This is a genomic window from Microbulbifer aestuariivivens (assembly GCF_039545115.1).
Taxonomy (GTDB): domain Bacteria; phylum Pseudomonadota; class Gammaproteobacteria; order Pseudomonadales; family Cellvibrionaceae; genus Microbulbifer; species Microbulbifer aestuariivivens.
In genome coordinates this window covers 114,346-227,362 of the sequence record NZ_BAABRT010000003.1, presented here as the reverse complement: position 1 = coordinate 227,362, position 113,017 = coordinate 114,346, and the positions used below count along the sequence as shown (strand labels likewise).

86 protein-coding genes and 1 tRNA gene (1 of these 87 cut by a window edge) are annotated in these 113,017 nt (G+C 60.6%); 53 read left to right on the top strand and 34 right to left on the bottom strand.

Annotation, left to right across the window (positions count from 1 at the left end):
• A partial coding sequence (locus ABEA58_RS03270; RefSeq protein ID WP_345548797.1) for an IS3 family transposase occupies nt 1-192 on the top strand: 192 nt, incomplete at its 5' end.
• A gap of 584 nt (nt 193-776) precedes the next feature.
• On the opposite strand, the gene ABEA58_RS03265 is transcribed toward ABEA58_RS03270, so the two are convergent.
• On the bottom strand, nt 777-1,049 hold the full coding sequence (locus tag ABEA58_RS03265; protein WP_345548795.1) for a high-potential iron-sulfur protein: 273 nt from the start codon (nt 1,047-1,049) through the stop codon (nt 777-779).
• Nucleotides 1,050-1,668: 619 nt separating this feature from the next.
• Here ABEA58_RS03265 and ABEA58_RS03260 point away from each other — a divergent pair.
• Both ABEA58_RS03260 and ABEA58_RS03255 read left to right on the top strand, forming a co-directional pair.
• Entirely contained in the window at nt 1,669-3,162 is a 1,494-nt protein-coding gene (locus ABEA58_RS03260; RefSeq protein ID WP_425563508.1) for a SulP family inorganic anion transporter, read from the top strand.
• Nucleotides 3,162-4,058 carry a universal stress protein gene (locus ABEA58_RS03255; protein WP_345548793.1) on the top strand — a complete coding sequence of 299 codons (897 nt, stop codon included), beginning with the start codon at nt 3,162-3,164 and terminating at the stop codon, nt 4,056-4,058. The genes ABEA58_RS03260 and ABEA58_RS03255 overlap by 1 nt, the downstream gene beginning before the upstream one ends.
• 151 nt (nt 4,059-4,209) lie before the next feature.
• Here ABEA58_RS03255 and ABEA58_RS03250 read toward each other — a convergent pair whose 3' ends face one another.
• On the bottom strand, nt 4,210-4,632 hold the full coding sequence (locus ABEA58_RS03250) for an acyl-CoA thioesterase (protein WP_345548791.1): 423 nt from the start codon (nt 4,630-4,632) through the stop codon (nt 4,210-4,212).
• Nucleotides 4,633-5,094: 462 nt separating this feature from the next.
• Here ABEA58_RS03250 and fabV point away from each other — a divergent pair, with 462 nt between their 5' ends.
• The 8 genes from fabV (at nt 5,095) to ABEA58_RS03210 (ending at nt 13,897) form a co-directional block, all read left to right on the top strand.
• A complete protein-coding gene (gene fabV, locus ABEA58_RS03245) occupies nt 5,095-6,273 on the top strand; it encodes an enoyl-ACP reductase FabV (RefSeq protein ID WP_345548789.1) in 1,179 nt (392 codons plus the stop codon).
• Nucleotides 6,274-6,665: 392 nt separating this feature from the next.
• Nucleotides 6,666-7,709: an NADP(H)-dependent aldo-keto reductase gene (locus ABEA58_RS03240; RefSeq protein WP_345548787.1), complete on the top strand. Its 1,044-nt coding sequence runs from the start codon at nt 6,666-6,668 to the stop codon at nt 7,707-7,709.
• A gap of 179 nt (nt 7,710-7,888) precedes the next feature.
• A complete protein-coding gene (locus ABEA58_RS03235) occupies nt 7,889-8,122 on the top strand; it encodes a DUF2789 domain-containing protein (RefSeq protein WP_345548786.1) in 234 nt (77 codons plus the stop codon).
• Nucleotides 8,123-8,763: 641 nt separating this feature from the next.
• Nucleotides 8,764-9,930, top strand: a complete 1,167-nt coding sequence (gene lpxL, locus ABEA58_RS03230) for an LpxL/LpxP family Kdo(2)-lipid IV(A) lauroyl/palmitoleoyl acyltransferase (protein ID WP_345548784.1) — start codon at nt 8,764-8,766, stop codon at nt 9,928-9,930.
• 137 nt (nt 9,931-10,067) lie between these two features.
• Nucleotides 10,068-10,943, top strand: coding sequence for a 4-hydroxy-tetrahydrodipicolinate synthase (dapA, locus tag ABEA58_RS03225; RefSeq protein WP_345548782.1), 876 nt, complete (start codon nt 10,068-10,070; stop codon nt 10,941-10,943).
• A gap of 58 nt (nt 10,944-11,001) precedes the next feature.
• Nucleotides 11,002-12,177: an NlpB/DapX family lipoprotein gene (gene bamC / locus ABEA58_RS03220; RefSeq protein ID WP_345548780.1), complete on the top strand. Its 1,176-nt coding sequence runs from the start codon at nt 11,002-11,004 to the stop codon at nt 12,175-12,177.
• Nucleotides 12,177-12,944 carry an MBL fold metallo-hydrolase gene (locus ABEA58_RS03215; protein WP_345548778.1) on the top strand — a complete coding sequence of 256 codons (768 nt, stop codon included), beginning with the start codon at nt 12,177-12,179 and terminating at the stop codon, nt 12,942-12,944. The genes bamC and ABEA58_RS03215 overlap by 1 nt, the downstream gene beginning before the upstream one ends.
• Nucleotides 12,945-13,075: 131 nt before the next feature.
• On the top strand, nt 13,076-13,897 hold the full coding sequence (locus ABEA58_RS03210) for a sulfite exporter TauE/SafE family protein (protein WP_345548777.1): 822 nt from the start codon (nt 13,076-13,078) through the stop codon (nt 13,895-13,897).
• A 186-nt stretch (nt 13,898-14,083) separates the two neighbouring features.
• Here the strand turns inward: ABEA58_RS03210 and ABEA58_RS03205 are convergent, their stop codons facing one another.
• From ABEA58_RS03205 to ABEA58_RS03170, 8 genes are all read right to left on the bottom strand, one after another.
• The gene (locus ABEA58_RS03205) at nt 14,084-15,622 is read right to left on the bottom strand and encodes a peptide MFS transporter (protein WP_345548775.1); all 1,539 of its coding nucleotides are present in this window, start codon (nt 15,620-15,622) and stop codon (nt 14,084-14,086) included.
• A 699-nt stretch (nt 15,623-16,321) separates the two neighbouring features.
• Nucleotides 16,322-16,906, bottom strand: coding sequence for a MarC family protein (locus ABEA58_RS03200; RefSeq protein ID WP_345548773.1), 585 nt, complete (start codon nt 16,904-16,906; stop codon nt 16,322-16,324).
• 340 nt (nt 16,907-17,246) lie between these two features.
• Nucleotides 17,247-20,027 carry a TonB-dependent receptor plug domain-containing protein gene (locus ABEA58_RS03195; RefSeq protein WP_345548771.1) on the bottom strand — a complete coding sequence of 927 codons (2,781 nt, stop codon included), beginning with the start codon at nt 20,025-20,027 and terminating at the stop codon, nt 17,247-17,249.
• A 562-nt stretch (nt 20,028-20,589) separates the two neighbouring features.
• On the bottom strand, nt 20,590-23,208 hold the full coding sequence (locus ABEA58_RS03190) for a TonB-dependent receptor plug domain-containing protein (RefSeq protein WP_345548770.1): 2,619 nt from the start codon (nt 23,206-23,208) through the stop codon (nt 20,590-20,592).
• A gap of 387 nt (nt 23,209-23,595) precedes the next feature.
• A complete protein-coding gene (locus ABEA58_RS03185) occupies nt 23,596-26,376 on the bottom strand; it encodes a TonB-dependent receptor plug domain-containing protein (RefSeq protein WP_345548768.1) in 2,781 nt (926 codons plus the stop codon).
• A gap of 217 nt (nt 26,377-26,593) precedes the next feature.
• Nucleotides 26,594-29,470, bottom strand: coding sequence for a TonB-dependent receptor (locus tag ABEA58_RS03180; protein WP_345548766.1), 2,877 nt, complete (start codon nt 29,468-29,470; stop codon nt 26,594-26,596).
• 160 nt (nt 29,471-29,630) lie between these two features.
• Nucleotides 29,631-30,662, bottom strand: coding sequence for a FecR family protein (locus tag ABEA58_RS03175; protein ID WP_345548764.1), 1,032 nt, complete (start codon nt 30,660-30,662; stop codon nt 29,631-29,633).
• A 470-nt stretch (nt 30,663-31,132) separates the two neighbouring features.
• Nucleotides 31,133-31,657: an RNA polymerase sigma factor gene (locus ABEA58_RS03170; protein WP_345548762.1), complete on the bottom strand. Its 525-nt coding sequence runs from the start codon at nt 31,655-31,657 to the stop codon at nt 31,133-31,135.
• Nucleotides 31,658-31,872: 215 nt separating this feature from the next.
• Here ABEA58_RS03170 and dnaX point away from each other — a divergent pair, with 215 nt between their 5' ends.
• The 10 genes from dnaX (at nt 31,873) to ABEA58_RS03120 (ending at nt 41,264) form a co-directional block, all read left to right on the top strand.
• A complete protein-coding gene (dnaX, locus tag ABEA58_RS03165) occupies nt 31,873-34,314 on the top strand; it encodes a DNA polymerase III subunit gamma/tau (protein WP_345548760.1) in 2,442 nt (813 codons plus the stop codon).
• A gap of 86 nt (nt 34,315-34,400) precedes the next feature.
• A complete protein-coding gene (locus ABEA58_RS03160; RefSeq protein WP_345548758.1) occupies nt 34,401-34,745 on the top strand; it encodes a YbaB/EbfC family nucleoid-associated protein in 345 nt (114 codons plus the stop codon).
• Between the two features lie 71 nt (nt 34,746-34,816).
• The gene (recR, locus tag ABEA58_RS03155) at nt 34,817-35,431 is read left to right on the top strand and encodes a recombination mediator RecR (RefSeq protein ID WP_345548757.1); all 615 of its coding nucleotides are present in this window, start codon (nt 34,817-34,819) and stop codon (nt 35,429-35,431) included.
• A complete protein-coding gene (gene rnd / locus ABEA58_RS03150) occupies nt 35,431-36,564 on the top strand; it encodes a ribonuclease D (RefSeq protein WP_345548756.1) in 1,134 nt (377 codons plus the stop codon). Before recR ends, rnd begins: the two co-directional genes overlap by 1 nt.
• A gap of 1 nt (nt 36,565) precedes the next feature.
• Nucleotides 36,566-36,853: a YcgL domain-containing protein gene (locus ABEA58_RS03145; protein ID WP_345548754.1), complete on the top strand. Its 288-nt coding sequence runs from the start codon at nt 36,566-36,568 to the stop codon at nt 36,851-36,853.
• 14 nt (nt 36,854-36,867) lie between these two features.
• Nucleotides 36,868-37,353, top strand: a complete 486-nt coding sequence (locus ABEA58_RS03140; RefSeq protein WP_345548752.1) for a YcgN family cysteine cluster protein — start codon at nt 36,868-36,870, stop codon at nt 37,351-37,353.
• A gap of 103 nt (nt 37,354-37,456) precedes the next feature.
• Entirely contained in the window at nt 37,457-37,840 is a 384-nt protein-coding gene (locus ABEA58_RS03135; RefSeq protein ID WP_345548750.1) for a hypothetical protein, read from the top strand.
• A gap of 234 nt (nt 37,841-38,074) precedes the next feature.
• The gene (locus ABEA58_RS03130; RefSeq protein ID WP_345548748.1) at nt 38,075-38,755 is read left to right on the top strand and encodes a YEATS-associated helix-containing protein; all 681 of its coding nucleotides are present in this window, start codon (nt 38,075-38,077) and stop codon (nt 38,753-38,755) included.
• A gap of 134 nt (nt 38,756-38,889) precedes the next feature.
• Nucleotides 38,890-39,735, top strand: coding sequence for an AAA family ATPase (locus ABEA58_RS03125; protein WP_345548821.1), 846 nt, complete (start codon nt 38,890-38,892; stop codon nt 39,733-39,735).
• A gap of 347 nt (nt 39,736-40,082) precedes the next feature.
• Entirely contained in the window at nt 40,083-41,264 is a 1,182-nt protein-coding gene (locus ABEA58_RS03120) for a vWA domain-containing protein (RefSeq protein ID WP_345548746.1), read from the top strand.
• 354 nt (nt 41,265-41,618) lie between these two features.
• Here ABEA58_RS03120 and ABEA58_RS03115 read toward each other — a convergent pair whose 3' ends face one another.
• Nucleotides 41,619-43,100 carry a peptide MFS transporter gene (locus ABEA58_RS03115; protein ID WP_345548744.1) on the bottom strand — a complete coding sequence of 494 codons (1,482 nt, stop codon included), beginning with the start codon at nt 43,098-43,100 and terminating at the stop codon, nt 41,619-41,621.
• Nucleotides 43,101-43,279: 179 nt separating this feature from the next.
• On the opposite strand from ABEA58_RS03115, the gene hrpA reads away from it, so the two are divergent.
• The 7 genes from hrpA to ABEA58_RS03080 all read left to right on the top strand — a co-directional run bounded on the left by hrpA (nt 43,280) and on the right by ABEA58_RS03080 (nt 52,780).
• Nucleotides 43,280-47,221 carry an ATP-dependent RNA helicase HrpA gene (gene hrpA / locus ABEA58_RS03110; protein WP_345548742.1) on the top strand — a complete coding sequence of 1,314 codons (3,942 nt, stop codon included), beginning with the start codon at nt 43,280-43,282 and terminating at the stop codon, nt 47,219-47,221.
• Between the two features lie 384 nt (nt 47,222-47,605).
• Entirely contained in the window at nt 47,606-47,881 is a 276-nt protein-coding gene (locus ABEA58_RS03105; protein ID WP_345548740.1) for an HvfA family oxazolone/thioamide-modified RiPP metallophore, read from the top strand.
• Nucleotides 47,882-48,070: 189 nt separating this feature from the next.
• Nucleotides 48,071-48,922, top strand: coding sequence for an HvfB family MNIO-type RiPP peptide maturase (locus tag ABEA58_RS03100; RefSeq protein ID WP_345548819.1), 852 nt, complete (start codon nt 48,071-48,073; stop codon nt 48,920-48,922).
• Nucleotides 48,906-49,712 carry an HvfC family RiPP maturation protein gene (locus tag ABEA58_RS03095; protein ID WP_345548738.1) on the top strand — a complete coding sequence of 269 codons (807 nt, stop codon included), beginning with the start codon at nt 48,906-48,908 and terminating at the stop codon, nt 49,710-49,712. Before ABEA58_RS03100 ends, ABEA58_RS03095 begins: the two co-directional genes overlap by 17 nt.
• Before the next feature lie 133 nt (nt 49,713-49,845).
• Nucleotides 49,846-50,829: an MlaA family lipoprotein gene (locus ABEA58_RS03090; RefSeq protein WP_345548736.1), complete on the top strand. Its 984-nt coding sequence runs from the start codon at nt 49,846-49,848 to the stop codon at nt 50,827-50,829.
• Nucleotides 50,830-50,860: 31 nt separating this feature from the next.
• Nucleotides 50,861-52,042, top strand: a complete 1,182-nt coding sequence (locus tag ABEA58_RS03085; protein WP_345548734.1) for a PP2C family protein-serine/threonine phosphatase — start codon at nt 50,861-50,863, stop codon at nt 52,040-52,042.
• A 219-nt stretch (nt 52,043-52,261) separates the two neighbouring features.
• Nucleotides 52,262-52,780, top strand: coding sequence for an STAS domain-containing protein (locus tag ABEA58_RS03080; protein WP_345548732.1), 519 nt, complete (start codon nt 52,262-52,264; stop codon nt 52,778-52,780).
• A gap of 330 nt (nt 52,781-53,110) precedes the next feature.
• Here ABEA58_RS03080 and ABEA58_RS03075 read toward each other — a convergent pair whose 3' ends face one another.
• The 5 genes from ABEA58_RS03075 to ABEA58_RS03055 form a co-directional block, all read right to left on the bottom strand.
• Nucleotides 53,111-53,572: a tellurite resistance TerB family protein gene (locus ABEA58_RS03075; RefSeq protein ID WP_345548730.1), complete on the bottom strand. Its 462-nt coding sequence runs from the start codon at nt 53,570-53,572 to the stop codon at nt 53,111-53,113.
• Nucleotides 53,553-54,530, bottom strand: coding sequence for a transaldolase (gene tal / locus ABEA58_RS03070; RefSeq protein ID WP_345548728.1), 978 nt, complete (start codon nt 54,528-54,530; stop codon nt 53,553-53,555). Before tal ends, ABEA58_RS03075 begins: the two co-directional genes overlap by 20 nt.
• 71 nt (nt 54,531-54,601) lie before the next feature.
• The gene (gene dusA, locus ABEA58_RS03065) at nt 54,602-55,537 is read right to left on the bottom strand and encodes a tRNA dihydrouridine(20/20a) synthase DusA (RefSeq protein WP_425563509.1); all 936 of its coding nucleotides are present in this window, start codon (nt 55,535-55,537) and stop codon (nt 54,602-54,604) included.
• Nucleotides 55,538-55,773: 236 nt separating this feature from the next.
• Entirely contained in the window at nt 55,774-56,979 is a 1,206-nt protein-coding gene (locus tag ABEA58_RS03060) for a glycerol-3-phosphate dehydrogenase/oxidase (RefSeq protein WP_345548724.1), read from the bottom strand.
• Entirely contained in the window at nt 56,963-57,655 is a 693-nt protein-coding gene (locus tag ABEA58_RS03055; protein ID WP_345548723.1) for a glycerophosphodiester phosphodiesterase family protein, read from the bottom strand. Before ABEA58_RS03055 ends, ABEA58_RS03060 begins: the two co-directional genes overlap by 17 nt.
• Before the next feature lie 416 nt (nt 57,656-58,071).
• Here ABEA58_RS03055 and gltX point away from each other — a divergent pair, with 416 nt between their 5' ends.
• Together gltX and ABEA58_RS03045 are read left to right on the top strand one after the other, a co-directional pair.
• A complete protein-coding gene (gene gltX, locus ABEA58_RS03050) occupies nt 58,072-59,547 on the top strand; it encodes a glutamate--tRNA ligase (protein WP_345548721.1) in 1,476 nt (491 codons plus the stop codon).
• Nucleotides 59,548-59,702: 155 nt separating this feature from the next.
• Nucleotides 59,703-59,778 (top strand) — tRNA-Ala (locus ABEA58_RS03045).
• Nucleotides 59,779-60,107: 329 nt separating this feature from the next.
• Here the strand turns inward: ABEA58_RS03045 and ABEA58_RS03040 are convergent.
• Complete coding sequence (locus ABEA58_RS03040; RefSeq protein WP_345548719.1) at nt 60,108-60,371, bottom strand: hypothetical protein; 264 nt, start codon at nt 60,369-60,371, stop codon at nt 60,108-60,110.
• Nucleotides 60,372-60,952: 581 nt separating this feature from the next.
• Here ABEA58_RS03040 and ABEA58_RS03035 point away from each other — a divergent pair.
• Nucleotides 60,953-61,789 (top strand): hypothetical protein, encoded by an 837-nt coding sequence (locus ABEA58_RS03035; protein ID WP_345548717.1) that lies wholly within the window; start codon nt 60,953-60,955, stop codon nt 61,787-61,789.
• A gap of 506 nt (nt 61,790-62,295) precedes the next feature.
• Nucleotides 62,296-67,083 carry an immunoglobulin-like domain-containing protein gene (locus ABEA58_RS03030; RefSeq protein WP_345548715.1) on the top strand — a complete coding sequence of 1,596 codons (4,788 nt, stop codon included), beginning with the start codon at nt 62,296-62,298 and terminating at the stop codon, nt 67,081-67,083.
• A gap of 337 nt (nt 67,084-67,420) precedes the next feature.
• Here the strand turns inward: ABEA58_RS03030 and ABEA58_RS03025 are convergent, their stop codons facing one another.
• The 4 genes from ABEA58_RS03025 to can all read right to left on the bottom strand — a co-directional run bounded on the left by ABEA58_RS03025 (nt 67,421) and on the right by can (nt 71,588).
• A complete protein-coding gene (locus tag ABEA58_RS03025; protein ID WP_345548714.1) occupies nt 67,421-68,200 on the bottom strand; it encodes a glycerophosphodiester phosphodiesterase in 780 nt (259 codons plus the stop codon).
• Nucleotides 68,201-68,414: 214 nt separating this feature from the next.
• On the bottom strand, nt 68,415-68,942 hold the full coding sequence (locus tag ABEA58_RS03020; RefSeq protein ID WP_345548712.1) for a flavin reductase family protein: 528 nt from the start codon (nt 68,940-68,942) through the stop codon (nt 68,415-68,417).
• A 146-nt stretch (nt 68,943-69,088) separates the two neighbouring features.
• Nucleotides 69,089-70,837 (bottom strand): FAD-dependent oxidoreductase, encoded by a 1,749-nt coding sequence (locus ABEA58_RS03015; RefSeq protein WP_345548710.1) that lies wholly within the window; start codon nt 70,835-70,837, stop codon nt 69,089-69,091.
• 94 nt (nt 70,838-70,931) lie between these two features.
• Entirely contained in the window at nt 70,932-71,588 is a 657-nt protein-coding gene (can, locus tag ABEA58_RS03010) for a carbonate dehydratase (RefSeq protein ID WP_345548708.1), read from the bottom strand.
• 537 nt (nt 71,589-72,125) lie between these two features.
• On the opposite strand from can, the gene ABEA58_RS03005 reads away from it, so the two are divergent.
• The 6 genes from ABEA58_RS03005 (at nt 72,126) to ABEA58_RS02980 (ending at nt 78,490) form a co-directional block, all read left to right on the top strand.
• Nucleotides 72,126-72,617 carry a GNAT family N-acetyltransferase gene (locus tag ABEA58_RS03005; protein WP_345548706.1) on the top strand — a complete coding sequence of 164 codons (492 nt, stop codon included), beginning with the start codon at nt 72,126-72,128 and terminating at the stop codon, nt 72,615-72,617.
• 193 nt (nt 72,618-72,810) lie between these two features.
• On the top strand, nt 72,811-73,530 hold the full coding sequence (locus ABEA58_RS03000; protein ID WP_345548705.1) for a hypothetical protein: 720 nt from the start codon (nt 72,811-72,813) through the stop codon (nt 73,528-73,530).
• Between the two features lie 256 nt (nt 73,531-73,786).
• Nucleotides 73,787-74,908, top strand: coding sequence for a phospholipase A (locus ABEA58_RS02995; protein ID WP_345548703.1), 1,122 nt, complete (start codon nt 73,787-73,789; stop codon nt 74,906-74,908).
• Nucleotides 74,909-75,001: 93 nt separating this feature from the next.
• Nucleotides 75,002-75,406, top strand: a complete 405-nt coding sequence (locus tag ABEA58_RS02990) for an NUDIX hydrolase (RefSeq protein ID WP_345548701.1) — start codon at nt 75,002-75,004, stop codon at nt 75,404-75,406.
• A 209-nt stretch (nt 75,407-75,615) separates the two neighbouring features.
• Complete coding sequence (locus ABEA58_RS02985) at nt 75,616-77,739, top strand: aminotransferase class I/II-fold pyridoxal phosphate-dependent enzyme (protein ID WP_345548817.1); 2,124 nt, start codon at nt 75,616-75,618, stop codon at nt 77,737-77,739.
• 4 nt (nt 77,740-77,743) lie between these two features.
• Nucleotides 77,744-78,490: an SDR family oxidoreductase gene (locus ABEA58_RS02980; RefSeq protein WP_345548699.1), complete on the top strand. Its 747-nt coding sequence runs from the start codon at nt 77,744-77,746 to the stop codon at nt 78,488-78,490.
• A gap of 37 nt (nt 78,491-78,527) precedes the next feature.
• Here ABEA58_RS02980 and ABEA58_RS02975 read toward each other — a convergent pair whose 3' ends face one another.
• The 4 genes from ABEA58_RS02975 to leuS form a co-directional block, all read right to left on the bottom strand.
• Nucleotides 78,528-80,192 (bottom strand): acyl-CoA dehydrogenase family protein, encoded by a 1,665-nt coding sequence (locus ABEA58_RS02975; RefSeq protein WP_345548698.1) that lies wholly within the window; start codon nt 80,190-80,192, stop codon nt 78,528-78,530.
• A gap of 234 nt (nt 80,193-80,426) precedes the next feature.
• A complete protein-coding gene (holA, locus tag ABEA58_RS02970) occupies nt 80,427-81,428 on the bottom strand; it encodes a DNA polymerase III subunit delta (RefSeq protein ID WP_345548696.1) in 1,002 nt (333 codons plus the stop codon).
• Between the two features lie 14 nt (nt 81,429-81,442).
• Complete coding sequence (locus ABEA58_RS02965) at nt 81,443-81,967, bottom strand: LPS-assembly lipoprotein LptE (RefSeq protein WP_345548694.1); 525 nt, start codon at nt 81,965-81,967, stop codon at nt 81,443-81,445.
• 368 nt (nt 81,968-82,335) lie between these two features.
• Entirely contained in the window at nt 82,336-84,933 is a 2,598-nt protein-coding gene (gene leuS, locus ABEA58_RS02960; RefSeq protein ID WP_345548692.1) for a leucine--tRNA ligase, read from the bottom strand.
• A 91-nt stretch (nt 84,934-85,024) separates the two neighbouring features.
• Here leuS and ABEA58_RS02955 point away from each other — a divergent pair, with 91 nt between their 5' ends.
• From ABEA58_RS02955 to ABEA58_RS02945, 3 genes are all read left to right on the top strand, one after another.
• Entirely contained in the window at nt 85,025-85,474 is a 450-nt protein-coding gene (locus ABEA58_RS02955) for a zinc ribbon-containing protein (RefSeq protein WP_345548690.1), read from the top strand.
• A complete protein-coding gene (locus ABEA58_RS02950; protein ID WP_345548688.1) occupies nt 85,474-86,262 on the top strand; it encodes a YdcF family protein in 789 nt (262 codons plus the stop codon). Before ABEA58_RS02955 ends, ABEA58_RS02950 begins: the two co-directional genes overlap by 1 nt.
• A 435-nt stretch (nt 86,263-86,697) precedes the next feature.
• Nucleotides 86,698-87,072: a hypothetical protein gene (locus tag ABEA58_RS02945; RefSeq protein WP_345548686.1), complete on the top strand. Its 375-nt coding sequence runs from the start codon at nt 86,698-86,700 to the stop codon at nt 87,070-87,072.
• Nucleotides 87,073-87,186: 114 nt separating this feature from the next.
• On the opposite strand, the gene ABEA58_RS02940 is transcribed toward ABEA58_RS02945, so the two are convergent.
• From ABEA58_RS02940 to miaB, 6 genes are all read right to left on the bottom strand, one after another.
• The gene (locus ABEA58_RS02940; protein ID WP_345548684.1) at nt 87,187-88,101 is read right to left on the bottom strand and encodes a TIGR01777 family oxidoreductase; all 915 of its coding nucleotides are present in this window, start codon (nt 88,099-88,101) and stop codon (nt 87,187-87,189) included.
• Nucleotides 88,102-88,342: 241 nt separating this feature from the next.
• The gene (lnt, locus tag ABEA58_RS02935) at nt 88,343-89,920 is read right to left on the bottom strand and encodes an apolipoprotein N-acyltransferase (RefSeq protein ID WP_345548683.1); all 1,578 of its coding nucleotides are present in this window, start codon (nt 89,918-89,920) and stop codon (nt 88,343-88,345) included.
• A 51-nt stretch (nt 89,921-89,971) separates the two neighbouring features.
• Entirely contained in the window at nt 89,972-90,868 is an 897-nt protein-coding gene (locus ABEA58_RS02930; RefSeq protein ID WP_345548682.1) for a CorC family transporter, read from the bottom strand.
• Nucleotides 90,869-90,960: 92 nt separating this feature from the next.
• Nucleotides 90,961-91,449 (bottom strand): rRNA maturation RNase YbeY, encoded by a 489-nt coding sequence (ybeY, locus tag ABEA58_RS02925; RefSeq protein WP_345548681.1) that lies wholly within the window; start codon nt 91,447-91,449, stop codon nt 90,961-90,963.
• Between the two features lie 23 nt (nt 91,450-91,472).
• Nucleotides 91,473-92,498, bottom strand: a complete 1,026-nt coding sequence (locus ABEA58_RS02920; protein ID WP_345548680.1) for a PhoH family protein — start codon at nt 92,496-92,498, stop codon at nt 91,473-91,475.
• Between the two features lie 169 nt (nt 92,499-92,667).
• Nucleotides 92,668-94,047, bottom strand: coding sequence for a tRNA (N6-isopentenyl adenosine(37)-C2)-methylthiotransferase MiaB (gene miaB, locus ABEA58_RS02915; protein ID WP_345548678.1), 1,380 nt, complete (start codon nt 94,045-94,047; stop codon nt 92,668-92,670).
• Between the two features lie 200 nt (nt 94,048-94,247).
• Here miaB and ABEA58_RS02910 point away from each other — a divergent pair, with 200 nt between their 5' ends.
• Complete coding sequence (locus tag ABEA58_RS02910) at nt 94,248-94,580, top strand: DUF1820 family protein (protein ID WP_345548676.1); 333 nt, start codon at nt 94,248-94,250, stop codon at nt 94,578-94,580.
• A 392-nt stretch (nt 94,581-94,972) separates the two neighbouring features.
• Here ABEA58_RS02910 and ABEA58_RS02905 read toward each other — a convergent pair whose 3' ends face one another.
• Both ABEA58_RS02905 and ABEA58_RS02900 read right to left on the bottom strand, forming a co-directional pair.
• Nucleotides 94,973-96,244, bottom strand: coding sequence for an aspartate aminotransferase type Ic (locus ABEA58_RS02905; RefSeq protein ID WP_345548674.1), 1,272 nt, complete (start codon nt 96,242-96,244; stop codon nt 94,973-94,975).
• 183 nt (nt 96,245-96,427) lie between these two features.
• Complete coding sequence (locus tag ABEA58_RS02900) at nt 96,428-97,357, bottom strand: DUF6279 family lipoprotein (RefSeq protein ID WP_345548672.1); 930 nt, start codon at nt 97,355-97,357, stop codon at nt 96,428-96,430.
• A gap of 898 nt (nt 97,358-98,255) precedes the next feature.
• Between ABEA58_RS02900 and nagK the strand changes: the two genes are divergently transcribed.
• The 4 genes from nagK to ABEA58_RS02880 are packed head-to-tail and all read left to right on the top strand — an operon-like array spanning nt 98,256 to nt 102,824.
• Nucleotides 98,256-99,221 (top strand): N-acetylglucosamine kinase, encoded by a 966-nt coding sequence (gene nagK, locus ABEA58_RS02895; protein ID WP_345548670.1) that lies wholly within the window; start codon nt 98,256-98,258, stop codon nt 99,219-99,221.
• A 21-nt stretch (nt 99,222-99,242) separates the two neighbouring features.
• Nucleotides 99,243-100,301 (top strand): glucosamine-6-phosphate deaminase NagB-II, encoded by a 1,059-nt coding sequence (gene nagB-II / locus ABEA58_RS02890; RefSeq protein WP_345548668.1) that lies wholly within the window; start codon nt 99,243-99,245, stop codon nt 100,299-100,301.
• Nucleotides 100,302-100,313: 12 nt separating this feature from the next.
• Entirely contained in the window at nt 100,314-101,450 is a 1,137-nt protein-coding gene (gene nagA / locus ABEA58_RS02885) for an N-acetylglucosamine-6-phosphate deacetylase (protein ID WP_345548815.1), read from the top strand.
• Between the two features lie 57 nt (nt 101,451-101,507).
• Entirely contained in the window at nt 101,508-102,824 is a 1,317-nt protein-coding gene (locus ABEA58_RS02880) for a sugar MFS transporter (protein ID WP_345548666.1), read from the top strand.
• Nucleotides 102,825-103,024: 200 nt separating this feature from the next.
• Here the strand turns inward: ABEA58_RS02880 and ABEA58_RS02875 are convergent, their stop codons facing one another.
• Entirely contained in the window at nt 103,025-104,071 is a 1,047-nt protein-coding gene (locus tag ABEA58_RS02875) for a LacI family DNA-binding transcriptional regulator (RefSeq protein WP_345548664.1), read from the bottom strand.
• A 292-nt stretch (nt 104,072-104,363) separates the two neighbouring features.
• On the opposite strand from ABEA58_RS02875, the gene pgi reads away from it, so the two are divergent.
• The 7 genes from pgi to pyk form a co-directional block, all read left to right on the top strand.
• Entirely contained in the window at nt 104,364-106,106 is a 1,743-nt protein-coding gene (gene pgi, locus ABEA58_RS02870) for a glucose-6-phosphate isomerase (RefSeq protein ID WP_345548662.1), read from the top strand.
• Between the two features lie 33 nt (nt 106,107-106,139).
• Nucleotides 106,140-107,957: a phosphogluconate dehydratase gene (gene edd / locus ABEA58_RS02865; RefSeq protein ID WP_425563507.1), complete on the top strand. Its 1,818-nt coding sequence runs from the start codon at nt 106,140-106,142 to the stop codon at nt 107,955-107,957.
• A 69-nt stretch (nt 107,958-108,026) separates the two neighbouring features.
• On the top strand, nt 108,027-109,487 hold the full coding sequence (zwf, locus tag ABEA58_RS02860; RefSeq protein ID WP_345548660.1) for a glucose-6-phosphate dehydrogenase: 1,461 nt from the start codon (nt 108,027-108,029) through the stop codon (nt 109,485-109,487).
• A 57-nt stretch (nt 109,488-109,544) separates the two neighbouring features.
• Entirely contained in the window at nt 109,545-110,258 is a 714-nt protein-coding gene (gene pgl / locus ABEA58_RS02855) for a 6-phosphogluconolactonase (protein ID WP_345548658.1), read from the top strand.
• Nucleotides 110,259-110,359: 101 nt separating this feature from the next.
• A complete protein-coding gene (locus ABEA58_RS02850; protein ID WP_345548656.1) occupies nt 110,360-110,983 on the top strand; it encodes a bifunctional 4-hydroxy-2-oxoglutarate aldolase/2-dehydro-3-deoxy-phosphogluconate aldolase in 624 nt (207 codons plus the stop codon).
• A 77-nt stretch (nt 110,984-111,060) separates the two neighbouring features.
• Nucleotides 111,061-112,095 carry a type I glyceraldehyde-3-phosphate dehydrogenase gene (gene gap / locus ABEA58_RS02845; RefSeq protein WP_345548654.1) on the top strand — a complete coding sequence of 345 codons (1,035 nt, stop codon included), beginning with the start codon at nt 111,061-111,063 and terminating at the stop codon, nt 112,093-112,095.
• 116 nt (nt 112,096-112,211) lie between these two features.
• Nucleotides 112,212-113,017, top strand: the 5' portion of a protein-coding gene (gene pyk, locus ABEA58_RS02840) for a pyruvate kinase (RefSeq protein ID WP_345548652.1). The gene runs 634 nt beyond the window's last position; only the first 806 of its 1,440 coding nucleotides appear in the window; its start codon is at nt 112,212-112,214; its stop codon lies beyond the right edge, outside the window.

Below are 113,017 nucleotides of genomic sequence, written 5' to 3'. Positions count from 1 at the left end.
GCATGTGAAGGATTCTTCGGCATGATGAAACGGGAAGTGATCAACCGCCGCCGATACCGAACGTTAAATGAAGCAAGAGCAGACGTATTTAATTACATCGAACGATTCCACAACCCGAGAAGGCGGCGTAAAGTGGCCGCTCAAGATCGAAAATTTACAGCCGTTTTAAAACCGTCCGTAGAAACGGGGTAGAACCCGCTGATCTAGTGTCTGTCTACAAAAGGAAGACCTCTAAATACTACTACTGCGAGATCTCTATCAATGGAAGGAAGGTGATCCGCAGTACCAAGACCAGCACGAAAAGCCTCGCATTGCGCTTTGAAAGCCAGCTCCGGGAGACCCTCTATCGGCAACAGGTACTAGGTGATCAACCAGCGATCAGTCTATCAGGGGCTATTGAGAACTTCTGCAAAGCCAAGCAAGGTGCAATTAGTCAACGCAACCTAAAAGCCCAAATACAGACTCTTATGGCTCAGTTGTCACGTGTTTACCCGTTGAGTGGTGATCTTCATAGCCTTAACGGCGGTCACTTGGCGCAGTTGGTGGCCCTAAGGCGTCAAGATGGCGGAATATTGGGGTCAGAGTAGAATTTTGACAGCTACTTCATGCATCGCGATGTTTCAGCGCTTTTCTTATGCATGGTTCTTCACTTGCCGGCGAGGGGAAGACCGCTGGCCATCCTAACGGATGCGCCGACTGCGCTGGTCTAAAGGTGGGCTCCTGTCGGTTTTGGGCGGCGGGCGCTTTACCGACACCCGCTGGTCAGGTGTTGCGGCTCAGGACATTTTCTTCACATACAGGCTGCACCAGCCTTCGGGACTGATTTTCCCTTCCACCACCTGGCAGGCATCGGGGTCCGTCCAGAATTGGCAGTCCACGCACTTCTGGCCGTTCTTGGGAGTATCCTGGTACTGCACCGCCGCCTGGCTGGCCTTGCCCTGGGCGCGGGCCTTGTGTTCGGGCAACATCACTGCGGGTATCAGTACCGCCGAACAGCCCATCAGGCGCAGGAACTTGCGCCGCTCGATACCGGGTTTTGAATCGCTCATGTCTCGGCTCCTAATGTGAGGCGATGAATTGCACAACGGTATGCCGGCAGATAAAGGTATGCCGGGTTGGCTAGACCGTTAGCAAAAGTCTAGTAGCCAGGCATTGTTTTTTCCGGCGGTCACGCCCTGCCGGTAAACGCAATAAATAGCATTCTCAGTTACGCACCGGCTTGGTTGCTGTGGGCTTTGCCAGCTTCACCGCGGCGCTGTCCCTGAGGCATCTCTGGGCATTCTGCCCAATAACCATGACTGAATCGCCGCGCCGGGTAACCCGCAATGGGCTGTAGTGCCGCCCTTGGCAGAGGTGCCCGCGCGGCTATGCGCGGTTATGTGTGCAGTGCTTTTGGTTTGGGTTTTGCTTGGGGCATGGGTCTGACAGGGAGGGCGCTGGGCAGATATTGAATAGGGTTTTCTGTCTTTGAGCGGTGTTTGCGGCTGAATGATTTCCTGGGTGTCCGCAGGGGTTGGCATAGGAGGGGCAGGCCGGTTTTCAGGGCGCTTTGTGCGGCCATAGGGCAAATGCGCAGCGGCTGCGTTCTTTATGGAGGGCGGGCCCCGTGTTAGAGTGCGCGCCATTTTTTGCTCAATTGTTGTTCACCCGCACGGGACTCCCTTTTCTATGCTGCTGTCTTCGACGAAAGCCGACTGGTTCGGCAATATCCGCCGCGATGTGCTGGCGGGCCTTGTGGTCGCCCTGGCGCTGATCCCCGAGGCCATCGCCTTTTCCATTATTGCCGGTGTCGACCCCCGGGTCGGCCTTTACGCCTCTTTCTGTATTGCGGTGGTGATCGCCTTTGTGGGCGGCCGCCCGGGTATGATTTCCGCGGCCACCGGGGCCATGGCGCTGCTGATGGTGACGCTGGTGAAGGAGCACGGCCTGGAGTACCTGCTGGCGGCTACGCTGCTCACCGGTGTGCTGCAGATCATCGCCGGTTACCTGAAGCTCGGCAGCCTGATGAGCTTTGTTTCCCGGGCGGTGGTGACGGGATTCGTAAATGCGCTGGCGATCCTGATTTTTATGGCGCAGATGCCCGAGCTGATCGGCGCCGGCTGGCAGGTTTACGCCATGGCGGCGGCGGGCCTCGGCATTATTTACCTGTTCCCGTATGTGCCGGTGGTGGGCAAGGTCATCCCCTCGCCGCTGGTGTGTATTCTCACACTGACCGCTGTGGCGGTGACCATGGGGATCGATATCCGCACCGTCGGCGATATGGGCGATCTGCCGGATACCCTGCCGATTTTCCTGTGGCCGGAGGTGCCGCTGAATTTCGAGACCCTGCAGATTATCTTCCCCTATTCCGCCGCGCTGGCGGTGGTGGGCCTGCTGGAATCCCTGATGACGGCCACCATCGTCGACGACCTGACCGATACCACCAGCGACAAGAACCGCGAGTGCAAGGGCCAGGGCATTGCCAACCTGGCAGCCGGCAGCATGGGTGGCATGGCCGGCTGCGCCATGATCGGGCAGTCGGTAATCAACGTGAAATCCGGCGGCCGGGGACGGCTTTCCACCCTGGTGGCCGGTGTCGGTCTGCTGACGCTGGTGGTGTTCCTCAGTGACTGGGTGGCGGTTATCCCCATGGCTGCGCTGGTGGCGGTGATGATCATGGTCTCCATCGGCACCTTTAACTGGGATTCCGTGCGCAACCTGAAGCGTCACCCGCTGTCCACCAATATCGTCATGGTGGCCACGGTGGTTGTGGTAGTGTGGACGCACAACCTGGCCTATGGTGTATTGGTTGGGGTTTTGCTGGCGTCCCTGTTTTTCGCCAATAAGGTTAGCCACTTTATGTATGTGGCCTCGGAACTGGACGAGCAGAGCAGCTGCCGCACCTATCGCGTAGTCGGGCAGGTGTTTTTCAATTCCGCGGACAAATTCGTCGAGGCGTTCGATTTCAAGGAAGTGGTGGATAAGGTGGTTATCGACCTCAGCCGCGCGCACTTCTGGGATGTGTCGGCGGTCTATGCGCTGGATAAGTCGGTGGTGAAGTTCCGCCGCGAGGGCGCTGAAGTGGAGCTGGTGGGCCTGAACGAGGCCAGTGAAACCATCGTTGACCGCTTTGGCGTGCACGACAAGCCGGAAGAGATTGAGAGAGTCCTCGGAGGACATTGATGAGCGTTGCAGACAATAACAATAACGCCTACAGCGTAAATGGCGCTGAGCCGGTGGTGCTGACCTGTGTCGATGGCTCCCGCTTTACCGCCGCGGTCTGTGACTACGCGGCTTGGATCGCCGGGCGCACCGGCGCGCCGCTGAAACTGCTGCACAATATCGAGCGCAGCAATGTGCCCGCGGTGGCGGACCTGAGCGGCAGCATCGGTTTCGGCAGCCAGGAGGAATTGCTGGAGGAACTGACCGCGCTGGAGCAGCAGCGCGCGCAGCTGCTGGTACAGCAGGGCAAGCTGATGCTGCAGGCCGCCTGCGAGCGTGTGGCCCAGGCGGGTGTCGAGCGGGTCGAGGCCTGCCAGCGTCACGACAGCCTGCCGGAGTCCCTGGTTGAGCTGGAGGATCATATCCGCGTGCTGGTGCTGGGGATTCGCGGCGAGGAGCACGGCGAGGAAAAACAGGGTCTGGGTTCCCAGCTGGAAACCGTGGTGCGTTCACTGCACCGGCCGATCCTGGTGGTGAATCAGGCGTTTACCCGTCCGCAGCGCATGATGCTGGCCTACGATGGCAGCGAGGCCGCCGGCAAGGCATTGCGTATGGTGGCGGATAGCGCGGCGTTTCGCGATGTCAGCTGCCATCTGGTGTTTGTGGGGGACGGTGAAAAAGCGGAAACCCTGCTGGCCGAGGGCAGTGAGGAACTGGAAGCCGCCGGCCTCAGCGTGACCGCCAACCGTCTCAGCGGCAAGACCGTGGAGGCACTGATCGAGTACCAGCGCGAACACGCCATCGACCTCACCGTGATGGGTGCCTATAGCCACAACCGTCTGCGCGACCTGCTGATGGGCAGCATCACCGCCAAAATGCTGCTGAATACCGAAAAGCCGTTGCTGTTGCTCCGCTGAACCGAACACCGGCCTATGCCGACTTACTCGTAATTCACTCTTCAATAACAAAGCCGGGCGCAGGGCCCGGCTTTGTTATTCACGGTTATTTATTCTGGAGTCAGTCATTCCGCTCCTGCGCTGACAGCGTTTTCGCGCGATCAGTGGCCGCTCACCCGGCCAGCTGCTGTGTGCCGATGGCGCTGTCCATTGCCTCGCGCGCCTGGGCCGGGGTCATGCCCGCTTTCTTGTGCGGTGTCGGCTTGCCCTCCAGGTCCAGTGCCACAAACACGATGCGCTCAACCTGCAGGATCAATTCGCGAGTCTGCTTGTTGCGCACCTCGCAGTGGACGGTCAGGGAAGTGCGGCCGATGTCCACCACCTCAAAGCCGAACTCCACCACATCGCCACAGAAGGCCGAGCTGACGAAGTCGATTTCCGACATCAGCTTGGTGACCACCATCGGGGTACCCATCTGGCAGCCGGCAAAGATCGCGGCCTCCTCGTCGATCCAGGCCAGCAACTGGCCGCCGAACAGGCGCTGGGCCGGGTTCAGGTCTGCGGGCTTAACGAAATGTCGCGAGTAGTATTTCATGGGTACCTCACTGCTTCTTGCATGATGGGATAAGAGGGGCGGAACCGCGGTCCGTTGCGGTAGCGGTCAGGATTGCAGCGTATCGGCAATACACCGCGCGCAGTGGTAATTGCACTATTTGTGCCACTTACGCGCCCCCCTGTAGCGGGCATTTCTTTTCGGTGAACGCTCGGGCGTGACTGGTTTGCGCACCATAGTCGCGCTCGCTGCCCCGGCCCGGGGCATTCCCGCGCACTGAGCTTGGCCGCTTTGGCCGGGGCCACGGATATTCTGGACAGCGCAAATCGCCGCCGCAGCCTGTGCCTCTGGACTGGCCGGCAATCCCCCGTAGAATGGGCAGCCAGCTGTGACCGGGCCGCCACAAAGGTGACCGGACCGGCTACCGAACAATCGCGGTGTATGCACGGCCCAGCGGGCTTGCACGCACCCAGCATCCCCAATGACGAAGGGAAGGAATTCGGCATGATTATTCAGCCAAAAGTGCGCGGTTTTATCTGCACCAACGCCCATCCGCAGGGCTGTGCCGCCAACGTGCGCGAGCAGATCGATTTCATCAAGGCGCAGCCAGCGATCGAAGGCGGCCCCAAGAACGTGCTGGTGGTGGGTGCCTCAACCGGCTACGGCCTGGCCTCCCGTATCACCGCCGCTTTTGGCAGCGGCGCCAATACCCTGGGCGTGTTTTTCGAGAAGCCGCCGACGGAAAAGCGCACCGCATCCGCCGGTTATTACAATTCCGCCGCTTTCGAAGAGGAGGCGCACAAGGCCGGCCTGTATGCCAAGAGCATTAATGGCGATGCTTTCTCCGATGCGGTGAAGGCTCAGGCTATCGATATGATCAAGAGCGACCTGGGCAAGGTGGATCTGGTGATCTACAGCCTCGCCTCCCCGCGCCGCACGGACCCCAAGACCGGTGAGCTGCACTCCTCCGTGTTGAAGCCCATCGGCAAGTCTTACACCGCTCGCAACCTCAATACCGACAAGCTGGAAATTTCCGATATCACTCTGGAGCCGGCGAGCGAGGAGGAAATCGCGGCAACGATTAAGGTGATGGGCGGTGAGGACTGGGAGCTGTGGATGCAGGCCCTTGGCGACGCCGGCGTATTGAGCGACGACTGCAAGACGGTGGCTTACACCTATATCGGCGAGCAGCTGACCTGGCCAATTTACGGCCATGCCACCATCGGCAAGGCGAAAGAGGACCTCGACCGCGCGGCCAGCGAAATCACCGCCAGCGGTCAGGCGGATGCCCATGTTGCGGTGCTGAAGGCGCTGGTTACCCAGTCCAGTTCCGCCATTCCGGTGATGCCGCTGTATATTTCCCTTGTTTACAAAGTGATGAAGGAAGAGGGCACTCACGAGGGCTGTATCGAGCAGCTGTACCGCCTGTACACCGAGGGTCTCTACACCGGCACCCCGCGCCTGGACAGTGACAACCGCTACCGCATGGACGACAAGGAGCTGCGCCCAGAGACTCAGGCCAAGATTGAGAAACTGTGGCCGGAAGTGACCGAGGAGAATCTGTTCGAGCTGACCGACTACAAAGGCTACCAGGCGGACTTCCTGAAGCTGTTCGGATTCGGCGTCGAAGGGGTCGACTACGCAGCGGAGACCAGCCCGCTGGTTGAGGCGGACTTCCAGTAAGCCCGGGCGGTATCTGGCGGAGCGGCGTTGGCCGCTCCTTTACTTTCCTATCCTCTTCCCTCTTCCCTCTTCCCTCTTCCCTCTTCCCTATTGCCTATTGCCGCCTTCCTCACGGCACCCCATCCCATCGCCTTGCGACTTGTTAACGGATTTTTTCTGCTCTTCAGCTTTTCTGTAGTGCTTTCCTTTGCTTGCGCATTCCTGGTTTTGTATTTTGCGCGTTTCCGCTATTCAGCTATTTAGCGCTTCAGGCCCGGCCCGGTTTTTCTCGGGTTTTTCTTATCTTCTGCGGGGGGAGTGATCTCTGGCGCACCCCGAGGAAGGGGCGCTTCTAAAACTCTTCGCCCGTATCCTGCATAATGCCCGCCTATTCGTATAACAGGAGGCAATTCATGGAATACCGCAAGCTTGGCACCACCGGTCTGGATGTGAGTGTGATCTGCCTCGGCACCATGACCTATGGCGAGCAGAATACGCAAGCCGATGCGTTTGAGCAGCTGGATTACGCCCTGGATCAGGGAGTGAATTTTATCGACTGTGCCGAGATGTACCCGGTCCCGCCCCGTGCGGAAACCCAGGGGCGGACGGAAGAATATATCGGTAACTGGCAGGCAGCGCGGGGCAATCGCGACCGCTTTATCCTCGCCACCAAGGTGACCGGGCGCGGCGCGGGCAACTCCGGGGTTGCCCATGTTCGCGGCGGACCGCGCCTGAATCGCGAGCAGATTTTCGCCGCCTGCGAGGCTTCGCTGCAGCGACTGCGCACCGACTATATCGATCTTTACCAGGTGCACTGGCCAGAGCGGCAGACCAACTTCTTTGGCAAGCTGGGCTATCAGCACGGCGGTGACGACGGTATCGCCATTGCGGAAACCCTCGATGCGCTGGAATCACTGGTCAAGGCCGGCAAGGTGCGACACATCGGTATTTCCAATGAGACCCCCTGGGGCATGATGGAATATCTGCGTCTGTCGGCAACCCAGGGCAAGCCGCGTATTGCCAGCATCCAGAACCCCTTTAATCTGCTGAACCGCACTTTTGAAGTGGGCTGTGCGGAAATGGCGATCCGCGAGCAGTGCGGCCTGCTGGCTTATTCGCCGCTGGCCTTCGGGGCGCTGTCGGGCAAGTATCTCGGCGGGCAGAAACCCGCGGGTGCGCGCCTGACCCTGTTTGAGCGTTTCCAGCGTTATGCCGGGCCCAGGGTTGAAGCGGCGACGGCGGAATATGTGCGTCTGGCGCGCGAGGCCGGTCTCGACCCCGCGCAAATGGCGCTGGCGTTCGTCAACCAGCAGCCGTTTGTGACCGCAAATATCATTGGCGCCACCACCATGGAGCAGCTCAAGAGCGATATTGCCAGCATCAACGTCAAGCTGGATCAGGCGGTTATCGAGGGAATCGAGGCTATCCACAACCAGAACCCGAATCCGGCGCCCTGAGATAACCGGCTGCCCGGTCGCGATTGAGGTTGGGGTTGTGATTGAGGCAGTTGGGCGCTGCTGTCTGGCGGTGCCGTTTCCTATACTGCTCTGGTAAAGGCGGAAACACGCCTGAAACAATCCTGAGATAGCCTTGAGACAAGCCAAGGTACCTTTTGCAACCGTCAGCTGGAGTCGCAATGGACACTTCAACCCATCACAATCTGAATGACCTTTTTGCTCAGCTGGGTCTCGCTTCCGAGAATGCCGCCATCGACGAATTCGTCGCCGTTCATCACCTGGCCGATGACGAGAAGCTCGCCCAGGCGACTTTTTGGTCCGACGGGCAGCGGGAGTTTCTTAAAGAAGCGATTCAGGAGGATTCGGACTGGTGTGCGGTGGTGGACGAGCTGGATACGCTTTTGCGCCACTGAGCCCAGGGGCGGCCAGCCAAACGTGTTGAACGGCTGCGCCTCTTGGCCCTTCTGACAGTTGACAGTTTGGGTGGCGGGGCGGATCCAAAGCTTGGGCGGGCCGCCGGCGAAAACGAGCCTGCCGCCTTCTGATCGGCGGGCCTTATTAGCTGGCCTTATTCGTCGGTCCCTGGTAGCAGGCTCCTTATCACCCGGTTCTTTAGCCCCCGGCCCTTTAGCACCCGGTTCTTTACTACCCAGTTCATTAGCGCCCGGCTCATTAGTACCCGCCTCCTAGCAGCCGGCCTATCCGTTATTTTGTGGCGGACCCTGTTCGTTAGGGGCAGCCTAGTACCCGCCTAGTACCCGCCCAGTGCCCAGCTGGTATCCAGCGAACCCCCGGCCCCACAGGACCGGCAGTCATCCAGCCCCGGCCAGCTCATTCAAGCTCATAGCTTATTTTCAGCTTCGGAATCTGCCTGCGGTGAAATAACGGCGGAATCGAGCTATTGCGAGCGGTGACTGACCCCTAGTGCCCGCTAGCGCCTGTTAACCCCCGCCGGTTTTCCCGCTGCTCCTCGATCTCGCTCAGGGCGGCGCCCGGGTTCCTCTCAAGCTTTGAGCGCATTCATCAGTCTGGGCCATGAAGTGGAGGTATCGAAATGCGCGCTGCACGGCGCGGGTGGTCGATGGGTGGGGCCGGGCTGCAGGAAAACCCATTGGGGGAAAGCGGCTGGGCGCATCCGCTACACGCGCTTGTGCCGCGCACTTGCGGACTTGGCGCGGCGGCGCATCTGCTGGGATTTATCCGCTATAATGCGCCGCTTTCTCTCTCTGGCGGCAATCGGTCCCCCTGGCTTATGGAAAAACCGCATTTCCGCGCGGCGCTTTTGCATCCGCGCTATTGGCCCACCTGGCTGCTGTTCGGCCTCTGGTATCTGCTGGCGCAACTCCCCTACCGCTGGCAGTTGGCACTGGGGCGGCTGTTGGGGCGCGCCATGATGCGCCTCGCGCCCAGCCGACGGACAATCGCCGAGCGCAATCTGGCACTGTGTTTCCCCGAAAAGAGCGCGGCGGAACGCAATACTCTTCTGCGCGAAAACTTTGAGTCAAACGGTATTGCGCTGATGGAAACCGGCATGGCCTGGTTCCGTTCCAGCCGCTGGTTGCGCGACCTTTTTACCATCGAAGGGCTCGAGTATCTGCAGGCGCCGGCGGGGCGCGGGCAGGGCGTGGTGATGCTGGCGATGCATTTCACCACGCTGGAGATTGGCGCCCAGTTTATGAGCCTCTGCCACCCGGTGGACGGGATGTACCGGCCGCACAAGAACCCGGTCTACGACTATATGCAGCGCAAGGGGCGCGAACGCCACGGCGACAATACCGAGGTGTTTCAGCGCAAGGATGTGCGCGGCATGCTGCGGGCGTTGAAGCGCGGTCGCGCGGTCTGGTATGCGCCGGATCAGGACTATGGCATCAAGCAGGGGGTCTTTGCGCCTCTGTTCGGTCAGCCTGCGGCAACGGTGACTGGCACCTCTCGCTTCGCCCGCGTCGGTCGCGCACTGGTGGTGCCGTACACGGTGACGAGACTGGAACAGGGCGCGGGCTACAAGGTCAAGGTTCACCCGCCCATCGAGGAGATTCCCTCCGGGGACGAGCTGCAGGACGCGGTACTGGTCAACCAGTTTGTCGAGTCGCGTATGCGCGAGCACCCGGAGCAGTACATGTGGGTGCACCGGCGTTTCAAAACCCGCCCGCCGGATGCGCCCGGCATCTACGATGGTGTGCGCAAGCGCAAGAAAAAGCGCAGGAAAAAAGTGGCGGGCTGATCCCCGGTTGAGTAGCGGGTGCGGTGCCCCGGCGCTCTGGCATCTGCCCCCGGTGCTCAGTAACATACCGGTCTATTTTTTGCTGGCAATGGCGCGCGGTAGCAGACCGTCCGCTGACCCAATAATAAGGAGTTAGGATGTTTTCCGGCAGCATGGTGGCTCTGGCTACCCCAATGTATGCAGATGGCGGCTTGGACTGGGATAGCCTGCACAATCTGGTGGAGTGGCATATCGAGCAGGGCACCAACGCCATTGTGGCGGTGGGGACCACCGGCGAGTCCGCCACTCTGGATGTGAATGAGCACCTCGAGGTTATCCGCCGGGTTGTCGACCAGGTCGCGGGCCGTATTGCGGTGATCGCCGGTACCGGTGCCAACTCCACCTCTGAAGCCATCGAGCTTACCGAGACCGCCTCCAGATGCGGCGCCGATGCCTGCCTGCTGGTGACGCCCTACTACAACAAGCCGACCCAGGAAGGCCTCTTTCAGCATTACAAAGCGGTTGCCAAGGCGGTTGCCATTCCGCAGATCCTCTATAACGTACCTGGGCGCACCGCGGTCGATATGCTGCCGGATACGGTGCGCCGGCTCGCAGCGGTGAGCAATATTGTCGGCATCAAGGAGGCCACCGGTGACCTGGAGCGGGCCCGGGATCTGATTGAAACACTGCCGGAGGGCTTTGCCGTCTACTCTGGTGACGACGCCACCGCCCTGGAGCTGATGCTCGCCGGTGGACGGGGCAACATCAGTGTGACCGCCAATGTGGCGCCGGCAGCGGTGGCGCAGGTGTGCGCGGCGGCCCTGCGCGGTGACGCCGATACCGCCCGCACCATCGACCAGCGCATCCAGATTCTGCACCAAGTGCTGTTTGTGGAGTCCAACCCGATACCGGTAAAGTGGGCGCTGCGGGAAATGGGGCGCATTGACGGCGGTATTCGCCTGCCGCTGACCAGCCTTTCCCCGGAACACCACGCCACTGTGCGTGAGGCTCTGCGCACCGCTGGCGTACTCTGAAGCCGGTCGCCCGCGGACGACAACTCCGCCTCTAAGAATTCGATTTGGGAACGTAATAATGACAAGACTGACTGCTGGAGCCGCACTCTGTATCGCCGGCCTGACCTTGAGCGGCTGCGGCGTGTTCGGGGAAAACGGCTACTTCCGCGATCGCGGTAATGACTACCAGCTGGCCAATAGCCTGCCGCCGCTGCAGCTTCCCGAGGGCGTGGAGGCCAAGAGCCAGGAGGAACTCTATGAGATCCCCCAGGTGGGCAGCGCCGATCTGGAGCGCGGAGAATTTGAGGTGCCACGGCCCCAGGCGCTGGCGGTGAACGCCGGCCTGGAGCGGGTGAAGATCCAGAAGCTGGGCAACCGTCGCTGGGTGCTGGTATCCCAGCCGCCGGAAGAGGTGTGGCCGCAGCTGCATTACTTCCTGCGCACTTCCGGTTTGCAGCTGGAGCGTTCCGACGCCAATGCCGGGGTAATGGAAACCACCTGGCTGCAGTTTAAGGATGCGCCGGACACCAAGGACAAGTATCGCCTGCGCGTCGAGTCCGGTGTGCAGCCGGACACTACCGAAATCCATGTGCGCCATCTTTCCGCACCGGCGGAAATGCCTGCCAGCGCGGCCGTCACCTGGCCGGAGCTTTCCAGCAGCCCCGAGCGGGAAGGCTGGATGATCGATGAAATGTCCTCGGTGCTGGCGGCAGACGTCACCGGCGCGGCCGCGTCCCTGGTGGCCCAGGCGATCGGTGGCGGTTCCGTGAAGGTGCAGCTGAATGAACCCGCCGGTGGCGAGCCATTTATTACCCTGGCGCTGAGCAAGGATCGCGCCTGGGCCACGGTTGCCCACGCGCTCAACTCCGGCGCCTACCGTATGCATGAGGAGGATTCCGGCCTCGGTATTCTCTATGTCACCTACGACGAAGACCGTGAACTCTCCAGCGACGACGAGGGCGGCTGGTTCTCCTGGGGCGGTGGTGAAGAGGACACTCTGGCCCGTGAGGCGGAGCAGGTGACCATGCAGCAGCTGCTGGCCAATATTCGCGTCAAGGCCGGCAGCGAGCCGGCCCTGTTCGAGAATATTCCGGGGATCGGCAGCGGTCCGGCCGCGGATATTCCCGGCTATCTGGTGGTGGTGCGCAATACCCCGGATGTGGTGGAGGTTCGTATTCGCAACACCCAGGGTGAACCGCTGACACGGGCCAAGGCCTCCGAACTGCTGATGGCAATTCGTCAGAACCTGATCTGATGGCCCTGAGGTTCGCGTCACTGGGGAGCGGCAGCAAGGGCAATGGCACACTGGTCGCCAGCGGCGACCACTGCCTGCTGGTGGACTGCGGTTTTACCATCAAGGAAACCGAGCGGCGCATGGCGCGGCTCGGTATGTCACCGGCCGATCTCTCGGCCATTCTCGTCACCCATGAGCACAGCGATCACCTCTCCGGGGTGGCGCCGCTGGCGCGCAAGTATGGCCTGCCGGTGTACCTGACACCGGGCACCCTGCGCGCCCGGGATATCGGCAAGCTGCCGCGGGTCCACCTGATCGAGGGATACCAGCCCTTCGAGGTGGCCGCCATCCAGGTGACGCCGGTGGCTGTGCCCCACGATGCGCGGGAGGCGGCGCAGTTTGTGTTTCGCAGTCGCGGCACCAGCCTCGGCCTGCTCACCGATCTGGGCACCGTCACCCCTCATGTGGAATCCCATTTCGGCGACTGTGATGCCCTGGTGCTGGAGGCCAATCACGATCCGCAGATGCTGGCCCAGGGGCCGTACCCGCCGTCACTGAAGCGCCGTGTTGGCGGCGCCTATGGCCATCTCAGCAATCAACAGGCGGCGGGTTTCCTGCACCGGGTGGGCTTCCGGCAGCTGCAGCATCTGGTGGTGGCCCATATCAGCGAAAAAAACAACAGCCTGGAACTGGCCCGCCGAACCCTGGCCGAGGCGGCGGAAGGCGTGGGCAACTGCATTTTCGCCTGTCAGCAGCAGGGTTTTGACTGGTTGCAGGTGGAGAAATAACGCCGGACAACAGGCTGGCTGTTTAGTTGGCTGGCTGGCGCGAGACGCGAGGGTGAGGGTGAGGCCGGTAGCCTTTCTGTGGGTGCCGGCGTATAGGTCGCCCGGGAAGTCGGCTTGTTAGGGGGAGAGGGATGGAAACGCTACTGATCTACCTGTTGCTCGGCGCCGCCGCGGGCACCATCGCCGGGCTGTTCGGCGTCGGCGGCGGTTTGATCATCGTGCCGGCACTGGTGCTGGTATTCACCGCCCAGGGTATCCCGCCGGAAATCCTCACCCATATGGCGGTCGCCACTTCGCTTGCCACCATTGTCATCACATCCATCAGCTCCATTCGCACCCATCACCTGAAGGGCGCCGTGGATTGGGGCCTGTTTGCCGCCATGACGCCGGGTATCCTGCTGGGTTCCTGGCTGGGCGGTGTGACCGCCCACTTACTGCCCGGTGCCTGGCTGCAACTGCTGATCGGGGTCTTTGCGCTGGCCATTGCGGTGAAAATGTGGCTCGACGGCTTTCGCCACGCGCAACTGGGCGAGGACGGCGGACACCTGCCGGGCAGGTCCGTACTGCTGGGCGCCGGGGGATTTATTGGTTGGGCCTCGGCCATTTTCGGAATTGGCGGCGGCTCCCTTACCGTGCCTTTTCTCAGTCGTTGCCGGGTGCAGATGCAGCGCGCCGTCGCCACTTCCGCCGCCTGTGGCCTGCCGATCGCCGTTGCCGGTGCGATCAGTTTCGCCATTCAGGGGTGGCGCGAGCCAATGCTGCCACCCTGGAGTAGCGGTTATATCTACTGGCCCGCCTTCTCTGGCATCGTCCTGGCCAGCGCCTTCTTCGCCCGCTTCGGGGCGCTGCTGGCCCACCGCCTTTCTGCGCAGATGCTGAAAAACTGTTTCGCCGGTTTGCTGAGCGTGATCGGCCTGCGCTTTATCTGGCTTAACGCACATCTTCTAACCTGATCCGGCTGTGCTTCCCAGCTCAGCAGCGTCGTTGTGACGGCTGAGGGAATGTCTTCCCCGTGGTCCTTTGCCTTATCTGGGCGCTCGATTGAACTCGCTTTGGCAGACGGGGCAGTCGCAATAAAAAAGGCCGCTGTTACCAGCGGCCTTTTGCGTGTCGTCCTAAGACGTGGTGCCTGGCGGAGTTTAGACCGCCTTGGCGGGTACCTCGCCGGGCTCTACCGGCTCTTTCTCCTCGCCCTCTCCGTGACTCTCCCAGGCCTTGGACTTGAGGCTGATCAGGGCGATCACGGCACCGATACCGATGCTGAAGATGGCGATCTGCAGGTACAGCTTGGGCAGCTCGGAGACGTTATTGGGGTCGAAGTTGCCCGCCAGCAGACCGGCGATGATGTTGCCGATGGAGTAGGTGAGCACGAACACGCCCATCATCTGGCCGGCGAAGCGGCGCGGTGACAGCTTGCTCACCGCACTCAGGGCCACCGGGCTCAGGCACAGCTCACCCACCGTGTGCAGGAAGTAAGTGGTCACCAGCCAGTAAGGCGCCACCTTCAGGCCCTCGGCGGCATACTGGGCGGCGAAGAACATGACGATAAAGCCGCTGGCCATGATGATCAGGCCGATGGCGCATTTCATGCCGTAGGACGGCGTGATCATGCGCTTGCCGAGGTTGATCCACAGCGCCGCGAAGAACGGTGACAGGATGATGATGAACATCGGGTTGACGTTTTGGAACCAGGACGCGGGAATCTCGAAGGAGCCGATCATCCGGTCGGTGTAATCGCGGCCGAACAGGTTCAGGGAAGAGCCCGCCTGCTCGAAGCCGGACCAGAAGCAGGCGGAAGCCACACACACCAGGAACAGGGCCCACATCTTTCTCTTTTCGGAAGCGTTCAGGTCGCCAGCAAAGTAGATATAGGCGTAGTAGGCGAAAAAGATCAGGGTAAAGGCGACCGCAACATACTGCGCAACCACCACCGGGTTGATGGTAATCACCCCGCTCATGGTCATGGCGGTGATGACGACGACCGCGGCGACGACGGCCCAGATGGTGCTCCAGGCCTTTTTCTCGCCTTCGGCGGTCATGGGGTTTTCCGGTTTCAGGCTGGCATCGCCCAGGTTGCCGATGGTGCGGCGGTACTGGATCAGGCCGATCGCCATACCCACGGCGGCGGCGCCAAAGCCCCAGTGCCAACCGATCTTTTCACCGAAGTAACCACAGATCATATAGCCGAGTACCGAGCCGATGTTGATGCCCATGTAGTAAAGGGCGTAGCCGCTGTCTCTGCGCACATCGTCCGGCTGGTAAAGATGGCCCACCAGCGCACTGATGTTGGGTTTCAGCAGGCCGGTGCCGGTGGCCACCAGAATCAGGCCCACAAAGAAGGTGCTGTCGCTGGGTATGGCCAGCACGATATGGCCGCACATAATGATGATGCCGCCGTACCAGACGGTGCGCTGGCCACCCAGCAGGCGGTCTGCAATCCAGCCGCCGGGCAGGCCGAGGAAGTACACCGCGCCGGTATAAAGACCGTAGATGGCGGTCGCCGCCGCGACGGTGAAGGCAAGACCCTCCTGCTGCAGGCTGGCGGTCATAAACAGTACGAGCAGGGCGCGCATACCGTAGTAGCTCATCCTTTCCCACATTTCTGTGAAGAAGAGCGTGGAGAGCCCTTTGGGGTGGCCAAAGAAGCCATCACTGTTTTGATGTGTATTCGACGACATAACCTGTATTCCAGTTGTTATAGCGTTACTCGGGCCTTTTGAGCCCGGTTCAAGTGACTGTTGCGGTCGACTCTCCCCACCTGGCAAGGGAAACCTGGGCGCCGGGGAGCGCCTGACTTTTTCCGGTTTGCCAGGCTCGGGAGCCAGGCCGCGCCGACAGCCGGCCACAGCAAGACCCCGGAGTTTAGCAGTTGATCGAAATATAGGCGAATCGTTACAGGTGAAACGGTGTGATTTGTTGCGCCCGCGCCTGTAGCGGGTTTTGCTGGAGTGAAATCCTGCGAAGATCAATTTTTTCAGTCGAATATAAGGCTGGAAAGCTAGCTTGTGCCGGCCTTGGTGACAGTGTTTGGTCGGAGCAATTTAGCCGGCTGCCGGCGAGATCAACTCGTCTGTGCCTGTTTTCATCGAGCGTCCGGCACGATCGTTGATGTCGCACCAGTCGGTCAGACTGACGCGGTCTATTGTGGCGGCATCTTGCTCTGGGCTCTGGGCTCTGGGCTCTTGGCTCTTGGCTCTTGCTCTGGGCAGTTGGCCTGTGCAGTTGGCACCGCAAAGCGGTGGTCTGGTGGCGGATTAAGACTCCACGGTCGGGAGCTTTTACGGTTTGGCGGCTGTTCACAGCCCGGGATAGGCTGCAGCAGGCAACGAGATGCGCAGGCAGCGGGACACTGTGTTCATTGCCGCGTATAAGCCACGTCAGGCCAGGCTCTGCTTGATGCCGTCCAGGAACAGCTGCACCGAAAGCATCACCAGCACCATACCCATCAATCGTTCCACGGCGATAAGGCCGCGATTACCCAGCAGGCGCGCCAGGGGCGCGGACATCAACAGGATGACCGCCGACACACCCCAGGCGGCAAGCAGTGCCAGTGTCCAGTCCATCAACCGCTCGCCTTCACTGTTGGTCATCAGCATCAAGATCGCCATGGTCGAGGGGCCGGCCACCAGCGGTACGGCTAATGGCACAAAAAAAGGCTCGCCTTCCAGTTGCTCGCCCATAATGCCGCCCGGAATCGGAAACACCATGCGTATCGCGATCAGGAACAGGATTATGGCGCCGGCAATACGGATGGCTTCCTGGGAGAGTCCCAGCCAGGCCAGCAGGAAGCGCCCGCCGTAAAGGAATACCAGCAGAACAATCAGCGCGAAAATCAGCTCCCGCATAATCACATACAGCTGCCGCCGCTGAGACACGTTTTTCAGCGCCGCCAAAAAGATCGGGATGTTACCCAGCGGGTCCATGACGAACAGCAGAGTTAGAAAAGCGGTAAGAAAGTCCATTGGCTGTTGGTTCCGGCGAAAAAGCGAGAAATTGGCGTCTGGGATTGGAAGGTCGTTAGTCCGAAAAGTTTTTGGGCAGATGCTAACTCAAACTGATTGAGCAAATATGATTGGTTCGAGAGCGTTAGTGGTGTTGCGCTTCTATCTGGTCGAGGAGCGATATGCAGTATTTCCAGGCTTTCCGGCGTCATTTAATGCTAGCAGGTTTCTGGTTATCTGGTGGGCATGGTGAAAAAGGGGGTTCCTGATTAGGTGGGGGCTGTGCATTTAGTAAGTTGAAGGGAAAAAACCCATGGCGCCAAGCGCCATGGGTTTCACTCACTGTGTTAAAGGCAATTACTTAAAAAGTGTAAGCTGCGTTTAAGTATAGAGTGCGCCCGTAAGCATCAGAGTAGCGCGGGTCAAAGCCCAACTGGTGTCCGGCGCCGCTGACACGCAGGGTGCGCGGCGGTTGCCGATCTGCAAGGTTGTTGATGCCGAGCTTCAGAGACAGCTGATTTTCCATCAACATGACTTGGCTCTGGATATCTAAAGTTGTGTAGGAAGGAATCTCTAGCTGAACGTCTTCGTAGATGATCTCCTCGTCGCCATCGACAATTTCGGTGAGGTAGTTGCCATCATTATCAATGAGTCCGATGCTGTTCCACTGGTCGAGGTAACCGCTGCGGTAGTTTATGCCAAGATTGTGCGCGAAATCGCCGTGAGAAAGAGTAACGCCGGCGCGGATCTGGTTGCGGAAGGTGACCGCGTCGTTCGCACCGAACTTACCCATGCTGGAACCGTAGAGAGAATTTTCATTCTCAATCATGTATGTACCCGCGAGGCTCAGGGCTAGCTCACCAAAGGGCAATTCGGCAGTCTGTTCGAAGCGATAGTCAATGCCACTGACTTCGGACTCGCCGATGTTAACGTCCGCTTGGATAATGCCCAGCTCGTCAATGCCGGTGCTGGTATTGGTGACGGCGACAAACAGCTCACGGTACTGCTGCCAGTTATCGAAGATCTGTTGCTCGGTCAGGCTGTCTACTTGATCCTCCATGGAGATGTTCCAGTAGTCCACGGTTGCGGTAAAGCCGCTGTCGAGATCCATTACGAAACCAACGCTGTACTGGTTAGAGGTTTCCGGTGTCAACTCGGCGTTACCCCCAGCCAGTACCTGGGCCTGAAAGCCTGCTGGAGCCACACACAGGTCGGACAGTGGGTCGGAATCGGGGAAAACACAATCAAATGTGCCGGAAGTTACCCCGAAGTTCACCAGTGGGCGAGCCAGGCTGACCATGGCCGGGGCTTTGAACCCTGTGCCATAAGAGGCGCGCATAGACAGGTTGTCGTTAATGGTCCAGCGACCGCTCAGTTTGTAGGTCAGGTCTGACTCTGTCTTGTTTACCGTGCCCAGATCTTCTCCGTCAACGGTGGCATCAACACCACTGAAAGTGTCGTAACGCAGAGAGGCGGTGACGTCCAGACTGTCCATTATCGGGAACAAGGCCTCTGCATAAGCGCCGTAGCTGCTGCGCTCCAGGTCATAGCTGGTACCCGCCTGGCGGAACAGAATCAGTGTGTCTCGATTAGCGTCGGAGATGTCCTCTACATAGCTGCTTTGACGGTAATCAACCCCAGCGGCCAGTATTGCTTCGCCGGCTCCCATTGCGAACAGCGGCATATCGAAAGAGGCGTCAAAACCGGTAGTGGCGGTTTCTGTGGTGGAGTAATTGCCGCTATAAACAGTCGGCGCAAGCAGTTCAGCGGTATTCGCGGGCAGGTTGTCTACCGGCTCGAAAATATTCAGCTCGCCGGAACCAATCAGCTCACCGAATTCTTCCAGCAGTAAATGGCCGTCCGGGTAATTCTGCTCTTGATCGGTAGAGGAGTGGAATAGCGCAGCTTCATAGTTGATGTCGCCCACGGAGCCCTTGATGCCGCTGACAAAGTGAATGGCATCTGAGGTCAGCTCTTCGAGGCGGTTGCCCGCGGCAAGCGCCCGCCAGGTACCCGTGACCATTTCAATATCAGCGACCAGAAGTGGGTCTATATAAGGCAGAACATAGTCTGCGACCAGGTCGGAGTCGAGCGGCAAAGGAACCTGACCGGTCGGATATGGGGCAGTTTTGGCAGTGATGCTGCGCTGTGAATAAACCAGTTCACTGAAACCTTCCAGATTATCAGCCAGGCGGTATTTACCGGATAGGAAGACTGAATCGGTTTCAATTTCCGGGAGTATGAACAGGGTGCTGGTGTAATCGAAAGCACAAAGGTTGCTGGAGGGGGCATTGTCGGGGGCGCAGCTTCCATTTGCTTCCCGGTAGGGGTTGAAGGAAATATTGTCATGCCCGGATGAGTCGGTGAAGTAAACGTAGGCATTACCGGGAATGGAGTTGGTAGAGCCGTTGAAGAACAGTCCCGTATTGCCGGTATCGGGGTTGGTCACCTGAATGATACCGGTCTTGGCGAACTCCCGGTCTTTTGCCGCAAGTTCGCTCTGCTCATGGTGGCTCAGGCTGGCGATCACAGTAAAGCCATCCTCTTCGAAATTACCGAAGCCTGTGGTCAGGTCAATGGAGGCAATATCACCGCCGCCACTGGCATCTGGCTGGTCATAGCGGGCACTGATGGTGGTGGCTTCGACCTCCGCCTTCAAAATAAAGTTGACCACCCCTGCAATCGCATCGGAACCATAGACGGCACTGGCGCCATCGGTGAGTATTTCAACGCGCTCAATCGCCGCCAGCGGGATGTGGCTCAGATCGACGACACTGCCAGAGGTGGAGGCTGCCAGTCGCCGGCCATTTAGCAGGACGAGGGTGTAACTTTCTCCTAGGGCACGCAGGTTGGCAGTTTGCAGGCCGCCACCTTCGCCGCCGACAGAGTCTGCGGCAATAACCATGCCCTGCATGGATGTGAGCTTGGACATCAGTTCTGGTGCAGATGTCACGCCAGTAGCGGCGATGTCATCGGCGTCCAGGACCTGAATTGGCAGGGCGCTTTCCAGGTCGACCCGTTGAATGCGAGAGCCTGTAACGACAACCTCTTCCACCGCCTGGGCATCTTCTTGTGCCAGAGCGGGGATTGAGGGGGCAATAATGGCAGTGGTAACAGCGACTGACAGAAGCTTCTTTTTCATTGTGAATCCTTTCTTGATCGTTGGATTTATTGTGTATTGCCTATTCGGGCAATGATCTAAAACGGATACATCCAGATGGCGACTTCCTTGCCAACAGAAATAAAGACGCGTGAAGGGGTGGAACCCTCAAGAGAATTTTTATTTTTAATGTGCCCGCTGTGGCGTTTTTTTTAGTGTTATTTGCGTGAAATTCATCGTTCTTCGCCTAAATGATCAGGGGGAATGTATGTGAAAATATTGTGGCGAGAGTTGTGGCGAGAAAAGAAAGACGTGCTCGACCAGGCTCTGGTGAGGTTGGTCATGGCTCAATGAGAGATAGCAGTCGAGGAAAGTGTTTGCGCTGACGATAGTCATTATGTGGTTTTTCTGGAGATCCGACAGGAAGACGTTATGGGTGTGAATTGGCTAAGGCAGTAAAAAATTCTCCTGACAGGGCATAAGGGTTTTTACTCGCCAGGGCTGACATTGAGTGTGAAAAAAATTTATGAACTGCATGGCGAGGTTAATGTGCAGCGCAAAAAAAACCCCGGCAAGGCCGGGGTTAAACGGTTTCTAATCGTTCTTAGAAACGGTGACGGATAGTACCGGTGTACACGCGTCCCTCGATTGGAGACAGAGCCATTGAGACGCCCGAAGTGTTGGCGTTCCAGCCAGTAGCAGACTCGATGGTGGGGTCTTCGTCGGTCAGGTTGCGGATGCCGAGGCTGAACTCGGTACCGAAAGGCGCGGTGTAAACAGCGCTGACATCATGACCTTGCCAAGACGGGAAAACGCCATCGTAGTCAGATTCTGTCTCTGCCAGCCAGGTGTAGTTGTAAGCCAGGGTCAGGTTGTCGCGGTTGTAGCGCAGAGCAAAGTTCACCTTGTTCTCCGGGAACTCCTGCGTACCAGCCTGCTCCTTCAGTCCCAGCACGGGCAGTACTTCGTTGTACTTTCTCAGGTGCGACCAGATCAGGTTGGCCTCGAAGCCGCCGATAGCGGTATCCAGTATCCAGTTGGCCTTGAAGTCGATACCTTCAACATCAGTTTCGGCGATGTTGGCGTAGACGTTGACAATGCCACAGTCTGGCGCGCTCAGCCCGGTACCCTCACAGCGGGTGATCGGGCCGGGTACGCCATCGACACTTGGTGCGCGGTTGACGTAAACCCCATTGGGCAGGCTGCCGGTGCTCTCAATCAGCAGCAGATCGTCGAGGTCCAGTGCCTTCACGGCGCCGTCGAGCTTGACGTTCCACCAGTCCGCGCTCAGCGTCAGGCTGTCGATCGGTGCCAGAACGACGCCGATGTTCCAGGAGGAAGCTTCCTCCGGCGCCAGGTTCTCATTACCACCGGTGAAGACTTCCATCTGGGAGGCCGGGCACTTATCGAGTTCGAGCGCTTCGCAGCGGGCATAGTCGGGGGTTTGCAGGAAGCCCTGTGAGTAGGGGCTGTACATGTCGGTCAGGTTCGGAGCTTTAAAGCCCTCGCCTACAGACGCGCGCAGTGTGACCATATCGTGGGGCTGGTAACGAACGGACAGCATGGGCGAGAACTCACTGCCGACATCGCTATAGCTGTCATAGCGCGCCGCGATATTGGTGGTCAGGTTCTCCAACACCGGCAGCTGCGCTTCGGCAAAGAAGGCATCGCGACTGCGGCTAGCGGAGGCGGAGTTGCCGGCAGAGCCGAGCACATTACCCGCTTCACGGTAGGAGTCGTACTTGTCGGCATAAGCCTCGCGCGCGGTTTCCCAGCCCGCCGCCCAGCCGATGGCACCGCCACTCAGGGAGAATTGGTCGAGGGTACCGTTAAGGGTTACGCCGTAGCCTTCGTAGTGGGTGCTGATGTCGCGGGACAGGCTCGCTTTAGAGGCCGCAATGGCTTCCTCGTTGGCGGGATCGAAAGGATCAACGGGGTTGTACTCGCCAGCCGCTACCAGCTCTTCAATCACACTGGTCAATACGTAGTTATCGCCATAATCCGCCGCGTTAAAGCGGTAGTCGCGGGCGTAAACTTCGTAGTTGATGCTGTCGTTCAGCAGGGAGCCCTTGAAGCCGAAGGTGGTGTCGAATTCGTTGCTAATGCCGCGGTCATCGCGGGTGCCGTGGGCAACGAAGCGGTGATATAGCAGTGCGTCCTGGCCCAGGTCGTTGTACGGAGAGTCTTCAGAGAAGAAGAAGCCACCAATGGCGGGCGCAAAGCGACCGGCGTCTTCCTTGTTGGTGAAGCGGTTCTCAAAGAAGAGGGTGTGGTCGTCGTTGATCTGATACTCACCGCTCAGGAAGGTGGAGCGACGCTCGTAACCCCGTGACTGAGCACTGAAGTTGGCGTAAGCGTAACCACAGCCTTCGCCGGGAACGCCGAAGGGGTCGGCAACGGGGGTGAGGCCGGCGCTGTCGCAGGGGCCAATGACGCCGAGCGCTTCAGAGAAGTCTGTAGCGAACGCGGAGTTACCGCCACCATTGATGCCCTGAAGATCGGAAGAGCCATCAACCGGCAGGCCGCCAGAGCTGGAATTTCCCTTGATGAGAGGAGAGGAGTAGTCGCGGTCGCGGTCAAAAATGGTGCTTTTCTTCAGGTATTCCGCGGAAAAAACGATGCTGCCACGGTCGGAAGCGGCGCCTGCGGTAAAGCTGAAGTTGGACCCATCCGCATTGTCACGGGTGGGAGAGCTGGAGCCGGCGCTGATTTCCGCGCCTTCCCAGTTCTTTTTCATGATGATGTTGACAACACCACCGATGGCGTCGGCGCCATAAACTGCGGAGGCACTGTCTGTAAGGATTTCGATACGGTCGATGGCGGCCATCGGGATGGTACTGATATCCACCGCGGAGGTACCGGTCCAGGGGTTGCCGGGTACACGGCGGCCATTAATCATGACAGCGGTGCGATCTGCGCCGAGGCCTTTCAGGCTTATCAGGTGCGCGGAGCCGTAGGCAGTGCCGGACTGGCCCTGGTAGGAGCCCAGAGTGTTGTAGGCGGAGTTCCGCAGGAAGTCGGCTGCGTTATCGGCACCGCTAAGCTGCATGTCTTCCACGCTCACGGTAGTAACCGGACGAGGGGTGTCGGCCACGGCGGAGGCGATACGGGAACCGGTGACGAAAACCTCTTCAACCGCTTTGGTATCGTCTTGTGCAAAAGCTGGCATGGAAGGAACCATGATGGCAGCGGTAACCGCTACCGACAGGAGGTTCTTTTTCATTGTAAATCCTTTCTTGATCGTTGGACTTATTAGTGTGTTGCCCGTGCGGGCGATGATCGGAAGTGGCTACCCCCAAGCGGCCACTTCCTTCCCAACAGAAAGGAAGACGGATTTGGCGCAGGATTCCTCAACAAAAAATGCAATTTTTACTGTGATACATCAGTTGGTTGTTTTTCAGGCTTTCCTTGCGTAAAAAATAACCAGCTTCCCGGGTGACCAGCATGGAGGGGCGCGAATGAAGAGGTGCGAATGAAGAGGTGCGAATGAAGAGGTGCGAATGAAGAGGCGCGAATCAAGGGGGCGAATGAAAGGCCGGGAATGAAGGGGGGGAGCAATGTGGGGTATTGGGGGCGAAAGGCCGCTCCCCGACGGGGAGCGGCGAGGCGGTTAAAACTTGAACTGCACGCGACCGTAGTAGTAGCGACCAGTGGTGTCGTAGTTCAGGGGCAGGGTGTTCATGTCGTCGAAGTTGGTGACATACGGCGGCTGTTGATTGAACACGTTGCGGATGCCACCGGAGAGGACAATGTCGTCCCAGCGGAAGTAGCGGAAGTTGAAGTCCGTGTAGAATTTGTTGTCCACGTGTGTAGCCAGGTCTACGTCGCGGGGCGCGATATCGTCGACCTCACCTTCCATACGGACGACCACGGTGGTAGCCCAGCAATCCTGATACTCGTAGCCCCAGCTGGTGTAGAGCTTCCACTTCGGGAAGGCTGCGATGCGAGTGGTGACCGGGTCCACGCCGAAGTAGCCGGCCAGATCCACTTCCGGATCGAATTCGCTGGCCTGGAACTTCCACTGGTGCAGGTAGGTTGCGGTACCACTGAAGGTAAAGACGCCGTCGCCGATATCCATGCTGTAGTCCGCACCCAGATCCACGCCGTTGGTTTCAAAGGTGGAAATGTTCTGAGTAGTCAGCAGCTGACCGGAGATGGTGCCACTGATATCACGGCGCGGGCTGGTCGGTAGCGGGGTTACGCCAACCGCGCCGGCTCCCTGGATCAGGTCACAGGATGGGGAGCTGAAGCCCTCGCTGAGGTAACAGTCGCGGACGATGGTGTTGGTGTTGAAAGTGCCGATGGCGTTATCGACCTTGATGTCGAAGTAATCAATGGTGAAGTCCAGGTTTTCGACAAAGGTTGGGGTCCAGACGGCACCAAAGGTCCAGCTTTCGGAGGTCTCATTCTTGAGGTCCTCGTTGCCACCGAACAGGCCGGTGGCCTGGGAGTTGCCCAGCTCGAAGTCCGGCGGCAGACCGTCGGCGGCACAGTTGGCCTGCAGGACCGGGTTGCTGCTGGCGCCCCAGTTAATGCAGGGGTCGGTGTAGCTCTCTGCGGACTGCACCGGCGGCTCGTACAGGTCATCGAGCCCCGGTGCGCGGAAGCCCTGAGAGTAGGTGGCGCGGAAGCGCAGCTGCTCGATGGGGGCATAGTCGACGACGCCTGCCCAGGTGGTGTCGCTGCTGGTGCGCTGATAGTCGGAGTAGCGGAAGGAAATCTCTGCGGCCAGAACCTCCGCCCAGGGCCGCCCCTCCATCAGGGGCATCAATACCTCGCCGTAGGCCTCATCCACATCGTAGGAACCGCCCCAGTTCACGCCGCTGACGAAGTAGATCTCGCCCAGAAGCGCGGCGCCATCCACCACGACAGAGGTGCTCTCTCGGCGTTTCTCATAGCCTGCGGCCCACTGGAAAGGCTCGCTGGCGGTGGACATGGTAAAGCCGCCGAAGTCGCCGACGATATTCGCCTGCAGGCTGCTCAGGGTGGCTTTTTCGACAGGTGAGTTGGGCACCAGCCCATAGTCCTGCCAGGCCTGCACAAAGGTGCCCGCTCTGAAGGGATCCCAGGCGGTGGCGCCAGCGGCGGCCGCGGCCGCGGCGCAGTCCTCATCCGCGGCACAGAGGGCCGGGTCGAGCATGGTGGTAAAACGCTTCGGGTTGGCGCGCCCAAGTTCTATCTGCGGGTCTACCCAGCGGGCGTAGTTGTAGGAGATGTCCCAGGTCCATTCATTTTTGAACTCGCCATCGAAGCCGACCACGCCGCGCCACATGCTCAGGTCTTGATTGAAGGAGCGGCCACCGGTTTCATCCAGGCGGCGCAGGACGATCGCGTCTTCACCGGTGGGGTTGCCGGGGTTAGTGGCCGGCGCCGTGGGTTGGAAGAAAGTGGCTTCCGGAGCCAGCAGCTGGTCCGACTGCCGGTTTGCATAGAGCAGCTCGGCGAAGGTGCCAAAGGTGGTGAAGTCTTCCCAGTCCCAGAGTTCTTGCTCTGCAAAACCATAGAAGGTGACCACTTCTTGCGGCGTCACCAGATAGCTTGACTCAGCGTAATTGAATCCATCGATGGCCGGGTTGAAAAGCCGCTGAGTTCCCGTTGTCGGGTCCAGAATCAGGCCGTCTTCGGAGCTGTCGATAAAAAACTGTGCCGGTATGCTGTAGCTGCTGCCGCCACAGAACACGGCGCCGCTGGTTTCAAACAGCGGGCAGTCGGACCATTTGCGATCCCCCTGCAGGATGTCTTCCCGCTTGGTGTACTGGATGTTGAACATCACATGGCCGTCGTCATCGTCGCTGGCGGCACCGAACGTCCATGCGGCGAGATATTCCTGGCCGTCATTTTTCTGCGAGGTGCCGCCGTCGAGGAAGATCTCGGCACCTTCGAAATTTTTCTTGGTGATGATATTGATGACGCCAGCGATGGCATCAGAGCCGTAAATCGTCGATGCGCCGTCGCGAAGGATTTCCACCCGCTCGATCGCAGTGGTCGGGATGGTGTTCAAATCCACCACGCCGGTGGACGAGCCGGAGGAGCTCAGGCGGCGGCCGTTCAGCAGAATCAGTGTGCGTGAGGAACCGAGGCCGCGCAGTGACACTGTTGCCAGGCCGGGGTTGCCGTTATTCACGGTGGAGCCCAGCTGGCCGCCGGTCATGGATGGGACTTCCTGCAGGAAGTCTTCCAGGGTGGTTTGGCCGGATGCTTCCAGTGCTGCGGCATCGAACACGCTGATTGGCGTCGCGCTGTTGGCGTCGGTTACTCGCTGAATACGCGAACCGGTAACGACGACTTCTTCCACTTGCTGAGCGAAGGACGGTGAAGTTGCAATGCTGGTGGAAACGGCTGCGGCTGTGATAGCGCCCTTAATTGCCCGGGATAGACGGGATCTGTCCATGGTATACCTCTCCTGATACCGGTTCTAAACGCCGAATACGGCAGTCTCCTCCCTGACAACTGCAAACTTCTATCAACAGAGGCTTGCTAAAACACTAGAACATTTTTTGTACAGGCAAGGGGATCGTCGACCATTGGCGCGCCGTTGGCGGAGAAGTTCGAATCTTTTGATCTGAGGCGGGGAAGCGGGCGCAATGAATAGGTTTTGCCCGGGGCGGTCAGAAGCTGTAGGCGATGGTGGTATACCAGTAGCGGCCACTCAGCTCGTAGGTTCGACCGTCGTAATTGTCATTAAAGGCGGTGGCCGCAAAAGGTGGCGATTGATTTAGCAGGTTGTCCACGCCCAGGGCGAATCTCGCTCCCAGGGGGGAGCGATAGGCGATTTGCAGGTCATGACTAAACCAGCTGTCGATTTCCCGCTCCACCAGCGCAGCATTGTGGTTAAAGCATTCCTGCAGCGGCCCGACGTAGTGAATCGTGTAGGCGCCCTCCCATCTCCCCCGGTCCCAATAGACGCCGGAGTTGGCTTTCCATCTCGGCAGTGAGCCGGCGCCGCCACTGGCCGGGTCGACAAAGGTTCCGGCCAGATCCTCAACCGGAGATCCCGGTGCGGCCTGATTCAGGTAGCGGTACATATGGCTGGCGTTAAAAGCCCAGCGAAAACGCCCCTGGGTTTCAGAGTCCTGCTCATAGCGCAGGGAGAGGTCGACTCCACTGACCTCCCTGGCGCCAATGTTGAGGCGGGTGGCAAGAATGCGGGTGATATCGCCGTGCTCGTCGCGCAGTACACGGTCGCTGTACAGGCCTTCGAAAGCGTTCTGGTTGATCAGGTATTGCGGGCTGGTATCGATGACATCGTTTTGGCGGATATCGTAAATATCCACAGTGGCGCTGAAGCCGTCGGAAAATGCCGGAGTCCAGACGGCGCCGAGAGATCGGTTGTCCGATGTTTCCGGGTTCAGTTCTGGGTTGCCGCCAAACTCGGTCAGATACTGGATGCGCGCGTCGTCCGACTGGCCGCGGCAGCCCGGTAGATCGAGGGCATCAGCGCGCGTGCAGGGGTCAAACAGGAACTCCTGGCTCTGGTAACCGCTCTGGTTCATGTCCATGAGGGTGGGTGCCTTGAAGCCGGTGGCGTAGCTGGCACGCAATGTCAGCGATGGATGTGGCCGCCAGCGCAGGGCAATCCTGGGGTTCGCCGTAGTGCCGAAATCGCTGTAGTCCGAGTAGCGCACGGCGCCGTCGAGCCAGAGCTGATCCTTTAACAGCGGCGCGGAGATTTCCGCAAAAGCCTCGCCGATGATGCGTTCGCCGGTGGCCGAGCCGGAGGCGCTGCCACCGATAAAGGACAGGCCGTCGGCATCGTTGGAGCGGAAATTGATTTGTTCGCGCCTGAATTCCAGGCCGGCTGCGGCGAGGATTTCGCCCTGGCTGTAGGAGCCGAGGATGCCGTCGGCCACAGAGGTCAATGAGGCCATGCGGGAGATGCCGTGCACCCGGCTCTCACTGCGGATAAAGTCCAATTGTCGCGTGTCGATGCTGCCTGTTGGGCCAAGCAGGTTGACCGCGACACAGTCGGACTCGGCACTGCACTGGTCCGGACCTTTCAGCCCCGCAGACAGCCGGTTTGGGTCAATCAGGTTGGTCAGCCGCTCTTTGGCACGGGTGTGGTGAAGCCCCATGGTGAGCTTCCACTGCCAGCTGTTCCAGAGCCCTTTAAGGCCGGTATTCAGGCGCCAGGTTTCCGTTTCGTTGAATTGCTTTCTGGGGCCTAACTCCAGTACCCGCTTGCGCACATCTTCGATGGGGGTGCCGAAAGGGTTGTAAATATTGTCGGCGGCAATGGTCAGGTCGCCGTTGTCGAAGCGGGAAAAAATCGGCGTCGGCGCCATTTGTGTTTCGGCCTGGGTGCTTGCTCCCATTACCTCCAGAAAGCCCGTGGAGCTGTCGCTGAAATCGTAGGCGCCAGACAGGTAGATGGAGTCCCGCGAGGAGGGTACGACAGCGGTTGTAAATTCACTGTAATTGTAGCGATCCTCCTGGGTCCAGTTGTGGTAGCCGCCACTCTCCGCACTGGTGACTACGGTGTCGTCATCGAGGCCGATGTAGCCTGAGGGGGTGGCCGAGGAGCGCAGGTCGGTACCGCCACGATTGCGATTGTCTGCGCTGGCCGAGAGAGGGCGGTCGCGACTCATCAGCGCGCCCTGGCTGTAGTGAGCCAGGTTGAGCATGATATGCCCCCGTTCACCAGTGTTGCCCCAGGTGAGATGGTGGGATTCTGTCTGCAGGTCACCTTCCTGGGCCTGGCCGAAATAGCTGTTGAAGGCCAGACCCTCGAAATCCTGGCGCAGAATGATATTCACCACGCCGGCGATGGCGTCCGAGCCGTAAACCGCGGAAGCGCCATCTTTGAGGATCTCGATGCGCTCCACGGAGGAGAGGGGGATGGTGTTGAGGTCCGCCGCCTCAGCGCCGAAACCGTTGTTGACGATACGGCGTCCGTTGATCAATACCAGGGTATTGCTGGCAGGCAGTCCGCGCAGGGTGACAGTGGCGGTGCCGTCCCCCCCGTTACTGACCGCGGTGCTGGTGGAGTTGCCTGAAACCGCGGGCAGGAATTTCAGCAGTTGCGCCACCGTTTGCGCGCCGGTGATCTCGAGCTCTGGCTGCGCCAGGATATCGACGGGGGCGTAACTCTCGAGCTGCAGGTGGCGCAGGTGGCTGCCGGTGAGGCTGTGGCCGATCACGGTGACCTCCTCCGGGCGACCGGCGGGGCGCGGGGCCAGCTCGTCGATGTCTTTCGCGTCCATTTCGCGCTTCACCACAGCCACGGCCCTCGGGCTGATCCGCTGGAAGGTGAACGGCGAGTCGTCCAGCAGTTGTGACAGGATCGGCTCGAAGGCGCCATCTTCGGGGGTCAGGGCCTGTTCGCTCACGAGGTAGTTATCGGCGGACGCGGTCTGAACCAGAACGGAAATCTTGCACTGGCGGCCAAGGGCGATGAGGGCGCGGGAGAGGGTGCCGGAGGGGAGACTCACGCCTTCCTGCGGACAGATGGCGGTCGCTCCGGAGGGGGGAGCAATCATCAGTGCCATCAAAAGCGCCAGGGTAAGTGTGGCCCGAGAGTTCAAAGAGTCGCCCGCTTAGCGTGGTTCCACAGGCGCGGGTAAGCGCCGGCAGAGTATTTATATGGTTTTATCGGGCGTATCCAGCTTGTGGCTGGATATAACGGCCGCCCCTGCGGGTTTTTATATCTTAGTTGTGAGAGGGAGACAAGAGAGTCAGGTTAGGGTCACTCTGGTCGGCACTGAGGTCGAGGGCGGCGGTGATGGCCTTGAGGGTGCTGTCCGGGTCGGACAGCTCGAAGGTGCCCGATAGGCTGAGCCCGGCCACGGTGGGGTCGGCCTTTGCGGGCACCGGCAGGTAGCGGTTCAGCTCATCGAGGGCTTCCGCGAGGGGCGTGTCTTCGAAGACCAGTATTCCCTGGGTCCAGTCCAGAGCCTGCTCCGCAGAAGTTCTGGCAACACTGCCCAAGCCGGCGCTGGAAACACTGACTTTCTGGTCCTTTACCAGTTTCACGCTTTGCGGAGGCAGGCCCGCGGCGCTGGAGGTCTCGCTGACCGCCACTGTGCCACCGGTGACGGATACGCGGGTAGTCTGCTGGCTGCGCTCTACGTTGAACTCGGTGCCGAGAACCCGAATCCAGGCGTTGCCGGCGGCAACGGTGAAGGGTCTGGCGGTCTGCCGGGCCACGTCGAAAAAGGCTTCACCGCGCACCAGCTGGGTATGGCGTTCTTCACGGCTGTAGGAGACCACCAGTTCGGTATTGGTGTTTAGTTGGATGATGGAGCCATCTGGAAGGGTAACGGTGCGGGTCTCGCCCACAGCGGTTGTGTAGAGCTGCTCCTGCACATCCTGCCCCAGCCACTGGTTGCCGATCCACAGCGTCACCATCAGGCAGGCTGCGATGACGCCGCTGCCCAGCAGCCAGTGGGAGAAATCCCAGCGGCCGGCTCCTTTGGTTTTCCGGGTTCCCTTGGCTTTAGCGCCGGGCGCGTTGGATGCTGCCAGTGATTGGCGCGCAGCCAGACTCGGGCGGCTCTCCGGGAATAGGGTGTCGATTGGCAGGTGTTTCAGTGCGCCCAGGTCGCCCCACAGCTCGGCCATTTCGTCGAAGGCTTCGCGGTTGCCGGCGGATGCCTGCAGCCAGTGGGCAAACTCCCGGCGGTCGGCAGTGGTGACGCTGTCTGAACGCAGGCGCGCTACCCAGGCGCAGGCCTGGTCCAATCGCTGCTCATTTTCTACTGTTTGAACGCCTGCTGTGTTCACTGCTGTTATTCCTGCTCTATTTCTTCACCTCGCTACCCCTGCGGGCCAGTCCGGCCGGTGGGGAGCGGTCCGCTGGGGGCGGGAACAGCAGCCCTGCAACGATCCAAAAAGGTGCATCTTGCCAAGTTGACAGTCTGGCGCTATTTTCAACCTTTTTTCTGGGTCTTGCGCCATTTTATCGCAATTTATCTTGCGGCGCGGGGCAAAGTTTAGCGTTTAGTGTTCGTTCTGCCCTGTTTTTTGCTTTCAGGCGACCGCGCTTTGAGATGAGACGACTGGGGGCGGTGGTACCTCAAGTCTTTTTGTGACTGAGACCGGCATATGAGTGCACAAGGCTTGTGCGCTGGTGCTCCCGGCGGGCCACTCCGGTGCATTTTTTGATGCTTGTTTGTGGTGATTGTTCACTTGCGCACGGCGTTCGATGCCGGTCAGGGGCTGTCGACGCGACGCCGGCAGGCCTTGAGGGCCTGCAGAATGTACTTCTCGACGCTGCTGACCGAGATATCCATCTCGCGGGCAATTTCTGTGTAGGACAGGCCCCGGCTTCGGTGCAGGAGGAAGGCCTGGCGGCACTTCACCGGCAGGCTGTCCATGGCCTCGTAGATGGACTGCAGTTGCTGGCGGGCTGCCAGTACCCGCTCCGGGGACTGCTGGTCGGCGTGGTCATCGCTGACTGTTTCCCCCTCGGCGGGGATCTGCTGGTTGACGTATTCGGTGTGGAGTTTGCCGCGGCGCAACTGGTCGATGGCGAGGTTGTTGGCGATCTGGTAGAGGTAGGCCCGGGGGTTGTCGAGCTCTTTCTCGTCACTGAGCTTCTGCAGGCGCAGGTAGGCCTGCTGGGCGATGTCTTCGGCGTCCTCAGTGTTGCGGACGATGCGCGACAGGAATCTCACCAGCGCCTGCCCGTGTTCGGTAAACAGCTTTTCCATAAGCGTTTTCCGAGCTCTATTCATTGGTCAGAGAGGGTCCTTGGGTTCCGTGTAATGCTGGCGCCAGCCCGAATTTTGGTTTTCTGCGGCGTTGCGACACTTATAACACATGCGCTGCGGAGTGGACGAGGGCGCTGGTTGCGGTTTCCAGTCTCCATCCTGTGCTGGGCCGCGGATGCCGTTATAATGGCCGCCGCTTAGCAAAAGTCACCAGTTGGCGCCCAGGCGCTGGAGAGCGGATGAGTTATCAAGTACTGGCACGCAAATGGCGGCCGCGGTTGTTTCGGGAGATGGTCGGTCAGGAGCATGTGCTTCAGGCGCTGATCAATGCTCTCGATAATGGCCGTCTCCACCATGCCTATCTCTTTGCCGGTACCCGCGGTGTGGGTAAGACCACTATCGCGCGCATCCTGGCCAAGTGCCTCAACTGCGAAACGGGTGTGAGTTCCGAGCCCTGTGGCCAGTGCGCCGCCTGTACGGAGATTGCCGACGGACGCTTTGTGGACCTGATCGAGGTGGACGCCGCCTCGCGCACCAAGGTGGAGGACACTCGCGAGCTGCTGGAGAACGTCCAGTACGCCCCGACCCGCGGCCGCTATAAGGTGTACCTCATCGACGAGGTGCACATGCTTTCCAACAGTTCCTTTAACGCGCTGTTGAAGACTCTGGAAGAACCCCCTCCTCACGTCAAGTTTCTGCTCGCCACCACGGACCCGCAAAAACTGCCGGTGACCGTGCTGTCTCGCTGTCTGCAGTTCAACCTCAAGAATATGAGCCCCGAGCGGGTGGTGGAGCATCTGCGCTTCGTATTGGGGCAGGAGATGGTGCCTTTTGAGGAGGGCGCCCTCTGGCATCTGGGGCGCGCGGCCGATGGCAGTATGCGCGACGCCATGAGTCTGACAGACCAGGCGATTGCCTTTGGCGGCGGCAAGATTGCCGAGCCGGAAGTCAGGGCAATGCTCGGCAGTATTGATACCGGCCTGGTGTGGAAACTGCTTCAGGCTTTGGCAGATGAAAGCGCCCAGAGCCTGTTTGCCGCTGTGGCCGAACTGGCCGAGCAGGCCCCGGACTACGGCGCCGCCCTGGCCGAGCTGGCCAATAACCTGCACCGCATTGCCGTGGCTCAGGTATTGCCGCAATCGGTAGACAACACCCTCGGCGATGGTGAGCGGCTCAGCCATTTTGCCGGCCTGCTGGCGCCGGAGAACGTGCAGCTTTATTACCAGATGGCGCTGCACGCGCGGCGCGATCTGTCGCTGGCGCCGGACCCCCGCAGTGGTTTTGAAATGGCCCTGTTGCGCATGCTCGCATTCCGACCGCAGGGGGTGGCCGATGTGCCCACTGCCCCACTGCCGGCACAGGCGAGCCCGTCCGGTGAAGCGCCGCAGCCCGTGGAGGAACCGGCGGCAAAAAAGCCCCAGGCGGTAACACCGCCGGCTGAGGCCGGCCCCGCCGTTAATTTCGCTGTTAATGTGGCGGCACAGGCTCCGCTTCCAGCCTCGATGGATGCTTCTGCCCAGCCTACAGGTACGGTGACACCCGGCCCGGTGCACCAGCCAGTCGCTGGTGAGGAGCCCTCAGCCAGGCAGGAGCCCTCAGCCAGGCAGGAGTCCTCAGCCAAACAGGAGCCCTCAGCGAGGCAGGAGCCTTCAGCTAAACAAGAGCCTTCAGCTAAACAAGAGCCCTCAGCGAGGCAGGAGCCTCCAGCCTGGCAAGAGCTCTCAGCCAAACAAGAGCCCTCAGCCTGGCAGGAACCCGGGTCCTCCTTAGCCGCTCCGGCCGCCGAACAACCGGTGCATAGCGCGGCCTCGCAAGCCCCGGCGAATACACCCCGTGGGGTAGCCGCCGACAGCGCTCCCCCCTGGCATGTGGAGGATTCGCATCCGCAGCCAGGGGATACTCCTGCGGAGATACTCGAGCCGGCTGGGCAGGGCGGCCAGCCGACTCAGCTCCAGCCGGAGCCGAGTCAGGCGCAGCCGCAGCAGTTCGACACGCCAGAGACCGCGGCTGGCAGTGTGGAGGCCCGCTCCGTTGCCGGAACCGATATTGCGCCTGAGCGGATAGCCCCTCAGCAGGCCTTGCAGGAACGGGTCGCCAATACTCAGGCGCCTGAGCCCGCCGGCGATGAGCGCGCTGCCCTGCGGGCGCTGTTGCGGGATAAGGTGGCGGCGGTGGAGTCCGCGGCTCCTAATTCAGCATCCAGCTCAGCACCTAACCCGGTATCGGCTCCGCAGCCGCGAGTGGCCCGAGCGCCGCACCAGAGTGGCCCGAGCGCCCGCCTTGAGTCATTGACCAGCGGCAGCTGGCCTGCGCTCTATGGCCAGCTGGGGGTGACCGGGATTCTGCACTCTATCGGCTTCCATCTGGAACTGGTGGGGCGGCAGGACAATATACTGTCCTTTACCCTGGATGAGTCCTATAGCAGCCTGTATGACGAGGTGCATCAGCGCCGCCTGGCGGATGTGTTGAGTGACTTTTTCCAGCAGCCGGTCACGGTTTATATCCAGGTGGGCCAGGTGCACGGCGGTACCCCGGCCAGGCTGGCGGCGGCGACCCGCGAGGCGCGCGCGGTGGCGGCCCGCGATGCGCTGTCCCAGGACCCGCTGGTGCGGGAGCTGCAGGCCGAGCTGGGGGCCGAGCTGGTGCCGGAAACCCTGGAATACCTGGCAGAGTCCAACTAAAGCTGCAGGCTCAGCAATCAGCAATCAGCAATCAGCAAAGTGCAGCGCAAAATTTTTCGCTGAAAGTATTCAGTAAGAGGTGAATCATGAAAGGTTTGGGCGATTTGATGCAGCAGGCTCAGAAAATGCAGGCCGACATGCAGGAAAAAATGCAGAAGATGCAGCAGCAGCTGACAGATCTGCGCGTCTGTGGCGAGGCCGGTGCCGGCATGGTCAAGGTGACCATGAACGGACGCCATGATGTGACTGCGGTGAATATCGATCCCAGTCTGCTGTCCGAGGACAAGGAAATGCTGGAGGACCTGTTGGCGGCGGCGGTCAACGACGCGGTGCGCCGAGTGGAGGAAAAAACCCAGGAGCTGCAGAAAGAGCAGATGGGTGGGCTGGCCGCGGGTTTGAACCTGCCCGATGGTTTCAAGTTTCCCTTCTGATTTGGCTCGTCCAAACAGGTAATCGTCTTCAGGCAATAGTCTCCAGGTAATAATCTCCAGGCAAAATCTGCATGTTCAGCCCCCTGATCGAAGAATTGATAAGCGCGTTGCGCTGCCTGCCGGGCGTCGGACCCAAATCCGCCCAGCGCATGGCGATGTATCTGCTGGAGAAAGACCGCGACGCCGCCGGTAAGCTGGCGAGAACCCTTGAGCAGTCCATCGAGCGGGTTGGCCGCTGTGGCCAGTGCCGTACGCTGACAGAGCAGGAAATTTGCGCGCTCTGCGCTAACAGCCGCCGCGATGAAAAATCTCTCTGTGTGGTCGAGACCCCCGCCGACGTGCTGGCGATCGAGCAGGCCGGCAATTACCACGGCCGCTACTTTGTTCTGCACGGGCATCTGTCGCCCATTGACGGTGTCGGCCCCGGGGACCTCGGTATGGATCTGCTGGAGCGCAGGCTGGCTGATGAGCCGCTGCAGGAACTGATCATCGCCACCAACCCCACCGTGGAGGGCGAGGCCACAGCCCAGTTTATCGCCGAGCGTGCCCGCGCTTGCGGGGTTGCCGTCAGCCGCATCGCCCACGGTGTTCCCATTGGTGGCGAACTCGAATATATCGACGGCGGCACCCTGGCGCACGCCTTCAACAGTCGCACGGCGTTTTTCGCCGGCGGCCGGGAGTCCTGATGCTGAATGTAGATACCACGCCGCGCTGGGTGGATAGCAGTGAAGAACTGGCGGAGCTTTGCCATAAGTGGCGGCAGCAGAAGGCGATTGCGCTGGACACCGAGTTTATGCGCAGCCGAACTTTTTATCCGCAACCGGCACTGGTTCAGGTGGGCGATGGCCAGCACAGCTATCTGATCGACAACCTGGCGATCGAAAATCTCGAACCGCTGCGGGCGCTGCTTCTGGATACCGGTGTCACCAAGATCATGCACAGTTGCAGTGAGGATCTGGAAACACTCGACCGGCTGCTCGATGCAATCCCAGAACCCATCTTCGATACCCAGATCGCCGCCGCCCTCAGCGGCCTCGGCGCCGGTCTCGGTTACGCCGCCGCCGTAAAGACGCTTCTCAATATAGAACTGCCCAAGAGCGAGACGCGCTCGGACTGGCTGCAGCGACCACTGAGCGAAGCACAAAAAAATTACGCAGCCCTCGACGTGGCCTGGCTGCCGCATATCTATGCGCTCCTGTTGAAGCGTTTGCGCGAGATGGACCGCCTCGAGTGGCTGCAGGAGGATTGCGCACAGTTGATCGCCGCGGCCCGCAATCCGCAGCCGCCGGAACTTTATTATCAGAAGGTAAAGGGCGCATGGCGCCTGCGCGGCAAGCAGCTCGCCGCCCTGCAGGACCTGTGTGCCTGGCGTGAGCGCGAAGCGCGCCTGCGGGATATGCCCCGCAACCATTTGCTCAAGGAGGCGGTTTGTCTCAACCTCGCGCAACAGCTCCCGGATCACCCGGCAGCCATGGCGCAGCCCGGGCTGGAGGGGCGCACACTGCGCGAGTATGGTGCTACCCTGCTCGACATCATCGCCCGCGCCTGCGAGCGTACGGACGCCCCCCCGGCTTTACCGCAGCCTCTCAGCCGGCGGCAGGGCGAAATCCTGAAAGAGCTGCGCAGGTCCGTCAACGACGTGGCTGAGCGTGAGGGGCTGCCGCCAGAAATTCTCGTGCGCAAAAAAGAGCTGGAGTCGCTGGTGCAGGCGGAGTCTCCGGGCCTGGAGGGAAGGCTGTGCGGCTGGCGCGGCGAGTTGATTGGTGGCGTTCTGCTGCAAACACTGGGTGTGTCCCTGGAAGAGTCGGAGAGTAAGTAGTTTGAAAACGGTTTGTGATATCTATCGCAGCTCCCGCGACGATGAAATGTACCTCTACGTCGACAAGCGCGAGGGCTTGCAGAGGGTGCCTGAAAAACTGCTCGAATTATTTGGCCAGCCCAGGCATGTGATGACCATGCTACTGACCCCGGAAAAAAAACTGGGCCGGGCCAACGCGGCCAAGGTGCTGGACGAAATCGGCGAGCGGGGTTTTTACCTGCAGATGCCGCCGGTGGTGGATAGCGAAATGAGCGGGATTGCCGCGCAAAACAGCAAGCTGCAGCGCTAGGTGGTGGGTGGTAAATGGCAGCTGGAAGGCGCGCGGTGATCGGCGAGAGTGATTTGGGTACACGTCCATTCTGGCAGGCTAAATCCCTCGAGCAAATGACGGAGTCCGAGTGGGAATCCCTCTGTGATGGCTGCGGGCGCTGTTGCCTCCACCGTCTAGAGGACGAGGACAGCGGCGAAGTATTTACCACCAATGTCGCCTGCCGTCTGCTGGACAGCCACTCCTGCCAGTGCAGCCAGTATCCCGAGCGCAAGAAGCTGGTGCCGGACTGTATCCAGTTGCGCGCGCAGGATGTGCCGGCGTTTGGCTGGCTCCCCGCAACCTGTGCCTACCGGACCCTGGCGGAAGGGCGCCCGCTGGCGGACTGGCACCCGCTGGTGTCCGGCCGTCGGGACTCTGTGCACGAGGCCGGTATCTCCGTGCGCGGTGCCGTAATCAGCGAGGAGTATGTGCATCCCGATGATTTTGAAGAGCACGTCGTTACCTGGGTGGGTGATTGAGGCGTTGCCGCATTGTTAGTGCGGAATGGTTAAGGTTTCTGTGGCGGTGCCGCAGTTTGAGTAATTTTGACAAATAAAGAACAGGGACTCAGGGCGTAGACCTATGCTGGAAGAATATCGTTTGGCCTGGATGATTTACGCTGGCAGCACCCTGGTGCTGTTGGCGGCGGGCTGGTGGTTTATGCGCAACTGGGAGTGGAGCTGGCTGCGCCGGGCGATTCTCATCGTCGTTGCCGCGGTGTTGCTGCTGCCGGCCCGGGGTGGACAGGCACCGGATGCGCCGGCGATGCCGGTCTTGCCGCTGTTTGTGTACCAGACCCTGTTCGAAGACGATGGCGCCGCCCCGGAAGTGACCGCCAACCTGGTTTTTGCCTCGGCGGGGGCTCTTGGCTTGCTCGGTGGCTGGGGCCTGTTTTCCCTGTTGATCAACCGCCGGCGGCGAAAGCTGCGAGAGGCGGAACATGATCCCTATCTCAATGAGCCTTAACCCGTCCTGTTAATGCCCCGCTGCCCATCAATGTCCCCCCTTCCGCCCGGGCCGCAGAACTAGTCGCCGCTTGCCACTTTCGCCTCCACGCGGCAGGTTGGCAGCTGCTATATCTATAAGGCTGATCTGCGCCTGTGGCGCAGAGTCATCCGATCGAATGGCGACTGACATTCTGACATCATTGGGTCATTAGGGGCCGCGGGCGCAGCGAGTGTGCCTGGCAGAGGATTACGGATGCTCGACCACCTGCTCATACTTGCCGCGGTGATGCTGGTTTCCGGGATACTCGGTGGCCTGGTGAATTATTACCAGATGCTGTTTACCGAGGAGGACCCAGCGGGTCTGGCGCGCTGCCTCATTTTGGGGTTGAGCGGCGCATTAATGGTGCCGATTTTCCTGAAGTTCACCCAGAGTGATCTGCTGATCGAGATACAGGGGGATCCCTCGCGGCTGCTGCTTTTTACCGGCTACTGCCTGCTCGCCGCCATCGCCTCGCGGGTGTTTGTATTCAATGCGGCCAGGCGCCAGCTGCGCGATGCAAGTATTGCGCGGGCCCGGGTGGAGAGTCTCGAGCAGGAACTGCGGGCCATGCAGCTGGAGATGATGCCGCTGCTGGAGCATGAGATCGAGAGTGATCCGGAGCAGGGCCCCAGCCTGGACTTCAACCAGATCCGCAAGCTCGATGACAATGCCCTGCAGGTACTCAAGCTGTTGAATACTGGTGACTGCGTGTTCCGCTCACTGCACGGTGTGGTGCACGAGGGGGCCATGGAAACCAACTCGGTGGCGCGGGCGCTCAACAGCCTGCTGGTACTGGAGATGGTCGGCAAGATTCACAGTCACCTGGGTATTCGCTGGTACATTACCGACAAGGGCCGTCAGGTGGTGCTGCGCCGCAGCACTGAAATCGCCTGACCTCCATTCCTTTTTTCCGCAGCGCTCGCTTCCCGCTCACCCCTGTCACTCCCTTTGGCCGATTCCGTCTTTGGCAGTCGTTGCGCAATCTTTTACCATCGGCACATCTGCCTGTATTAGAGACTGGAGTGACGATGAAATTTACCGGCACCGACAGCTACGTGGCCACCGAAGACCTGCAGATGGCGGTCAACGCGGCCGTCACCCTGCAGCGCCCGCTGCTGATCAAGGGAGAGCCCGGCACCGGCAAGACCCTGCTGGCCGAAGAGGTGGCCAGCAGCCTCGGAGCCAGGCTGATCCAGTGGCACATCAAGTCCACCACCAAGGCTCAGCAAGGCCTGTATGAATACGATGCGGTATCCCGTCTGCGGGACTCCCAGCTGGGCGTGGACCGGGTTCACGATATCCGCAACTACATCAAACGCGGCAAACTGTGGGAAGCCTTCGATGCCGATGAGCGGGTGGTTCTGCTGATCGACGAGATCGACAAGGCGGATATCGAGTTCCCCAACGACCTGCTGGTGGAACTGGACCGGATGGAATTCTTCGTCTATGAAACCGGCGAGACAGTAAAAGCCCGGCAGCGTCCCATTGTTATCATCACCTCCAATAACGAGAAAGAACTGCCCGACGCTTTCCTGCGCCGCTGCTTCTTCCACTACATCAGCTTCCCCGACCGGGACACCATGCAGAAAATTGTCGATGTCCACTATCCGGGCATCAAGGGTCAGCTGGTGGCCGAGGCGATGGATATCTTTTTCCAGCTGCGCGAAGTGCCGGGGTTGAAGAAAAAGCCCTCCACCTCCGAACTGATCGACTGGCTCAAGTTGCTGCTTGCCGACGATATTCCCGAGGAAGTTCTCAAGAACAGCGATGGCACCAGCGCGATTCCACCCTTGTATGGCGCACTGCTGAAAAATGAGCAGGACGTGCATATGCTCGAGCGCCTGGCCTTTATGTCTCGGCGGGAAAACCGCTGAAGGAAGAATCGTTACCGGGGTGGCCGCAGTCGTTAGCGGCTAGGTGGCGAAGTGTTAAGGAAAGCGGCCCGGTGAGTTTCGTTGCGGACCTGACGATCAGGGCGGCCAGGCCATGAAGTGGCTATTAATTACTGGCCATTAGTCATTAGTCATTAGTCATTGGCCATTGGTCGCTAGCGCGAGCCTTTTGACGCTGGCCGTGAGTGTTTTCAGGGCGGCCTGCCTGCGGTGCTTGTGGTCGCCAGTTTTCCAGCTGGTTCCCTCTCGCTGGCAAGCCCGTCGCTCATCGGCTGCCGTTGGCAATTTGCCGGCAGGGTTCTGCCGTCTATCAACGTCTGATTAAGATTATGCTGATTGGTTTTTTTCTCAACCTGCGCCGTTTCAAGCTGCCGGTTTCCATAACCGAGTTGCTGTCGTTGCTGGAAGCGCTGCAGCAGCGGCTGGTATTCGCCGATCTCGAGGAGTTTTATTTCCTCGCGCGCACCTGCCTGGTCAAAGACGAGAAGCATTTCGACAAGTTCGACCGCGCCTTCAGTGCCTACTTCAAAGACCTGGAAACCCTCGATGATGTGCTCGAGCAGATGATCCCTGAGGATTGGCTGCGGGCAGAGTTCCTCAAGCAGCTGAGCGAGGAGGAAAAGGCCAAAATCGACAGTCTGGGTGGGCTGGAAAAACTGCTCGAAGAGTTCCGGAAACGGCTGGAAGAGCAGAAGAAAAAGCACAGTGGCGGCAACCGCTGGATCGGCACCGGCGGTACCAGCCCGTTTGGCAACAGCGGGTATAACCCGGAGGGGATACGGGTGGGCGGCAGCAGCCGCAACCGCTCTGCGGCCAAGGTATGGGAAAAGCGGCAGTTCAAGAATCTCGATGACAGCATCACCCTGGGTACCCGCAATATTCAGGTGGCGCTGCGCAAGCTGCGAAAATTTGCCCGCACCGGCGCCGCCGAAGAGCTGGACCTGAATGACACCATCTCTTCCACGGCCCGCAACGCGGGGTTGCTGGATATCAAGATGGTGCCCGAGCGCCACAACGCCATCAAAGTGCTGATTTTCTTTGATGTGGGTGGCTCCATGGACCCCTACGTGAAAGTGTGTGAAGAACTGTTCTCGGCCTGTCGCACGGAATTCAAGCACCTGGAGTATTACTACTTTCACAACTTCATTTATGAACACCTGTGGAAAGACAATCAGCGCCGTTACAGTGAAACCACACCGTTGCTGGAAGTGCTGCGCACCTACGGCAAGGATTACAAGGTGATCTTTGTGGGTGATGCCTCCATGGCACCCTACGAGATTACCCATCGCTACGGCAGCGTGGAGCATATGAACGAGCAGCCGGGCGCGGTCTGGATGGAGCAGGTTACCGATCACTATCCCGATGTGGTGTGGCTGAATCCGGTGGGTGAGGAATACTGGCAATATACCTCCAGTATCGGCATCACCCGCCAGCTGTTGGAGGGGCGAATGTACCCCATGACCCTGGAGGGGCTCGACCGGGCCATCGGGCGTCTGGTCAAAGGCCGCTAACCGGTTGTGCGGAGACGCGCCGCAAGGCCGCAAGAATAAGACCGTTCAGCTAAGAGCATTCAAGCCAAATCTGGGGTTAAGTTAACAGCGTTAAAGTGAAGGCGTCAGTGAAGGCGTCGATGCCGTTACAGTCGTTAAAACGGTTAAAAGCTTTAATGGCGGCAGCGTTGGTGGTTACCCTTTGATTGCAGATTGCAGATTGCAGATTGCAGATTGCAGATTGCAGATAAATAGAAGGGGCGGCCGCTATGCGACGGTCGCCCCTTGTGTTGTCTGTGTTGCTGTTACTGTTACTGTTACTGTTGCTGTTGCTGCTTGCCTTGCCGTGATGGCCGGGGCTGCTCCTCGCGGTCCCTATTCCTTGCCGCTGAAGTGCTTCGGCGGGATTCCATCATGGTCGGCGGTAATGCCGATTTCCTCCTTGGTGGTCGCTCCCACTTCGGTGTGGCACTGTTCGGCACCGTGCATCCAGTCCACCAGTTTTTCGCGGATAAAGAACAGGATAATGCCCGCGCCGATAGCGGCGATGGCCACGCCACCGAAGGTAACCAGCGGGCCGGATTCGCCCACCAGTTTGCCGATCTCCGCGGCGCCCTTATTGGCAATGCCGATAAAGGCGAACCAGAGCCCCATCATCAGCGACAGGTAGCGCAGCGGCGACAGCTTGGTCACCATCGAAAGCCCGATGGGTGACAGACACAGCTCGCCAATCGTGTGGAAGATATAGGCCACCACCAGCCACCAGAGGCTGGCTTTGGCGGTTTCCGAGTCGCCGATCTGAAGCGCCGCGCCCACCATGGAAACGAAGCCGAGCCCCAGAAATACCAGCCCCATGCTGAACTTCCCCGGCGAGTCGGGCTCGCGGTCACCGAGTCCCACCCAGATGCTGGCCATGATCGGCGCCAGGATGATGATAAACAGGGGGTTGACCATCTGCAGCCAGCTGGCGGGAATCTCGAAACCGCCGACGTTCAGGTCTGTGTTGTACTTGGCGAAGAGGTTCATGGACCCCGCCGCCTGCTCGAAGCCGGCCCAGAAGATGACGGTAAAAACACCGAGAATGAGAATAACTTTGATGCGGTCGCGCTCCTCCGTTGTCAGTGGCTTGTGGCGGTCGCCCACATCACGCTTCAATCCCAGTTGCGCCGAGGGTTGGTTGCCCACATTGCCGAGATAGCGGTTGGCCTGGGTCATCTGCAGCAGCAGGCCCAGCGCCATCCCCAGGCCGGCAACGAAAAAGGCCAACTGGTAGTCCACCTTTTCGCCAATCCAGCCAATGACCAGATAGCCGAGGATGGAGCCCAGGTTGATGCCCATGTAAAAGATGGTGAAGGCGGTGTCGCGGCGCTTGTCCCCCTCGTCGTAGAGGTCGCCCACCATGGTGGAGATATTGGGTTTGAAGAAGCCGTTGCCGAGAATCAGCAGTGCCAGGCCCAGCCACAGCATATAAATCTGCGTGCCGTCCGGCAGCCAGCCGTGGGGGAAGCCGAGGGCAAACTGGCCCAGCATCATCAGGGTGCCGCCGAACATAATGCAGCGGCGTTGCCCCCATTTATTGTCCGCCACCCAGCCGCCGATGATGGGGGTGAGGTAAACCAGCATGGCATACCAGCCCAGATAACTGAGCGCCTTCGACTGCAGCTCCACTTCCGACAGCTGCTCCCAGCCAAAGGCCACCGCCGCAGTGGCGGAGGTCAGGTAGAAGACGAAGATGCCGCGCATGCCGTAATAGCTGAGCCGCTCCCACATCTCTGTGCCGAACAGCAGGAACAGACCCTTGGGGTGCCCCAGCATTTCGCCGGCCTCGGCAGGGGGTTTTGGCTTGAACTCTTGCATGTCGGTACCTCGGGCAGGCGGCGGAGGAGGGTTGCATGTTTCCCCTTGCCCGGAGGCGGGGGATGCGATTGCAATGAGTATAGAACAGCGCCAACAGGTGGCGTGGCTGGCGGCGGCGCGGCTTTAGCCGCCATGGGGCAAGCAGGTATAATCGGCGGTTTGCAGTCAGTTGCCGGATTATGAGTCACACCGAAACCCAACAAGCCCTCCGCGTCCTGGACACCCTGAGCGCCCAGATGGAGCAGCGGCTGGCCCACTGCATGGGGCGCGACCGGCAGCGCCTGCGCAAGGGGCTGGACAACGCGCGGCGACGCTTACAGTCCGGCAAGCCTGCGGAGCGGATACTGGCGCAGCTGCAGCAGGACCTGCAGGCTTCCGAGGCGCTGGCCCGCGCGCGGCGGGAAAAGCTGCCGCAGATCCGCTGGCCGGAAGCGCTGCCGGTGGTGTCGCGCCGCGAAGAAATCGCCGAACTGATCGCCGCCAGTCAGGTGGTGGTGGTGGCCGGGGAAACCGGCTCCGGCAAAACCACCCAGCTGCCGAAAATCTGTCTGCAGCTGGGGCGGGGCGTCTATGGCCAGATCGGCCACACCCAGCCGCGGCGGATCGCCGCGCGCACCGTGGCCAACCGCATTGCCGAAGAGCTGAACCAGCCGCTCGGGCACTCCGTGGGTTATCAGGTGCGCTTCACCGACCACAGTGACGAGCACACCCATGTCAAATTGATGACAGATGGCATCCTGCTGGCGGAGATTCAGCGTGATCCCCTGTTAAGCAAGTACGACACGCTGATTATCGACGAGGCCCACGAGCGCAGCCTCAACATCGATTTCCTGCTCGGCTACCTGAAAACGATCCTGCCCCGGCGCCCGGACCTGAAGCTGATCATCACCTCCGCCACCATTGATTTGGAGAAATTCTCCCGGCATTTTGACGATGCGCCGATTATTGAAGTGTCCGGGCGCACCTACCCGGTGGAGATTCACTATCGCCCGCCAATAGACAGTGATGCCGACCTCAGCGGCCAGATTATCGATGCCGTGCAGGAACTGCTGCAGGAAGAGAAACACAGTGGCCGTCGCGGGGGGGATCTTCTCGTTTTTATGAGCGGCGAGCGGGAGATTCGCGAGTGCGCCAAGGCCCTGCGCGATGCCCAGATTCCGCAGCTGGAGGTACTGCCGCTGTATGCCCGCCTCAGTCTGGCGGAGCAGAGCCGGGTTTTTCACGGCCATAAGGGGCGGCGCATCGTGCTTGCCACCAACGTCGCGGAAACCTCCATCACCGTGCCCGGCATTCGCTATGTGATCGATCCCGGCACCGCCCGCGTCAGCCGCTACAGCTATCGCAGCAAGATCCAGCGGTTGCCGGTGGAGGCCATTTCCCAGGCCAGCGCCAACCAGCGCGCGGGGCGTTGCGGGCGGGTGAGTGCCGGTGTCTGTGTGCGCCTGTACGAGGAGCGCGACTTCGAGCAGCGCCCGGAATTTACCGATGCGGAAATTCTGCGCACCAACCTGGCCGCGGTCATCCTGCAGATGCTGCAATTGCGCATTGGCGATATCCGCGATTTTCCGTTTGTCGACCCGCCCGATCCCCGGCTCATCAACGATGGCTACAAGCTCCTGCAGGAATTGCAGGCGGTCACAGCCGGCGGCAAGGTAACACCCCTGGGGCGGGCGCTGTCCCGGTTGCCGCTGGACCCGCGTCTCGGTCGTATGCTGCTGGCCGCCGGGGATAACAACAGCCTGCGTGAGCTGCTGATTATCGTTAGTGCGCTGGCGGTTCAGGACCCCCGCGAGCGCCCGGCGGAAAAGCGCCAGGCCGCTGATGAAAAACACCGGCAGTGGCAGCACGAGCAGTCGGACTTTCTTTCCTATGTGCAGCTGTGGGACGCCTTCGAAGAACAGCGCCAGGCACTCAGCCAGAACCAGTTGCGCAAGTGGTGCCAGAAGAACTACCTGTCCTGGTTGCGTATGCGCGAATGGAGGGATATCCATCACCAGCTGCGCATCGCCGCCCGCGAGCTGAAATTAAAAGAGCATCCCGAGGCGGCCACCTACGAGGCGGTGCACCGGTCTATTTTGCCGGGGCTGCTCGGCAATATCGGTGTGCGTGACGAGAACAAGGAGTTTCTCGGCTGCCGCAACCGCCGCTTCCATATTTTTCCCGGCAGCGGCCAGTTCAAGAAACCGCCGCGCTGGGTGGTCGCAGCCCAGCTGCTGGAAACCAGCCGCCTGTTTGCCCACACGGTTGCCAAAATCGAGCCGGACTGGGTGCAGGCGGTGTCGGAACACCTGGTCAAGCGCAGCTACTCAGAGCCCCATTACGATGCCCGCGCCGGCAGGGTGATGGCGTACGAAAAAGTAACGCTCTATGAGCTGGTGCTGGTGGAAAAACGGCGCATCCATTACGGCAAGTTGAATCCACAGGTGGCGCGTGAGGTGTTTATTCGCCAGGCGATTGTGGAACAGCGCTATCGCGGCAAGGGGCGTTTCTTCCGGCATTACCGTGCCCTGCTGGAGGAACTCGAGGATCTGGAAGCCAAGTCGCGCCGGCGGGATATCGTCGTCGATGATGAGGTGATCTACCGTTTCTTCGACGAGCGCCTGCCGCAGGATATCGTCAACCTGGCCGGCTTTGAACACTGGCGCAAGCAGGCTGAGTCGAGCGATCCGGAGTTGTTGATGGTCCCGCGGGATTTACTCATGCAGCAGAGCACGGATCATATCGGCGAGGCCCAGTTTCCCGATTCCCTGCAGACCGGCGGCATCGAGTTTCCCCTCAGCTATCACTTCGAGCCGGGCAGCGCCGAGGACGGGGTAAGTATTCGCGTACCCGTGGCCGCCTTGCATCAGGTGCCCGGGCCGCGCCTGTCATGGCTGGTGCCGGGGCTGTTGCGGGACAAGTGCATCGCTCTGGTGAAAGGGCTGCCGAAGCAGTGGCGCAAATACTTTGTGCCGGTGCCGGCGGCGGTGGATCGCGCCCTGCCAAGAATGCGGCCCGACAACCTTCCCCTCTGGCAGGTGCTGGCGCAGGAGCTGAAGCGGCAGACCGCGCAGGATCTGCCGGATGAGGCCTGGGAGCGCGCAGAGGCCAGCCTCGAAGATTTCTACCGCTTTAATATCCAGGTGCTGGACGAGGGCGGCAAGCTGCTCGATCAGGGGCGCGACCTCGCCGGGCTGCAGGAGCGCTACCGGGATCGGGTGCAGCAGGAAATCGCCAGCGCCGGTGATGACTTCGAGCGCGAGGGCATCACTCAATGGGATTTCGGCACCCTGCCGGAAACCCACACCATGGACCAGGGCGGGCTCAAGATGCGGGCCTACCCGGCACTGGAAGACTGCGGCGACAGCGTGGCCCTGCGCCTGCTGGACAACCCCGCAGACGCCCGCCGTATCACCCGCGCCGGTATCTGCCGGCTGGCGCTGTTGCACCTGCCGGAAAAGACCAAGTACCTGCGCAAGGAACTGTTGCGCGGCAAGGAGCTGGGTCTCTCCGCCGCCGACCTGGGGCGCCGGGAAGAGGTGGCCGACGATATCCTGATGGCGGCGGCGAAGGAATTGTTCTGGCCCGACGAGCAGTGGCCGCGATCGGCGGAAGGCTTTCTTGCAGCGCTGGAGCGGGAGGGCGAACTGGTGGAGGTGGCACAGGATATCGCCAGCTTGCTGATTCGTTCATTGGCCGACCTGGTGCCGCTGCGCAAGCACATTAAGCAGCAGAAGAATCTGGCGGTGGCGATGGCGGTGGGGGACATTCAGCAGCAGTTGGCCGGCCTCTTCTATCGCGGTTTCCTGTTCGATACCCCGCGGGAGTGGCTGCGCCAGTACGGCCGCTACCTCAAGGGCATTACCCTGCGGCTGGAAAAAGCCGCGCTCGACCCGAACCGGGACCGCCGCCTGCAGGCGGAGTACCAGCAGGCGGCGGAGCCGCTGCAGGGCTTGCTCGCCCAGCACGTCTACCGCACCCTGATGGCAGAGCCGCCGCTGGTGCAGTACCGCTGGCTGCTGGAGGAATTCCGCGTCTCGCTGTTCGCCCAGTCCCTCAAGACCCTGATGCCGGTATCGGTGAAGCGGCTGCGCAAGCAGTGGCAGGAAATCGAGCAGGCCGGCCTGCGTTTTTCGTCCTGATTTCTCTAGTTATTCCCAGCCCCGCCTGCTCCGCTCGCGCTCGCTGTTGTGGTGAGCGGGGCCTGCCGCAGGCCCATTGGCGCTGCCACTTAGTGGGGGTGCACAGAGGATGACTTGCCGGAAAACACGTGAAAGCACTTTAATTAGCGCGGAAATTGAGGCAACTTTACGGTTAAGTGACTGATACGTTCCGGTGTTCAGTGCGTAAGCTGTCACTGGTTAGGGGGCTGGCGCATTAAACTGACGTGGGTGACCGAGGGTTTCGGTAGAAATTTAAGAGAAAACCCTGTCACAGACACCTAGAGCGGTGTCTGGAAACCGTGTTGAAAAACTGCGTGAAACCAAGGTCGTTTAGAATCTAGGGTATTCAAAAGGAGAAATGTTATGACTAAGAAGAATGTACCGATTGCAGCCGCTGTAGGCGCCGCTTTTCTGGCGTCGGCGTCCCTGAATGTTTCCGCCGGTATCGTCAGTGATGCCAACCCCTTTGCGGCCGAAGAACTGTCCTCCGGTTATAGCCTGGCCATGCTGAGTGAGCATGACGCCGACGGCAAGAAAAAAGAGGGCAAGTGTGGCGAAGGTAAGTGCGGCGAAGGCAAGTGCGGAGAAGAGGGTAAGAAAAAAGAAGGTAAATGCGGCGAGGGCAAGTGCGGCGGATAAAGCCGTCTTCCCCGCTTGGCCCTGATCGGGTTTGACCCGAGCGGCCGCAGTGGGGGTGCAAACCGCCCCCGCTGAACTTGTCCCTCATAATGCCCAGTTTCGTCTTTCCCGAATTCTCCTTCCCGCAGTGAGTTAATGACACGCCGCATGAAAACCGCCGAGTCCAAGCCACACGCCAACAGCGCCCCCATGGCCTACCCTGTGCAGGGAGCCGGCCTCGGCCTGCGCCGCGCCATGATGCGCGAAGAAATTGCGCCGGCCGCGGTCGATTTTCTGGAGGTGGCACCGGAAAACTGGATCGGTGTCGGTGGCCGCTTTGGGCGCTGGCTGCGCGAACAGACGGAGCGATTTCCGTTTGTGATTCACGGCCTCTCCCTTTCCATCGGCTCGCCATCCCCCCTGGATATGGATCTCGTGCGTTCTATTAAGGCGTTTATGCGTGAGCACGGCATCCGCTGTTACAGCGAGCACCTGAGTTACTGCTCCGACCACGGCCACCTGTACGACCTGCTGCCGATTCCGTTTACCGAGGAGGCGGTTCGCTATGTGGCGGAGCGCATCCAGCGGGTCCAGGACGCCCTGGGCCAGCGTATTGCGATGGAGAATGTCTCCTATTACGCCGCGCCAGGCTGTGAGATGAGTGAGCTGGAGTTTATCAATGCGGTGCTTAACGAGGCGGATTGTGCGCTGCTGCTGGACGTCAACAATATCTACGTTAACGGCATCAACCACGGGTATGATCCGCTGGAATTCCTGCGCGGGCTGCCCGGGCACCGAATCGCTTACGCCCATGTGGCCGGCCATTACGACGAGGCGGAAGATCTCAAGGTGGACACCCACGGTGCGCCGGTGATCGATCCGGTGTGGCAGCTGCTCGGGGAGGCGTATAAATGCTATGGCCCCATTCCCACACTGCTCGAACGGGATTTCAATCTGCCACCCATGCCGGAATTGCTTGAGGAGGTGGGGCGCATTCGCGACATTCAGAAGCATGTAAAACAGCTTGCCCCCAGAGAGGTGTCCTATGCGCGAGACCGCTAATAGCGGCCCGGCGGGGCCGGGCGAGGGTGGAGCTGGTGAGCGCGAGGGCGGGTTTCAACGGCTGCAGCGGGACTTTGCGGCACACCTGCGCGACCCCAGCCGGCACCCGGCGCCGCCGGGTGTGGAGGATCGGCGGCTCGCCATTTACCGGCAGCTGATTTACAACAATATTGAATCGTTTATTGCCAGCGGCTTCCCGGTATTGCGCAAGCTCTACAGTGAGGCTGACTGGCATCAGTTAGTGCGGAGCTTTGTCCATCTTCACGCCTCCCGCAGTCCATATTTTCTGCAAATCAGCGAGGAATTTCTCCACTACCTGCAAAACGAGCATCAGCCGCGCCCCTGTGATCCGCCGTTTCTGCTGGAGCTGGCTCACTATGAATGGGTGGAGCTGGCGCTGGATGTCAGCGATGCGGAAGTTCCCGCGAACCTGCAGCCGCAGGGGGATGTGCTGGCGCGGGTGCCGGTGGTGTCGCCGCTGGTTTGGAATCTCAGTTATCGCTACCCGGTGCACCTTATTGGCCCCAACTTTCAGCCCGAGCAGCCCCCGCAGGCAGCAACCTTCCTGCTGGTGTACCGCGACAGGGGACAGAAAGTGGGCTTTATGGAAGCCAACGCGGTGACCGCGCGGCTGCTGCAACTGGCGGAAGCCGGCGAGCTGTGCGGGCGCGATTTGCTGGAAACTTTGGCTGGGGAGATGAAGCACCCGCAGCCCGATGTGCTGGTGTCGTTCGGGCGTGACATCCTCGAGAAGTTTCTGCGGGCCGGTATCATCGCTGGGCTAAGGTGAGTCGCATTTAATCGAAAAAAGTCGATGACAGCCGCTAAAACTGGCCGGCTGCTATGCTGCCAAGGGTGGTTCAGGTTCCTCCCGGGCGGTAAAATCTGTCACTTTCATGTCTGGTTAGGATAGGAGCAGGCTTTTGCTGGGATGCACACACAGGTTGCCTTCACTGACGCTTTTGGCGTTGCTGGCGCTACCTTTCACTTCGCAGGGACAGGATGATCCCTTTACCGACGTTACTCCCGAGCAGCAGCCCGCTGCGTCTGCTGGCGAAGGCCCGGACGCTGGAGATAACGCCCAGGCTGCCAGCGGCGCAGCTGGAACAGCCGCCCCGGCAGCGGCTGATAACCCAGCCGGTTCCGCCGCTGGTTCTTCGCTTGAGGACGAATACGGTTTCGATCCCGCGGCGGAATTCGGCGGCGCCCAGGACTCCGCAAGCCAGGACCCCTGGGAGGGGGTAAACCGCGCGGTATTTCGCTTCAATGACGCCGCCGATCGCTGGTTCCTCAAGCCCGTCTCAGTCACCTACCGTGAGGTGACACCGATTTTCATGCAGTCCGGTTTCAGCAACTTCTACGGCAACCTGGGGGAAATCACCAATTCCCTGAACAGCGTGCTGCAGTGGAAGTGGCGGCAGGCCGGCAATGACGCGGGTCGCTTTCTGATCAACAGCACGGTTGGCGTGGCGGGTCTGTTTGATGTCGCGCAGCACTGGGGGCTGGACCCTAACGATGGTGAGGACTTCGGCCAGACCCTGGCGGTCTGGGGCGTGCCGGCGGGCCCCTATGTTGTGCTGCCATTATTGGGGCCTTACACCGTCAGGGATGTGCCCGGCGGCTGGGTGGATTTCTATACCAACCCCATGGCGTACGTAGATCACGAGCGCACCCAGCTCTCCTTTCTCTTTGGCGATATGGTACAGACCCGGGCCAGCTACCTCAGCACGGAATCCCTGCTGCAGGGCGATCGCTATGTTCTGCTGCGCGATGCCTACCTGCAGCGCCGCGAGTTCCTGATCAAGGATGGCGCCTCCTCCCATGAGGATACCGCCGAGGGTGGCGCTGGCGGTGATAGCGCCACAGAGACCGGCGCCGAGAGCGAGACCGATCCCTTTGCCTTCTGAGTACACAATAATGACCGAGTTGGCCTGACCTGTGCGCGAGCGCCAGTCACTGCTGTTGATCGAGGCTGATCAGCAGTCCCGGGATTTTGTCATGGGGTCATTGATTGGCCTCGGCTTCAGGGTCACCCTGGCGCAGAGCGGCATCGAGGGTATCGGCAAGTTCGCCCCGGGGTTGTTCCAGCTGGTGGTCACCGACCTGCACCTGCCGGATATGGGCGGCCTTGAGGTGCTGCGCAAAATCAAGCTCTCCAGCCCGGATACGCCGGTGGTGGTGCTGGCATCCAACAGCGAAGTCAGCGATGTGGTTCAGGCATTGCGTCTGGGTGCCAGTGACTATCTGCTCAAGCCCATCGAAGACTATGCGGTGATCGCCCATGCCATTTCCCGCATAACCGAAGCGGAAACCCTGGCGCAGGAAAACCGCGAGTACCGCGAGACGCTGGAGCGGCGCAACCGCGAGCTGCGGGATAATATCGAGGTGTTGCAGCGGGATCAGGAGGCGGGCCGGTTGCTCCAGCAGCACCTGCTGCCGAGAACCCCATACCAGTACCCAGCCGGCATTGAAGCGGCTTACCGCCTCGTCCCCTCACTTTTTCTCAGTGGCGACTTTGTAGACTACGGCCTGTTCGGCGAGCGTTTTGTCGCCTTCTATCTTGTCGACGTTTCCGGCCACGGTGTGTCCTCGGCCCTGGTTACGGCACTGATCAAGCACAGCATCATGCACCTGCTGCGTGAGAAGCCGCTGTTTACCCACCTGGACGCATTGCACGATGACCTGCTGGAAATCCTGCAGACCATCAATAACGAGCTTCTGGCTACCCGCCTGGACAAGCACGCCACCATGTTTGTGGGGGCGCTGGACAGCTGCGCCCGCAAGCTGCATTACGCGGTGGCGGGCCAGATGCCGACGCCGGCGCTGGTGACCGATCATGGCGCCGAGTGGCTGCCGGGCAAGGGGCGCCCGCTGGGGCTGTTTGAGACCGGCAACTGGCAGGTGCTGGAAGCCTCCCTGCCGCCAAGCTGGAGCCTGGTGGCCTGTTCCGACGGGGTGCTGGAACTTTTCAATGGCGACCTGCTGGAACGGGAAGCGCAGCTGTTGAGTGCGATCGATAACAGCCGCGGTGATCTGGACAGCCTGTGCTCGGCGCTGCATCTGGATACATCGGAAGCCCTGCCGGACGATGTGACCATCCTCACCCTGCGCCAGAGCTAAACGGAGCTGACTGGCTGGTCTGCAACAGGTCGGGGAAATGCTTGTCTCGCCAGGGCGGCGGGAGTAAGCTCCGAGCGATTCGTAATCAAAAGTGTGGAATCCTTCGGGCTAGCGCTGTGATCTGTGATCTAGCTGAGGCGCCGCACTGACACCAACGTGAACTTTCGCACTTCTGTAGTGATCGCAGCGCGCGGCACGGCGGAGGCGCCAGAGGTTATTATGCAGTCCGGGCAAATAATGGTCGGCGCCCACCAGGGTATATATGTCATCAAACTGGTAGGCGATGTGCGGCTCAACCTGTGCACCTCTTTCGATAATTTTATCGACAGTATGTTTGAACAGGATGACTTCAAGGATGTGGTGTTCGATCTGCACGGTGCGCAAGGCATCGACAGTACCACGCTGGGGCTGATGGCCAAGATCGCCATTCACGCACTGGACCGGGGCTGTGAAAAACCGCTGGTGTTGACCACCGATGAGGGCATTACCCATCTTCTCGATGCCATGGGCTTCGACGCTCTGATCGAAGTGAGTGACGAGCAGCGGGACTACGCCGCCGAACCCAAACCCCTGCAGTGCAAGACGCCGGATGAGTGCGCGGCACGGGAAAAAGTGCTGGAAGCGCACCGTGTGCTGATGAGCATGAACGAGCACAATGCGGAGACCTTCCGCGATCTGGTGCATACGCTGGAACGGGAATGCGCCCCCTTCGACAGCCCCGTCACCCGGGTACACTGACAGCGATTCCAAGCAGAGACCCTGAGCAATCCCGGAAGATTTCTCAGCGACACCTTAATGACACTTTAACGATTCCGTTAAGATTCCAGATTCCAGTTACCAGAGCGCCGCTAAGGCTGTTCAAGCCGTTAAAACCCTCGTCGAAGCAGATAGTGGCGACACCACTCTGCGTCCCAATGCCTGACTTTCGACTTCCTTTTAAGAGCCGGATCTGGTTTTGAGCGGGATACACCCCGGCAGCTTCCTGTTCCCATTCAATATTGAATTTACCAGTGCCCCCGGCCCGCGATCACCGCGCGTATTGCCCGTTATCCTCTTTCCGGTCGTCCCCTAATTGAGCTTGCCCATCTCCCGGGCCTCTGCCCGCGCCCGGGTGAAGAGCCCGTGGGGCAGATAAATCAGGTCCGCCACGCGGCGGATCAGGTGTTCCTCGAAGGGTTCGATCTGTCCGTCCGCAAGGGCTACCTGCCACATCTGCCGTACCAGCAGGTATTTGTCGTTCTCGTCGAACTCCTGGTTCACCGTCTGGGTGAATTCGTACAGCGAGGTGGCGTTGTCGCGCTGCTCCAGGGCTTCGTCCACCAGTTCACGGGCAGCGCTGGCTTCGAGCCGGTAATGCTGCTGCAAAAGCGACACCAGGGTTTCGCGTTCGCGCGCATCCAGTTTCTGGTCCACCGTGGCGACCTCGGCCAGCAGCGCGGCGCTTATCATGCGAATGTCACTGGCATCGTGCTTTTCAATATCTTCGCTATTGCCGATTTGCTCGAACAGTTTACGAATTTGTCGCAACATCGCTCGCCTCGTGCTCCTTCGCCTGTTGCAGGAGCAGTTGTTCCAGTTGTTCCTGGTCGTGGACAAAATTGCGGATGCCCTCGGCCAGCTTTTCGGTGGCCATGGCATCGGCATTCAGCTGGTAGCGGAACTCCGCCTCGCTCAGTGCCTGGCGCGGGCGGGCCTGTGGCGCGACCTGCTCGGGCAGGCCGCTGGCCAGCGTGCCGCTGTCCTCTTCCAGGGCCTGCAGCAGCTGCGGGCTGATGGTGAGGCGGTCGCAGCCGGCCAGGGCCTCGATCTCGCCAGTGTTGCGGAAGCTCGCACCCATCACCACGGTGTCGTAGTCGCACGACTTGTAGTACTCGAAGATACTGCGTACCGAGGCCACGCCGGGATCATCTTCCGCGGTGAAGTCCACACCGCTCTTTGCCTTGTGCCAGTCGAGGATGCGCCCGACAAATGGCGAGATCAGGGTAACCCCCGCCTCGGCGCAGGCCAGCGCCTGAGAGAAGCTGAACAGCAGTGTCAGATTGCAGTGTATACCCTCCCGCTCCAGCAGGGCGGCGGCGCTAATGCCTTCCCAGGTGGAGGCGATCTTGATCAGCACCCGCTCGCGCCCAATGCCCGCCTGTTCATACAATTGGATCAGCTGGCGGGCGTACTCCACCGTCGCGCGGGTATCAAAGGAGAGGCGCGCATCCACTTCGGTGGAAACCACACCGGGGACGATATCCAGAATCTCGGTGCCGATGGCCACGGCCAGTTTCATGGCCGCCAGGCGGCTGCGGTCGCCGCCGTGGCGCTCGGCCCAGGCCAGGGCTTCCAGCAAATGGGACTGGTATTGGGGCAGCTGGGCGGCCTTGTACAGGAGTGAGGGGTTGGTGGTGGCGTCGTGGGGGCGGTAGCGGCGGATCGCCTCGATATCACCGGTGTCCGCCACTACCAGGCTGCGCTGGCGCAATTGCTCAAGTTTATTCATCTCACGTCCTTAGATTTACATTTATTTTGTTGTGACTTCCGAACAAATTTTGGCCTTCCTTTGGCCGGCTGTCAGGCAGCCTGGGTAACGAGCGCCAGGGCCTCGCGCATTACTTCCGGGCCCGCGTCGGGCCTGTGGGCATTTTCGCTCAGGTGGCGGCGGAAGCGTCTCGCCCCCGGCACTCCCTGAAAAAGACCCAGCATATGCCGGCTGATGTAATTCAGGCGCTGGCCGTTTTGCATCTCCCGCTCGATATAGGGCAGCATCTGCTCAACCACTTCCACCGGGGTGGGGCCGGGCGCGTCGCCAAAGAGGCGGCTGTCCACCTCCGCCAGCATGGCCGGGTTCTGGTAGGCGGCCCGCCCCAGCATAACACCATCCAGTTGCTGCAAATGTTGCTCGCACTCCTCGATGGTATTAATGCCGCCATTGAGCACAATTTCCAGCTGCGGGAAGTCCCGTTTCAGCTGGTAGACCATGTCGTACTTGAGCGGTGGAATCTCCCGGTTTTCCTTCGGGCTGAGTCCGTTCAGCCAGGCCTTGCGCGCGTGCACGATAAACGTCTCAATGCCCACCGCCGCCTGCGCCTCCACAAATGCGGTCAGTCCGGCGTAATCCTCCATATCGTCGATGCCGATACGGTGTTTCACGGTGACGGGAATGGAAACCGCTGCGCGCATGGCGGCCAGGCAGTCCGCCACCAGGGCCGGTTCCGCCATCAGGCAGGCGCCAAAGCGCCCGGACTGCACGCGGTCGCTGGGGCAGCCGCAGTTCAGGTTTACCTCGCTGTAGCCCCACTGCTGCGCCAGCTGCGCGCACTGGGCCAGCTCCTGGGGATTGCTGCCCCCCAGTTGCAGAGCCGCCGGCTGTTCTTGCGGGCTGAAATCCAGGTGTCGCTGCCGGTCACCGAACAGCAGTGCGCCGGTGGTGACCATCTCTGTATACAGGGTGGCGCGCCGGGTCAGCAGGCGCCAGAAGTAGCGGCAGTGGCGGTCACTCCAGTCCATCAGCGGTGCGGTGCAGAAGCGGTGGCTGACACTTTGCGGGGCGGTGCTGTGCTCGCCCGCACCGTATTTGGCGGTGATGGGAGTAGGGTTGCTGGAATTGCCCCCGCTTTGTTCTGCGGAGCTGGGAGAGGGCGCGGGAGCGGCTGGGGAATCGGGCATACAAACGGTGTGTTGGGAACGTCAGGAATTGTCCGCGCATTATAGGGGATTGGCCGTGCTGCCCGTAACCGGCGCTGTCAGTGGTTTTCCTTTTCCGAGCGGCTGCTGGCGCTGGTACTGGCGGGCTCTTCCGGTAAGTCGCGCTCCACTGTGTCCAGGGTGGGGCGCAAAGCCTTGACGATCTTGCGCGCCGTGGCCCGGTAGCTGGTCAGTTTACCGCCGGCAACGGCGACTACGCGCGGATGTTTGGGGTCATCGCAGCAGAGCATGGTGTCGCGGGGGCGCGAGAAAGGCGTGCCTTTTGACTGTGGCAGCACCCGCAGGCCGGCCCAGCTGTCGCAGATGTCCTTGGCAAGCAGTTGCCGCGTCTGCGGAAAGTAACGCTGCACCGTCTGCAGCAGGTATTGCTCTTCCGCCAGCGTCGGCGCCACATGGCGCGGGTCGCCGCGGTAACTGCGCTCGGTGGTGCCCACCAGTGTGCGGCCTTTCCAGGGCATGACAAACACCGCTCGACCATCCGCCGCCTCGACATAAAAGATTCGGTCGCCAAGGGTGAGGGGCAGCTCGATATGGGTGCCCGCGACCAGATCGAGCGGCGGCACTGCTGCCTGTGGCGAACAGCGCTCGTTGGTATCGTTGACCCAGGGGCCGCTGCAGTTGACCAGCACGCGGGCGCGCAGTGTATTCAGCTGGCCCTCGGCCACATAGTCCACGAGCATTCCCTGTTTGGCCAGCTCGGCGCCTACCAGGCTGCCTGGGCAAATCAGTGTTGCCCCCTTGGCAACGGCAGCCTCGGTCACGTTGCGCGTCAGTGCCGCGTCATCGGTCTGAGCATCGTAGTAGCGGTAGACCGCCAGCAGGTCTTCGGTATTGAGCCCGGAGAGTTTGTCCCACTCGCGGCGGGGGATGGCGCGAAAGCGCGAGTCGGAGCGGGTGATACCCGCCAGCAGGGCATACAGTGTCAATCCCAGGCGCACCGTCCAGGGTGAGCGGCGGCTGTGGCGGTAGACGGGGATATAAAAAGGCACCATGCGCACCAGCTGTGGCTTGTTGGCCAGTAGCCAGCGACGCTCGTGCAGGCACTCGCGCACCAGCTGAAACTGGCCGCTTTCCAGATAGCGCAGGCCGCCGTGAATCAGCTTGGAGGAACGGCAGGAGGTCGCCGCGGCAATGCCCTGCTGCTCGAGAATCGCTACACGGTAGCCCGCCTCGGCCAGGGCCTCCGCCGCACCGGCACCCTGAATGCCGGCGCCGACCACCAGAACATCAAAATCCATAGACATCGCTGGCTTCCCGGGAGCGCATCAGTAGGGGCAGGTTGCCGGTCAGGATATGATGGGCGCCGCGGGCGCGCCACGCAATCGCCTCCTCGGCGGAATTGACCTCATATACCACCCATTGCCAGGGTCCGGGGGGAAGTTCGTCACAATCGACATTGCGGTCGCGGATCAGCAGGTAATCCGGTGCCAGGGTGAGCACATCGATGGTCAGGCACTTGGCAACGCTGTCCAGTTTCAGGGCCACCTGATGACAGCCAATACTGCGGGCCAGGCGCAGGCTGCGGCAGTCGCGAGTCATCACGGCAAAGGAATCGCGCTGGTGCAGCAGCCGCCGGGCTACGGCTTCAACGGCCTGTTCGGTGCCGACACTTTGCAGGGTCTTGTCCTGCAGTTCGATAAACCAGTCCAGGTGCCGGTGGCGGCCGGCCCAGTCGAGCAGTTGGGCAAGCGTGTTGAGGGGCAGCTGGCGCAGATCGCGGTCACTGATCCGGTGCAGGGGTTTGGCCCTGCGGGTGCCGGGCAGGCGCAGGTTGGGCGGGGCGAAACACCAGGGCGTGCCCTCGGCGCTGAACTGCACCTGGGCCTGGATGGCGCAGGCGCCCAAGCTGTGGGCGTCCTCGAAAGCGGCGATGGTGTTTTCCGGCTGGCGACTGGTGTCGCCACGATGCGCTATGAGCATGGACTCGATCCATTCTGCGGGCGTTATTGTGCTTTCCGTTTTGTGCTGTCGGAGCGCACGCAGTGCCCGCGCCGGCGCTCATCGCAACAAACTGGATTTTCCTGCTGGATTCTCGCTGGAGCCCGCATGCATGCCCGGAGCGGTCTGAGCCGTGGGCGCGGCCATACAGGAAAAATAGTCGCTGCAAGCGTGCTTGCAAGGCGCCGGGGGAGTAAAAAACGCTTTCACCCCCGTGCCCGGCAATCCAGCGTATTCTCGCTCCGCCCCCGACTTGGGTTCAGCGCACAGCCACTGTGGCGGTGTTGTGCAGGCGCGCCAGTGAGGCCGCGAAACCCGGGGCTGTGCTCCGGGCTGGCGGCACCCTTATAATGCCGCGCCTAAACTTGACACCAATCCACCCCCCAATCAGGTTTGCTATGACCGTAAGAACCCGCATTGCCCCGTCCCCGACTGGTGATCCCCACGTCGGCACCGCCTATATCGCCCTTTTCAATATGTGCTTCGCCCGCGCTCAGGGCGGCCAGTTTGTGCTGCGGATCGAGGATACCGACCAGCAGCGCAGCACTCCGGAATCCGAAAAGGCGATTCTCGACAGCCTGCGCTGGCTGGGGCTGGACTGGGATGAGGGGCCGGACGTGGAGGGCCCACACGGCCCCTATCGCCAGAGCGAGCGCGGCGACATCTACCGCAAATACTGCGAGCAGCTGGTGGAGCGGGGGCACGCCTTCCACTGCTACCGCACCGCCGACGAGCTGGAGCAGCTGCGCGAAGCACTGCGCGAGGCCGGTCGCACCGCCCTGAAGCCAAGTGACCTGGCATTGCCGGAAGCGGAAGTGGAAAAGCGCAGAGCCGCGGGCGAGCCCTATGTGGTGCGCATGAACGTGCCGGAAAGCGGCACCTGTGTGGTGGAAGACCTGCTGCGCGGCACCATCGAGATCGATTGGGCGCAGGTCGATGCCCAGATCCTGCTCAAGTCCGACGGCATGCCCACCTACCACCTCGCCAACGTGGTGGACGACCACCTGATGGAAATCACCCACGTACTGCGCGGCGAGGAGTGGATCAACTCCGCGCCCAAGCACAAGCTGCTGTATGAATACTTCGGCTGGCAGATGCCGGTGCTGTGCCACCTGCCGCTGTTGCGCAACCCGGACAAGACCAAGCTGTCAAAGCGCAAGAACCCCACTTCCATCCTCTATTACCAGCGCGCCGGCTTTATGCCCGAGGCCCTGCTGAACTACCTCGGCCGCATGGGCTGGTCCATGCCGGACGAGAGCGAAAAGTTCACCCTCGACCAGATGCTCGAGCACTTCGACATCCACCGCGTCTCCCTCGGTGGCCCGGTATTCGACGTGGAGAAACTGTCCTGGCTGAACGGCCTGTGGATTCGCGAGCTGGAAAATGAGCAGCTGGCGGACCGGCTCACCCAGTGGATGTTCAACCGCGAAAACCTCCTCAAGGTACTGCCGCACGCCCGCGAGCGTATGGAAACCTTTGCCGACTTCGCGCCGCTGGTGAGCTTCCTCGCCGCCGGCCAGCTGCCGTTGACCGAAGCCAGCTTCGCCGACAACAAGCTGGAACTGGAAGAGCAGAAGAAACTGCTGCAGTTCGCCCTGTGGCGCCTGGAAGCGCTGCGCACCTGGGACCGCGATAACATCTTCCAGACCGTGAAAGCCCTGGCCACCGCCATGGACATCAAGCTCAAGGACTTCAACGCGCCGCTATTCGTGGCCATTAGCGGCACCACCGCCTCCTTCTCGGTGATGGATGCCATGGTACTGCTCGGCCCCGACCTGAGCCGCGCCCGCCTGCGCCACGCGGTGGAGGTGCTGGGAGGTGCCGGCAAGAAAGTGCTGAAGCGCTGGGACAAGGAGTACGCCAGCCTCGCCTGACGCCCGCAGGGCGGGGCCTCTCCCCGCCCACAGCGCAAGCCGACGGGCCGGTCGTAACTGATTGATTAAAAAGTTATTTTTTCTGTTGACAGCGGGCGGCGCACTGTTAAAATGCGCCTCGCTTTCAGGGGAAACCCACTTCGAAAGCAAACTTTGGGGCTATAGCTCAGCTGGGAGAGCGCAACACTGGCAGTGTTGAGGTCAGCGGTTCGATCCCGCTTAGCTCCACCAAATACGAAAAAGGCCACATCCGCGAGGATGTGGCCTTTTTCGTATTTGACCGAAGTGAACGGGATGGAGGTAAAGCCCCGGTTCACAAGGCCCCGCCTTATGGGGCCGCAGAGCGCCCGCACGGGCGACCCCGAAGGGGTGAGCGGGCGAAGCCCGCGAATCATCATCATCCTGCGGACTGGACTCGAAACCCGCTTGAACCCCGCTGGAGAACGGTGCGAGGTTTCTCTGGAGGGGGGGGTGTCTGGGGGAACCACAGTTACAGCCAGAAAATCTGAGACCGCGTTCGGAAATTTTTGTTGATGGCGATTGGGTTTCCTGTTTTGAACTTATGGAATTACTAGCCGCCAAAGCTTTCGGTTAGTGCTTGCAAGTTTGCTGGTTCCTGCTTTGTAATTGTGGTTTTTATATTTTGAAAGTGCATCTCGTAGCTCAGCCGAGACGGCCTCTTTCTCTGCGAAAAAATATTCTGAATCGTTTTCTAGATCTTCACAGAGCCGTTGCAGTTCAGTCTTGGCTTCGCCCATGAAGTCTACCGATGCGCATTCGATGATGTAGGATAAGTGCTCAAGAGTTCTTAGTATTTTTTCCATAACGCCACCTTCTTGTTTTTTATTTTAGTTCAAGATTTACAGCCTGTTTTGCATTCCGGGAAGTATGAATAATAAATGGTGATCAACTGTTTTCGGGATATAAATTAAGTTTTTCCACCTCTTTAACTTCGTTTATCCGTAAAGAGTGGGTCAGAGTAAAATTATGATCCTGGATTTAACATTATCTGATTTTAGGTCGCCCTACGATCCTTCCGCCACGCTCACAGCCTGATACGCATAAATCGGCAGCTGACATTAATCTTATTGATTGTCAAGATAGATTTGATAGCTTCTCGCGCATGCAGGTGTCAATACTTCCCTGATTCTTTCCCAGCAGACGATGCCACCTTGTATTTTACGGGAGAAACTCAATAAGAATAAATGCGCGTCAATTCTGTGATTTGGTGGTCGATTTATTACGGATAACATTTCATTACTGCGACCCGTAGAGAATTTAGTCTGTATGGTTGATGCTGTTTCTGGTAAAAATGCCTGCTTTAAAAAATTTCTATCTATGCAAATGTGGCGCAGAGCTATTTTCTGTTTATTTTGTGTGATTGCATCAAAACAAGGAGGCGGTTTTGATTTCAAAGGGAGTTCTTCAGTTTGTATTCGTAGGTTTAATGGCGCTTCACCTCGGGGCCTGCAGTGGCGGAGGTGATGATGGAAGCAATGGAGATGGTGGCAGCGCTGGTGGTCAAGGTAATGGCCCCACGCCCTCGCAGCCAGATCCTGTAGCTGATCAGAATGCCGAGGGTTTGTGGATTGGTGAAACCGATACCGGCATGTCTATCAATGGCTTGGTGTTGGATGATGGCCAGATGTATATCTTATATTTTGATCCGGAAGATGAATGGGGTGAGAATGTTCCGATCATGCCGGGTTTTATTCATGGTTATACGACGGTAAACGGTGATGAATTCAGTGCTACAAGTATAAAAGATTACGCTTTCGAAGCTAACGAGGTTTTTTCGGGAAGTGTTTCTGCGGTCATATCAGAGGAGGCATCACTGGTCGGTGAGATTGACTATGTGGGCGGGAACAGTGTGGCTTTCAGCGCTTCTTACGATACTGCCTACGAGCGTAGCCCTTTTATTGGTGATATGGAGGGGGAGTTTGAAGGTACCGCTTACATCGTTGATGGGTGGGCGAGTGCTAGTATCTCGGTTGAAAGCACTGGCGCTTTTGCTGGGGCGTCTTTAAATGGATGTGAGGTTTCAGGCGTTATTTATGAGCGCGGCAGTGGCAATGTCTATAATGCCGAAATCACCTTTGGTGCCGACCCTTGTATCATGCCGAATGAGACGCTATCGGGAATTGTTTACTTTGATAGTGGGTACTTCTATATGGCTGCTGCCCATCAGGATCAGACTAATGCGATACTGTTTCTAGCAAAGAGGCCGGGGCTTGAAGACTGATTTTATCTGCCGCCTGTTGTTTGGGTTTTCTTTTCTGTGATTGGATAACCCATTGGGCGGCAATGTTATTTCTCGTTGCAAATTTATAATGTGTTGGTATGCAGTTTTTTGTGGGTTAAGCATAGTATTTTTTGGGATACCGATTTTAAAACCATCCCATGCTCCTCAATAAGTTGCTAAATATGTGTCCAAGTAACTATCCAGATAAGTGTTTCATAAATAGCACATGAATTTTTTGTTTGATGGGTCGGCTGTTTAAGAGCTTTGGGTAGGTTTGGTGTGCGCCATTCCTCCGTTTTGGTTGAAATTATTTAAATATTCTACTTTTCGTGCCAATATCCTTCTAATTTTGAATTGCCCATGAATCATTATCGCACTTTGCTGATTCGGTCACGGTTTGCCTCGGAAAAGTGAGATAAATCTATCCTCGCTGGGTGAAGGCTGCTCAAAAAGGCGAGCAGCGTCACAATAAAAATAATAATCAAAATGTCTGGCGGGTATTTATTATGTTGAAAAAAGTAATACGCTTGGCCTTATTGCCAGTTTTTTTTGGCTTTCCATTATTCGCTTCGGCTAACGACACCCTATTGCCAGATAAGCAATTAACCTCAAATCAGTACCTCGTTTCTCGTAATGGGGATTACCGTATCACCTTGCAGCGTGACGGCAATTTTGTATTGCGCGACTGGAGTACACGCAAAGCACTTTGGGCATCAAGTACGCATAATACGGCAGCAACGAGAATCCGCCTGCAAAGTGACGGCAATCTGGTTTTGCGTAACGCATCCGGCCAGGCGGTATGGTCTAGCAAAACACACAATCAAGCGGTAACGATGGCGGTTATCGAAAATGACGGTAACTTTGTTTTGTATGCCGCCTCGGGTGAAGCATTGTGGGAAACCGCCACCTCGCAAATCCCCACTGATACTGTTGCGCCCGTTATCACCCTGCTTGGCAACCAAAGTATCACCCTGGATCAAGGCGACAGCTTTAGCGATCCGGGTGCAACGGCGAACGATAATGAAGATGGCGATCTTACAGCGGCTATTACCGTCAGTGGTTCGGTCAATACCAGCCAGGCTGGTATATACACCCTGCGTTATGATGTGAGCGATACCGCTGGCAATGCAGCGAATACGTTAACGCGATCCGTTGAGGTGGTCGCAGACACCATTAAGCCGGTGATCACTCTGCTCGGCAGAGAAAGTATTACCCTGGACCAGGGCGATACGTTTAACGATGCCGGCGCAACGGCGAGTGACAATAAAGATGGTGATCTTACCGCGGCTATTACCGTCAGCGGTGCGGTAAACACCAGCCAGGCTGGTATATACACCCTGCGTTATGATGTGAACGATGCCGCTGGCAATGCAGCGAATACGGTAACACGCTCGGTTGAGGTGATTGCAGATACGGTTAAGCCGGTGATCACTCTGCGTGGCAGAGAAAGTATTACCCTGGACCAGGGCGATACGTTTAACGATGCGGGCGCAACGGCGAGTGATAACAAAGATGGTGATCTTACCGCGGCTATTACTGTCAGCGGTGCGGTAAACACCAGCCAGGCTGGTATATATACCCTTCGTTATGATGTCAGCGATGCCGCTGGTAACGCCGCGAATACGGTCACTCGTACTATCAACGTAATCGCAGATACCGTGAAGCCTGTGATTACTCTACTCGGTAGTGCAAGCACCAGAGTGGTTCAGGGGGAGGTTTTTACCGATCCGGGTGCCACTGCACTCGATAATAAAGACGGCGATATTACCCACCTTATTGCCGTGAGTGGCGCGGTCAATACCAGTCGACTTGGTACCTACACCCTTGTCTATGGGGTCAGCGATGCCGCGGGTAACCGCGCTGACTCGGTCACCCGTTCCATAGAAGTTGCCGCACCGCCCCCACGGGCCTGGGGCGATACACTGGCAACAGGCCAGCAGCTAGTCACCAATGAACATTTGACATCGAGTAACGGCGAGTATGTTTTATACATGCAGACCGATGGCAATGTGGTGTTGCGGGATACCGCTACCCGCTCAGCAATCTGGGCAACCGGCACCAGTGGCAGCGGCGCGATTCGGCTGCGCCTGCAGAGCGACGGCAACCTGGTGATGCGCGATGCCGACGGCAAGGCCGTCTGGTCCAGCAGAACGGATGGTACCGGTGCTGACCGCCTGACCCTGCAGGACGATGGCGATTTGGTACTGCGTGACAGTAATGGCAATACGGTTTGGGCCAGCGGCACTGCACAACAGCCGCCTGATACAGTAAAACCCGTCATCACTCTGTTGGGCGCATCCAGTATCGTGTTGAGCCAGGGGGACGGGTTCACGGATGCGGGCGCAACCGCCAGCGACGATATTGATGGCGATATCACCCCAAGCATCACGGTTGCTGGGGCGGTCAATAGCGATCAGCCCGGCAACTACGCCATCACCTATCACGTACAGGACGCGGCGGGCAACAACGCCGATCCGGTGAGCCGTTTTGTTACGGTATTAGCCCGCAATGATGATTCTGGGGATGATGGCAACAACGGCGCAACCCCGGAAATAACCGCCAAAAGCCGTGGCATCTTTTCGGCACCGGACGCCGCTCTCTATTCGCTCAACGATTCCAGAGCCTCCGCTTTCCCAAAAATTATCGACTCCGGTTTCGAGGGGAACGGGCACGCGGAAACCTGGGACGGACGCATCTTTGTCCGTAAGCGCAAGTTAGGCTGGTATGCGAGCGCTTTCCGCCCGGAGAGAATCACTCGCAACGCCGATGGCAGCATTAATTTTAAAAATGGGGCTTTTGGCAGCAGTGTTGAACTGCAATCCAAGGCAGACGCCGATGCCAGGAGTATTCATCAAAACTGGCTGGCTATCGCTCAAGACTTTTCTGTGGAAGGGAGAAACCCCTTTCCCTCCGATGCGGCGGGCAACTACAGCAGCCTGGGCACCTATGCCACCTACAAAGCCCTGGTCTATGTGACCTCAACCGCGGCCGGTGATAACGACCAGATGGGTTTTTTCCGGGCCACCTTTATCGTCGCTAATGCCAATACCCGGGATGCCCAGGTGGTCAGCGCGCGGTTTAATGGCGGCTTCCAGCGTCTGCGGCTAAAGAATAGTGAGGACTTCCGCTGCATCGAGCCATCCGTCACGGTAAACGGGATGCTGATTGTCTGTCAGGGGCACCCAGACAATAACGGCCGTATCGATAATCTGGTCTATAGCTGGAACCCGGCCCCCGGGGCGGCCAGTGGCTGGAGCCTGCCCAAATCCATCGCCAATATGTACTGGGACGATAGGGATACAGACGTAGCGGGGGTGAAATTCTCTATGCGTTTTCCCATCGCCGAGCGGCCTTTAGTCGATGCCACCGGCAATGCTTACGGACCCAATGAGTTGGTCAAGGGCGCCTACCCCTGGGTCAGCCACGATGGGGCCGAGTTGTTCTACCAGGCCTCACGGGAGGGGGTGAGTGCGCGCAGAACCGCGACGACGGTTGTCGGCCGCTGGACCGGGTGGACATTCCGCCATATTGACGGTCCCATCAATCCCAATCGCCATCGTGACACACGTTTGTTTATCTCATCCCCGGGGGCATTCACCACCATGTGGTCGCCCTATAAAAACGTGGATGACTTGAAAATGCCCTATTCACTGCGTGGCCCTGGATATCCGATTTTCGGCTCCAATAACCACGACTATTCAGAAGTAGGCTTCAATGATTATCTGGATGGGAACTTCATTCTCTACTATGGCATGAATGAGCAGGTTGACCGCTCTGGTGCTTTCCAGAAAACAGGCACCAATGATACCTCCGGAAACTTCAACAATGGCACCCTGGTCAATGCGAAGTTTCCACTGGAATACAATGGTCAGGATGTATTGGCGGGCCGCTTCGGGCAGGCTATTTATTTCCCCTCCGGCAGCTATGTTGAGGTCGATAAAAACCGCGGTTGGGATAGCCTGGGCAATGGCGCCACGGTGGATTTCTGGCTGAATATGGCCAGCAGTTCAGGTTCTATTCCCCTCTTCTCCCTAAGCGGCGGTGTGGAAATTTCCCTGGCCGATGGCGACACTCTGGTCGCAACGGTCACCGATACGGCGGGTGAAACGGAAACCCTGATTGGTGGCGGGATTGCAAACAATAGTTGGCAGCATATAGCGTTAGCGGTTGATCCCGCCAAACAGCAAATGCTGCTTTACCTCAACGGCAGGCTAGTAGCGGATCGTGCGTTAACCAACTTCGGCACATTGCGTACTGACGGCGCCGTGCGTCTCGGCCCGCAAAACGCCAATGCGCTGTTATTGCTCGATGAAGTCAAAGTTTCAAACGTCGCCCGTGAAGCCCATGAAATATCTCACTATGCACACGTGAGCAGCCATAAGGCAGCAAGTGGCGAACTGCTGGCGAATATCCCCGCTTATCTGCAGCCTTTGCGATTCAATGCCACGGGCGTGGACCGATTCAGTAATCGTGCGGCTGATTTGGGTGCGAAACTGTTTGTCGACACGATCCTGTCTAGGGAAAGGACCACCGCCTGCTCGACTTGCCACAACCCCAATCAGGCCTTCACGGATGGCAAAAAGATCGCTCAGGGTAACGAGTCAACCGATGATGGCAGGCGCAACTCGCCGACACTGCATGACCGTTTATTCTCAACCATGCAGGGCTGGAGTGGTGAAGCCAAAACCCTGGATACCCAGGCGCTGATCCCCATCGCGGCGCCACATGAGATGAACCTGCCGGTGGATGAGGCGGTGCAGCGCCTGCAGGCCAACAGCAGCTACCGTGATCAATTCTTGCAGGTGTATGGTCAGCTGCCCAACGCCGAAAATATCGCCCTGGCACTGGCAAGTGTGCAGGCAACACTGTTTTCACCCAAAAACCGCGTCGATGACCATTTGGCCGGGGATAGCACCGCGTTGACGGAGTCAGAAAAACGCGGCCTGGATTTATTCAATGGCAAAGCGCGCTGCAGCGGTTGCCACTCCGGGGTGAACTATACCGATGAGAGCTTCCGCAATAACGGCCTGACGGTGGACAGCGATTTTGGCCGTGCCGACGTGACCAATAGAGACCGCGATTTCCGTTTGTTTAAAGTGCCCACGCTGCGCCAGCTCGGCGAAACCGCACCCTATATGCACGACGGCAGTATGGCTAACTTGGAAGCCGTGGTTCGCGCCTATAACGCTGGCGCCTTGTCTGTGGCAGACAAAGATACCGATATCCGGCCGTTAGAGTTGTCGGAACAGGAAATCGCGGATTTACTGGCATTTTTGCAGGCGTTAACCAATTAACTCGCAGGCGCTCACTTCACCGGGCCAATAAAATCCGCATGCACAGCAGCGGTGGTGTTGCCCCTGCAGGCTCCTCACAGCCTGTAGGGGGGCACTAGCAGTCCACTAGTAGCGAGCACTGGTAGCCACTAGCTGTTAGTCGCAAGCAGAATTGCCAGGGTTGGCAGGGTTGGCAGGGTTGGCAGGGTTGGCAGGGCTGGCAGGGTTGGGACGTGGCGGTCTTGAAACCCTGCGGCCTTGAAATACTGCCGCCTTGAAACGCGGCCTTCCCGCAACACCGGCCCTTTAAGCTGCGCTTGTGTGCAATCCCAGGGGGAGTCCCGCGTGGAGGTCTCGCCTATACCGGTGGTTTGTCTTCCAGCTCTTCCGGTGGTTGCAGTTGCTGCTGCATCAATATTTCCGCAGTTCTGGAAGCGTTGTAGTTCATCACCAGCTTGGGGTGGTCGGTGAAGACTCCGTCTGCGTCCATGGCGGCGAGCAGGTGCAGGTCTTCCATGGTGTTGACGGTGAACACGTAGCTCTTCAGCCCCCGGCGCTTGCCATCGGCGATCATCTCCGCATCGGCAAAATCCAGGCTGAGATGTATGGAGTAGGCCTGCAGGGGCTCGGCACAGGCGGCCAGATCGAGGGGGATGCCGTCGATGAGTACGCCGCGGCGCACCTGCGGCAGCAGTTGCAGGCTCTCGTAAATCTGGCGGTGGTCAAAAGAGGAGATCAGGTACTGCTCGAAGCTGCCGCCATTGTCGCGCACGTAGGATTCCAGTTCCGCGGCCACCAGGGCGGCGCAGTTGGGGCCCTTGAGTTCGATATTGAGCTGGGCGTGGTTGTCCACCAGCTCCAACACTTCCCGCAGGGTGGGCACGCGGCCGCCACAGGGGAGTAGCATTTCGCGCAGGGCTTCGGGGCAGAGGTCGGTGATCAGTTCGCTGCCGGCGATCAGGCGGCCGAGGCGGCGGTCATGCTTGACCAGCAACTGGCCGCGAACATTCCAGATATCGATTTCGATACCGTCCACATCGAATTCCAGGGCGTGCTGAATGGCCTCCAGAGTGTTCTCTGAAGCCTTCTCCCGGTAGCCGCGATGCGCGAAACAGAAGAGGGGGCCCGGTGTCTGCATACATTTCCAATCCGCTGAATTGGCTTGGCGGCGCTGGGGAAGCAGCCGTTCTGCAACAGTCGTCATGTCATCGCGTTATGCCACAGCGACGCAGCGCCGGACAAAAACCTGGCAGACGGAACCTAGTGCCAGTCTGCCTGAGAAGTATGACGTGAACACTGCAGTGCGGCCACCAGCAGGGGCAGTTTTTTGACCGCCGGTCCGCCGCTGCGGGTCAGTCGTCGGCAGACAGGGTGCGGTAACTGCCCCGGTGGAACACCAGCGGTTCGCCGCCTTCGGCGTTGAAGTTCAATACCTCACCCAGCAGGATAGTGTGGTCGCCGCCCTCCACGCAGTTGCTCAGCCGGCAGTGGAAGTAGGCGGCGCAGTGATCAAGGATCGGCACCTGCTGCGGACCCTGTTCCGGCCCCATATGCCAGCGCACCTGGCCAAACTTGTCGGCGCCGCGCCCTGCGAACAGGTTGGAGACCTGCTGCTGGTCGGCCTTGAGGATATGCACGGCGAAATACGGCTGCCTGGTGAAGGCCTGGTAGCCCAGCGACTGCTTGTCGATGCTCCACAGGATCAGCGGCGGATCGAGGGAAACGGAGTTGAAGCTGTTGACGGTCATGCCCAGCGGCGCGCCGCTGGCATCGCAGGTGGTGACCACGGTGACCCCGGTGGCGAACTGTCCCAGAGTGTCGCGCAGGGCGCGGCTCTGCAGGGCGTTGGGAGCGGGGGCCGTTGAGTGCTGTGTGGTCATACTGCTGCTTAAAAATTGAACGCTTAGGTCGGGGCGGCCATTCTACGGCAATTGCGCCGTCTTTGCGCGCCCACTGAGGGGGTTGCTGCCCTGCACAGGCGGCAAAGACGGCGGTTTGCCGAGGTCGGCGACGCCAGATTTTGGGACTACTTGTCCGCGATCATGTCTATGGCGTCGTCCATGAGCGGGCGGCACTCTGCCGCGAGGCTGTCGCGGCGGGCAATGGCATCGCCGGTCAGGGCGAAGCCGAGCAGTGTGCCGTCGGCAGCGCGATAGGCCGCCGAGACGCCATTGCCGCTGGCCTCGGTTTGCCATTCCCCTTCGCTGCCGGGCCTGGGCGGGCAGATGGTGGTGGGGCGCAGGCTGGTTTTCACCGCCACTGGCATGACGCCGTAGGCGACCGGTGTCTCTTCGCCGCTCAGGGTTTTGGCCAGGGCGCGGGCGGACTGCATCAGCGGCGCGACAAAATACAGCAGGTGACCATCCACCTCGGCGCAGTCCCCCAGGGCGTAGATGTGCGGGTCGCTGCTCTGCAGGCAGCGGTTGACGGCGATGCCGCGATTGACCGCGAGCCCAGCCTGCTCGGCCAGCCCGGTATTCGGCTGCAGGCCGAGGGCGGCGAGGGCGATATCGGCTTCCAGAGTGTCGCCATTGTCCAGTTCGGCACTGATACCGCCATTGTGCTGCCTGAGGGCGGTTACCTTGCGCTGGCCGTGGAAGCGGGCGCCGGCCTGTTCCAGCGCCTGCTGCAGGTCACGGCCGGCGGCCTCGGGCAGCAGTGTCGCCAGCGGCCAGCCGAGGGGGTCCACCAGGTCCACTTGGTAGCCCGCCTGCAGCAGGTCGTTGGCAAATTCACAGCCGATCAGGCCGGCGCCGATCAGCAGAACCCTGCGCCGGTTGCTCAGGGCTGTGCGGAAGCGGTGATAGTCGCTGAGGCTGTTGACGCGGAACAGGCGCGCAAGGCCGTCGCCGGCGATAGGCGGCAAGGGGCGGCAGCCGGCACCGGTGGCGAACACCAGCTTGCCATAGCGGAGTGTGGCCTGGTGGCTGCCGTCCTCGGGCGCCAGGGTCAGGGTGCGGGTTGCGGCGTCAACCGCGCTGACGCGGGTGTGGACGAGAATTTCCGCGTTCAGGTCCCGGGCCATGTCCGCGGCGGAGGTGCTGGCCAGCTGCTGCGGCGTCTTGCCATTGGCGAGGGAGGCGGAGAGCAGCGGTTTGGAATAGAAAGCGCCGTCGTCGCCCGTAATCATGATCAGCGGGGTAAGCTGATCCAACTTGCGGAATTCGCGGGCCAGGTTGTAGCCGGCGAGACCGGTGCCGATGATGACCACTGGTTCGCGGCTGCTATCCAGCTCCGGGGTATTGATCTGAACGGCTTGCAGCTGCGCTGCGGCGGCACCCTGTGAGGTTTCTGCCGGCGCCGCCGGTTCAGACGCCAGCACCATTTCAAAGTCTTCCTTGCCGACGCCGCATTCCGGGCAGGTCCAGTCGGCGGGGATGTCTTCCCAGCGGGTGCCGGGGGCGATGCCATCTTCCGGCCAGCCCTTGGCTTCGTTGTAAATCCAGCCACAGACCACGCACTCCCAGATGCGGTAGGAGCTGTTTTGCTTGTCGCTTTGGCGGTTGCCGGAGGTGGGGCTGTCTGTGCTGGAGGACTCTGTGGACGCGCCCTCTGGGGCAGGCTGCGCGGCGCTCGAGCTGGCGGGCTGATTCGGCTGGATCAGTGCCGGCAGCATGACGAAGTCTTCCTTGGCGGCGCCGCACTCCGGGCAGGCCCAGTCGTCGGGGATGTCTTGCCAGCGTGTGCCGGGGGCTATGCCTTCCTCGGGCCAGCCCTTGGCTTCATCGTAAACCCAGCCACAAATCTGACATTCCCAAACCCGGTACCCGGACATGCTTACTCCCGTTAGGCCATTGATCGTGCCCGGCGCTGGCCGGGCGGAAAAATCTTTGTGCCGGGAGTGTAAGAAAAATCCGGGGGGAAGTCTGCTACTCGTCGTCGCGCTGGGCGATATTGGCCAGCGCGGTATGGTAGATCTCGGCTAGCTGCTCTTCACCGGTGATGGAGATACCGGGCTCGTACACCAGCCCATCGCGCAGTCCATACACCCATCCATTGACCGAGAGGGATTGGCCGCGCCGCCAGGCGTCGCGGACGATGGTGGTGTGGCAGACATTGACGACCTGCTCGAGCACGTTGAGCTCGCACAGCAGGTCGACCCGCTGGCGCTCCTGGAACAGCTTGATCAGTGCCCGGTGTTTGTCGCGCACATCCTGAATATGGCGCAGCCAGTTGTCGATCAGCCCCAGGTGCATATCCTCAAGCGCCGCCTGTACACCGCCACAGCCGTAGTGCCCGCAGACGATGATGTGCTTGACCTTGAGGATCTCCACCGCGTACTGCAGCACCGACAGGCAGTTGAGATCGGTGTGCACCACCAGATTGGCCACATTGCGGTGCACGAACAGCTCACCGGGCAGCAGGCCGACGATTTCATTGGCGGGTACCCGGCTGTCGGCACAGCCGATCCAGAGGTACTCGGGGGATTGTTGCTTGGAAAGTTTGAGGAAAAAATCCGGGCGTTGCTCGGAGGTGGCCTTCGACCATTGGCGGTTGTTTTCAATCAGGTGTTTGAGTGGCTGCACAGGAGGTTCCGCAATGACTGTATGTTCACAAATAGGGGCCAGCTTACCCTCGATGACGCGGCGGGCCAAGGGCTGGCCAACTCACTGGCGGTGTGACGCTGAATTCCTCTGGCGGATTTGCTAACCTGCAGCTCCAAACCGGGCTGAGAGTCGTGGCTGGTCAGAGCGGCTGGCGGCGTTGCCTGGAAAGGCTGGCGGTATGGTTTAGCGCAGCCTGCGGTGCCTGCAAACGCAATAAGCCTAAAGCGGGGAAGAGCGAAGAATAATGAGAATAAGGAAATGAGAACAAAGAGCAGCCCCTGGAGGCGGCGCCGGCGCACCTATCGCGCCAGCCCCCTGTGTCGTCATCGAGTCCGCGTCCGCTGGCTTCTGGCCCAGCGTCTGCGAATACGCAATTACCTGCGCAGTTTCTCGGGCAAAGCACCCGCCCCGGAATCCAGCCCGGAGCATTAACCTCCGCTCAACAGCACAACCCCATTGCCGATTGGCGGGCACCGCCGGGTGAAATTGTGACCCGCCACCCCAAAAGGAGTACCCATGAGCGAAAACACCATCGAAATCCTGCTTGCCGACTATGCGGACCCCGCCCACGCCCGCGCGCTGGTGCAGTTAATGGATGAGTATGCGCGGGACCCCTTCGGTGGCGGCGAACCCCTGAGCGATCGGTGCCGCCATGAGCTGGTGGCAAAGCTCGCGGCTTTTCCCGGTGCCTTCTCGGTACTGGCGTTTGATGGCCCCAGGGCGTTGGGTCTTGTGAATTGCTTCACTGGTTTTTCCACCTTTGCCTGCCAGCCGCTGGTCAATATCCACGATGTGATTGTTACCGATGCGGCCCGCGGGCGCGGTGTTTGTGGGCGCATGCTGGATCTGGTTGCCGCCGAGGCGAAGCGCCGGGGCTGCTGCAAACTTACCATGGAGGTTCTGGAGAAGAACCTGCCGGCGCAAAGCGCCTACCGCAAGGTCGGTTTTAAGCCCTATGTGCTGGATGAGTCCATGGGCCAGGCACTCTTCTGGCAGCGTTATCTCTGAGTATTTTAATCGCTGACATGTCCGTGAAATGACCCGTGAAATGGTCGCCGAAATAGCCGTTGAAATAGCCACTTCAAGTAGAGCGTGAAGGGGCGCCAAAGGCGACCCGGCCGCCCATCGCTGTGCAATACTTTCCCTGCAATGGGTTCCACCCGCCGTTCGTTGAGCGGGACGGACCAGGGAGGAATTTGCAATGGAATTGATTTCCACGCTGGCGCAGGGACGCTACGAGTACAGCTGCGATGGCCGCGCCATGCCGGTGCAGGACAGCTGGCAACTGGGGCTGAATGAGCAGGGGCAGCGTATCCTGGTCAGCCAGAGGCTGGTGGGCGAGCAGGGTTTTGGCATGGAGGTGCGGGCCCGCTTTCAGAGCGGGCTGGTGACCGAGTGCGATGTGCACTGGCGCGATGAGGTGGACGAGGTGCATGCGCACTATGCGCTGCAGCCGAAAGGGGCTGAGCCGACACTGGGCGACCCGATTATCGCGCGCTGGACTGGGCCGAACGGCCCTCAGGAAGCCGAACTGGATGGGCGCAACCGCCTGCTGTTCCCACTGATGCGCATATTTATGGGCCCGCTGCTGCTCATGCTCGATCAGCGGCGCGAGGGGCTGGAAGTGGTCAGCCCGGATATTGTCGACCCGTCCCAGCGCGGCAAATTACTGGCGCCGCGCATCAGCTTCCGCTCGGCCCGGCCGATGGCCGGCGATGCCGCCACTCAGGGCGCGCCGGAGCTGGGGGAAGATATTTCCGCGTTTATTTACCACGGCGATGAGGCGGAGCGGGATACCCACTGCTATCTCGATGGTCGCGGCCTGTTAATCGGCTACGACTGGCCCTCGAGTACCGGCCGCCTCTGGCAGGTGCGCCTGCGCGACCTGGAGTGGTCTCCCCGGCTGCGGGCACTGGTCTGAATGTTGGCCGAATAAGCCCGCTGCCTGGCGGCGTCCGCCGTCGGGCTTTCCGTTTATTCTGCTGTCGCAGAGTTGCTTTCTGTACCCCTTCGCATCGTCGGCTCTGCCTCTTTTTGAGGCCTCGTCTCTGCGTATCCCTGAATTTGCGCTTGTGCACCTGTTCGCCTGCCACCGCAGCGGACGCCTCTCACGCCTGAAGCATTCTCCCTTGCCGCGGTGTAAGCTTGCCTCTCGCCGTGACGTGAGGAGAAAAATTTTGCCACATGGTCGTGCCACCGGACTTGCCGCCCTGCTGATGCTTTGCGCGCCCGCGGTTTTCGCCGAGGAGTCGATGTCCGCCAATAGCGAGCCGCAGACGGCGCCCGCGCTTCCCATCATCGAATCCCCGCAGGACCTGCCCCTGGCGCAGCGCGAGGAGAACTGCCTGCTGGAGCAGATGCTGGTTGCCCCTGCCAGTACCACTGTGGACGAAATGCGCCGCTTCTGCGCCGAGCGGGTACGCCAGCCGTTGGCGGAAAGGCCACCGCGGCCGCTGTTTGGCAGTGTGGCCGGGGAGAGCGAAACCACCGCCGAAATCGTCACCAGTCAGGCGGCGCAGGCCATTCGCGATGCGGCGAACAACCCCTTTACGCTGGCTTCCCACAAAGCCAACTATCTGCTGCCGGTGGTCTATAACCCGTCCCCAAACGAAGCCGGGCTGGAGGGTTTCGAGGAGGGCGGTGCCGATATCCATCTCAATGAGATCGAGGTGCAGTTCCAGCTCTCTGTACAGGTGCCGGTATGGCGTGGCTTTCTCGGCAAGGCTTCGTTTATGAGCCTCGCCTACACCAACAACAGCTTCTGGCAGGCGTACAATTCGGACGATTCGGCCCCCTTCCGTGAGACCAATCACGAGCCGGAATTGATCGTGACCTGGCTGAATGACTGGAGCCTGTTCGGCTTCCAGAATATCGCCAACCAGCTGGCGTTGAACCATCAGTCCAACGGCCGCAGAGAGCCCCTGTCGAGAAGCTGGAATCGCGTCTACGCCAACTTTATTTTCGAGCGGGATAACATGCTGCTCAGCTTCAAGCCCTGGTATCGGATACCGGAGTCGCGCGAGGAGGATGACAACCCGGATATCGAGGCCTATCTCGGCCACTTTGAACTGGCGGGCATTTACAACGCGCGCAACCAACACAGCGTTTCGCTGATGCTGCGCAACAACCTGCGCTCGGATAACCATGGTGCCTTTGAGCTGCGCTGGGGTTTTCCCATGGGTAACCGCCTGCGTGGCTATGTGAAATATTTTACCGGCTATGGGGAGAGCCTGATCGATTACAACGAGTCGGTCAGCACCCTCGGTATCGGTATCGAACTGGCCCGCGGCACCCAGTGATCGCGCTCGGTTCCGGAATGCGCGGGGAAGGGCGCGGGGTAGGGCGCGGGGTAGGGCGCGCAGTTGAGCTTTCACTCACAGGGGTGAGGCAGCGTGGCTTTTGAAGATACCTATCGGCTCAGCGCCCATGCGGTGATCACCAATGATGCCGGCGAGGTTCTGCAACTGCGGGCCACCTACGGCGATGGCAGCTGGGGCCTGCCCGGCGGTGCTCTGGACCCCGGCGAGACGGTGCACGAGGCCCTGCTGCGGGAGTGCCGGGAAGAGCTGGGGCGGGCGGTGCATATCGATTACCTGAGCGGGGTCTATTACCACCGCGTCTACCACTCCCACGCATTTATTTTTCGCGCGCACTTTGCCGATAGCGGTGAGATAGTGCTCTCCGATGAGCACTCCGCAATGGCTTTCTTCACTCTCGAGCGGCTGTCGCCGGTACAGCGCCAGCGTGTCGCCGACTGCCTGGAGTTCGACGGTCGCGTTCGCAGTGGCAAATTCTGACAGCTGCATTTGCCGTTAAAACCGCGGTTCACCGTGGGGCTTCTGCAAATCCCTCGCCGGGGCGGCCTGTTTCACTGTGCTAACGGCTTTTAGCTTTCTTTGCATTTCTTCAGGTCTAGCTCTCTTTAGCTCTCTTTGTCGCTCTTTACCCCGCTTACCCGTGGCGCAGCTATGCTTTTCAGGTAACGCAGTGAATTTTGGGGCGAGTGATGCCGGACCTGGGCAACCTGAGGGAGGGGCTGCAACCCCTGGAGTGCCATGTGGCCCTCGTCAGCGCCGACCGGCGTTTGAGCCGGGACTGGGCGGCGGCCCTCAACAAAACCGCCGCGCAGCACGAAAACCCTTTCGGTCTCCGTTTCAGCGCGGTGCTGCCCGGTGCCGCAGAGCAGCTGCTGTACCGGGACGATAAACTGCAGGCACTGATCGTGGATGCGGGGCCGGCGGCAGCGGGTCTTGCCGCCGCAGAGGCGTTGGCAGACCGGCTGCATGGGGTGCGCACACAGCTGAATGTGTTCCTGCTCACGCTCGGCTGCGACATTGCCGTATCCCTGCGCCAGCGCTTCGACGAGCTGCTTGACCGTCGCGAGGGGAATTTCAATCACGTATTTCGCCTGGTGCAGGCGTTTATCGCCAGGCGGGCCTCGACGCCTTTTGCCGACACTCTGAGAGAGTATGTTTTCAGCGCACGGGATGCCTGGCATACCCCGGGGCATTCCGGCGGGGACAGTTTGCGCAACAGCCCCTGGGTCGGTGATTTTTATCGTTTTATGGGCGAGCATGTGTTCAATACCGATCTTTCCGTTTCGGTACAGGTGCTCGACAGCCTGCTGGAGCCGCACTCGGTTATTCAGGCCGCCCAGGATCTGGCCGCGCAGGCGTTCGGCGCCCGGCAGACCTTTTTTCTCACCAACGGTACCTCCACCGCCAACAAGGTGGTCATCCAGCAGATCCTCGGTGGCGGCGGCAAGATTATTGTGGATCAGGCCTGCCACAAATCGGTTCATCACGGCATTCTCATGAACCGCTGCGAACCCATCTACCTGAAATCCACCCTGCATCCGCGATACGGACTCTACGGCCCGGTACCCCGTGAGGAAATCGAACGGGCGCTGCAGCAGAACCGGGATGCGCGCCTGCTGGTGCTGACTTCCTGCACCTACGATGGCCTGCGTTACGACCTCTTGCCGATTATCCAGCGCGCCCATGGACTCGGGGTGAAGGTGCTGGTGGACGAGGCCTGGTATGCCCACGGCTATTTCCATCCGCTGCTGCGCCCGACGGCGCTGGAGTGCGGTGCGGATTACGTGACCCAGAGCACCCACAAAACCCTGTCGGCATTTTCCCAGGCGAGCATGGTGCACGTGCAGGACCCGGATTTTGATGAATTCCGCTTCCGCGAAAACCTCAATATGTACGCTTCCACCAGCCCCCAGTACGCCATGATTGCGAGCCTCGACGTGGCCCGCAAGCAGGCCGCCATGGAGGGTTATGGCCGCATTGAACGCTCGCTGAAAATGGGGGAAACCCTGCGCCGGGGCGTGGACCAGACCGGCGTCTTCCGTGCACTCACCCGCGATGAACTGATACCCGCACCGCTGGCTGACGACGGTATTCGCCTCGACCCCACCAAGGTCACCATCGATATTTCCGCCAGCGGCTATAGCGGCCGGGAAATACAGGTGAGGCTCTTCGAGCAGTATGGAATCCAGGTGGAAAAAACCACCCAGAACACCCTGAGCGTACTGGTGACGCTGGGCAGTACCGAGAGCAAGCTGCTGCGCCTGCTGCACGCCTTCAAGCAGCTGGCCCAGTTCCCGCAGCGGCGCCAGCGCGCCGCTTCGGTGCGCAAACTGCCGGAATTTACCCGCCTAAAACTGCTGCCGGCGGATGCCTATTTTGCCGAAACCGAGGAACTGCCGCTGATGGACAACGGCGTGGAGGCGGCAACACATTTAATAGGCCGAGTGTGCGCCGACGAGATAGTGCCTTATCCGCCGGGTATTCCCGTGCTGGTGCCGGGGCAGGAAATCTCGGCGGAGATTATCCAGTTCCTGCAGCAGCTGTTGCAGGGGCAGAACAGCACGGAAATTCACGGGCTGATTTTCCGCTCCGACGAGCCGATGTTGCGGGTGGTGCTTGAGAGAGCGGAAATCGGCAAGGCAGGGGAAATAGGGGAAATGGAGGAGATAGGAAAAACAGCAGAGAAAGCGGAAACTATCAAGGGGCGGCAGGAGAGGAGTCGGAACCAGAAACCTGAGCAGCCGCATCACTCCGGCACGGCGAATCTCCGCGCTGACTATCCTCCCCGGCCAGACCACAAAAGGGCGGTGTGACGTGATGGCGGTGATGGCTGAACCCCGGCGGATTCTGCTCGCCGGCGTCAGTGGCGGGATCGGCACGGCTATCAGCCAGCAGCTGGCCGGGCGTTTTCCCGAGGCGCAGCTGCTGAGTATCAGCCGCAGTGCCGAACCGCCCGCGGGGTTGCCGGTCGCGGAGCACCTGCGGGCGGACCTGACAGAGCCGGATTCGGTGCCGGCGGCAAGGGAATTTCTGGCGGACAGGGGCGCCCCCCCGGATTGGGTGATCTGCTGTTGCGGCATTCTGCACGGTGGCGGTGGCGGTCGCGGTCCGGAAAAGGCCCTGAATCAGTGTGAAGACCGCTGGCTGCTGGAGTCCATGCGCATCAATGTCATCACCCATCTGCATCTGGCCCAGGCGCTGGCGCCGCTGTTGCAGCGCCATTGCCCGCTGGTGTGGGCATCGCTGTCGGCGAAGGTGGGCAGTATTGGCGACAACCATTTAGGGGGCTGGTACAGCTACCGCATGAGCAAGGCGGCGCTGAATATGCTGGTGCGCAACCTCTCCATCGAGTGGGGCCGCCGGCTGGAGCGCTGCTGTGTGGTGGCGATTCACCCCGGCACTACCGATACCGGGCTTTCCAAGCCCTTTCAGAAAAATATCGCCGCGGACAAACTCTACAGCGCGGCGACAAGCGCCCGGCGCATCGTGGATGTGCTGGCGAACCTCGATGAAGCGCGCAGCGGCAGGCTGCTGTTCTGGGATGGGGAAGTGCTGCCCTGGTGATTGATGGGCGCGGGGTCTTGTTTGTATCCTGCCCGATTCAACCGATGGCGGGGTCGCCGCGGGCGATGATGGATTTTACATCGAGTCCGCCGGGCAGGGTGCCGGTGCTGTGGGCGCCGCTGCATCCGAGCCGGGAGGCGAGAAAGGCCTCGGCCACGGCGCTGTCAGCGCCCTGCACCAGCAGGTGGGCCTGCATGGTCAGCGCCAGCTGATCCGCCAGGGCGCGGGCGCGGTATTGCCGCTGTTCGCGGTCGGCCAACTGGTCCCTGAGCCGTGTCACCGCCTGATCGAGCAGCGGGTCCGCCCCCGCGCTCTGTTCCAGCTCCGCATCCCAGGCCTGTAACACCTCCGGCACCTTGCCCAGCGCGCGCAGCACGTCCAGGGCCTGGATATTGCCGGAGCCTTCCCAGATGGCGTTGATGGGGGCGTCGCGGTATAGCCGCGCGGTGATGAACTCCTCCACCACGCCGTTGCCCCCCAGGCATTCCATGGCCTCGTAGGCGTGATGCGGCGTGCGCTTGCAGATCCAGTACTTGCCCACCGCGGTGCCGAGGCGCATCAGCAGCCGCTGGGATTCCTCGTCCTGATGGTCCAGCGCCTGCGCCATGCGCATGCTGAGGGCCACGGAACCCTCTAATTCCAGCTGCAGGTCCGCCAGCACATTCTGCATCAGGGGCTGGTCGATCAGGCGCTTGCCAAAAGCCTGGCGGTGGCTGGCGTGGTGGATGGCCTGCACGATTGCCTGCCGCTGGCCGGCGGAGGAGCCGATCATGCAGTCGAAGCGCGTCGCCGCCACCATCTCAATAATGGCGTTGACGCCGCGCCCCTCGTCACCGACCAACCAGCCCAGCGCGCCGTGCAGCTCCACTTCTGCAGAGGCGTTGGAGACATTGCCGGCCTTGTTTTTCAGGCGCTGCAGCGGCAGCGGGTTCTTGCTGCCGTCCGGGCGCCAGCGCGGCACCAGAAAGCACGACAGGCCGCCGGGGGCCTGGGCCAGCATCAGAAAGGCGTCGCACATGGGCGCGGACAAAAACCATTTGTGCCCCTGCAGCAGGTAGCCGTCCATTGTTGGCGTGGCCACGGTGGTGTTGGCGCGCACATCCGAGCCACCCTGTTTTTCGGTCATGCCCATACCGATGGTGAGCGCTGACTTATCGGGGTAAGGGCGGTTGCTGCTGTCGTAGCTGCGGGCGCTGACCTTGGGCAGCCACTCCCGGGCCAATTGGGGATTGAGGCGCAGGGTGGGCACGGCGGCGAAGGTCATGGTGATGGGGCAGCAGTGCCCGGACTCCAGCTGGCTGTGCAGGTAATACTTGGCCGCCCGCGCCACATGGGCCCCGCGCCCGGGGGCGCTCCAGGGGGCGCTGTGCAGGCCCTCGCTGAGGCCCAGTTGCATCAGCTGTTGATAGGCGGGGTGATACTCAACCCGGTCGATCCGGTGGCCGTTGCGGTCGTGGCTTTGCAATTGTGGCGGGAAGCGGTTGGCGAGAAAGCCGCGCTCGATCATTTCCGGGCGGCCGCAGACTTCGCCATAGCGCTGCAGGTCATCCTCGGCCCAGTGGGCGCCGTAGCGGCGCACCCCGTCGCGCAATGCCTGGTCACTTGCGTAGAGGTTATGGCCGCAGAGCGGTGGCGTCTGGTTGAACACCCTGTGAGTGCCGTTCGGGTGAGCGGATGGTGAAGCCGGGGGCTGCGCGCTCATTGCGTTCCTCGCGTTCGGCCGGGAATGGCTTATTCACTGTAAACGCCCTGTCGGGATCCGCAATCCGCAAAAAGGTTTACCCGACAGCGCCGGAGGTGTTCCAAGGGGCGGAGTATGCGCGGCTAACCGGTGCAGGCAGGCGCGGGGCAGGAGCAGGTGCGGGTGACGGGCAAAAGGGAGAGCGGGGAGCAGGGGGTGGGGCAATAAGATGCGCGGCAAAAACCCGCGCAGCCGCTACAGGCTGCGCTTGCCGGAGAGGTTGAGGGTCAGTTCCAGCAGGCCCGTCCACGGATTCAGTTCGCGGCCGCCCTTGATGGCGTTATCCACGGCGCGGGCGCGCAGCAGCAGGGCTTCCAGCTGGCGCGGCTGCAGCCGTGACAGGGCCGCCTGTACCAGCGGCTGGCGTTTCTGGATGCGCACCAGGCGGTTAATCGGCTGGCCCTGATCCAGCTTTTCGCCGATCTCCAGCAGGCTGCGGATTTCCCGCGCCAGTGCCCAGAGCACCACTGGCGCCTCGACCCCTTCGGCGCGCAGTCCATGCAGGGTTTTTACCGCCGCTTCCGCGTCGCCGGCCAGGGCGCGGTCGATCAGCCCGAACACATCGTAGCGCGCCGAGCTGGCCACGGCGTCGTTCATGGTGCTGGCGGTGATCAGGGTGTCGCTGCTGAGCAGCTTGAGTTTCTCGATTTCCTGGCTGGCGGCCAGCAGGTTGCCCTCGACCCGTTCGGCGAGAATCTGGATGGCTTCCGGCTCCGCGTCCAGTCCCTCTGCGCGCAGGCGCTGGTGAATCCAGCGGGGCATTTCCTGCGCGTCTACTGGCCAGATCTGGATCAGTGCGCCTTGCTGGTCCAGCGCTTTCATCCACTTGCTGTTCAGCTGGGTGCGATCCACTTTCGGCAGTACCAGCAGCAGTAGCAGGTCCTCGCTGCCGATCTGCGCGAATTCCTGCAGGGCCTTGCTGCCTTTGTCGCCGGGCTTGCCGCTGGGGAGGCGCACCTCGATCAGTTTTTTCTCCGCGAACAGGGACAGGCTGCCGGCAGAGGCCAGCAGCTGGCCCCAGTCGAAATTGTTCTCGGCGTGCAGCAGCTCGCGCTCGCTGAAACCCTGCTGCCTGGCGGCGGCGCGGATGCTGTCACAGCACTCCTGAATCAGCAGCGGTTCATCCCCGGAGACCACATAGATGGGAGCGAGCCCTTTGTTCAGGCTCTGGGACAGCTGGCGGGGGTTTAGGCGCATGGCGGGGCGGTTTCTCAGTAACTGCGTTCTTCGAGGGTTGCGCCGATATCGATGCGGCGCAGGCGGTCGATCATGCGGCTGATCAGCTCGCGGCGCATTTCCGCGCGCAGCAGCAATTCTTCCTCGCCCTTGCTCACGGTTTCGCTGTCGTCCCATTCCAGCGCCCGGTAGACGTCGGCTTCGGCGTTGTTGAGCAGTATGCGGCCATCGCGGTCGGCAACGCTGTAGAGGGCGCTGGTGATCAGCTCGTATTCGGCCACACGGCCTTTTGCGTTCACGGCGACTGTGCGGCGCTGCTCGGTTTCCTGGTGGATGGTGAGCACATAGTCGGCCAGCTGCGGCGATTCCGCCATGGGAATACCGCCGTTGCGCAGCAGCCGGGTCAGCTGCTCGGCGATATCAGAGCGCGGGTCTTCGGCGGTGATATACAGGGTGCTGCCGGGGGGGAAGTTCTTCGGTGCACCGCGCAGCTGCCAGCCGCAGGCTGTTAGTGCGCAGGCGAAAATCAGGAGGAGAAAAAGCCGGATATTTTTTTTCATGGTTTGGCGCTGGTTTTTGGTTCTGGATCGCCGACACGGGGTCGGCGAAGCATTCTAACTGGTTGAGCAACGGTTTCTTGAACAGCTTATTGGGTAAACCTTATTGGAAAATCTGCGTGGAAGCCCGCCCCTCTATCGTCAAGGATATGCCAGCTAGGCTGTTGCGGGGGCGGGATTTCCCGGCCGGGTAGCGGCTACGGTCCTCGGCTCGGTATCAGGCAGTGAGAGCACAGGGTAACAAGAACACACGGTAACAAGAGTGCAGGGTAACAGGAGGCTCAATGACAGGGGATAAGCGCGTTGCGCTGTCGCTGGCATTGAGCCTGCTGTGCTGACCCTGTGCTCCAGTGGCCTACAGGGCTTGTGGTCTATTTGGCGACGATGTTCACCAGCTTGCCGGGGACGACAATCACCTTGCGCACGGTGGCGTCGCCAATGAACTTCTGCACGTTGTCGTTGGACAGCGCCATCTGTTCCAGTGTCGCCTTGTCGGCGTCCGCGGGGGCTTCCAGCTTTGCCCGCACCTTGCCGTTCACCTGCACCACCAGGGTGATGCTGGAGCGCACCAGTGCTTTTTCATCCACCTGCGGCCAGGGGGCGTCCACCAGCGCATGCTGGTTGCCGAGAGCCTGCCACAACTGGTGGCAGACGTGTGGAGTGACCGGCGCCAGAAGCTGCACGGCGGCCTCCAGTGCCTCGCGTTCCACCGCCAGGCCCTGCTCGCTGTCGCGCTCGGCGAGCTTGCCGACTTCGTTCAGCAGCTCCATCACCGCGGCGATGGCGGTGTTGAAGGTCTGGCGGCGAGCGTAGTCATCGCTCACTTTCTGGATGGTTTCGTGGGTCTTGCGGCGCAGCTGCTGTTGTTTGTCGCTCAGGCTGTCGGCGTCGATCGCCGCGCTGCTGCTGCCGGTGGCCAGGTGGCCGTGCACGGTCTTCCACAGTTTGCGCAGGAAGCGGCTGGCACCCTCCACGCCGGCGTCGTGCCACTCGAGGGTCTGTTCCGGCGGCGCGGCGAACATGGTGAACAGGCGCACGGTATCGGCACCGTACTGCTCGACCGCGGCGTGGGGGTCGATGCCATTGTTCTTGGACTTGGACATTTTGACCACGCCGCCAGCGATCACTTCCGCGCCGGTGCTGCGCTCGACGGCGCGAATGGCTTTGCCTTTTTCGTCGCGTTCCACGTCCACGTCGGCGGGATTGACCCAGGTCTTGTGGCCCTCGTGCTCGCGGTAGAACGACTCCGCCAGCACCATGCCCTGACACAGCAGCTGCTTGAACGGCTCGTCGCTGTCCACCAGGCCCTCGTCGCGCATCAGCTTGTGGAAGAAGCGCGCGTACAGCAGGTGCAGGATGGCGTGCTCGATGCCGCCCACATACTGGTCCACCGGCAGCCAGTAGTTGGCGCGCTCCGGGTCCAGCATGCCCTGCTCGAAATCGGGGCAGGTGTAGCGGGCGTAGTACCAGCTGGACTCCATAAAGGTGTCGAAGGTATCGGTCTCGCGCTCCACCGGCTCGCCATTAAGTTCATCCTTGCGCCACTCGGGGTCGGCCTTGATCGGCGACTGCACGCCGTCCAGCTCGACGTCTTCGGGCAGCAGGATCGGCAGCTTGTCCGCCGGCACCGGGATCTCGCCGCCGTCGGGCAGGTTGAACATGGGGATCGGCGCGCCCCAGTAGCGCTGGCGCGATACGCCCCAGTCGCGCAGGCGGTAGTTGGTGGTCACCCGGCCCTTGCCGGCCGCAGACAGGGCGTCGGCGATGGCGTTGAAGGCGGCGTCGAAGTCCAGTCCGTCGAAGCCGTCAGAGTTGACCAGCACACCCTTGTCGACAAAGGCCTCTCGGTCCAGGTCGATGGTCTCGTCGCCGGCGGGTGCCACCACCTGCTGGATCGGCAGGTGGTACTTGCGGGCGAATTCCCAGTCGCGCTGGTCGTGGGCCGGTACCGCCATCACGCAGCCGGTGCCGTAATCCATCAGCACATAGTTGGCGACCCATACCGGGACTTCCTTGCCGGTGATGGGGTGCAGGGCCTTGATGCCGGTGTCCATGCCGCGTTTTTCCATGGTGGCCATGTCGGCCTCGGACAGGGACTGCTTTTTGCATTCCTCGATAAAGCGCTGCAGTTCGGCATTGTTCTGCGCCAGTTCCAGCGCGATGGGGTGCTCGGCGGCGATGGAGACGTAAGTCACGCCCATCAGAGTGTCCGGGCGGGTGGTGTAGACGTCGAAATGGTCGGCTCCGGCGATGGTGCGGGGCAGGGCGAAACTCAGCTCCACGCCCTTGCTCTTGCCAATCCAGTTGCGCTGCATGGTGCGCACCTGCTCGGGCCAGTGGGGCAGCTTGTCCAGATCATTGAGCAGCTCTTCGGCGTAATCGGTGATCTTGATAAACCACTGCGCCAGCTCGCGGCGCTCAACAGTGGTGCCGCAGCGCCAGCAGCAGCCGTCCTCTACCTGTTCGTTGGCGAGTACAGTGGCGTCGTGGGGGCACCAGTTGACCGCGGAGTTCTTCTTGTACACCAGGCCCTTTTCGTACAGGCGAGTGAAGAACCACTGTTCCCAGCGGTAGTAGGAGGGCTGGCAGGTGGCCAGCTCGCGGGACCAGTCGAAGCCGAAGCCCAGGGCTTTCAGCTGGCCTTTCATGTAGTCGATGTTGGCGTAGGTCCACTTGGCCGGGGCGGTCTTGTTCTGGATCGCGGCGTTCTCCGCCGGCAGGCCGAAGGCGTCCCAGCCCATGGGGTGCAGTACATTCTTGCCCTGCATGCGCTGGAAGCGGGTGATCACGTCGGTGATGGTGTAGTTGCGCACGTGGCCCATGTGCAGCTTGCCGCTGGGGTAGGGGAACATGGACAGGCAGTAGAATTTTTCCTTGCTGTTGTCCTCCGTGACTTCAAAGCTCTTCTGCTCCTCCCAGAACTTCTGGGCGGCGGCTTCGACTGCGGAGGGGTTGTACTGCTCTTCCATCGGCGGGAACCTATACTCTGTGACTCAATTCGAAGTGGGAATTCCAGTCCAACTCATACACTGGAAAGCGCCGAATTATATGGGGGATGCCATGACGAAGGAACCGAAGTTACCCGCAGAGGAAAATCTGGCGGAAGATCTGCGCCAGGAACTGGAGAATCTGATCGAGGGCGAACTGGCCGTAGAGAACCTCACTGCCAACAAGATGGCTTTTCTGCGCGCCTGGCTGAAGGACGACCTGCATCGCGCGGCGGACTACCTGCGCGAGCTCGCAGGGGAGCTGAAAACCACCGAAGAGCGCACCGGCGACCTGTTCCTGAATGCCGCAGACCCCACCGAGGCGGCGTGGCCCAAGCTGATGCGCTGTATCCAGGACGGCGAGCCCTGGGCCCTGGCGGGGGAAACTGTGGGCGCCGGGGAGGAGTTGCAGTGCCTGGGCTGCGGCTACCGCGCCCTGCCCCCCGAGGGTAGCCAGATCACCCCCTGCCACCGCTGTGGTTATGGCCTTTTTCGCCAGGTCAGCGGTGGTCTCGAGGGCTGATGGAATCCCAGGCCGCCCTCACCACTCTGGCGATGCCGCCACTGGCCCCGCTGCTGGGGCTGTTGCTGGCTTTTGTGCTGTGGCTGCTGCCGTCTTCGTCGCTGCTGGCAAAGTTGTCATTGCCGCTGGCTATTGTCTCCGTCGCCATATTGTGGATTGCGGCGACGCCGGCCTTTTCCTACTGGCTCGGTCAGCAGGTGGGGCGGGTAGCGGAGAGACCGGAGCGGGCCAGTTCGGCACCGCAGGCCATTGTTGTGCTGGGGGCCGGGCGTTACCGGGATGAGAAGACTGGTAACGAACGCCTGTCTGCCACCAGCCTGGAAAGACTGCTGTGGGCGGTGCAAGAGGCCCCGGGGCAACTCCCCGTCCTGGTGTCTGGCGGCCGAGTCTTCGCGGCGGAGCGGGACAGCGAAGCCCAACTGATGGCGGCGGTGATGGAGGCGCGCCTGCAGCGCCCGGTAACTTGGCAGGAGAATTGCAGTCGTACAACGGCGGAGAACGCGGTGAACAGCGCGGCCATGCTCCATGATGCCGGTGTGGAGAGCATCCTGCTGGTGACCCACTGGTGGCACATGCCGCGGGCGGCGCGGGTTTTTGCCCGCGCCGGACTGCAGGTGCAGCCGTTGGCGGTGGGTGCCGCCGGCGAATTGTTGCCCAGGGGGCAGAGTGGACTGCTGAGCTGGCTGCCGACCGCCTCCGCCATGCTGCGCACCCAGGTCTACTGGCGGGAGCTGCTCGGGCGGTGGTGGTATTACTGGAAGCCACTGCCACCGGAACGCAAATGTTGAGGCATTTGTCCCCCGGTTCGTCTCCCTGAATGTGGCAAGTGCGTGTGGTGGGTGTTGCGGATGTGGTGGCTTGCCTGAATCCGGCTACACCGCCCTGAATTCAATATTGAACACGCGATATTGAACACGCGATATTGAACCCGGTTGTCTGAAGCATTTGCCGGAAATATTGGCGCTAAATGATAAGAGGCTGCCATGGGATGCGGTTAGGATAGCGCCGGGCAGGGCCCGCAACTCTGGATCGGAATAGCCTGGACCGGAGCACCCTGGACCCAATCACCCCGGTCTCAGGGACTTGCTCCAAATGGCTTGGTTCAAGTGGCCTGGACCAAGACGCCCAACCCGCAGAGGCTTCACTGGCAGAGCGCGCTGGTGAACGGGACGGAAACCGTGGCTGTGGATAACAACGAAAAGAATAAGAGAGGTATCGCCGAAATGAGTACACTGGCAGCATCTTTTTCTCCCCTCGAGTTACACAACCGTCTGAACCGCCTGGTGAAAATCGGCTTTCGGCGGGTGCGCCGCGACGGCCGCGAGCTGGTATTCCTCACCGCTGGTGGTGAGGCCGGTGCGCAGGTGCGTAAAAACTTTGAAACCTTCGCCGGGCAGATCGTGCGGGAGTTTCGCCTGGATCCGCACGAGGTCGACTTCATTGAGTTGCGCGTCGAGGCGGGAGAGCTGCACTGGTACCGCTGGCACGCCCAGTGGGTTGGCTCTGCACCAATGGAGTGCGTGGCCGAGGCCGTGGAAGGCGAGTCTGGGCGCCGATACCTGATGCAGGTGCTGGAGGCCAGCGAAGAGGCGGCTTGAGCGCAGCTGTCCCCCGGGCCCGGGCTCTACCCGGGTATCGCTTTCGACCGGCTTGTCACTTGCGTGGTCTTTTCTTGGCGTGGGTGCTGTGGCTCTGGATTCGCCCAGTAAGGCTCAGGCCTGAGCCTTGCGAGGGCGCCGCTTGCCGAGAAGGTCTGCAAGGGCGCCTTGCAGTGTCGGAAAGCGGAAGGTGTAACCGGTATCCAGCGCTGTCCGCGGCTCCATACGCTGGCTCGCCAGCAGAAGCTCTTCTGCCATCCCCGCAAACATCAGCTTCAGCACCCAGCCCGGTGTGCGCACCAGACATGGGCGGTGCAGTTGTTTGGCCAGCAGCCGCGAGAAGCTGTTATTGGTCACCGCCTCCGGAGCGCAGGCGTTGAACGGCAGGCACAGAGGCTGTTCGATGGCATGCAGCATCAGCCCGACGATATCGTCCTCGTGAATCCAGCTCATCCACTGTTCCCCCGAGCCCATGGGTCCGCCAACGCCCAGGCGGAAGGGAGGCAGCATCTGGGCGAGCGCCCCCCCGCGGGTCGACAGCACGATACCGGTGCGCATGATTCCTACGCAAATGCCCGCCTGCTGCAGGGGCAGGGTGGCCGCCTCCCAGTCCCGGCACAGCTCGGCGGCAAAACCTCCTCCGGGCGGGCTGTTCTCTTTCAGCAGGTCGCCGCCGCGGTCGCCGTAGTAGCCCACCGCCGAGCCCGAGAGCACGTACCTTGGCCGCTGTTCCAGTGACAGGCACCAGCGCACCAGCTGCTGCGTGGTTTCGATTCGGGATCTGCGGATTTCCTCACAGCGCCGTGCGCTCCAGCGATGGCTGATCGGTTCGCCTGCCAGATTGACCACCACATCGACGGGTTCTTCCACTTCGTGCAGTTCGGCCACGCCGGTGGCGGCTTCGCCACAGAGCGCGCGGACTTTATGCGGCCGTCCGCTCAGTACCGTCACGGTATTGCCGCGAGCGAGCCACTGCTGGCAAAAGTGCCGACCGATCAGGCCGGTGCCGCCGGTAATCAAGCAATGCATAGGATGGGCATCCGTGCCTTTTTCATTTATTGGTCAGCATAATAGCAGTCGCCAGCTGATTGGCTGTCCCTTTTGCTGGCCCCAAGTGCTGACCCCAAGAATTCCGGGAAAGGTATTGATAGAGAGTGTAAGTCAATCCCTGTGCGCGCCGGTGGCTTGCAGCGCCCCTTGCGCGCGGCATCTTCGCGGCTGCCGGGGAAAAATCCGTGGCTGTTTTCCTCTCGGTGAAATCCGGCTCGGTTCAGTGGCTGTCGGCGGCCTCGCTGGCGAGCACCGCCTCTCCTGTGGCGCGGCGGGCCGGCTGCAGCATCAGTGCCGCGGCGAGCATCGCTGTGGCCAGTGCCAGTATTGGCCAGAGGCCCAGCAGCATAAACGGTGTCGAGCCGCTCATGGCGGTGACGCTGCCGGTGAGGATGCCGCGCTCGAACTGGGGCAGGCGCGCGGTTATCTGCCCGCGGGGATCGACGATGGCGGTGATGCCGGTGTTGGTGGCCCGCACCAGAAAGCGGCCGGTTTCCAGCGCGCGCATCTGCGCCATCTGCATATGCTGCAGTGGCCCGATGGAGGCACCGAACCAGGCATCGTTGCTGATGGTGAGCAGCACCTCGGAGTCGAGTGCGCTGTCGGCCACCAGTGCCGGGTAGACGATTTCATAGCAGATCAGCGGCGCCCAGCCGGTACCGGCGGCCTGGAGTGACTGCTGCTCATCGGGACCGGGGCGGATAAATGAGGTGGGCAGGTTGAAGAATTCGATGGTGTCGCGCAGCCAGTCTTCCAGTGGCACATACTCGCCAAAAGGAACCAGGTGGCGCTTGTGGTAGACCTGTGGGCTGCTGCCGAACACCGCGGCGGAATTATGAATCAGCCGGCGGGGCGCGCCGGTTTCCGGTCGCTCGATGCGATCGTAGAGAATGCCGCTGATCAGGTCGATACCGGTCTGATCGGCATTTCTCTGCAGGGCCTGCATCAGGTTGGGGGCCTGACTGTGCAGCAGAGGCAGGGCGGCCTCCGGCCAGATGATAACGTCCACCTTCTGTGCGGTCAGTGCGCGGGTGCCTTCCTGGTAGCGGCTGATGGTCTCACCGCGAAACTCCGGCAGCCACTTTTTCTCCTGGGGGATATTGGCCTGTACCAGGCCAACGGCAATGTCCTCTCCCGGCGTTGTCCAGCTGACCTGCGACAGCAGGGCGCCGGCGGGCCAGGTCAGGGCGACTGCTATCAGCAGCGCCAGGTGCGTCCGCTGCCGGCGCGGTGATAATTTGCCCGCGGCCAGCAAGGCGATGGCGGCGGCGGAGAGCGCCAGCAGCAGGCCGACACCATACACGCTCAGCACCGGCGCCCAGCCGGCGAGCCAGGTGTCGATATGTCCATAACCGGCAAACAGCCAGGGAAAGCCGGTAAACAGCCAGGTACGCAACCACTCACTCAGCAGCCAGAGCGCGGGGAAGGCCAGGGCGAAGCTGAGGGCGTTGCCGGTAAAGCGTCCCAGCAGCAGGAACGGAAGGGCCAGCACGGCGGCCAGGATGGCGACGAAAGCACCGGTCAAAAGCAGCCCCAGAGCCATGGAGGAGCCGCCGAAGTCGGTGATGGAGACGTAGACCCAGGAGCCGCCACTGGCAAAGAGGCCAAGCCCGAAGCAGAACGCCAGCTTGAAACCCGCGCGCTTGCCCAGCCTGCCGGCACTGGCGGCGCGCAGGCTGAGCCAGGCCAACAGCGCCAGTGACAGCAGCCCGGCGGGCCAGAGGTCAAAGGGCGCGAAGGAGAGGGTCATCAGGCTGCCGGCGATGGCAGCGGCGAGGGCGGGAAAGAGTTTTCGCATGGACTGGTCTCGGTTGCGCCCCGCGCTTGCGGGGCGGCCGGGGTGCGCGGGTTACTCCTCTTCGCGGGGCTGCCGGTTCAGGCGGCTCACGCGCAACAGGTGTATCTGGCGGTTGTCGGCATAGAGAACCCGGAAGCGGAATTCACCCAGGTCGGTAATCTCATCGCGGCTGGGCAGGTGGCCGAAAGACTGCATGATCAGCCCGCCCACGGTGTCGAATTCCTCGTCGCTGAGTTCACAGTCGAAGTATTCGTTGAAGTCCTCGATGGGGGTGAGGGCTTTGACGATATAGTCGTTGTCGCCCACCTTGCGGATATAGCTGTCCGCTTCTTCCTCGTCGGTCTCATCTTCGATTTCGCCGACAATCTCCTCGAGGATATCCTCGATGGTCACCACGCCGGAAACCCCGCCGTACTCGTCGATAACGACGGCCATATGGTAGCGGTTCTCGCGGAACTCCCGCAGCAGGATGTTGAGGCGCTTGCTCTCGGGGATGATGCTGGCGGGGCGGATAATGTTTTCGAGCTCGAAGCCCTCGATGCCCTTGAGGATCAGCGGCAGCAGATCCTTGGCCAGCAGGATGCCGCGGATGTCATCGATGCTCTCACCGATGACGGGAAAGCGCGAGTGACCGGACTCGATGATTTTGGGCAGAAATTCTTCCGGCGAATCCTGCAGGCTGACCACCACCATCTGTGAGCGGGGGATCATGATTTCCCGCACCTGCTGGTTGGAAACGTCCAGGGCGCCCTCGATGATGGACAGGGCCTCGGCGTCTACCAGCTTGTTGTCTGCCGCATCCTTGATGATTTCGAGCAGCTCGTCGCGGGACTTGGGTTCGGCGGAAAAGGCGCCGAAGAGTTTTTCCAGCCAGTTTTTCTCCCCCGTTCGGGGTTTGCCGGAAGACTGACTACTTGGGGGTTCGTCTGTGGTCATGGATGTGGCCATGCTCCGCTTTCTCTTGTCGTGTATCAAAATCGCCATGACGGCGGTTGGGCCACGTTGGCCTCAAGTGGGGGTTGCCGAGGGGTGCCCGTAGGCTAGTCCGCGGCCTGCTCCTGGGGCTGGTAGGGATCGGCAATACCGAGCCGGGCCAGCACCCGGACCTCCAGGTTTTCCATGATCTCCGCCTCGGCATCGTCGATATGGTCGTAACCCAGAAGGTGCAGTGTGCCATGGACCACCATGTGTGCCCAGTGCGCCGGGGCCGCTTTGTGCTGCTCCGCCGCTTCCGAGGCGACTACTGGCGCACAGATCACAAGGTCGCCGAGCAGCGGCAGGTCCACGCCCTTGGGCAGCTCCGCAGGAAAGGATAATACATTGGTGGGTTTGTCCTTGCCCCGGTACTGGTGGTTCAGCGCCCGGCTTTCATCCGCATCGACGATGCGCACGGACACTTCGGCCTGCTCGCGCAGGCCTTCCAGAGTGGCTGTAACCCACTGGCGGATCTGTTCATCAGTGGGCAGATCGCGGGCGCTGCTGGCACGCTGTACATCCAGATACAGGTTTGTCCGATGCGGGTCTGTCATCGCGTTTTTCAAGCGGGCGCGGCTCAGGCCGCGTCTTCGCTGCTCCGCTTTTCCGCCGCTTCGCGGGCCGCCTCGTGAATATCGTAGGCCTCGACAATGCGCTGCACCAGCGGGTGACGCACCACGTCTTTGGCGCCGAAGTGGGTAAAGCTGATGCCGTTGACCTTGTCTAGTACCTCGATGGCGTGACGCAGTCCCGACGCCTGCCCGCGGGGCAGGTCGATCTGGCTGGGGTCGCCGGTGATGACCGCCGTGGAGCCGAAGCCGATCCGGGTCAGGAACATCTTCATCTGCTCGCGGGTGGTGTTCTGGCTCTCGTCGAGGATCACGAAGGCATTGTTCAGGGTGCGGCCGCGCATATAGGCGAGCGGCGCCACCTCGATGACGTTGCGCTCGATCAGCTTGCCCACGGTCTCGAAGCCGAGCATTTCGTAGAGGGCGTCATACAGCGGGCGCAGGTAGGGATCGACCTTCTGGCTCAGGTCGCCGGGCAGGAAGCCGAGTTTCTCGCCTGCTTCCACCGCTGGCCGCACCAGCAGGATGCGCTCAACCTCGTCCTTCAGCAGGGACTCCACGGCGCAGGCCACGGCCAGATAGGTTTTGCCGGTGCCGGCGGGGCCGATGCCGAAGTTGATGTCGTTGCTCTGTACCGCGCGCACGTAGCGGCGCTGGTTCAGGCCGCGCGGGCGCACGGAGCATTTCTTGGTGCGGATCAGCACCACCTGATCCGTTTCACCGCCGCCCTCGCCATCGCCCTGTTCCAGCAGCTCTTCCACACCGGACTGCTGCAGGGCCAGGTGGATTTCATCGGGGGTCAGGTGGTCGCGCTTTTCCGTTTCGTTATAGAGGAAGTCCAGCAGTTTGCCGGCGGCGCGGGCACTTTCCGGTTCGCCGTAAAAGGCAAACTGGTTGCCGCGGTTGCGGATTTCGATGTCGAGTCGCTGTTCTATCTGACGCAGGTGTTCATCAAACTGGCCGCAGAGGTTGGCGAGGCGGCGCGCGTCGTTGGGTTCGAGGGTGATGCTGTGGGCGAGGGTATGTGTTTCCAAATTGGTTTCCGGCACCTTTTGTCTGGGGTTTTCACTGCTAGGGTATACCGATTTTCCCGGCAGGGGAAAGGTCGCGATATGACCGATCCCTTCTAACTGTTAGAACTGTTTATAACGCAGAGATATTAAGGCTGCGGGGCCGGCGGCCCCGAGACTGTGTCGGTGGTGGTCAGAACAGGGGGCCGTCCAGTTCTGAAGTAACCAGGGTGCCGCGCAGAGAGTTCGGCAGCGCCTCTTCAATCAGCACATCGGCAAATTTGCCGATCAGCGCCATGTCGTCGGCGCGGAAGTTGACCACCCGGTTGTTCTCGGTCCGGCCCTGCAGCTGGCCCGGGTCCTTTTTGGAGACGCCGGTAACCAGCACTCGCTCGGTATTGCCCACCATGCGCCGGGCGATCTCCGCCGCCTGCTGGTTGATGCGGTGCTGCAGCAGCTGCAGGCGCTGTTTTTTCACCGCCTCCGGGGTTTCATCCGGCAGGTCCGCGGCCGGCGTGCCGGGCCGTGCGGAATAGATGAAGCTGAAAGAAATATCGAAACCCACATCCTGAATCAGCTTCATGGTGTCTTCGAAGTCCTTATCGGTTTCCCCGGGGAAGCCGACGATAAAATCCGACGACAGGCAGATATCCGGGCGGATCTGGCGCAGGCGGCGGATCTTGGACTTGTACTCCAGCGCCGTGTGGCCGCGCTTCATCGCCATCAGAATGCGGTCTGAGCCGCTCTGCACCGGCAGGTGCAGGTGGTTCACCAGCTGCGGCACTTCCCCGTAGACATCGATCAGGGCATCGGAGAACTCCACCGGGTGCGAGGTGGTGTAGCGGATGCGATCGATACCGTCGATGGCGGCAACGTAGGTGATGAGTTCGGCGAAGTCCACGGTGTGGCCGTCATCGCCGGTTACCCGGTAGGCGTTGACGTTCTGGCCCAGCAGGTTCACCTCGCGCACGCCCTGGTCTGCCAGATGCGCGACCTCCTCAAGAACATCCGCCAACGGGCGGCTGACTTCCTCGCCGCGGGTGTAGGGCACCACGCAGAAGGTGCAGTACTTGGAGCAGCCCTCCATGATGGAGACGAAGGCGGTGGCGCCTTCCGCTTCCGGTTGCGGCAGCCGGTCGAACTTCTCGATTTCCGGGAAGGTGACGTCCACCACCACCGCGCCCGTGTCCTGGCGATGGGTTTCCATCATTTCCGGCAGCCGGTGCAGGGTCTGCGGGCCGAAGATCAGGTCCACGTAAGGGGCGCGCTTGGCGATGGCATCGCCCTCCTGGCTGGCCACGCAGCCACCGACGCCGATCACCAGATCGGGATTTTTTTCCTTCAGGTGCTTCCAGCGGCCCAGCTGGTGGAACAGTTTTTCCTGCGCTTTCTCGCGAATAGAACAGGTGTTGACCAGCAGCACGTCGGCCTCTTCAGGGTCGTCTGTGGGAACCATGGCGTGGGACTCGCCGAGCAGGTCGCGCATGCGCGACGAGTCATACTCGTTCATCTGGCAGCCGTGGGTCTTGATATAGAGCTTTTTCACCCTGTTTTCGCGCGGGGTTTCGGACATATCGGGCCTGGTTAAAAACTGGTCAAATCAAAAGGTGGGGCATTATAGCGATACGGCCCTTCACTGCCTAGCAGCCGCGCCGGCGGGCGGTATTAGGTCGCGCGGAGCTGTGGTATGCTGCCGCGCTTTTTCCGGCCACGCCTATGTGGCGCCGGCCGAGACTAGTATTTCCAAGGGGCAGGACCCCGTCAGAGACATCTATGGCGAACCCGATCTACAAAGTCATCTTTCACAACCAGAATCAGGTGTACGAACTCTACGCCCGGGCCATTTATCAGAGCGATATGTATGGCTTTATCGAGGTGGAGGAGTTCGTATTCGGCGAGAAGTCGCAGCTGCTGGTGGACCCGGCCGAGGAAAAGCTGAAAAACGAGTTTGCCTCGGTGGCCCGCTCCTATATCCCCATGCACAGCATCGTGCGCATCGATGAGGTGGAGAAAGAGGGCACCGGCAAGATTGTCGAAGTCAAAGGCGATAAGATTGCCAAATTTCCCTTTCCGCCCCCCATGCAGCCCCCGCATGACAGTGATTGATCGCTAGCGGCAGCGTATCGCTGCCGCCTGTTCTGTGGTCCGCTTCCCATTCCCGTCCTCTTGTTTCGCTGCTCTGTGCTCTAACACCCTAGGGCTTGGGCTGTCACCCCCGGTCTCACTTGCACTTTACTCAGGCCCTCATAGTCCTCCTGTTTTCAGAGCATTGGGAAAGCTGGCTTCCAGCTCTGCCCGCCACCGTTGAGCAGGTGGTTGTGAGGTTATGTGAAGGGAAAGAGAAAGAGGTGGCGAAGCGGGTGGTGTGGCAGCGGCGTGGCGAAGCCGGCGCTTCACGCTTATATTTTTAAGTTTTTTGCGGATTTGTATGTCCACCCAGCGGGCGGCTGCGTCTCACAGACTTCTTCTGTGAGACGCAGCCGCCGCCCGGCAACCGATTATGCCGCCAGGGCCTTGCGCACGCTGGCCAGCTTCACGCACAGAACGAAGACGGACATTGCCGTATCCAGCTCTTCCAGCGGCGGGAAGCTGGGGGCGATGCGGATATTGCGATCCTCCGGGTCCTTGCCGTAGGGGAAGGTGGCGCCGGCGGGGGTCAGCTTGACGCCGGCATCGGCCGCCAGTTTGACCACGGCCTGGGCGCAGCCCGGGCGGGTGTCAAAGGACACGAAGTAACCGCCCTTGGGTTTTTCCCACTGGCCGAGATCGGACTCGCCGAAGGCCTCATCCAGGTGCTTGAGCACCAGCGCGAACTTCGGCTGCAGGATCTCGGCGTGCTTCTTCATATGCTCTTTCAGCATCGAGAATTCGGGGAACAGGCGCGAGTGGCGCAGCTGATTCACTTTGTCGGGGCCAATGGTCATGGCCTGCATCTGCTGTTTCAGTGAAGCCAGGTTGGCCGGGCTCGCGCTGACAAAGGCGACGCCGGAACCCGCATGGGTGACTTTGGAAGTGGAGGCGAACTGCAGTACGCAGTCGACCGTGTCATTTTCCAGGCTGGCGGTGCGGATATTGGGCAGGCTGACCTGTTGTCCCAGATCGTGGATGGCGTAGGCGTTGTCCCAGAAAACACGGAAGCCGGGGTTGGCGATCTTGCCCAGGCGGGCCACGCGCTCGACGGTTTCCTCGTCATAGGTGACGCCAGTGGGGTTGGAGAATTTCGGTACGCACCACATGCCGACAATTTCCTGATCCGCCTGCACCAGGCGCTCCACCTCGTCCATATCCGGACCGGTTGCGGTCATGGGGACATTGACCAGGCCGATGCCGAGCTGCTCGCAGATGGCGAAGTGGCGGTCATAGCCGGGAACCGGGCAGAGGAATTTGGGCGCCTGCATTTCCCGCCACGGTTTGTTGCCGGCAAAGCCAAACAGGTAGCCGGTCAGCACCGCGTGGTACATCAGGGTAAGCGAGCTGTTGCCCCCGGCGATGACTTCACTGGCGGGTACCTGGAGGATATCGGCGCCAAGCTCGCGGGAGCAGACAAGGCCGTCAAGGCCACCGTAATTGCGGGTATCGGTTCCGTCGTCGGCACGGTACTCACCATTGAGAAGACCGTCGAGCTTGTCGGACAGGCTCAGCTGATCCGCGGAGGGTTTGCCGCGGGTGATATCCAGGTTGAGCTCATGCTGGCAAATGCGCTGGTATTGCGCAGACAGTTCTTTTTCCCACGCCTGTAACTGATCTCGGGTGGCGGAATCGATACGCACGGGTATTCCTCGTTTCACTGAATGAATGGAAGCGGCGAGCTTATCAGCAGCGGTGAAGAGTCGCCAGCGGAGAGAAGCCCGGGGCGGGCTTTTGCTGCGGCGATACAAGTGCAGGTCAGGGTGCGGTCGGTGGCGGGCCGAGAGCGTTATAGCGCCGGCAGATAGCCGCAGGGAAAAGTGCCGTCAGCGCCGGGCCAGGCTGCGGAAATCCAGCGCGTAATCCCGCAGCGACTCGGTTAAATGCTCGCGCTGGGCCGGCGTGGTGCTTGCCAGCAGTTCGCGGCTTAGCTGCATGGCCTGCTGCCGCCGCTGCTCCCACATCTGGCGGTACTCCTCGGGCCAGAGCCGCTCCGGGTTTTGCATCAGGTCCAGCAGCTGGTCCTGGTAGCCCGGGGGTTTTTCCCGCAACAGGGAGATAAAACGCGCCTGCCAGAGTCGGCGCTGCTGGTCGCGCAGCGGGGGGCTGTAGGCGACCTGGTCGATGAAAGCGGTGATGATCTGCTGCTGCTCGTCGTTGATGGAGCCCAGCCAGCGGCGGCTCTGTTTGCGGAGGCGTTTAAGCCGCTCTTTGCGCACTTTTTGTGGAGATTCCTGCCACTCCTGCAGTGACTCCATGTTTTTTTCCTGCAGGTTTTTCTCCAGTGTGTCGATCTGGGCGGCGGTTAACTGTGCGGTGAGCGGTAGCAGCAGTTGGTAAAGCTGGCCGCTGCTGCTATCCCAGAGTTGATTGACCTCACTTTCGAGGGCGGGCAGGGATACCTCCTCGAGTTCGCCGTTTGCGGCTGCCTGTGCCAGCTGTTCGAGGAAATCGGCGTAGCGGGGCAGCTGCGTCTGGCGGTGCCAGCGATGAAAGCTTTCCAGCGATGAGGTCAAGCGATCTTTCTGGCGGCTATTGAGATCAACATAATGGCTGAGTTGCCAGCGCAACAGAATATCCATCTGGTTGTAAGCGAGCTGAATACTGGAGCAGCTGGTGAGAGACAGCAGGCAAAACAGCAGCCATAACAACCGCGATAGCGGTCGCGCCGCGCGGGCCGGGCGGGGCTGCGGAGAAGTGTCTGTGCTGGAAACGGCTTGAGCGGCGGTGGTGCGTGCCCTGGGTGCCGGGAACACTTTGCTGATCCTCCTTGCTGGCTCACTGATTCGCTCACTCACTCGCGATGATCGCGGCGCGAGAGTGCAAAAGTGCCTGTAAAAATCCCTCTAGGGTTGCTGCAAATATAGCTTCCTTCGTGAAGGGGACGCTAGTCGGATCATATCCCTGGGGCTGTGCTCAGGGAGTCTCTACGCTGGCGGATATCGCCGGACTCCCCTGCTGCCCGAGTTTCCCGAGTTGTTCCAGTCTCCAGTTCGGCACCTTGAGCTGTTGGCCCGCAGCAAAAGTTTGCCAGCAGGATGGCAAGCAATTCCCGTTGCAAAAAATTCGCGGTGACTTTCAGGTTTTTCCCTCTCCTGTGAGTTTTGCCTGTGCTCCTCTAGGTGGCGCTCGCGGCTGCTCTGTTCTGCGCTGCGCGATACGGCCCTGCCACCCTGTGGCGAGCGTTTTATCGCAGAGCCGTGTTGGCGGGCGATGGCGGGAAATGGAAACCTCTATGAAGGATGGGCTGCGGGAATTTTGTGCCGGGTGCTGGGCCTTGAGCAGCCTGCTTGTTGCGGTTGCAACTGTGGGGGCTCTAACTGTGGGAGCCGCCGCTGAGGCTTGCGTCGGTCTCGGTCTCTATACTGCAGGTGCGACTGGAGAAAAGGCATCAGCGCTTTAGCGCTTTTATTGGTCTGATAGTAGCGCAGGTAGCAGCGCAAGCAGTGGGTGTCCCGAGTGATGTTTGGGTAGACGCCAATGGGTGAATTCAAGGGTTTTTCCATAAATGGCATGACAACGCTGTCATTCATCCTGTAATATCCCTGCCATTCACACTGGCATTCGCCATGGGCACGTCGCGCCTCCCGGGGGATTAAGTTGGGAAGCGCGATAGGGACACATAACAATACAAAATCTTAGAGGCCGGTACTGATGGTTGCTTTGAGAGACAGGGACATACTTTACATTGGCATCGATGGCGGCGGCAGCAAGTGTCGCGCCTCGGTAATCGATGCCGGCAATCAAGTACTCGGCACCGGTGTCTCCGGTCCCGCCAACCCTCTGCACGGTTATGAGCAGACCATCGATTCCATCCTCGGCTCCGCCACTCTGGCACTGGCCGATGCCGGTTTGCCTCCGGAAACAATGGGTGAGCTGGTGGCGGGCGTTGGCCTTGCCGGCGTCAATATGCCGAGGCTCTATGAGCAGATGGAAGCCTGGGGTCACCCCTTCAAGAAAATGTACCTGACCACTGACCAGCACACCGCGTGCCTGGGTGCGCACCAGGGCAATGACGGAGCGGTGATTATCGCCGGTACCGGCTCCTGCGGTTATTGCTGGGTCGATGGCCGCAGCCTCCTGCTGGGCGGGCACGGTTTCCCCCATGGCGACAAGGGCAGCGGCGCCTGGATGGGTATGGAAGCCATCAAATATCTGCTGATGGCGCTGGATGGCCTGGCGGAGGATTCCCGTCTCAAAGGGGAGCTGCTCAAGGCTCTGGACGCTTCCGATGCCAATGAGGTGTTCGAGAAAATCGGCGGTAAATCTTCCAGTCACTACGCGCGCATGGCGGTGCCAGTGATCGAGTGCGCTGAGTCCGGCGACCCGGTGGCGGTGGCGATCGTGCGCGATGGCGCAGCCTATATCAGCGACCTGGCGGACAAGCTGCTGGAGCAGAAACCCCCGCGGCTGTCCATGATTGGCGGCCTGGCGCCGAGGCTGCGCCCCTGGCTGGCACCCCATGTGGTGGAGCGCCTGACGGAACCTCGGGAGCCGCCGGAGATGGGTTGTATGTACTTCGCCCAGCAGTCTCTGGCCCGCGAGGCCGGTGAAGCGCTGGGCACCACAGGCAAAACGGGCACAGCTGGCAAAACCGACAGCAATGCACTGTTGAGTTAACAGATAAAAACAGAGAGTGAGATGAGTTCAGCAAACATGGCAGAGGCAACACAGGTAGACAGCGCGATGGGTACTAGGGTTATGGGTACTACGGTGATGGAATCCGAGGCCCGCGAGGCGCCGGACCGCATAGCGGAGCAACTGCAAAACAACGCCCCCATCATGGCCGAGCTGGGCGAGCGGCTGCGCCGCCAGCCGCCGCGTTTCGTCATGATTGTCGGTCGCGGCTCCTCCGATCACGCCGGTGTATTTGCCAAGTACCTGATCGAAATCGAGACCGGTACCCCCACCTTTGCCGCCGCGCCTTCGGTATCCAGTGTCTACGGGCGCAAGCTGAAGCTGGAAAACGCACTGGTGCTGGTGATTTCCCAGTCCGGTCGCAGCCCCGACATTCTCGCCCAGGCCCGCATGGCGAAAGAAGCCGGCGCTTATGTGGTGGCGCTGGTCAATGACGAGTCCGCGCCCATCGGCGATATCGCCGATCTGCTGGTGCCCTTGAAAGCCGGGCCTGAAAAAGCGGTCGCGGCCACCAAGAGCTATCTCGCCACCCTGTCGGCGGTGCTGCAGCTGGTGGCGAACTGGACTCAGGATGCGCAGCTGCTCTCCGCCATCGAGACCCTGCCGCAGACGCTGCGCGATGCGGTGAACTCCGATATCCAGTTGCGCCCGGAGGATGTGGCTGCCGTCAAGAATCTGGTGGTGCTCGGCCGCGGGCCGGGTTATGGCATTACCCGCGAGCTGGCATTGAAATTAAAGGAAGTGTGCAATATCCACGCGGAATCCTTCTCCAGTGCGGAGTTCCTGCACGGCCCGGTGACGCTGGTCGAGCAGAAGCTCACCGTGGTGAACGTGCCCATTGAAGACGAGTCTTACGAGGCGCACAGCGAGCAGATCGCCGACATCATCCGCCGCGGTGGCACCCTGGTGAATCTCCACGTGCCCAGCAAAGGCATACATCCGCGGGTGGCACCGCTGGCGCTGCTGCAGCGTTTTTATATCGATGTGGCCCACGTTGCGGTCAGCCGGGGCATCAACCCGGATGAGCCGGCCGGCCTGAAAAAAGTCACCCAGACCCGATAAGCGTTGGCAAGGATGGAAGACGTGGCGCGCACTTTTATTGCCGAACAGCTTTTCGATGGTGAGAACCTCCGCACTGATGTGGCGGTCCGCATCGATGCGGACGGTCGCATCCTGAGCCTGGCTGCCGAGGCGCCGGCGGATGCCCGGCGCCTGCAGGGTCTGGTGGTGCCGGGTCTGGTGGATGTGCAGGTGAACGGCGGTGGCGGTGCGCTGTTTAATAACGATCCCAGTGTCGGCACGCTGCAGCGCATGAGCGCTGCCCACGCCCGCTTCGGTACCACCGGTTTTATGCCCACCCTGATTACCGATCAGGTCGCGGTGATGCGGGCGGCGGCGGAGGCGGTCAGCGCGGCCAGGCGCGAGTCGGTTCCCGGCGTGCTCGGCGTGCACTTTGAAGGCCCGCACCTGAGCGCGCCCAAGAAAGGCACCCACGAGGAGCGCTTTATCCGTCCGCTCAGCGATGAGGAACTGGAAATTTATGCCCGCGATGATCTGGGTATCAAGATGGTCACCCTGGCTCCGGAAAATGTATCGCCGGCGGATATCCGCAGGCTGGTCGATCTGGGAGTGAAGGTCTGCCTCGGGCATTCCAATGCGGATGGCGCCACGGCGAGTGCGGCGCTGGAAGCCGGTGCCAGCTGTTTTACGCACCTCTACAACGCCATGTCGCCACTGCATTCCCGCGAACCGGGTATGGTGGGCACGGCGCTGATCAGCGACGAGGCCTGGTGCGGCCTGATTGCCGATGGCCACCATGTGTGTGCCGAGGCGATGCGGCTGGCCCTCAAGGCCAAGCCCAGAGGCAAGGTCATGCTGGTCACCGACGCCATGTCGCTGGTGGGCAGCGATGAGACCAGCTTCCCGCTGTTCGATCGCGTGGTGACCCGTGACGGCGATCGGCTGACCTCCAATACCGGCGAGCTGGCCGGATCCCACCTGGATATGATTGGCGCGGTGCGCAATATGCACCGCTGGTGCGGCGTCGACCTGTTCGAGGCGCTGCGTATGGCTTCACTGTATCCATCGCAGTTCCTCGGGTTCGATGGAGGGCGCATCGCCGAGGGCGGCCGCGCGGATATGATTTTGTTGAATGATGAACTTCAGGTGCGGGGCGCCTGGATTTCCGGCCGGGAAGTTTTTGCCGCTTAGGCAACCAGTTTTAAAACCGTGGCGAAGACCGCGATAGCGATAATAAAAGGTGCTCCTATGGAAACTGCAGTTCTGCAACAGCGTGAAACGAGAAGCAGCCTGCTGCCGATGGCGATCATCGGCATGCTGTTTTTTATCTTTGGCTTCGTGACCTGGCTCAATGGATCGCTGATCCCATTTCTGAAAGTCCTGTGTGAATTGAACGAGTTTCAGGCGCTGTTCGTTACCTTCGCCTTCTACATCGCCTATACGGTGATGGCGCTGCCGATGTCCTTTATCCTGCGCCGCACTGGCTACCGCGATGGCATGGCCATCGGCCTCGCCATCATGGGGGTGGCCTCGCTGGTCTTTATCCCCGCCGCCCAGACCGGCAGTTATCCCGTATTCCTGCTGGCGCTGTTCGGGCTGGGCGCGGGGCTGACCATTCTGCAGACGGCCTCCAATCCCTACGTGGTCAAGGTGGGTCCGGCCGAGAGCGCCGCCACACGCATCGCCGTGATGGGCATTATCAACAAGGGCGCCGGCGTGCTGGCCCCTCTCGTGTTCACCGCTCTGGTGCTGTCCGGTCTCGCCGACTTCAACACCGAGGCCCTCAGCCGGCTGGCTGAGGCGGAGCGGGCGGCGAAGCTGGAGGAGGTCTCCAATCGCCTGATCATGCCATACATCTACATGGCGGCACTGCTGTTCCTGCTGGTGGGTCTGGTGAAGCTTTCCGGCCTTCCCGATATCGAGGAAGAGGCCGGTGCGCAGGCCGAGGAAAAATCCGGCATCCTGCACTACCCGCAGGTGGTGTTAGGCGCGCTGGCCCTGTTCGCTTATGTCGGTGTTGAAGTGATTGCCGGAGATACCATCGGTCTCTACGGGGAGCGCCTGGGACTCGGTCATTACGCCTCGCTCACCTCCTACACCATGGTGTTTATGGTGATCGGCTACCTGATCGGTGTGTTTGGCATACCGCGTTATATCAGCCAGCAGCAGGCGCTGTTCGGGTCCGCCGTGGCCGGCAGCCTCTGTGTGCTGGGCGTGCTGTTAGGCTCCTCCGAGAGCACCGCCATTGCCAGTGTCCTCTGGGGTTGGAGTGGGGTGCCGGTTGTGCCGGACACCGTAGCCTTTGTGGCGCTGATGGGCCTCGCCCATGCGCTGGTGTGGCCGGCCATCTGGCCGCTGGCTCTGGAGGGATTGGGACGATTCACCGCCCAGGGTTCCGCGCTGCTGATCATGGGTATTGCCGGCGGCGCCATTATTCCACTGGCATTTGGCAAACTGGCCCATGCCGCCGGAACGCCGCAGGCAGGTTATTGGGTGGCGCTCCCCTGTTACCTGTTCATCCTCTTTTATGCCCTCAAGGGTCATAAAATGCGCAGCTGGAAGTAATTTTCCATAGGAAGTGTTTGTAGCGCCGCCAAGCGGCCCGCTTTGGATTTTTGTTGGTTCTCATCTTCTGCCCTCAATTTTTGAGGGCTTTTTTTGCCTGCCATTCGTTGAAAAAACTGGCGGGTGTCGATGTCTGGCGGCGCGGGCTGCGATGAGTTGGCAGTAAGGGGCGGGGGCTGGCAGCCGTTGTGGCCTGCGGGTTATTCCGGGGCCGGTCCGCTGGAGTCGCGCTGTACCAGTGCCGGGGTAAAGCTGCGTTGAATGCCGGCCTCTTTACTGGCGGAGCCGCTTTCGCTCGCCCCCTTGCTGCGCGCCTTGCTCAGGACCAGCGCCGCCGCGCACTTGGCGATCTCATTGTTGGGCTGGTGCGCCGTGGTCAGTTTTGGCCAGGTCTGGCGTGAGAAGGGGCTGTCTTCGAAGCCGACAATGGACAGCTGCCCGGGAATGTCGATATTCATCAGACGTGCGGCGAATAGGGCGCCTGCGGCCATTTCGTCGTTGCTGGCGAAAATGGCAGTGGGCGGGTTGGTGGATTGAAGCAGGGTTTTCGCTCCCTGCACGCCGGAATCGAAGGAGTATTCCCCTTTGAGGATCAGCCCTTCTTCGGCCGCGATGCCGGCGGCTCGAAGCGCGCGCTTATAGCCATCGAGGCGGCCATGGGTGGAAACGTGCTCCTCGCCCCCACAGAGAAACCCTATGCGCTTGTGGCCGTGATCGAGCAGGTGCCTGGTCAGCTCGTAGGCTGCGCTGCTGTCATTCACCTGAATGCAGTTGTCCTCGTCTTTATCCGCCGCCTCGGCAGAGACAATGCGGACATAGTCGACGCCGAGCTTCCTGACCGTATCGATGACTTCCGCTGTTTCCGAGAAGGGCGGGGTCAGCACCAGCCCCGCCACCTTGGAGTGCTCCACCAAATCTTCCAGCTCTTTGTGGACATCCGGTGACTTGGAGTTGCTGGGATGGATAAGCAGCTCGTAACCCCGCGCCTTGCAGGCCTCGAGGATGCCGTTTTGCATATCGATGACGTAATAGGCGTTGGGGTTGTCGTAGATAAAGGCAATGGTATAGGAGCGGGTGCCCGCCAGATTGCGCGCGGCCAGATTCGGGTGGTAGTGCAGCTCTTCGACCGCATCCATCACCTTCTTGCGGGTGACCGGGCGCACTGATGGTTCGTTGTTGATGACCCGGGACACGGTCTTGATGGAGACGCCGGCCTTGGCGGCGACATCATTGATGGTGACTTTCATGGCGGGTGCAGATCCTTATTGTTGTGGCCCCGCTGTGCGTTCCTATCGGGCCATAAAGGCGCATTTTAGCAGCAAAAAACGCCGTATTGGGCTTGGCTCGCAGGTCCAGTTCGGGGTTGTGCCTGCCGCAGGGGGTTTGTGAAATATTACTACAAGAGCAAATTGACAGCGTTGTCTTGATGTGGGACTCTCGCCTTTTGATGACAGCGTTGTCATATTCCTGCGCCAGCTAGGTCGCAGGAGGCTTCGCTCGGCAAAATGACAATAACGCTATCCGCGGCCCCCGAATCGGTTGGGCAGTAAGGATGAGAAGGATTACGAGGACCAGGGCACCATGGATATTACCCAGACCCAAAGCTGGCGCCAGTTGCAGGCGCTGGCCGAGCAGATGCACAGCACCCACCTGCGCGATCTCTTTGCAGACGACCCCGCCCGCGCCCAGCGCTACTCCCTGGAGTTGCCATCGTTCCTGCTGGATTACTCCAAAAACCTGATAGATGATGGGGTTTTTGTAAATTTATTACAGCTTGCCCGGGAGGCCGAGGTGGAGCCCTGGCGGGACAGCATGTTCGCTGGCGCATCCATCAATCGTACCGAGGACAGGCCGGTCCTGCATCCTGCGCTGCGTGGGAGTATCGCCGCCGAAGTGCGCTGGAATGGGGAGCCCGTGGCCGCCACTGTGCAGGCGGAGCTGCAGCGCTTGAAAGAATTTGTAAATTTACTACATAATGGCGCCCTGACCGGTTGTACCGGTAAGCCGGTGACTGATGTGGTCAATCTTGGCGTCGGTGGCTCCCATTTGGGGCCGCAGATGGTGATTGAAGCCCTGCGTGAATACCGCAAGGGGGCTGTCGATGTGCACTTTGTGTCGAATGTCGATGGTGCGCAGTTGGCAGACATCCTGCAGCGCCTGAATCCAGAGACGACTCTGTTTCTGGTCTCATCAAAGACTTTCTCCACTGCGGAGACGCTGACCAACGCCCAGAGCGCACTCGGCTGGCTGGGTTCACTGGCGAGCCGTGAGGAATTGCTGAGCCGACACTTTGTCGCGGTGACCGCCAGCCCCGGGCGCGCCCGGGCTTTTGGTATTGAGGCGGAGAGAATCTTCCGCTTCTGGGATTGGGTTGGCGGCCGTTTTTCCCTCTGGTCGGCCATTGGGCTGCCGGTGGCGATTGCGGTGGGTTTTGAAGGGTTTCGCGCGCTGTTAGATGGCGCGGCGGAGATGGATCGCCATTTTCGCGAGGCGCCGCTGGAGCAGAATGCGCCGGTGCTGATGGCATTGACCAGCGTCTGGTACTGCACTTTTATGGGCTATCCGGCCCACGCTGTGCTGCCCTACGACCAGGCTCTGCATATGTTGCCGGCCTATCTGCAGCAGGCGGAGATGGAGAGTAACGGCAAGTCCACCACCAGGAACGGGGAGGAGGCCGCGTACGCCACCGGCCCCCTGATATGGGGGCAGTTGGGTATCAACGGCCAGCACGCTTTCTATCAGTACCTGCACCAGAGCCCGGCGGTTGTGCCGGCGGACTTTATCGGCAGCGTCGCAGCGGGCCATGAGCTGGAAGGCCACCATGAGATTCTGCTGGCCAACCTGTTCGCCCAGAGCCAGGCGCTGATGCAGGGAGTGAGCCGCGAGGCGGTGATGGCGGACCTGCGGGCCCGCGGTCTGGATGAGGCCGAGGCGGCGGCGCTGGCGCCCTTCAAGGTGCACAGGGGCAATCGGCCGAGCAATACGATTCTGATGAAAAAACTTTGCCCGCACTCGCTGGGGGCTTTGGTTGCGCTCTACGAGCATAAGATTTTTGTTCAGGGCGTCGTTTTACAAATTTATTCCTTTGACCAGTGGGGCGTTGAGCTGGGTAAAGGTCTCGCTTCGGCACTACAACCAAAGCTGGGCAGTGGTGATCTGAGCGAGGAAGACGCATCCACGACGCGGCTGATCGAATATTACCGGCGCACCGTCGCCGTTACTGCCAAAGCCGAGGAAGCCGCCAAGGCTGAGGCTGCCACGAGGGCAGAGTTCACCGGATAAACAAAGCCGGATAAGCAAAAGAGCATAGGGGTTATGGTGCACAGCAAGGTTCAAGCAGTTACACAGCGGATTGTCGAACGCAGCGAGGAAACCCGGGCGGAATACCTCGCCCAGGTGGCGCGCTCGCACATCCAGGGGCGGGCCAGCAGCCATCTTTCCTGCGGCAACCTGGCCCACGCCATCGCCGCTTCCAGCGAGCACGACAAGGATCTGATCGCCTCGGGTCGCGGCCCCAACCTGGCGATTGTGACCGCCTATAACGATATGCTGTCGGCGCACCAGCCCTATGGCACTTACCCCGATCTGATCAAAAAGGCCGCGGCCAGCAATGGCGCCTCGGCGCAGGTTGCGGGCGGTGTGCCGGCCATGTGTGACGGTGTCACTCAGGGGCGCGCCGGCATGGAACTGAGCCTCTTCTCCCGCGATGTGATCGCCATGGCGACGGCCATCGCCCTCTCTCACGATGTGTTCGAGGGCGCTTTTTATCTGGGTATCTGCGACAAAATTGTGCCGGGGCTCGTGATCGGCGCCCTCGCGTTTGGTCATCTGCCGGCGATGTTTGTGCCTGCCGGGCCGATGCCCAGCGGCCTTTCCAATTCGGAAAAGGCGCGGGTGCGGCAGCTCTATGCCGAGGGCAAGGTCGGGCGCAAGGAGTTGCTGGAGGCCGAGAGTGCCTCCTACCACAGCCCGGGCACCTGCACTTTTTACGGCACGGCCAACAGCAACCAGATGCTGGTGGAAATGATGGGCCTGCAGCTGCCCGGCAGCTCCTTCGTCAACCCCGGCACCGAGCTGCGCCAGGCCCTGAATGAAGCTGCGGTCAAGCAGCTGGTGCAGATCAGCGAGCCCAGCCAGCACACCCCTATCGCCAAGATCCTGACGGAAAAGGCCTTTGTGAACGGTATCGTCGGCCTTCTCGCCACCGGCGGCTCCACCAACCACACCCTGCACCTGATCGCCATGGCCCGCGCCGCCGGCATTCAGATCACCTGGCAGGACATGGCGGAGCTGTCTGCGGTCGTGCCGCTGATGTGCCATGTCTACCCCAATGGCAGCGCCGACATCAATCATTTCGCCGCAGCCGGCGGCATGCAGTTCCTGATTCGCGAGCTATTGGATGCGGGCCTGCTGCACGACGATGTGCACACGGTACTGGGCGAGTCCGGCCTCAGGCCTTACTGCCAGGATCCTTTCCTGAGTGAGGACAAAAAATCCGTAGTCTGGCGTCCCACTGTCGAAGACAGCGGCGATGCCAGCATCCTGCGTCCGGCCAGCGAACCCTTTTCCGCGCACGGCGGCCTGCAGCTGCTGGATGGCAATCTGGGGCGTAGCGTGATCAAGGTTTCCGCCCTCAAGTCCGATCAGCTCTATATCAAGGCGCCGGCGATTGTATTTGAAAGCCAGGATGAACTGCTGGAGCGGTTCAAAGCCGGCGAGCTGGAAAAAGATTTTGTCGCCGTCGTCCGCTTCCAGGGGCCCCAGGCCATCGGCATGCCGGAGCTGCACAAGCTGACCCCAACGCTGGGCGTGCTGCAGGATCGCGGTTTTAAAGTGGCGCTGGTGACCGATGGGCGCATGTCCGGGGCATCCGGCAAGGTGCCGGCGGCCATTCATATGTCACCGGAAGCCGTCGAGGGTGGCGCTATCGCCAAAGTGCGCGATGGCGATGTGATCGAGCTGGACGCCAGCGCCGGCAAATTGCTGCTGCATGTGGACGATGCCGAGCTGCAGGCGCGCCCGGCGGCACAGGTGGACCTCAGCGCGCACGGCAATGGCATGGGGCGCGAGCTGTTCAAAAACCTGCGCGCGCTCGCCACCGGTGCCGAGAGCGGCGCGAGCATTCTCTACTGAGTGCTGCGGCGGCGGGCGCTAACGGCGCCCGCGCCAATTCATTGACAGGGAAACTGACAGAGAACATTTATGGCCAATCCCTTCGACATGGTTTTGTTTGGTGGCGGTGGCGATCTCGCCCTGCGCAAGCTGATACCGGCGCTCTACCGGGCGCACCTGGAAGGCAGTCTCGATGAGGCGTCGAGGATTTTTCCGGTCTGTCGTCGCCAGGAGGATGCGGACAGCTATCTGCAAACGGCCCAGAACGCGCTGAAGACGCACCTGCGTGACAGCGAGTATTCCGACGAAGACTGGAATGTATTCAAGACGCGCCTCAGTGCAGTGGCACTGGATATCGCCGAGGCGGATGCGCAGTGGGATCACCTGGCGGACCTGCTTGGAAATGATGTGGAGCGCGCCCGCATCTTCTATCTGGCGATCCCGCCGGCAGTGTTTGGCTCCTGTTGTGAAAACCTGTCCCTGAAAGGCCTGATTCACGAACAGTCCCGCGTGGTGGTGGAAAAGCCCCTGGGCTATAACGCCAGCACCTCGGATGAGATCAACAGCAAAATCGCCACCTATTTCCCGGAAAAAGACATTTTCCGTATCGACCACTACCTGGGTAAGGAAACGGTCCAGAACCTGCTGGCCCTGCGCTTCAGCAACGTGCTGTTTGAGCACCTGTGGGACGCGCAGACCATCGATCATATTCAGATCAGCATTTCCGAGACGGTTGGCCTCGAAGGCCGCGCGGGTTTTTACAACGAAGCCGGTGCGTTGCGCGACATGGTGCAGAACCACCTGCTGCAGCTGCTGTGCCTGATCGCGATGGAATCGCCCAACCGCATGAATGCGAAAAATATTCGCGCGGAAAAAATCAAGGTACTGGAAGCCCTGCGTCCGCTGGTGGGTATCGAGGTGGACGAGAATATCGTGCGCGGTCAGTACGTCGCCGGTGGCATCGGCCAGCAGCTGGTGCCCGGATATCTGGAGGAGCTGGATGCGCCATCCAGCAACACGGAAACCTTCGTTGCCATCCGCGCGCACATCGATAACTGGCGCTGGACGGGAGTGCCTTTCTACCTTCGCACCGGCAAGCGCATGCAAAAACGCTGTGCCGAGATCGTGATCCAGTACAAGAAAGTTTCTCACAACGTCTACGACAGCTCCGCTGGAGAGGCGGTGCCGAACCGCCTGGTGATTCGCCTGCAGCCGGAGGAAAGCATCAAGCTGGTGCTGATGGCGAAAAAAATGGACAGCCTCGAGATGGAACTGAAACCCGTCGAGTTGAACCTGAGCCTGTCGGATACCTACGACAGCATCCGCAGTGATGCCTACAAGCGCTTGATGCTGGATGCGGCGGATAACAACCCGGCGCTGTTTATCCACCGCGATGAGGTGGCCGCGGCCTGGGCCTGGGTGGACCCCATCATCGAACACTGGCGCGCCACTGCTGACCAGCCGTGCCTGTACCGCGCTGGCAGCTGGGGGCCACAGGCCTCCGAAGACCTGCTGCGGCTGGATGGCCGTGAATGGGTCAATGCCAAATAAATCCGTTAAATCAACGCACACCAAAACAAAGCAAAAAGCGAGACCGAGGCTAACGCCATGATGATTGAGGAGAAGTTTTTTCCGGATCGCGAGCGGCTGATTCAGGCGCTGGCGAATGACTGTGCCAGCAAGCTGCAGCAGGGAATCAAGGACAGTGGCCGGGCCACCTTTCTGGTTTCCGGTGGCAGCACGCCGGAGCCGGTTTACCGGGAACTGTCCAAGCGCCCGCTGCCCTGGTCCGACATCACCGTGGCGCTCGTCGATGAGCGCTGGGTCGAGAAAAATGAAGGCGGCAGCAACCACGCCTTTATCGAAAAGAGCCTGCTGCAGAACGCCGCCGCCGAGGCGCCATTTCTGGGCATGAAAACACTCCATGCCAACGCCGCGCAAGGTGAAGCCGAATGCGAACGCGCCTACGGCGAACTGCCGCGCCCGTTTGATATCTGCCTTCTCGGTATGGGCAGTGACGGTCACACCGCCTCGCTTTTCCCCCATGCCGAAGGCCTCGAAGCCGCTCTGGATGTCAATGGGGGCTCGCTGTGCAAGGCCATCACCGCGCAGCAGAGTGCGGTGACCGGCGCGCACACTGAGCGCATGACCCTGACCCTGGCCGCGATCCTGCAGGCGCGGGATATCAAGCTGCTAATCACCGGCGAAGACAAGCTCAAGGTCTATCGCGAAGCCCTGCTGGGCAGCGATGAACTGGAAATGCCGATTCGCAGCATCCTCAAACAGGGGCTCAAGGCCGTCACCGTTTACTGGGCGCCGTAAGTCCGTCATTTTTTAGCGCTACCTATTCTCCCCATTAGCGCCATTCAAAATTGATAAGAAAAGAGGGGGGTAAACCGCCCCCGGAAAACTGGAATTTAACCATGCAGAAACAGCTTGCCGAAGTTCTGGCGCAGGCCGGCATCGTACCGGTGCTGGTGATCAATAACTCTGAGGATGCCCTGCCACTGGCGCGAGCGCTGGTGGAGGGTGGCCTCAATGTACTCGAGGTAACCCTGCGTACTGAGGCGGCGCTGAAGGCGGTGGAGGAAATCGCCAGGCACCTGCCGGACGCGCACGTGGGGACCGGCACGGTGCTGAACGGCGCGGACCTGCAGCGCTCAGTGGATGCCGGGGCGACATTTATGGTCAGCCCCGGCGCTACTGAAAGCCTGCTGGATGCGGCGGAAAACCACCCTGTGCCACTGCTGCCAGGTGCCGCGAGTGCGTCTGAGGTGATGCGTCTTCTGGAGCGTGGCTATCGCTACCAGAAGTTTTTCCCGGCCGAGGCCGCCGGCGGGGTGGCGATGCTGAAATCCCTCGCCGGCCCACTGTCGCAGGTGCAGTTCTGCCCAACCGGCGGTATCGGCCCGGACAATGCCGCCGACTATCTGGCGCTGCCCAGTGTGATCTGCGCCGGCGGTTCCTGGATGGCCTCGGCAAAGCTGGTGGCAGAAAAAAACTGGGATGAAATTACCCGGCTGGCAAAGGCCGCGGCCGCGCTGTGACCAGCGGCGGCACACGCGCCAGATCGAGAGCGCCGGCCGCAACAGCCACTAATAAATTTAAAATTGAGGCAAGTGACATGAAACTGAAAATTGCAATTAATGGCTACGGGCGCATCGGCCGCAATGTCACCCGGGCAATCTACGAATCCGGCTACAACGATCGCATCCAGCTGGTCGCTATCAACGATTTGGCACCCGTGGAATCCAATGCCCACCTGACCCGCTTCGATACTATTCACGGCCGTTTTAGCACGCCGGTGTCTGTGGACGGCAATGAGCTGCTGATCGGTGGCGACCGCGTGCGAGTGTGCCAGGAGCGCGATCCCGCACAATTGCCCTGGGCCGAACTGGAGGTGGATCTGGTGCTGGAGTGCACCGGCCTCTTCACCGGCCGCGAAGCCGCCTCCGCGCACAGGAAAGCGGGCGCCAAAGCGGTGCTGATTTCCGCGCCCTCCAAGGATGCGGACCTGACAGTGGTCTACGGTGTAAACGATGACGAGCTGACCGCCGAGCACAAAGTGGTTTCCAACGCCTCCTGCACCACTAACTGCCTGGCGCCGGTGGCCAAGGCACTGCACCGCGCGCTGGGCATCGAGCGCGGCTTTATGACCACCGTGCACGCCTATACCAATGACCAGAACACCCAGGACGCAGTGCACGCCGATATTTATCGCGCCCGCGCCGCCGCCGACAATATGATTCCCACCAAGACCGGCGCCGCCGCCGCTGTGGGTCTGGTGCTGCCGGAACTGAAAGGCCGCCTGGATGGCATGGCCGTGCGTGTGCCGGTGAGCAATGTGTCGCTGGTGGATTGCCAGTTTATCGCCGAGCGCGATACCACCGTTGAAGAGGTGAACGCGATCATGAAGGAAGCTGCCGCCGCGAGCCGTGGTGTGCTGACCTTCTGTGACCAGCCGCTGGTTTCCGTGGATTTCAATCACACCACGGCTTCCAGCCACTTCGATGCCAATCACACGCGGGTGAATGGCAAGCTGGTCAAGGTGATGGCCTGGTATGACAACGAGTGGGGCTTCTCCCATCGCATGCTGGACACCAGCCTGGCCATGGCCGAGACACTGCAGCTGCGTGTGCCGGTGGCGGAGTCCGCCTGAGCGGCACAGGAAAATGGCCAGTCAAATTAAGGCCGACAAGTATACGAGTAGGGTGGGACTCCCCACCTTTTTGCGCGCCAGCGCCCCAGACATCATCGGAAACTACATAGCTGTTTATGATCCGCCATACCAAAATTGTCGCCACACTGGGTCCCGGTACTGACAAGCCGCGCGTTATCGAAGAAGTGATCCGCGCCGGGGTGAATATCGTGCGCCTGAACTTCTCTCACGGCTCGGCGGAAGACCATCGCCGCCGCGTGCAAGCGGTGCGCGAAGCCGCCGCTGCGCAGAGCAAACTGGTGGCTGTGCTGGGTGACCTGCAGGGGCCAAAAATCCGCATCGCCCGTTTTGCCACGGGCAGCATCTGGCTGGAAACCAACAGCGAATTCACTCTGGACGCGGACTGCCCGCCGGAGGCCGGCGATGAGCAGCGGGTGGGTATCGATTACCCCAGCCTGATCGACGACTGCGAAGCGGGCGATATCCTGCTGCTGGACGACGGCAAGATTCGCCTGGAGGTGACCGGCACCACCCCGCAGAAACTCTACTGTCGCGTCCTGCAGGGCGGCAAGCTGTCCAACAACAAGGGGATTAACCTGCTGGGCGGCGGCCTGTCGGCGCCGGCGCTGACTGAGAAAGACTACCGCGATATCAAACTGGCTGCGGAGCTGGATGTGGATTTCCTCGCGGTCAGCTTCCCCCGCTGTGCCGCAGATCTGCAAACCGCCCGGCGCGCCATGGAGGCCGAGGGCAGCAAGGCGGCGATCGTGGCCAAGGTGGAGCGCGCGGAAGCGGTGGCCTCCGACGAGCAGATGGACGAGATTATCCTCGCCTCCGACGCCATTATGGTGGCCCGTGGCGACCTCGGCGTGGAGATCGGCGATCCGTCACTGGTGGGGGTGCAGAAGAAGCTGATCAACCG

Bases quoted from the DNA above. Each gene is read 5' to 3' on its own strand.
- ABEA58_RS03265 (WP_345548795.1), bottom strand. From the start codon at position 1,049: ATGAGCGATTCAAAACCCGGTATCGAGCGGCGCAAGTTCCTGCGCCTG.
- ABEA58_RS03260 (WP_425563508.1), top strand. From the start codon at position 1,669: ATGCTGCTGTCTTCGACGAAAGCCGACTGGTTCGGCAATATCCGCCGC.
- ABEA58_RS03255 (WP_345548793.1), top strand. From the start codon at position 3,162: ATGAGCGTTGCAGACAATAACAATAACGCCTACAGCGTAAATGGCGCT.
- ABEA58_RS03250 (WP_345548791.1), bottom strand. From the start codon at position 4,632: ATGAAATACTACTCGCGACATTTCGTTAAGCCCGCAGACCTGAACCCG.
- fabV (WP_345548789.1), top strand. From the start codon at position 5,095: ATGATTATTCAGCCAAAAGTGCGCGGTTTTATCTGCACCAACGCCCAT.
- ABEA58_RS03240 (WP_345548787.1), top strand. From the start codon at position 6,666: ATGGAATACCGCAAGCTTGGCACCACCGGTCTGGATGTGAGTGTGATC.
- ABEA58_RS03235 (WP_345548786.1), top strand. From the start codon at position 7,889: ATGGACACTTCAACCCATCACAATCTGAATGACCTTTTTGCTCAGCTG.
- lpxL (WP_345548784.1), top strand. From the start codon at position 8,764: ATGCGCGCTGCACGGCGCGGGTGGTCGATGGGTGGGGCCGGGCTGCAG.
- dapA (WP_345548782.1), top strand. From the start codon at position 10,068: ATGTTTTCCGGCAGCATGGTGGCTCTGGCTACCCCAATGTATGCAGAT.
- bamC (WP_345548780.1), top strand. From the start codon at position 11,002: ATGACAAGACTGACTGCTGGAGCCGCACTCTGTATCGCCGGCCTGACC.
- ABEA58_RS03215 (WP_345548778.1), top strand. From the start codon at position 12,177: ATGGCCCTGAGGTTCGCGTCACTGGGGAGCGGCAGCAAGGGCAATGGC.
- ABEA58_RS03210 (WP_345548777.1), top strand. From the start codon at position 13,076: ATGGAAACGCTACTGATCTACCTGTTGCTCGGCGCCGCCGCGGGCACC.
- ABEA58_RS03205 (WP_345548775.1), bottom strand. From the start codon at position 15,622: ATGTCGTCGAATACACATCAAAACAGTGATGGCTTCTTTGGCCACCCC.
- ABEA58_RS03200 (WP_345548773.1), bottom strand. From the start codon at position 16,906: ATGGACTTTCTTACCGCTTTTCTAACTCTGCTGTTCGTCATGGACCCG.
- ABEA58_RS03195 (WP_345548771.1), bottom strand. From the start codon at position 20,027: ATGAAAAAGAAGCTTCTGTCAGTCGCTGTTACCACTGCCATTATTGCC.
- ABEA58_RS03190 (WP_345548770.1), bottom strand. From the start codon at position 23,208: ATGAAAAAGAACCTCCTGTCGGTAGCGGTTACCGCTGCCATCATGGTT.
- ABEA58_RS03185 (WP_345548768.1), bottom strand. From the start codon at position 26,376: ATGGACAGATCCCGTCTATCCCGGGCAATTAAGGGCGCTATCACAGCC.
- ABEA58_RS03180 (WP_345548766.1), bottom strand. From the start codon at position 29,470: ATGGCACTGATGATTGCTCCCCCCTCCGGAGCGACCGCCATCTGTCCG.
- ABEA58_RS03170 (WP_345548762.1), bottom strand. From the start codon at position 31,657: ATGAATAGAGCTCGGAAAACGCTTATGGAAAAGCTGTTTACCGAACAC.
- dnaX (WP_345548760.1), top strand. From the start codon at position 31,873: ATGAGTTATCAAGTACTGGCACGCAAATGGCGGCCGCGGTTGTTTCGG.
- ABEA58_RS03160 (WP_345548758.1), top strand. From the start codon at position 34,401: ATGAAAGGTTTGGGCGATTTGATGCAGCAGGCTCAGAAAATGCAGGCC.
- recR (WP_345548757.1), top strand. From the start codon at position 34,817: ATGTTCAGCCCCCTGATCGAAGAATTGATAAGCGCGTTGCGCTGCCTG.
- rnd (WP_345548756.1), top strand. From the start codon at position 35,431: ATGCTGAATGTAGATACCACGCCGCGCTGGGTGGATAGCAGTGAAGAA.
- ABEA58_RS03140 (WP_345548752.1), top strand. From the start codon at position 36,868: ATGGCAGCTGGAAGGCGCGCGGTGATCGGCGAGAGTGATTTGGGTACA.
- ABEA58_RS03135 (WP_345548750.1), top strand. From the start codon at position 37,457: ATGCTGGAAGAATATCGTTTGGCCTGGATGATTTACGCTGGCAGCACC.
- ABEA58_RS03130 (WP_345548748.1), top strand. From the start codon at position 38,075: ATGCTCGACCACCTGCTCATACTTGCCGCGGTGATGCTGGTTTCCGGG.
- ABEA58_RS03125 (WP_345548821.1), top strand. From the start codon at position 38,890: ATGAAATTTACCGGCACCGACAGCTACGTGGCCACCGAAGACCTGCAG.
- ABEA58_RS03120 (WP_345548746.1), top strand. From the start codon at position 40,083: ATGCTGATTGGTTTTTTTCTCAACCTGCGCCGTTTCAAGCTGCCGGTT.
- ABEA58_RS03115 (WP_345548744.1), bottom strand. From the start codon at position 43,100: ATGCAAGAGTTCAAGCCAAAACCCCCTGCCGAGGCCGGCGAAATGCTG.
- hrpA (WP_345548742.1), top strand. From the start codon at position 43,280: ATGAGTCACACCGAAACCCAACAAGCCCTCCGCGTCCTGGACACCCTG.
- ABEA58_RS03105 (WP_345548740.1), top strand. From the start codon at position 47,606: ATGACTAAGAAGAATGTACCGATTGCAGCCGCTGTAGGCGCCGCTTTT.
- ABEA58_RS03100 (WP_345548819.1), top strand. From the start codon at position 48,071: ATGGCCTACCCTGTGCAGGGAGCCGGCCTCGGCCTGCGCCGCGCCATG.
- ABEA58_RS03095 (WP_345548738.1), top strand. From the start codon at position 48,906: ATGCGCGAGACCGCTAATAGCGGCCCGGCGGGGCCGGGCGAGGGTGGA.
- ABEA58_RS03080 (WP_345548732.1), top strand. From the start codon at position 52,262: ATGCAGTCCGGGCAAATAATGGTCGGCGCCCACCAGGGTATATATGTC.
- ABEA58_RS03075 (WP_345548730.1), bottom strand. From the start codon at position 53,572: ATGTTGCGACAAATTCGTAAACTGTTCGAGCAAATCGGCAATAGCGAA.
- tal (WP_345548728.1), bottom strand. From the start codon at position 54,530: ATGAATAAACTTGAGCAATTGCGCCAGCGCAGCCTGGTAGTGGCGGAC.
- dusA (WP_425563509.1), bottom strand. From the start codon at position 55,537: ATGGACTGGAGTGACCGCCACTGCCGCTACTTCTGGCGCCTGCTGACC.
- ABEA58_RS03060 (WP_345548724.1), bottom strand. From the start codon at position 56,979: ATGTCTATGGATTTTGATGTTCTGGTGGTCGGCGCCGGCATTCAGGGT.
- ABEA58_RS03055 (WP_345548723.1), bottom strand. From the start codon at position 57,655: ATGCTCATAGCGCATCGTGGCGACACCAGTCGCCAGCCGGAAAACACC.
- gltX (WP_345548721.1), top strand. From the start codon at position 58,072: ATGACCGTAAGAACCCGCATTGCCCCGTCCCCGACTGGTGATCCCCAC.
- ABEA58_RS03040 (WP_345548719.1), bottom strand. From the start codon at position 60,371: ATGGAAAAAATACTAAGAACTCTTGAGCACTTATCCTACATCATCGAA.
- ABEA58_RS03030 (WP_345548715.1), top strand. From the start codon at position 62,296: ATGTTGAAAAAAGTAATACGCTTGGCCTTATTGCCAGTTTTTTTTGGC.
- ABEA58_RS03025 (WP_345548714.1), bottom strand. From the start codon at position 68,200: ATGCAGACACCGGGCCCCCTCTTCTGTTTCGCGCATCGCGGCTACCGG.
- ABEA58_RS03020 (WP_345548712.1), bottom strand. From the start codon at position 68,942: ATGACCACACAGCACTCAACGGCCCCCGCTCCCAACGCCCTGCAGAGC.
- ABEA58_RS03015 (WP_345548710.1), bottom strand. From the start codon at position 70,837: ATGTCCGGGTACCGGGTTTGGGAATGTCAGATTTGTGGCTGGGTTTAC.
- ABEA58_RS03005 (WP_345548706.1), top strand. From the start codon at position 72,126: ATGAGCGAAAACACCATCGAAATCCTGCTTGCCGACTATGCGGACCCC.
- ABEA58_RS03000 (WP_345548705.1), top strand. From the start codon at position 72,811: ATGGAATTGATTTCCACGCTGGCGCAGGGACGCTACGAGTACAGCTGC.
- ABEA58_RS02985 (WP_345548817.1), top strand. From the start codon at position 75,616: ATGCCGGACCTGGGCAACCTGAGGGAGGGGCTGCAACCCCTGGAGTGC.
- ABEA58_RS02980 (WP_345548699.1), top strand. From the start codon at position 77,744: ATGGCGGTGATGGCTGAACCCCGGCGGATTCTGCTCGCCGGCGTCAGT.
- ABEA58_RS02975 (WP_345548698.1), bottom strand. From the start codon at position 80,192: ATGAGCGCGCAGCCCCCGGCTTCACCATCCGCTCACCCGAACGGCACT.
- holA (WP_345548696.1), bottom strand. From the start codon at position 81,428: ATGCGCCTAAACCCCCGCCAGCTGTCCCAGAGCCTGAACAAAGGGCTC.
- ABEA58_RS02965 (WP_345548694.1), bottom strand. From the start codon at position 81,967: ATGAAAAAAAATATCCGGCTTTTTCTCCTCCTGATTTTCGCCTGCGCA.
- leuS (WP_345548692.1), bottom strand. From the start codon at position 84,933: ATGGAAGAGCAGTACAACCCCTCCGCAGTCGAAGCCGCCGCCCAGAAG.
- ABEA58_RS02955 (WP_345548690.1), top strand. From the start codon at position 85,025: ATGACGAAGGAACCGAAGTTACCCGCAGAGGAAAATCTGGCGGAAGAT.
- ABEA58_RS02950 (WP_345548688.1), top strand. From the start codon at position 85,474: ATGGAATCCCAGGCCGCCCTCACCACTCTGGCGATGCCGCCACTGGCC.
- ABEA58_RS02945 (WP_345548686.1), top strand. From the start codon at position 86,698: ATGAGTACACTGGCAGCATCTTTTTCTCCCCTCGAGTTACACAACCGT.
- ABEA58_RS02940 (WP_345548684.1), bottom strand. From the start codon at position 88,101: ATGCATTGCTTGATTACCGGCGGCACCGGCCTGATCGGTCGGCACTTT.
- lnt (WP_345548683.1), bottom strand. From the start codon at position 89,920: ATGCGAAAACTCTTTCCCGCCCTCGCCGCTGCCATCGCCGGCAGCCTG.
- ABEA58_RS02930 (WP_345548682.1), bottom strand. From the start codon at position 90,868: ATGGCCACATCCATGACCACAGACGAACCCCCAAGTAGTCAGTCTTCC.
- ybeY (WP_345548681.1), bottom strand. From the start codon at position 91,449: ATGACAGACCCGCATCGGACAAACCTGTATCTGGATGTACAGCGTGCC.
- miaB (WP_345548678.1), bottom strand. From the start codon at position 94,047: ATGTCCGAAACCCCGCGCGAAAACAGGGTGAAAAAGCTCTATATCAAG.
- ABEA58_RS02910 (WP_345548676.1), top strand. From the start codon at position 94,248: ATGGCGAACCCGATCTACAAAGTCATCTTTCACAACCAGAATCAGGTG.
- nagK (WP_345548670.1), top strand. From the start codon at position 98,256: ATGGTTGCTTTGAGAGACAGGGACATACTTTACATTGGCATCGATGGC.
- nagB-II (WP_345548668.1), top strand. From the start codon at position 99,243: ATGAGTTCAGCAAACATGGCAGAGGCAACACAGGTAGACAGCGCGATG.
- nagA (WP_345548815.1), top strand. From the start codon at position 100,314: ATGGAAGACGTGGCGCGCACTTTTATTGCCGAACAGCTTTTCGATGGT.
- ABEA58_RS02880 (WP_345548666.1), top strand. From the start codon at position 101,508: ATGGAAACTGCAGTTCTGCAACAGCGTGAAACGAGAAGCAGCCTGCTG.
- ABEA58_RS02875 (WP_345548664.1), bottom strand. From the start codon at position 104,071: ATGAAAGTCACCATCAATGATGTCGCCGCCAAGGCCGGCGTCTCCATC.
- edd (WP_425563507.1), top strand. From the start codon at position 106,140: ATGGTGCACAGCAAGGTTCAAGCAGTTACACAGCGGATTGTCGAACGC.
- zwf (WP_345548660.1), top strand. From the start codon at position 108,027: ATGGCCAATCCCTTCGACATGGTTTTGTTTGGTGGCGGTGGCGATCTC.
- pgl (WP_345548658.1), top strand. From the start codon at position 109,545: ATGATGATTGAGGAGAAGTTTTTTCCGGATCGCGAGCGGCTGATTCAG.
- ABEA58_RS02850 (WP_345548656.1), top strand. From the start codon at position 110,360: ATGCAGAAACAGCTTGCCGAAGTTCTGGCGCAGGCCGGCATCGTACCG.
- gap (WP_345548654.1), top strand. From the start codon at position 111,061: ATGAAACTGAAAATTGCAATTAATGGCTACGGGCGCATCGGCCGCAAT.